At 68.0% G+C, this 112,784-nt stretch carries 101 protein-coding genes and 2 pseudogenes (2 of these 103 cut by a window edge); 59 read left to right on the top strand and 44 right to left on the bottom strand.

Going from position 1 to position 112,784, the window contains the following annotated elements:
* From AC3DE2_RS08875 to glyQ, 3 genes are all read right to left on the bottom strand, one after another.
* Window positions 1-1,541, bottom strand: the 5' portion of a protein-coding gene (locus AC3DE2_RS08875; RefSeq protein ID WP_488425886.1) for an autotransporter assembly complex protein TamA. The gene continues 244 nt to the left of window position 1, outside the view; 1,541 of the gene's 1,785 nt are visible here — the first part of the coding sequence; the start codon lies at window positions 1,539-1,541; its stop codon lies off the left edge, out of view.
* A 223-nt stretch (window positions 1,542-1,764) separates the two neighbouring features.
* On the bottom strand, window positions 1,765-3,840 hold the full coding sequence (gene glyS / locus AC3DE2_RS08870; RefSeq protein ID WP_488425885.1) for a glycine--tRNA ligase subunit beta: 2,076 nt from the start codon (window positions 3,838-3,840) through the stop codon (window positions 1,765-1,767).
* Window positions 3,841-3,953: 113 nt separating this feature from the next.
* Complete coding sequence (gene glyQ / locus AC3DE2_RS08865; RefSeq protein ID WP_183640179.1) at window positions 3,954-4,868, bottom strand: glycine--tRNA ligase subunit alpha; 915 nt, start codon at window positions 4,866-4,868, stop codon at window positions 3,954-3,956.
* A gap of 85 nt (window positions 4,869-4,953) precedes the next feature.
* Between glyQ and AC3DE2_RS08860 the strand changes: the two genes are divergently transcribed.
* Together AC3DE2_RS08860 and AC3DE2_RS08855 are read left to right on the top strand one after the other, a co-directional pair.
* Entirely contained in the window at window positions 4,954-5,679 is a 726-nt protein-coding gene (locus AC3DE2_RS08860; protein ID WP_488425884.1) for a glutamine amidotransferase, read from the top strand.
* A 23-nt stretch (window positions 5,680-5,702) separates the two neighbouring features.
* Window positions 5,703-6,593 (top strand): BPSS1780 family membrane protein, encoded by an 891-nt coding sequence (locus AC3DE2_RS08855; RefSeq protein ID WP_488425883.1) that lies wholly within the window; start codon window positions 5,703-5,705, stop codon window positions 6,591-6,593.
* A 35-nt stretch (window positions 6,594-6,628) separates the two neighbouring features.
* Here AC3DE2_RS08855 and zapE read toward each other — a convergent pair whose 3' ends face one another.
* Together zapE and AC3DE2_RS08845 are read right to left on the bottom strand one after the other, a co-directional pair.
* Window positions 6,629-7,783, bottom strand: a complete 1,155-nt coding sequence (gene zapE / locus AC3DE2_RS08850; protein WP_488425882.1) for a cell division protein ZapE — start codon at window positions 7,781-7,783, stop codon at window positions 6,629-6,631.
* On the bottom strand, window positions 7,783-8,445 hold the full coding sequence (locus AC3DE2_RS08845; protein WP_295376989.1) for an alpha/beta hydrolase: 663 nt from the start codon (window positions 8,443-8,445) through the stop codon (window positions 7,783-7,785). Before AC3DE2_RS08845 ends, zapE begins: the two co-directional genes overlap by 1 nt.
* A gap of 168 nt (window positions 8,446-8,613) precedes the next feature.
* Here AC3DE2_RS08845 and AC3DE2_RS08840 point away from each other — a divergent pair, with 168 nt between their 5' ends.
* Window positions 8,614-9,801, top strand: coding sequence for an MFS transporter (locus AC3DE2_RS08840; RefSeq protein WP_488425881.1), 1,188 nt, complete (start codon window positions 8,614-8,616; stop codon window positions 9,799-9,801).
* Window positions 9,802-9,882: 81 nt separating this feature from the next.
* Here the strand turns inward: AC3DE2_RS08840 and AC3DE2_RS08835 are convergent, their stop codons facing one another.
* Window positions 9,883-11,361, bottom strand: a complete 1,479-nt coding sequence (locus tag AC3DE2_RS08835) for an AAA family ATPase (RefSeq protein WP_488425880.1) — start codon at window positions 11,359-11,361, stop codon at window positions 9,883-9,885.
* A 126-nt stretch (window positions 11,362-11,487) separates the two neighbouring features.
* Between AC3DE2_RS08835 and AC3DE2_RS08830 the strand changes: the two genes are divergently transcribed.
* From AC3DE2_RS08830 to AC3DE2_RS08785, 10 genes are all read left to right on the top strand, one after another.
* Window positions 11,488-12,120 carry a nucleotide-binding protein gene (locus AC3DE2_RS08830; protein WP_488425879.1) on the top strand — a complete coding sequence of 211 codons (633 nt, stop codon included), beginning with the start codon at window positions 11,488-11,490 and terminating at the stop codon, window positions 12,118-12,120.
* Window positions 12,121-12,142: 22 nt separating this feature from the next.
* Window positions 12,143-12,619: a SixA phosphatase family protein gene (locus AC3DE2_RS08825; protein ID WP_295376983.1), complete on the top strand. Its 477-nt coding sequence runs from the start codon at window positions 12,143-12,145 to the stop codon at window positions 12,617-12,619.
* Window positions 12,616-13,200 carry a YceI family protein gene (locus AC3DE2_RS08820; RefSeq protein WP_295376980.1) on the top strand — a complete coding sequence of 195 codons (585 nt, stop codon included), beginning with the start codon at window positions 12,616-12,618 and terminating at the stop codon, window positions 13,198-13,200. The genes AC3DE2_RS08825 and AC3DE2_RS08820 overlap by 4 nt, the downstream gene beginning before the upstream one ends.
* Before the next feature lie 11 nt (window positions 13,201-13,211).
* Window positions 13,212-15,170 carry a phospholipase D family protein gene (locus AC3DE2_RS08815; RefSeq protein WP_488426141.1) on the top strand — a complete coding sequence of 653 codons (1,959 nt, stop codon included), beginning with the start codon at window positions 13,212-13,214 and terminating at the stop codon, window positions 15,168-15,170.
* A 67-nt stretch (window positions 15,171-15,237) separates the two neighbouring features.
* A complete protein-coding gene (locus AC3DE2_RS08810) occupies window positions 15,238-15,672 on the top strand; it encodes a hotdog fold thioesterase (RefSeq protein ID WP_295381491.1) in 435 nt (144 codons plus the stop codon).
* 68 nt (window positions 15,673-15,740) lie between these two features.
* Window positions 15,741-16,532, top strand: a complete 792-nt coding sequence (locus AC3DE2_RS08805) for a lysophospholipid acyltransferase family protein (protein WP_295381502.1) — start codon at window positions 15,741-15,743, stop codon at window positions 16,530-16,532.
* Window positions 16,533-16,589: 57 nt separating this feature from the next.
* Window positions 16,590-18,812 (top strand): M1 family metallopeptidase, encoded by a 2,223-nt coding sequence (locus tag AC3DE2_RS08800; protein ID WP_488425878.1) that lies wholly within the window; start codon window positions 16,590-16,592, stop codon window positions 18,810-18,812.
* On the top strand, window positions 18,809-19,699 hold the full coding sequence (locus tag AC3DE2_RS08795) for a hypothetical protein (RefSeq protein ID WP_295381532.1): 891 nt from the start codon (window positions 18,809-18,811) through the stop codon (window positions 19,697-19,699). Before AC3DE2_RS08800 ends, AC3DE2_RS08795 begins: the two co-directional genes overlap by 4 nt.
* A gap of 92 nt (window positions 19,700-19,791) precedes the next feature.
* Entirely contained in the window at window positions 19,792-20,784 is a 993-nt protein-coding gene (locus AC3DE2_RS08790) for a YheT family hydrolase (protein ID WP_488426140.1), read from the top strand.
* A 52-nt stretch (window positions 20,785-20,836) separates the two neighbouring features.
* A complete protein-coding gene (locus AC3DE2_RS08785) occupies window positions 20,837-21,448 on the top strand; it encodes a YbhB/YbcL family Raf kinase inhibitor-like protein (protein ID WP_488425876.1) in 612 nt (203 codons plus the stop codon).
* Between the two features lie 62 nt (window positions 21,449-21,510).
* Here the strand turns inward: AC3DE2_RS08785 and AC3DE2_RS08780 are convergent, their stop codons facing one another.
* Together AC3DE2_RS08780 and AC3DE2_RS08775 are read right to left on the bottom strand one after the other, a co-directional pair.
* Entirely contained in the window at window positions 21,511-22,338 is an 828-nt protein-coding gene (locus tag AC3DE2_RS08780; protein ID WP_488425875.1) for a DUF4377 domain-containing protein, read from the bottom strand.
* Between the two features lie 130 nt (window positions 22,339-22,468).
* On the bottom strand, window positions 22,469-23,263 hold the full coding sequence (locus AC3DE2_RS08775; RefSeq protein WP_488425873.1) for an undecaprenyl-diphosphate phosphatase: 795 nt from the start codon (window positions 23,261-23,263) through the stop codon (window positions 22,469-22,471).
* Window positions 23,264-23,474: 211 nt separating this feature from the next.
* On the opposite strand from AC3DE2_RS08775, the pseudogene glnA reads away from it, so the two are divergent.
* The 6 genes and pseudogenes from glnA to AC3DE2_RS08745 all read left to right on the top strand — a co-directional run.
* A pseudogene (glnA, locus tag AC3DE2_RS08770) lies at window positions 23,475-24,878 on the top strand (type I glutamate--ammonia ligase); the annotation flags it as partial.
* 343 nt (window positions 24,879-25,221) lie between these two features.
* Window positions 25,222-25,560 (top strand): P-II family nitrogen regulator, encoded by a 339-nt coding sequence (locus AC3DE2_RS08765; RefSeq protein WP_055941078.1) that lies wholly within the window; start codon window positions 25,222-25,224, stop codon window positions 25,558-25,560.
* A gap of 18 nt (window positions 25,561-25,578) precedes the next feature.
* Window positions 25,579-27,060 (top strand): ammonium transporter, encoded by a 1,482-nt coding sequence (locus tag AC3DE2_RS08760; protein ID WP_488425872.1) that lies wholly within the window; start codon window positions 25,579-25,581, stop codon window positions 27,058-27,060.
* Window positions 27,061-27,121: 61 nt separating this feature from the next.
* Window positions 27,122-28,171, top strand: coding sequence for a two-component system sensor histidine kinase NtrB (locus AC3DE2_RS08755; protein ID WP_295378164.1), 1,050 nt, complete (start codon window positions 27,122-27,124; stop codon window positions 28,169-28,171).
* Window positions 28,161-29,594: a nitrogen regulation protein NR(I) gene (gene ntrC / locus AC3DE2_RS08750; RefSeq protein WP_488425871.1), complete on the top strand. Its 1,434-nt coding sequence runs from the start codon at window positions 28,161-28,163 to the stop codon at window positions 29,592-29,594. The genes AC3DE2_RS08755 and ntrC overlap by 11 nt, the downstream gene beginning before the upstream one ends.
* Before the next feature lie 56 nt (window positions 29,595-29,650).
* Entirely contained in the window at window positions 29,651-30,217 is a 567-nt protein-coding gene (locus AC3DE2_RS08745) for a superoxide dismutase family protein (RefSeq protein ID WP_295378160.1), read from the top strand.
* 81 nt (window positions 30,218-30,298) lie between these two features.
* Here AC3DE2_RS08745 and AC3DE2_RS08740 read toward each other — a convergent pair whose 3' ends face one another.
* Window positions 30,299-31,186: a hypothetical protein gene (locus tag AC3DE2_RS08740; protein ID WP_488425870.1), complete on the bottom strand. Its 888-nt coding sequence runs from the start codon at window positions 31,184-31,186 to the stop codon at window positions 30,299-30,301.
* 97 nt (window positions 31,187-31,283) lie between these two features.
* Here AC3DE2_RS08740 and AC3DE2_RS08735 point away from each other — a divergent pair, with 97 nt between their 5' ends.
* Window positions 31,284-32,564 (top strand): acetyl-CoA C-acetyltransferase, encoded by a 1,281-nt coding sequence (locus AC3DE2_RS08735; RefSeq protein ID WP_488425869.1) that lies wholly within the window; start codon window positions 31,284-31,286, stop codon window positions 32,562-32,564.
* 175 nt (window positions 32,565-32,739) lie between these two features.
* On the opposite strand, the gene AC3DE2_RS08730 is transcribed toward AC3DE2_RS08735, so the two are convergent.
* Genes AC3DE2_RS08730 through AC3DE2_RS08720 form a run of 3 tightly spaced genes read right to left on the bottom strand, consistent with a single transcriptional unit; the run spans window position 32,740 to window position 35,843 of the window.
* Window positions 32,740-34,002, bottom strand: coding sequence for a heme biosynthesis HemY N-terminal domain-containing protein (locus AC3DE2_RS08730; protein ID WP_488425868.1), 1,263 nt, complete (start codon window positions 34,000-34,002; stop codon window positions 32,740-32,742).
* Window positions 33,999-35,027, bottom strand: a complete 1,029-nt coding sequence (locus AC3DE2_RS08725) for a uroporphyrinogen-III C-methyltransferase (protein WP_488425867.1) — start codon at window positions 35,025-35,027, stop codon at window positions 33,999-34,001. The genes AC3DE2_RS08730 and AC3DE2_RS08725 overlap by 4 nt, the downstream gene beginning before the upstream one ends.
* 39 nt (window positions 35,028-35,066) lie before the next feature.
* Window positions 35,067-35,843: a uroporphyrinogen-III synthase gene (locus tag AC3DE2_RS08720; protein ID WP_488425866.1), complete on the bottom strand. Its 777-nt coding sequence runs from the start codon at window positions 35,841-35,843 to the stop codon at window positions 35,067-35,069.
* Between the two features lie 16 nt (window positions 35,844-35,859).
* On the opposite strand from AC3DE2_RS08720, the gene AC3DE2_RS08715 reads away from it, so the two are divergent.
* From AC3DE2_RS08715 to AC3DE2_RS08695, 5 genes are all read left to right on the top strand, one after another.
* Window positions 35,860-36,318, top strand: a complete 459-nt coding sequence (locus AC3DE2_RS08715; RefSeq protein ID WP_295380680.1) for a YiiD C-terminal domain-containing protein — start codon at window positions 35,860-35,862, stop codon at window positions 36,316-36,318.
* Window positions 36,319-36,348: 30 nt separating this feature from the next.
* Complete coding sequence (locus tag AC3DE2_RS08710) at window positions 36,349-36,771, top strand: hypothetical protein (protein ID WP_488425865.1); 423 nt, start codon at window positions 36,349-36,351, stop codon at window positions 36,769-36,771.
* Window positions 36,772-36,829: 58 nt separating this feature from the next.
* Window positions 36,830-37,264, top strand: coding sequence for a rhodanese-like domain-containing protein (locus tag AC3DE2_RS08705; protein ID WP_295380672.1), 435 nt, complete (start codon window positions 36,830-36,832; stop codon window positions 37,262-37,264).
* Window positions 37,265-37,353: 89 nt separating this feature from the next.
* Entirely contained in the window at window positions 37,354-37,869 is a 516-nt protein-coding gene (gene secB / locus AC3DE2_RS08700) for a protein-export chaperone SecB (RefSeq protein WP_295380663.1), read from the top strand.
* Window positions 37,870-37,921: 52 nt separating this feature from the next.
* Window positions 37,922-38,944 carry an NAD(P)H-dependent glycerol-3-phosphate dehydrogenase gene (locus AC3DE2_RS08695; RefSeq protein ID WP_488425863.1) on the top strand — a complete coding sequence of 341 codons (1,023 nt, stop codon included), beginning with the start codon at window positions 37,922-37,924 and terminating at the stop codon, window positions 38,942-38,944.
* A gap of 454 nt (window positions 38,945-39,398) precedes the next feature.
* Here the strand turns inward: AC3DE2_RS08695 and AC3DE2_RS08690 are convergent, their stop codons facing one another.
* Window positions 39,399-39,986 carry an OmpO family porin gene (locus AC3DE2_RS08690; protein WP_141454557.1) on the bottom strand — a complete coding sequence of 196 codons (588 nt, stop codon included), beginning with the start codon at window positions 39,984-39,986 and terminating at the stop codon, window positions 39,399-39,401.
* Window positions 39,987-40,340: 354 nt separating this feature from the next.
* On the opposite strand from AC3DE2_RS08690, the gene AC3DE2_RS08685 reads away from it, so the two are divergent.
* On the top strand, window positions 40,341-40,754 hold the full coding sequence (locus AC3DE2_RS08685; RefSeq protein WP_488425862.1) for a DUF305 domain-containing protein: 414 nt from the start codon (window positions 40,341-40,343) through the stop codon (window positions 40,752-40,754).
* Window positions 40,755-40,766: 12 nt separating this feature from the next.
* Here the strand turns inward: AC3DE2_RS08685 and AC3DE2_RS08680 are convergent, their stop codons facing one another.
* Genes AC3DE2_RS08680 through AC3DE2_RS08660 form a run of 5 tightly spaced genes read right to left on the bottom strand, consistent with a single transcriptional unit; the run spans window position 40,767 to window position 46,297 of the window.
* Complete coding sequence (locus AC3DE2_RS08680; protein WP_488425861.1) at window positions 40,767-42,065, bottom strand: APC family permease; 1,299 nt, start codon at window positions 42,063-42,065, stop codon at window positions 40,767-40,769.
* Window positions 42,062-42,874, bottom strand: a complete 813-nt coding sequence (locus AC3DE2_RS08675) for a L,D-transpeptidase family protein (RefSeq protein WP_488425859.1) — start codon at window positions 42,872-42,874, stop codon at window positions 42,062-42,064. The genes AC3DE2_RS08680 and AC3DE2_RS08675 overlap by 4 nt, the downstream gene beginning before the upstream one ends.
* A gap of 19 nt (window positions 42,875-42,893) precedes the next feature.
* A complete protein-coding gene (locus tag AC3DE2_RS08670) occupies window positions 42,894-43,757 on the bottom strand; it encodes a MurR/RpiR family transcriptional regulator (RefSeq protein ID WP_488425858.1) in 864 nt (287 codons plus the stop codon).
* Between the two features lie 40 nt (window positions 43,758-43,797).
* On the bottom strand, window positions 43,798-44,895 hold the full coding sequence (locus AC3DE2_RS08665; RefSeq protein WP_488425856.1) for a dipeptide epimerase: 1,098 nt from the start codon (window positions 44,893-44,895) through the stop codon (window positions 43,798-43,800).
* Between the two features lie 7 nt (window positions 44,896-44,902).
* Window positions 44,903-46,297 carry a C40 family peptidase gene (locus AC3DE2_RS08660; protein WP_488425855.1) on the bottom strand — a complete coding sequence of 465 codons (1,395 nt, stop codon included), beginning with the start codon at window positions 46,295-46,297 and terminating at the stop codon, window positions 44,903-44,905.
* A 373-nt stretch (window positions 46,298-46,670) separates the two neighbouring features.
* Here AC3DE2_RS08660 and AC3DE2_RS08655 point away from each other — a divergent pair, with 373 nt between their 5' ends.
* From AC3DE2_RS08655 to AC3DE2_RS08635, 5 genes are read left to right on the top strand one after another with little or no spacing between them, the layout of a single operon-like run.
* Window positions 46,671-48,101 (top strand): transglutaminase-like domain-containing protein, encoded by a 1,431-nt coding sequence (locus AC3DE2_RS08655; protein WP_488425853.1) that lies wholly within the window; start codon window positions 46,671-46,673, stop codon window positions 48,099-48,101.
* Between the two features lie 42 nt (window positions 48,102-48,143).
* Window positions 48,144-51,140 carry a TonB-dependent receptor gene (locus AC3DE2_RS08650; RefSeq protein WP_295378824.1) on the top strand — a complete coding sequence of 999 codons (2,997 nt, stop codon included), beginning with the start codon at window positions 48,144-48,146 and terminating at the stop codon, window positions 51,138-51,140.
* Window positions 51,141-51,196: 56 nt separating this feature from the next.
* Window positions 51,197-52,765 (top strand): serine hydrolase, encoded by a 1,569-nt coding sequence (locus AC3DE2_RS08645; protein WP_488425852.1) that lies wholly within the window; start codon window positions 51,197-51,199, stop codon window positions 52,763-52,765.
* Window position 52,766: 1 nt separating this feature from the next.
* Complete coding sequence (locus AC3DE2_RS08640; RefSeq protein WP_488425851.1) at window positions 52,767-53,480, top strand: M15 family metallopeptidase; 714 nt, start codon at window positions 52,767-52,769, stop codon at window positions 53,478-53,480.
* Window positions 53,477-54,757, top strand: a complete 1,281-nt coding sequence (locus AC3DE2_RS08635) for an NAD(P)/FAD-dependent oxidoreductase (RefSeq protein ID WP_488425850.1) — start codon at window positions 53,477-53,479, stop codon at window positions 54,755-54,757. The genes AC3DE2_RS08640 and AC3DE2_RS08635 overlap by 4 nt, the downstream gene beginning before the upstream one ends.
* A gap of 9 nt (window positions 54,758-54,766) precedes the next feature.
* On the opposite strand, the gene trmL is transcribed toward AC3DE2_RS08635, so the two are convergent.
* The 3 genes from trmL to AC3DE2_RS08620 all read right to left on the bottom strand — a co-directional run bounded on the left by trmL (window position 54,767) and on the right by AC3DE2_RS08620 (window position 57,046).
* Entirely contained in the window at window positions 54,767-55,243 is a 477-nt protein-coding gene (gene trmL, locus AC3DE2_RS08630) for a tRNA (uridine(34)/cytosine(34)/5-carboxymethylaminomethyluridine(34)-2'-O)-methyltransferase TrmL (protein ID WP_295378828.1), read from the bottom strand.
* A gap of 319 nt (window positions 55,244-55,562) precedes the next feature.
* On the bottom strand, window positions 55,563-55,949 hold the full coding sequence (locus tag AC3DE2_RS08625) for a hypothetical protein (protein ID WP_295378831.1): 387 nt from the start codon (window positions 55,947-55,949) through the stop codon (window positions 55,563-55,565).
* A 392-nt stretch (window positions 55,950-56,341) separates the two neighbouring features.
* The gene (locus tag AC3DE2_RS08620) at window positions 56,342-57,046 is read right to left on the bottom strand and encodes an SDR family oxidoreductase (protein ID WP_488425849.1); all 705 of its coding nucleotides are present in this window, start codon (window positions 57,044-57,046) and stop codon (window positions 56,342-56,344) included.
* 114 nt (window positions 57,047-57,160) lie between these two features.
* Between AC3DE2_RS08620 and AC3DE2_RS08615 the strand changes: the two genes are divergently transcribed.
* The 4 genes from AC3DE2_RS08615 (at window position 57,161) to AC3DE2_RS08600 (ending at window position 62,823) form a co-directional block, all read left to right on the top strand.
* Window positions 57,161-60,040, top strand: a complete 2,880-nt coding sequence (locus AC3DE2_RS08615; protein WP_488425848.1) for a M16 family metallopeptidase — start codon at window positions 57,161-57,163, stop codon at window positions 60,038-60,040.
* Between the two features lie 150 nt (window positions 60,041-60,190).
* Window positions 60,191-60,502: a DUF4156 domain-containing protein gene (locus AC3DE2_RS08610; RefSeq protein WP_488425847.1), complete on the top strand. Its 312-nt coding sequence runs from the start codon at window positions 60,191-60,193 to the stop codon at window positions 60,500-60,502.
* 344 nt (window positions 60,503-60,846) lie between these two features.
* Complete coding sequence (locus AC3DE2_RS08605; RefSeq protein WP_295378839.1) at window positions 60,847-61,863, top strand: 3-oxoacyl-ACP synthase III; 1,017 nt, start codon at window positions 60,847-60,849, stop codon at window positions 61,861-61,863.
* 66 nt (window positions 61,864-61,929) lie between these two features.
* Complete coding sequence (locus AC3DE2_RS08600; RefSeq protein ID WP_488425846.1) at window positions 61,930-62,823, top strand: alpha/beta fold hydrolase; 894 nt, start codon at window positions 61,930-61,932, stop codon at window positions 62,821-62,823.
* A 19-nt stretch (window positions 62,824-62,842) separates the two neighbouring features.
* Here the strand turns inward: AC3DE2_RS08600 and AC3DE2_RS08595 are convergent, their stop codons facing one another.
* Window positions 62,843-63,274 (bottom strand): YkgJ family cysteine cluster protein, encoded by a 432-nt coding sequence (locus AC3DE2_RS08595; RefSeq protein WP_295378842.1) that lies wholly within the window; start codon window positions 63,272-63,274, stop codon window positions 62,843-62,845.
* A 97-nt stretch (window positions 63,275-63,371) separates the two neighbouring features.
* On the opposite strand from AC3DE2_RS08595, the gene oleC reads away from it, so the two are divergent.
* From oleC to AC3DE2_RS08565, 6 genes are all read left to right on the top strand, one after another.
* Window positions 63,372-65,018, top strand: a complete 1,647-nt coding sequence (gene oleC / locus AC3DE2_RS08590; RefSeq protein WP_488425845.1) for an olefin beta-lactone synthetase — start codon at window positions 63,372-63,374, stop codon at window positions 65,016-65,018.
* Window positions 65,015-66,028, top strand: coding sequence for a 2-alkyl-3-oxoalkanoate reductase (gene oleD / locus AC3DE2_RS08585; protein WP_295378848.1), 1,014 nt, complete (start codon window positions 65,015-65,017; stop codon window positions 66,026-66,028). Before oleC ends, oleD begins: the two co-directional genes overlap by 4 nt.
* 61 nt (window positions 66,029-66,089) lie before the next feature.
* Entirely contained in the window at window positions 66,090-66,248 is a 159-nt protein-coding gene (locus tag AC3DE2_RS08580) for a DUF1328 domain-containing protein (protein ID WP_141454537.1), read from the top strand.
* Between the two features lie 61 nt (window positions 66,249-66,309).
* Window positions 66,310-66,951 carry a ubiquinone biosynthesis accessory factor UbiJ gene (locus AC3DE2_RS08575; RefSeq protein WP_295378851.1) on the top strand — a complete coding sequence of 214 codons (642 nt, stop codon included), beginning with the start codon at window positions 66,310-66,312 and terminating at the stop codon, window positions 66,949-66,951.
* A complete protein-coding gene (ubiB, locus tag AC3DE2_RS08570) occupies window positions 66,948-68,606 on the top strand; it encodes a ubiquinone biosynthesis regulatory protein kinase UbiB (protein ID WP_488425844.1) in 1,659 nt (552 codons plus the stop codon). Before AC3DE2_RS08575 ends, ubiB begins: the two co-directional genes overlap by 4 nt.
* A gap of 121 nt (window positions 68,607-68,727) precedes the next feature.
* Complete coding sequence (locus tag AC3DE2_RS08565) at window positions 68,728-69,477, top strand: N-acetylmuramoyl-L-alanine amidase (protein WP_488425842.1); 750 nt, start codon at window positions 68,728-68,730, stop codon at window positions 69,475-69,477.
* 10 nt (window positions 69,478-69,487) lie between these two features.
* Here AC3DE2_RS08565 and AC3DE2_RS08560 read toward each other — a convergent pair whose 3' ends face one another.
* Window positions 69,488-70,675 carry a lactonase family protein gene (locus AC3DE2_RS08560; protein WP_488425841.1) on the bottom strand — a complete coding sequence of 396 codons (1,188 nt, stop codon included), beginning with the start codon at window positions 70,673-70,675 and terminating at the stop codon, window positions 69,488-69,490.
* Between the two features lie 196 nt (window positions 70,676-70,871).
* Here AC3DE2_RS08560 and AC3DE2_RS08555 point away from each other — a divergent pair, with 196 nt between their 5' ends.
* Together AC3DE2_RS08555 and AC3DE2_RS08550 are read left to right on the top strand one after the other, a co-directional pair.
* Window positions 70,872-71,396: a GNAT family N-acetyltransferase gene (locus AC3DE2_RS08555; protein ID WP_488425840.1), complete on the top strand. Its 525-nt coding sequence runs from the start codon at window positions 70,872-70,874 to the stop codon at window positions 71,394-71,396.
* Window positions 71,397-71,488: 92 nt separating this feature from the next.
* Window positions 71,489-72,508: an MBL fold metallo-hydrolase gene (locus tag AC3DE2_RS08550; RefSeq protein ID WP_488425839.1), complete on the top strand. Its 1,020-nt coding sequence runs from the start codon at window positions 71,489-71,491 to the stop codon at window positions 72,506-72,508.
* Between the two features lie 6 nt (window positions 72,509-72,514).
* On the opposite strand, the gene AC3DE2_RS08545 is transcribed toward AC3DE2_RS08550, so the two are convergent.
* The 3 genes from AC3DE2_RS08545 to AC3DE2_RS08535 all read right to left on the bottom strand — a co-directional run bounded on the left by AC3DE2_RS08545 (window position 72,515) and on the right by AC3DE2_RS08535 (window position 77,465).
* The gene (locus tag AC3DE2_RS08545; protein ID WP_488425838.1) at window positions 72,515-73,888 is read right to left on the bottom strand and encodes an ATP-binding protein; all 1,374 of its coding nucleotides are present in this window, start codon (window positions 73,886-73,888) and stop codon (window positions 72,515-72,517) included.
* Window positions 73,889-73,890: 2 nt separating this feature from the next.
* Complete coding sequence (locus AC3DE2_RS08540) at window positions 73,891-74,556, bottom strand: response regulator transcription factor (RefSeq protein WP_488425837.1); 666 nt, start codon at window positions 74,554-74,556, stop codon at window positions 73,891-73,893.
* Window positions 74,557-74,690: 134 nt separating this feature from the next.
* Window positions 74,691-77,465 (bottom strand): M16 family metallopeptidase, encoded by a 2,775-nt coding sequence (locus tag AC3DE2_RS08535; RefSeq protein WP_488425836.1) that lies wholly within the window; start codon window positions 77,463-77,465, stop codon window positions 74,691-74,693.
* Between the two features lie 75 nt (window positions 77,466-77,540).
* Between AC3DE2_RS08535 and AC3DE2_RS08530 the strand changes: the two genes are divergently transcribed.
* Complete coding sequence (locus AC3DE2_RS08530) at window positions 77,541-78,263, top strand: pseudouridine synthase (protein WP_295378874.1); 723 nt, start codon at window positions 77,541-77,543, stop codon at window positions 78,261-78,263.
* 65 nt (window positions 78,264-78,328) lie between these two features.
* Here the strand turns inward: AC3DE2_RS08530 and AC3DE2_RS08525 are convergent, their stop codons facing one another.
* The 3 genes from AC3DE2_RS08525 to AC3DE2_RS08515 form a co-directional block, all read right to left on the bottom strand.
* Entirely contained in the window at window positions 78,329-78,718 is a 390-nt protein-coding gene (locus AC3DE2_RS08525) for an MAPEG family protein (protein WP_295378876.1), read from the bottom strand.
* 130 nt (window positions 78,719-78,848) lie between these two features.
* A complete protein-coding gene (locus AC3DE2_RS08520; protein WP_488425835.1) occupies window positions 78,849-80,555 on the bottom strand; it encodes a M28 family metallopeptidase in 1,707 nt (568 codons plus the stop codon).
* A 59-nt stretch (window positions 80,556-80,614) separates the two neighbouring features.
* Complete coding sequence (locus tag AC3DE2_RS08515) at window positions 80,615-81,277, bottom strand: DUF4097 family beta strand repeat-containing protein (protein WP_488425834.1); 663 nt, start codon at window positions 81,275-81,277, stop codon at window positions 80,615-80,617.
* 168 nt (window positions 81,278-81,445) lie between these two features.
* On the opposite strand from AC3DE2_RS08515, the gene gpmI reads away from it, so the two are divergent.
* The 3 genes and pseudogenes from gpmI to AC3DE2_RS08500 all read left to right on the top strand — a co-directional run.
* Window positions 81,446-82,996, top strand: a complete 1,551-nt coding sequence (gene gpmI, locus AC3DE2_RS08510; RefSeq protein ID WP_488425833.1) for a 2,3-bisphosphoglycerate-independent phosphoglycerate mutase — start codon at window positions 81,446-81,448, stop codon at window positions 82,994-82,996.
* Complete coding sequence (locus AC3DE2_RS08505; protein ID WP_488425832.1) at window positions 82,993-84,240, top strand: murein hydrolase activator EnvC family protein; 1,248 nt, start codon at window positions 82,993-82,995, stop codon at window positions 84,238-84,240. Before gpmI ends, AC3DE2_RS08505 begins: the two co-directional genes overlap by 4 nt.
* A gap of 95 nt (window positions 84,241-84,335) precedes the next feature.
* Window positions 84,336-85,652, top strand: a pseudogene (locus AC3DE2_RS08500) (S41 family peptidase); the annotation flags it as partial.
* Between the two features lie 12 nt (window positions 85,653-85,664).
* Here the strand turns inward: AC3DE2_RS08500 and AC3DE2_RS08495 are convergent.
* The 4 genes from AC3DE2_RS08495 to AC3DE2_RS08480 form a co-directional block, all read right to left on the bottom strand.
* The gene (locus AC3DE2_RS08495; protein WP_488425831.1) at window positions 85,665-86,522 is read right to left on the bottom strand and encodes a class I SAM-dependent methyltransferase; all 858 of its coding nucleotides are present in this window, start codon (window positions 86,520-86,522) and stop codon (window positions 85,665-85,667) included.
* A gap of 63 nt (window positions 86,523-86,585) precedes the next feature.
* Window positions 86,586-87,854 (bottom strand): cation:proton antiporter, encoded by a 1,269-nt coding sequence (locus AC3DE2_RS08490; RefSeq protein ID WP_295378889.1) that lies wholly within the window; start codon window positions 87,852-87,854, stop codon window positions 86,586-86,588.
* Between the two features lie 85 nt (window positions 87,855-87,939).
* A complete protein-coding gene (locus tag AC3DE2_RS08485) occupies window positions 87,940-88,260 on the bottom strand; it encodes a DUF1820 family protein (protein ID WP_183640377.1) in 321 nt (106 codons plus the stop codon).
* A gap of 58 nt (window positions 88,261-88,318) precedes the next feature.
* Window positions 88,319-89,005, bottom strand: coding sequence for a rhomboid family intramembrane serine protease (locus tag AC3DE2_RS08480; protein ID WP_295378894.1), 687 nt, complete (start codon window positions 89,003-89,005; stop codon window positions 88,319-88,321).
* A 227-nt stretch (window positions 89,006-89,232) separates the two neighbouring features.
* On the opposite strand from AC3DE2_RS08480, the gene AC3DE2_RS08475 reads away from it, so the two are divergent.
* Window positions 89,233-90,597 carry an outer membrane protein transport protein gene (locus AC3DE2_RS08475; protein WP_488425830.1) on the top strand — a complete coding sequence of 455 codons (1,365 nt, stop codon included), beginning with the start codon at window positions 89,233-89,235 and terminating at the stop codon, window positions 90,595-90,597.
* A gap of 95 nt (window positions 90,598-90,692) precedes the next feature.
* On the opposite strand, the gene AC3DE2_RS08470 is transcribed toward AC3DE2_RS08475, so the two are convergent.
* The 3 genes from AC3DE2_RS08470 to putA form a co-directional block, all read right to left on the bottom strand.
* Complete coding sequence (locus AC3DE2_RS08470) at window positions 90,693-91,856, bottom strand: GGDEF domain-containing protein (RefSeq protein ID WP_295378900.1); 1,164 nt, start codon at window positions 91,854-91,856, stop codon at window positions 90,693-90,695.
* A gap of 162 nt (window positions 91,857-92,018) precedes the next feature.
* Entirely contained in the window at window positions 92,019-93,167 is a 1,149-nt protein-coding gene (locus AC3DE2_RS08465; protein WP_488425829.1) for a GGDEF domain-containing protein, read from the bottom strand.
* A gap of 118 nt (window positions 93,168-93,285) precedes the next feature.
* Window positions 93,286-96,528: a bifunctional proline dehydrogenase/L-glutamate gamma-semialdehyde dehydrogenase PutA gene (gene putA, locus AC3DE2_RS08460; protein ID WP_488425828.1), complete on the bottom strand. Its 3,243-nt coding sequence runs from the start codon at window positions 96,526-96,528 to the stop codon at window positions 93,286-93,288.
* 229 nt (window positions 96,529-96,757) lie between these two features.
* On the opposite strand from putA, the gene AC3DE2_RS08455 reads away from it, so the two are divergent.
* Genes AC3DE2_RS08455 through AC3DE2_RS08430 form a run of 6 tightly spaced genes read left to right on the top strand, consistent with a single transcriptional unit; the run spans window position 96,758 to window position 101,489 of the window.
* Window positions 96,758-97,237, top strand: a complete 480-nt coding sequence (locus tag AC3DE2_RS08455; protein ID WP_295378919.1) for a DUF2244 domain-containing protein — start codon at window positions 96,758-96,760, stop codon at window positions 97,235-97,237.
* A gap of 19 nt (window positions 97,238-97,256) precedes the next feature.
* Window positions 97,257-98,207 (top strand): cytochrome c oxidase subunit II, encoded by a 951-nt coding sequence (coxB, locus tag AC3DE2_RS08450; protein WP_488425827.1) that lies wholly within the window; start codon window positions 97,257-97,259, stop codon window positions 98,205-98,207.
* Between the two features lie 30 nt (window positions 98,208-98,237).
* Window positions 98,238-99,851: a cytochrome c oxidase subunit I gene (gene ctaD / locus AC3DE2_RS08445; RefSeq protein WP_295378922.1), complete on the top strand. Its 1,614-nt coding sequence runs from the start codon at window positions 98,238-98,240 to the stop codon at window positions 99,849-99,851.
* Window positions 99,852-99,875: 24 nt separating this feature from the next.
* A complete protein-coding gene (locus tag AC3DE2_RS08440) occupies window positions 99,876-100,010 on the top strand; it encodes a hypothetical protein (RefSeq protein WP_287754893.1) in 135 nt (44 codons plus the stop codon).
* Window positions 100,007-100,582, top strand: coding sequence for a cytochrome c oxidase assembly protein (locus AC3DE2_RS08435; protein ID WP_295378926.1), 576 nt, complete (start codon window positions 100,007-100,009; stop codon window positions 100,580-100,582). Before AC3DE2_RS08440 ends, AC3DE2_RS08435 begins: the two co-directional genes overlap by 4 nt.
* 28 nt (window positions 100,583-100,610) lie before the next feature.
* The gene (locus AC3DE2_RS08430) at window positions 100,611-101,489 is read left to right on the top strand and encodes a cytochrome c oxidase subunit 3 (RefSeq protein ID WP_295378929.1); all 879 of its coding nucleotides are present in this window, start codon (window positions 100,611-100,613) and stop codon (window positions 101,487-101,489) included.
* A 152-nt stretch (window positions 101,490-101,641) separates the two neighbouring features.
* Here the strand turns inward: AC3DE2_RS08430 and AC3DE2_RS08425 are convergent, their stop codons facing one another.
* The gene (locus AC3DE2_RS08425) at window positions 101,642-101,860 is read right to left on the bottom strand and encodes a twin transmembrane helix small protein (protein ID WP_295378932.1); all 219 of its coding nucleotides are present in this window, start codon (window positions 101,858-101,860) and stop codon (window positions 101,642-101,644) included.
* 77 nt (window positions 101,861-101,937) lie between these two features.
* Between AC3DE2_RS08425 and AC3DE2_RS08420 the strand changes: the two genes are divergently transcribed.
* The 4 genes from AC3DE2_RS08420 to cyoE are packed head-to-tail and all read left to right on the top strand — an operon-like array spanning window position 101,938 to window position 105,287.
* On the top strand, window positions 101,938-102,654 hold the full coding sequence (locus AC3DE2_RS08420; protein WP_295379022.1) for an SURF1 family protein: 717 nt from the start codon (window positions 101,938-101,940) through the stop codon (window positions 102,652-102,654).
* Between the two features lie 26 nt (window positions 102,655-102,680).
* Complete coding sequence (locus AC3DE2_RS08415) at window positions 102,681-103,250, top strand: hypothetical protein (protein WP_488425826.1); 570 nt, start codon at window positions 102,681-102,683, stop codon at window positions 103,248-103,250.
* A 13-nt stretch (window positions 103,251-103,263) separates the two neighbouring features.
* Window positions 103,264-104,409, top strand: coding sequence for a COX15/CtaA family protein (locus AC3DE2_RS08410; protein WP_488425825.1), 1,146 nt, complete (start codon window positions 103,264-103,266; stop codon window positions 104,407-104,409).
* Window positions 104,406-105,287, top strand: coding sequence for a heme o synthase (gene cyoE / locus AC3DE2_RS08405; protein WP_295378940.1), 882 nt, complete (start codon window positions 104,406-104,408; stop codon window positions 105,285-105,287). The genes AC3DE2_RS08410 and cyoE overlap by 4 nt, the downstream gene beginning before the upstream one ends.
* A gap of 80 nt (window positions 105,288-105,367) precedes the next feature.
* Here the strand turns inward: cyoE and AC3DE2_RS08400 are convergent, their stop codons facing one another.
* The 7 genes from AC3DE2_RS08400 to rpsU all read right to left on the bottom strand — a co-directional run bounded on the left by AC3DE2_RS08400 (window position 105,368) and on the right by rpsU (window position 112,088).
* A complete protein-coding gene (locus AC3DE2_RS08400; protein WP_488425824.1) occupies window positions 105,368-107,359 on the bottom strand; it encodes a S9 family peptidase in 1,992 nt (663 codons plus the stop codon).
* Window positions 107,360-107,478: 119 nt separating this feature from the next.
* On the bottom strand, window positions 107,479-107,985 hold the full coding sequence (locus tag AC3DE2_RS08395; RefSeq protein ID WP_488425822.1) for a protein tyrosine phosphatase family protein: 507 nt from the start codon (window positions 107,983-107,985) through the stop codon (window positions 107,479-107,481).
* A 14-nt stretch (window positions 107,986-107,999) separates the two neighbouring features.
* Window positions 108,000-109,730: a DNA primase gene (gene dnaG / locus AC3DE2_RS08390; protein WP_488425820.1), complete on the bottom strand. Its 1,731-nt coding sequence runs from the start codon at window positions 109,728-109,730 to the stop codon at window positions 108,000-108,002.
* A gap of 34 nt (window positions 109,731-109,764) precedes the next feature.
* Entirely contained in the window at window positions 109,765-110,640 is an 876-nt protein-coding gene (locus AC3DE2_RS08385; RefSeq protein WP_488426139.1) for a YihY/virulence factor BrkB family protein, read from the bottom strand.
* A gap of 79 nt (window positions 110,641-110,719) precedes the next feature.
* Window positions 110,720-111,214, bottom strand: a complete 495-nt coding sequence (locus AC3DE2_RS08380) for a GNAT family N-acetyltransferase (protein ID WP_295378949.1) — start codon at window positions 111,212-111,214, stop codon at window positions 110,720-110,722.
* A gap of 102 nt (window positions 111,215-111,316) precedes the next feature.
* Window positions 111,317-111,763 carry a GatB/YqeY domain-containing protein gene (locus tag AC3DE2_RS08375; protein ID WP_295378952.1) on the bottom strand — a complete coding sequence of 149 codons (447 nt, stop codon included), beginning with the start codon at window positions 111,761-111,763 and terminating at the stop codon, window positions 111,317-111,319.
* Between the two features lie 109 nt (window positions 111,764-111,872).
* Window positions 111,873-112,088, bottom strand: a complete 216-nt coding sequence (rpsU, locus tag AC3DE2_RS08370; RefSeq protein ID WP_002808376.1) for a 30S ribosomal protein S21 — start codon at window positions 112,086-112,088, stop codon at window positions 111,873-111,875.
* 89 nt (window positions 112,089-112,177) lie between these two features.
* On the opposite strand from rpsU, the gene tsaD reads away from it, so the two are divergent.
* Window positions 112,178-112,784, top strand: the 5' portion of a protein-coding gene (gene tsaD, locus AC3DE2_RS08365) for a tRNA (adenosine(37)-N6)-threonylcarbamoyltransferase complex transferase subunit TsaD (protein WP_488425819.1). Its footprint extends 449 nt past the window's final position; the window shows 607 of its 1,056 coding nt (coding positions 1-607); its start codon is at window positions 112,178-112,180; the stop codon falls past the right edge of the window.

Raw genomic sequence — 112,784 nt, 5'->3', positions numbered from 1 at the left:
GCGCCCAGCGCGTATTTGCCGATGCGCGGACCGACTTCGCGCCAGGCATAGCCGCGGATGCTGCGGTCACCGCCGGCGAAGAAGCGCAGCGACGGCGGCATGCCGACCAGGCTGCTGGTGAAGGTATGGCCGTATTCACCCCGGAAGATCAGCGCGCTGTTGCGACCGTACTCGCGCGACCAGCGCGCGCGGATGTGCGCCTGCAGGAAGCTGGCGTCGGACCCGGCGCCTTCCACGCCGCCGCGCAGCAGCACCGAACCGGCCAACCGGTCGGGCCGGTTCGAGCCCACCGGCGCGTTGAGGTAGTCGGCCTGCAACGAGGGATAGGTGAAGGTGGCGTAGCGGTACTCGGGCGAGTCCAGTTCGTTGCCGTCCTCGTCCTCGTAGTACGCCCAGCGTTCGCGCAAGGCATGGATCGAGGCGACCGCGGTCCAGTCCTCGTTGATCTGGCCGCTGCGGCTGCCGATGAACTCGATGTGGCGCAGGTCGATGTAGTCGGTCTGCTCGTCGCTGGCCTGCGCGGCGATGGTGTACCAGCCATCCAGCCACTTGAAGGCGGGAATGCGGTACTGGGTCAGCAGGGTCTTGCGGTTCTGCGCGTAGTCCAGCTGGGTGGACAGCTTGTGCCCGCGGGAATTGAGATAGCGTCGATCGACGCCCATGCGGATACCGGCGCCGCTCTCGGAACCGTAGCTCACGCCGGCGGTGTAGATGGTGCGCTTGGCCAGGCTGAGGTTGACGTCGATCGGCACGCGGCCGTTCTCGGCCTTGTCGGGATTGGCCTGGATGTCGATGTTGCTGAAATAGTCGAGTCCCACCAGGGATTCGCGCAGGCGATCCAGCTTGCCCTGGTGGAAGTAGCTGCCTTCTTCCCAGTACACCAGCTTGTCCAGCAGGCCGGGTTCGAACTTGCCCTGGTGGAAGGTGGTGGGGCCCATGTCGTAGCGGATGCCGCTGACCCAGGCCAGATCGATGTCGGCCGCGTGCTCGGCGCGGGTGACTTCGACCCGGCGCTGGGTGAAGTCGGCGTCGAAGTAACCGCGGTCGGCCAGGCGCCGCACGATCTTGAGCTTGCTGGCTTCATAGGTCGTGTGATCGAAAACCTCGCCGGTGCGCGGCGCGAATGCGGCGAGGTCTTCCTTCAGGTAGCGATCGTCGCCGCCTTCGCCATCGATGCTCAGGCTGGAACGCCGGACCCGCACCGGCTCGCCCCGGGCCACCCGGATGATCACCTCCACCCGTTCGTTTTCGCCATCGCCGGTACGGTTGGCCTGCACCTGGATGTCGGGCGAGTAGTAACCGAAGGGTTCCAGCGCTTCACGCGCCTGCGCGGCGGCTTCGCCCAGCAGGTATTCCAGGCGCGATTCGCCCAGGCGCTTGCCGACCACGTCGTTCAGTGACAGGGCGACGTTGATGTTCTCCACCATCGCCTCGTCCTCGATCCCTTCGATGCGGATCCTGTCGATGGTGGCCGCGGCCCAGGCGGGACCACTGGCGGCAAGCAGGACAAGCAGGGTGGCGAAGGGGGGGATTCGTCGCATGCGGGCAGGATAACCGGCGAAGGGATTTTCGGGTTAAAGGAACATGAGGGCGCGCGGCCCGATGCGAGCGGCGGGCGTGATGCTGAATGACGGAACGGACCGCTCGGGCGGCCGCCGCGACCGTGAGATGTCCGAGTGCCGCGCAGCTGCGGGGGCGCGGGTGATGTGAGGTCCGCAGGCAACAACGAGATGGCCTCCCCGCGGTGGCGGGGAGGCCTTCGGTTCAGACCGAGAGATGTTCGATGGCGGCGACGGCGCGGAAGCGATCGGCCAGGCGCTTGAGCAGGGCCAGGCGGTTGGCGCGGATCGCCGGATCCTCGGCATTGACCATCACGTTGTCGAAGAACGCGTCCACCTGCGGGCGCAGCCGAGCAAGGCGGTTCAGCACGCTGACGTAGTCATGGTGGTGCAGGGCCTCGTCGGTGTCGCCGAGCGCGGCTTCCACCGCTTCGGCCAATGCGCTTTCGGCCGGCTCCTTCAGCAACGCGCGATCCTCCATCGCCGGAATCGCGATGTCGGCCTTCTTCAATATGTTGTTGATGCGCTTGTTGGCCGCGGCCAGCGCCTCGGCTTCGGGCAGGCTGGCGAAGGTGCCGATGGCATCCAGGCGCGTGTCGAAGTCATACAGGGAGGCCGGCTTCAGTTCGGCGACCGCGTTGAAATGCGCGGCCGGCACGCCCTTGTCGGCGTAGTAGCCGCGCAGGCGATCGAGGATGAAGTCATGCAGTTCATGCACCTCCGCCTGCACGCCGCGCGCGGCCAGCGCGCCGTTGGCGCGATTGAGCAGGGCGGGCAGATCCAGGTTGAAGCCGGATTCGATCATCGTGCGCGCCAGGCCCAGCGCATTGCGGCGCAGGGCGAAGGGATCCTTGTTGCCGGTCGGCTTCAGGCCCGCGGCGAAACCGCCGGCCAGCGTGTCCAGGCGCTCGGCGATCGCCAGCACCTTGCCCAGTGGAGAGAGCGCGATGTCGTCGCCGGCGAAGCGCGGCTGGTAGGCCTCGTCGATCGCTAGCGCGATCTCCTTCGGCTCGCCCGCGGCCACCGCGTAGTGGCGCCCGGCGATGCCCTGCAGTTCCGGAAACTCGTTGACCATGCGCGACTGCAGGTCGTTCTTCGACAATTCGGCGGCGCGGCGCGCCTCGGCGGCATCGGCTCCGGCCTGCGGCGCGATCGCCTCGGCCAGCGCGGCCACGCGCACGACCTTGTCCGCCACGCTGCCCAGCCTGGCCTGGTAAGTGACCGAGGCCAGGCCATCGCCCATCGAACGCAGGCCCTGCTTGAGATCCTCATCGAAGAAGAACTTGGCGTCGGAGAAGCGCGGGCGGATGACGCGCTCGTAGCCCTTGCGGACTTCGACCACGTTCTGCGACTCGATGTTGGCGATGCCGATGAAGTGTTCGGTCAGCTTGCCGGCATCGTCCAGCACCGGGAAGAACTTCTGGTTGATCTCCATCGTTTCGATCAGCGCTTCCTGCGGTACCGCCAGGAACGCCGGTTCGAAACCGCACAGCACCGCGGCCGGCCATTCGGTCAGGCAGACCACCTGCTCCAGGTTGTCGTCGGTGATCCGGGCGACGCCACCGGCGCCCTGCGCGGCCTGGTTGACCGCGTCCACGATGCGGCGGCGGCGCTCGTCGGCATCCACCAGCACCCTGGCCGCGCGCAGCGAATCCACGTAGTCGCCGGGCTGGCCGATCCAGACCGGCTTGTCATGCTCGAAGCGATGGCCGCGGCTCATGCGATCGGCCTTGACGCCCAGCACTTCCGCGTCGACGACGTCCCCGCCCAGCAGCAGCACCAGCCAGTGCACCGGCCGCGCGAAGGCGTAGTCGTGATCGCCCCAGCGCATCGGCTTGGGGATGGGCATGCCGGCGATGGCTTCGCGCACGATGTCCGGCAGCAGGCTGGCAGTGTTCGCGCCGGGCTTGATCGCGCGGTGGACGAAACGCTCGCCCTTGCCGTCGGTGGTGCGCTCCAGCTGGGTCCAGTCGATGCCGGCCTTGGCGGCGAAGCCCTGCAGCGCCTTGGTCGGCTCGCCGTTGGCGTCGAGCGCGATGTTGAGGTACGGCCCCAGCACTTCCGATTTCTGCTCAGGCTGTTCCACCGCCACGCCCGGCAGCAGCACGGCCAGGCGGCGCGGCGTGTACAGCGGCTTGGCGTCGCCGCGCCGGAATTCGACGCCGCGCTTTTCCAACGCGCCGATCACACCATCGAAGAACGCCTGTGCCAGTCCGGGCAGCGCCTTGACCGGCAGTTCCTCGGTTCCGAGTTCGATCAGCAGGGATTTTTGTTCGCTCATGTCGTGCAACCTGGTGTCTTGCCTGTCCCGCTTGGAAGCGGTGGGTAGGGCACGGGGCTTGCCCCCATCCGCCCTGCGGGTACCTTCCCCCGCGAGCGGGGGAAGGACGCGTGTCATGGGGTCCGGTTTTTCAGTCCGGGGAAGCCGAGCTTCTCGCGCTGCGCGTGGTAGGCCTCGGCGACCGCCTGGGCCAGCTTGCGCACGCGCAGGATGTAGCGCTGGCGCTCGGTCACCGAAATCGCGCGGCGCGCGTCCAGCAGATTGAAACTGTGCGAGGCCTTGCAGACCTGTTCGTAGGCCGGCAGCGGCAGGCCGGCCTCGACCAGCTTCATCGCCTCGGCCTCGCAGGCGTCGAAGCGGTGGAACAGTTCGGCGACGTCGGCGTATTCGAAGTTGTAGGTGCTCTGCTCGACTTCGTTCTGGTGGTAGACATCGCCGTAGGTGACGATGCCCTGCGGACCTTCGGTCCACACCAGGTCATAGACGTTGTCGCAGTTCTGCAGGTACATGCACAACCGTTCCAGGCCGTAGGTGATCTCGCCCAGCACCGGCCGGCACTCCAGGCCGCCGGCCTGCTGGAAGTAGGTGAACTGGGTGACCTCCATGCCGTTGAGCCAGACTTCCCAGCCCAGGCCCCAGGCGCCGAGCGTCGGCGATTCCCAGTTGTCCTCGACGAAACGCAGGTCGTGCACGCGCGGATCGATGCCCAGGGCCTTCAGCGACTCCAGGTACAGCTCCTGGATGTTGTCCGGGTTGGGCTTCATCACCACCTGGTACTGGTAGTAACGCTGCAGGCGGTTGGGGTTTTCGCCGTAGCGGCCGTCGGTAGGGCGGCGGCTGGGCTGCACGTAGGCGGCGTTCCACGGCTCCGGACCGAGCGCGCGCAGGAAGGTGGCGGGATGGAAGGTGCCGGCGCCGACTTCCAGGTCCAGCGGCTGGATCAGTACGCAGCCCTGGGCGGCCCAATACTGGTTCAGGGTCTGGATGAGCCCCTGGAAGGTCACGGCGGGGGTCGAAGTGGCGGCCATCGGCTTATCGTGCACTGCGGAAAAGCGGGCTAGTATACGGGGGAAGCCCCCGCCCCACCTTCGTTTGCCCACCGTGGACGTTCCCGTGAAAGCGCCTTTCCTCATCGTCGAAACCGGCCAGCCGGTGCCGTCGATGCGGCGTTATGGCGGCTTTCCGCACTGGATCCGGGTGGCGGCCGGACTGGAGGCGGACGAGACCGTGGTGAGCAATGTCGAGCGCGGCGACGCGCTGCCACGCCGCGAGGGATTCGCCGGGGTGATCGTCAGCGGTTCGGCGGCGATGGTCACCGACCGCGCCGACTGGAGCGAACGCAGCGCCGACTGGCTGCGCGATGCGGTCCACGAAGGCGTGCCGGTGCTGGGCATCTGCTACGGCCACCAGTTGCTGGCGCACGCGCTGGGCGGCGAGGTCGCCTACAACCCGGCCGGACGCGAATCCGGCACCGTGACCATCGATCTGCATCCGCATGCCGAGGGCGACCCCCTGTTCGCCGGGCTCCCGCCCAGTTTCGCCGCCCACGCCACCCACGTGCAGACGGTGCTGCGGGCGCCGGACGGCGCGACCGTGCTGGCCCGTTCCGAACAGGACCAATGCCATGCCTTTCGCTGGCGGGACCGGGCCTGGGGCGTGCAGTTCCACCCCGAATTCGCCACCCACCACATGCGCGGCTACGTGCACGCGCGCGCCGAGCACCTGCGCAACGAAGGCCGCTGCCCCGGCAGCATCGCCCGCAGCGTGACGGCGGCGCCGCAAGCCCGCAAACTATTGCGGCGCTTCGTCGCGCACGCACGCGGGTTGCAGGCCCGCTGAGCTTTCCTTCCCACGGACTACCGATGAGCATGATCAACAAGGTGCCGGCCAGCGCCGGCGCGGAATGGCTGCTGGGCGGATTCGCGCTGCTGCGCAGGGCGCCGGCGGCATTGGGCATGCTGGCGGTGTTGTGGGGCCTGGCCTCGACCCTGCTGATGGTGCTTGCCAGCACCACCGGCGTGACCGTGCTGCTGTATGCGGCGCAGTTCCTGCTGATCCTGGCCGGCCCGCTGTTCTTCGGCGCCATGATCTGGGCGGCGCGGGAAGTGGACCAGGGCCGGCCGGCCCTGCCCGCGCACCTGCTGCAGCCGATTCGTGACGGCCATGGTCTGGCCTTGCTGCTCACCTTGCTGCCGCAGCTGATCGCCTGCTTCGCGCTGGGCCTGCTGCTGCTGGTGATGATCGGTCCGGATCAACTCAAGCACCTGGGCGACGTATGGATGCAGATGCAGGCCGTGGCCGCCGAGGGCGGCCAGCCGGATCCGTCACTGGTGAAGGATCTGCCGGCCGGCCGCCTGCTGCTGTGGCTGCTGCTGGTGGCGGCTACCTTCGTCGGCATCAAGTGGATGACCTTCATCGCCGCGCCGCAGATCCTGTTTTCCGGCACCGATGCGTTCACCGCGATGCGCAACAGCCTGCGCGCCTGCGTGCACAACTGGACCGCGATGCTCGTGTTCTACCTGCTGGCCGGCATCGCGATCTTCGCGATCACCTTTGGCTCGATGTTGCTGCTGGTGATACTCCAGCTGGTGGCCGGACCGGTGATCGCGGCGCTGTTGTGGCAACTGGTGTTGCTGGCGGTGCTGACGCCGGTGCTGGCGGGCGCGATGTATACCGCGTGGCGCCAGATGATGACGCCGGCGGGCTCGACCGCCTCGACGGCGACGCCGGCCACGACCCACATCGAAGCCTGACCGGACGCCATTCCGCCGCGCCGTCCTGCTGATGGCTAGGCGCGGTGCCCGGTCCCCAGGTATTCGGCGCTCTGCATCTCGATCAGCCGCGAGGCGGTGCGTTCGAACGCGCCCTGCAGGCGTTCGCCCGTGTACAGCGCGATCGGCGCGGCGTCGGCGGTGCAGACCAGGTTGACCTGGCGATCGTAGATCTCGTCGATGAGATTGACGAAGCGGCGCGCGGCATCCTCGTTGAGCCGGTCGAAACGCGGAATCCCGCCCAGCAGCAGGGTATGGAACTCGCGGGCCACCTCGATGTAGTCGGTGGTGCCACGCGGTCCCTCGCAGATGGCGGCGAAATCGAACCAGACGATGCCCTTGCCGCGCCCGCGCACCGGAATCCTCCGGTCGTCGATGACGATGTTGCCGTCGCGGGTGGCGCTGCCGGCGCTGAGTTCCTTCCAGCGTTCGCACAGCCAGCCGTCCGATTGTGCGTCCAGCGGGGCGCGATAGACCGGCGAGCGGGTCAGCGCGCGCAGGCGATAGTCCTCCGCGCCGATCGCGTGGACCTCCACGCAGTATTTCTGCAGCAACGCGATCGCCGGCAGGAAGCTGTCGCGCTGCAGGCCATCCTTGTAGAGGTTTTCCGGAGCGGTGTTGGAACTGGTCACCAGGGTCACGCCCTCGGCGATCAGGCGTTCCAGCAGGCGCCCGAGCAGCATCGCGTCGCCGATGTCGGTGACGAAGAATTCATCCAGCACCAGCACGCGCAGGCGGTCGCGCCACTCCTGGGCGATCTTCGCCAGCGGGTCGCTCTGGCCGGCGTGCTCGCGCAGGCGCTCATGCACGCCGCGCATGAAACGGTGGAAGTGGGTGCGGTACTTGCCGCCCCCATCGCCACGCGTGCGCGGCGAATCCGGATGGAACGGCTCCAGCGGCAGGCCGTCGTAGAACAGATCGATCAGGAAGGTCTTGCCGCGCCCGACGCCGCCCCACAGGTACAGGCCGCGCACCGGTTCGGGCTTCTTCCAGAACGCGGACAGCCGATCCAGCCAGCCATCCTGCGGGTCCTCCAGCAGCGCCAGGTGGATGCGGTCCAGTTCGCCGAGCGCCTCGTGCTGGGCGGGATCGTCGCGCCAGCGGCCTTCGGCGACGCCACGCGCATAAGCCTGCGACGGCGTCAGGGGCGCCGGGGTGTCGCCATCCGCCATCATGCCTCCGGCAACCAGGCCTTCATCGCGTGCTTGATCGCGCCGCGCAGGTCCATCAGCTTGCGGTGGAAGAAGTGGCTGGTCTCCGGCATGCGGATCAGCTCGGGCGGATCCTTGAGCGAATCAATCCAGTCGTAGACCGCCTGCGGTTCGACAATCTCGTCCTGCTCGCCTTGGATCACCAACCACGGACAGGACGGCGGCACGATCGCCGCGAAGTCCCAGCGGCCGGCCGGCGGCGCGATTGAAATCAGCGCATCGGGCCTGAGCGTGTCCGCGCAGCGCAGCGAGACATAGGCGCCGAAGCTGAAGCCGGCCAGCCACAGCCGCGTTCCGGGCCGCTGCGCGCGCACCCATTCGACCACCGCCTTCAGATCCTCGGACTCGCCGTCGCCATGATCGAAGCTGCCGGCCGAACCGCCCGTGCCGCGGAAGTTGAAACGCACCGTCACCGCGCCCAGTTCGCGCAGGCTGCGCGCGGTCATCACCACCACCTTGTTGTGCATGGTGCCGCCCTCGATGGGCAGCGGATGGCAGACGATGGCGATCAGCGGCAGCGCGGCGACGTCGCCGTCCGGCCATTCGACGGCGACCTCCAGCGGACCCTCCGGGCCGGGGAGGGTGAGGTTGGCGGTCTGCGCGGGGAAATCGGGGATCGACATGCGCCAATGATAAGCCCTGGGCCTTTCGTGGCCCCGGCGGGACGCGCGCCTGCGACCATCGGACCTGCAATGCAGCGTTCGATGTTTCGCCTTGCGGTTGACATTGCTGCGGCGCACAATTGCTAATTCCCCCGCCCGCGATACCCGGTTTCCGGGATTTCCGCCCGCATGCGCCTTCCCCTCATCGCGCTCGCCGTGAGCGCTTTCGCCATCGGCACCACCGAGTTCGTGGTGATGGGCCTGCTGCCGCAGATGGCGCAGGACCTCGATGTCTCGATTCCCTCCGCCGGCATGCTGGTGTCCGGCTACGCCCTGGGCGTGGTGTTCGGCGGGCCGCTGCTGGCGCTGGCCACGGCGCGCTTGCCGCGCAAGGCGGTGTTGCTGGTGCTGATGGGCGTGTTCGTGCTAGGCAACTTGCTGTGCGCGCTGGCTCCCGACTACACCACGCTGATGGCCGCGCGCGTGATCGCCGCGCTGGCGCATGGTTCCTTCTTCGGCGCGGGCGCGGTGGTCGCCGGACATATCGCCCCGCCCGGCAAGCGCGCGCAGGCCATCGCGCTGATGTTCACCGGCCTCACCGTCGCCAACATCCTCGGCGTGCCCGCGGGCACCTGGCTGGGACAGGCGCTGGGCTGGCGGGCAACGTTCTGGGCGGTGGTGGGGCTGGGCGTGGTGGCGCTGATCGCCATCGCCCGCAACGTGCCTGTGCTGCATAACCTGGCGCCGCCGCGACTGGGCCGCGAACTGCGCGTGCTGCGCGAGCCGCAGGTGCTGCTCGCGCTGGGCATGACCGTGTTCGGCTTCGGGGGCGTGTTCACGGTGTTCACCTACATCGCGCCGATCCTCACCGACGAGGCCGGCGTGGCCAGCCATTCGGTGGGCGCGGTGCTGGTGCTGTTCGGGCTGGGCGCGACCCTGGGCACGCTGCTCGGCGGCCGCCTGGCCGACTGGAAACTGATGCGCGCGCTGACCATCGCCTTGTCGGTGTTGTGCGTGTTCTTCCTGCTGTTCGCCGCCGGCATGCATCTCAAGCCGGTCGCGGTGGCGGGCGTGTTCCTGATCGGCTTCATCGGTTTCATCGGCGGCCCGGGCCTGCAGACGCGCTCGGTGCAGCAGGCGAAGGACGCGCCGCTGCTGGCGTCGACCCTCAACCAGAGCGCCTTCAACCTGGGCAACGCCGGTGGCGCCTGGATTGGCGCGAGCTTGCTGGCCCATGGCGCGGCCTATCCGGTGCTGGGCGTGGCGGCGGCGGCGGTGACCGCGGTGGGATTGGGGCTGACCGTGCTCAGCGCGCAGCGCGATGCACGGAGCGTTCCCTTCGACGCCGCCTGCGATAGCGGTTCCGCCGGGCACTGATCAAAGGCCGGGCGGGCACGGAGCCCGCGAGCGGGCTGGCGCAGCATGTCCACGCGCCGCCCAGGCCCAATGAGCAATCGGTCAGTCCGCCGGTACCGTCCGCTCGCGCGCCCATTCGCGCAGCGCGCCGACCTGTTCGGCCATCAGCACCGACAGCGGCCGGGTGTTGCGGATTTCCTCCATCAGCAATGCGGTGTCCAGCGTGCGCTGCTCGCCATGCGCGGTGTACAGCGCCGAGACGATGGCCTGTTCCAATTCCGCGCCGGAAAAGCCGTCGGACGCCGCGGCCAGCGCGGGCAGTTGCAGTTCCTCGACCGGCAGATGGCGACGGGCCAGGTGCACGCGCAGGATCTCCACGCGGGTGTCGGCGTCGGGCAGGTCGACGAAGAAGATTTCGTCGAAGCGACCCTTGCGCAGCAGTTCGGCGGGCAGTTCCTGGACCTGGTTGGCGGTGGCGACCAGGAACACCGGCGCCTTGCGCTCGGCCATCCAGGTGAGCAGGTAGCCGAGCACGCGCCGGGAGACCCCGCCGTCCTCGCCGCCGCTGGCCAGGCCCTTCTCGATCTCGTCGATCCAAAGCACGGAGGGCGCCAGCTGTTCGGCCGAGGCCAGCACGGTGCGCAGGTTCTTCTCGGTCTCGCCGTGGTACTTGTCGTACAGGGTGCCGAAATCCAGCCGCAGCAGCGGAACGCCGAAACCGGCGGCGGTGGCCTTGGCCAGCATCGACTTGCCGCAGCCCTGCACGCCCAGCAGCAGCACGCCGCGCGGCGGGTCCAGGCCCGGCGGCGCGCTGCCGGCGAACACCGCGCGGCGCTGCTCGATCCAGCGCTTCAGCCGGCGCGCGCCGGCCACCTCGGCGAAGCGCGCGGTGTCGTATTCGTAGTGCAGGTGGCCGCTGCGGTTCAGCAGTTCGAACTTGAGCCGGGTCAGCTGGGGCAGGTCGTCGGCGTTGAGCGCGCCGTCGGCGTGGATCAGCTGGCGGGCGATGCGGCGGGCGTCGGACAGGCCCAGACCCTGCAGGTTGCGCAGGATCTGGCGGGCGGCGTCGCCGTCCACCTCGACCCGCCGGCCGCCGTTCTCGCGGGCGTAGCCATCGGCTTCCTCGCGCAGCATCTTCTGCAGGGCGGTGGCGTCGGGCAGGCGCGGGCTGAACCGCACCGCCATCGATTCCAGCTCCGGCGGCAGCTCCACCTTGTGGCCAACCAGGACGATCACGTGTGGCAGGCAGTGGCGGCGCTGGATCAGGTCGCGCAGCGCGCGCTGGCTGCTGGCGTAGCCCAGGTAAGGGTGGAAATCCAGCAGCAGGTAGATGCCGCGCTGGCTGGCCTGGCGCATCGCCTGCAACGCGGCGCTGGCGTCGGGCGGGCCTTCCGGCTCGTCCTCGCGGTCCATGTCGATGCGGCGCAGGCCCTCGGTGATGGTCCACCGGTACAGGGCCCGCCAGACCTGCGAGAGGGTCTGGCGGAACAGATCGACCGCGCGGGCCTCGTCCTGGGTCTCGATCACGATCAACGGGGTGTTGGCCCGGATCAGCGCGGTCAAATCCTGGAGTTCGTTCATGAAAGCGGTCGTTCCCTCGGGGAACGAAAGATAGCAAAGCGATTCACGCAACGTGGACACGCCCGGCGATTCCCGCCCGCCTGCGGCCGGTGTACCCTGCGGTTTCCCGGGCAACGAGGTGAGCGCATGAAGACGATTCTGGTCGCCAGCTCCAAGGGTGGCGCAGGCAAGAGCACCATCGCGACGAACCTGGCGGCAAGCTTCGCCCTCGACGGCAAGCGCACGGTGCTGGTGGACGCGGACCCGCAGGGATCCTCCACCCGTTGGGCCGAGCGCCGGGCCGAACTGGACAGCGCGGTGCTGCCGGTCGACGGCACCGGCCGGCGCGCCTGGCGCGACGCGGTGCCCGACGATGCCGACCGGGTGGTGATCGATGCGGCGGCCGGCGCGATGGCCACCGACCTGGAATCGTTCCTGGACAAGGCCGATGCGGTGGTGGTGCCGGTCCTGCCCTCGGCGCTGGACATCGAGGCCACGGTCGGCTTCCTCAACACCCTGGCCAAGGTGCCGCGGGTACACAAGCGCAAGCTGCCGGTGGGCCTGGTGGTCAACCGCAGCAAACCCTGGACCAATGCCTCGCAGCAGGCGGTGGAGATGCTCTCCACCTGGCCCTACCCGGTGGTCGCGCAGTTGCGCGATACCCAGGCCTACGTGGTGCTGGCGGGGCTCGGCCGCAGCCTGTTCGACTACCGTTCGGCCCAGGTCCGTGATCATCAATCCGATTGGGATCCGCTGATGAAGTGGATCAAGAAAGCCTGACCAGGAAGGAGTCCCTGCCCCGATGCGCCAACTGATCCTGCTGCGCCACGCGCACGCCGAGCCCGCCGTTGCCGGGCAGTCCGATGTCGATCGGCCGCTTTCCCCGCAGGGCCTGGCCGAGGCCGAGGCGGCCGCCCGCTGGCTGGCCGAACACGGGCTGGTGCCGGACCGGGTGCTGTGCTCGCCGGCGCGGCGAGCCCGGGAAACCCTGGAAGCGGTGCTGGAAGCCATCGGCTACGTCGAGCAGCGGCTCGAGGACGGCATCTACGAGGCAACCGCGGGCGTGCTGGCCGAACTGGCCGACTCTCACCGCGAAGTGGAGCGCCTCATGCTGGTCGGCCACAACCCCGGCTTCGAGCGCCTGGCGGCGCTGATGCACAGCGGCCAGTCCGGCGACTACCGCGGGATGCCGACCGCGGCGGTGGTGGTGCTGACCCTGCCCGCCGAGGCCAATATCGAACCTGGCGTCGCCACCCTGTCTTCGTTCTGGTGGCCATGACGCTGTTGACTGACAGGGGGTGGCTGAGCGTTGTTCTGGGACTCGGCCTGTTGTGCGCCTGGCCGGTCCGGGCGGGAGGAGACAAGGGGTTCGATCCGGCGCATACGCGACTGGGTTTCGAACTGCGCACGCGTTGGGGCCAACGCCTGGAAGGCTTGTTTCCCCAGTACGAGGGATACGTGCGGGTGCTGGAGGACGGCCGCCAGCAGGTCCATCTGCGCATGTATACCCGCAGTGTCGAAATCGTCGGCTATCCGCGCTACACCGAGTGGGCGCGCAGCGCCAAGTTCTTCGAGGCGGATCGCTATCCGGTGGTGACCTTCATCTCCAAGCCCTATGCGCCGCAACTGCTGCGCGAGGGCGGCCTGCTGGAAGGCGACCTGAGCATCCGAGGGATCAGCCGGCCGCGCAGCCTGACCGTGGCGCCGGCCACCTGCGCGCGCCCGGCGGTGGACTGCGACGTGGTAGCCGCCGGTGCGGTGCGTCGCAGCGACTACGACATGGACGACTGGAAGCTGGCGGTGAACGATCGCGTGGTGTTCGTGCTGCGCGCCCGGGTCAGGGACGGAGCTCCCCAGTGAATCTGTCCTTGTTGCGCAACGCCGCGCGCAGCGCGGCGATCCTGCTGTCGCTGGCGTGCACCGCCTGCGCCGGACTGAGCGAGGCTCAGCGCGACCGCGCGGCCGGGATCGCGGTTGCCGCCCGCTCGGACGTGGTGGATTGCCGTGAAGCCGATGCCTGCGCGCTGTCTTCGCCCCTGCATGATCTGGGCCCGCGCGCGCTGGCGGCGTCCACGCCGCAAACGCCGAAGCACTACGCGCTGATCCTGGATCGCGGCGAGGACTCGCTGCTGGCGCGAATCAACCTGATCCGCAGCGCCCACCGCAGCATCGATCTGCAGACCTACATCTTCGACAAGGACGACAGCGCCCGCCTCGTGCTCGACGAACTGGTGGCGGCGGCGCGACGCGGGGTGCGGGTGCGGCTGCTGATCGACCAGCTTTCGGCGATCGCCGACCTGCAGATCCTCGGCGCCTTGGCCGGCGTCCACCAGAACTTCGCCATCCGCATCTACAACCCCAGCTTCGGCAAGGCCAAGCTCAATTACTTCGACTACGCCGGCAGCGTGCTGTGCTGCTTCCGGCGTTTCAACCAGCGCATGCACACCAAGCTGCTGCTGGTGGACGAGGAAATCGGCATCACCGGCGGGCGCAACTACCAGGACGACTATTACGACTGGGACGCCGAATACAACTTCCGCGACCGCGACGTGCTGGTCGCCGGGCCGGCGGCCCGCGAGATGGCGGGCAACTTCCAGGCGTTCTGGGACGCGCGCAGGAGCATCCCGGCCGAGCGCCTGAACGATGTCGGCCGCACCCTGCTGCGCGGCGGCGTGCCGGACATGCCGCCGGCGCGCTTCCTGCGTCCGGAGCGGGTGGCGGCGATGGCGCGGGACGCGGCCGACCCGGCGGTGATCCAGGAGCGGCTGGTGGAACCGGCGTTGCCGGTGGGCGAGGTCAAGTACGTGGCGGATCTGCCGCAGAAACATCGCCGCGAGCATGGCAGCGACGCCGCGCCGTCCGCGCCGGAACTGGAGACCCTGATCGGCAATGCCAGCGAGGAAGTGTTGCTGCAGACGCCTTATCTGGTGATGTCCAAGCAGGCGCAGGAGATCTTCCGGACGATGCGCAAGCGGCAATCGCCGCCGAAGGTCATCGTGTCCACCAACAGCCTGGCGGCCACCGACAACCCGGTCGTCTATTCCATGTCGTTCAAGTACAAGCGCCGCTACCTGCGCGAGTTCGGTTTCGAGATCCACGAGTACAAACCGTTTCCGGAGGATGCTCCGGTGGACTATGCGACCCTGATGCCGGAAGGACCGCCGGTGACGCCGGCCGATGCGTCCGGGCGCAGCCGCGCGCGCGGGCCCTCGGGCTCGATCGGGCCGGCGTCATCCTCGTCGAGGGGCAAGCGCGAGTCCGAAGGTGAAACCACCCGCAAACTGCAGCGCACCGAGGCGCGCCCTTCGTTCCTGAGCAGCGGCGCGGCGACCGGACCGGTGCCGCTCAAGCGCGCCGGCGTGCGCATGGGCCTGCATGCCAAGTCGATGGTCATCGATGGCCGCATCGGGGTGATCGGCACCCACAACTTCGATCCACGTTCGGAGACGTACAACACCGAGAGCGTGGTGATCATCGAGGACGAGGCGTTCGCGCGCGCGCTGGCCGACAGCATCCGCCGCGACATGCAGCCGGAGAATTCCTGGCTGGTGGCGCGCAAGGTCAAGCCGCCGGTGTTCTCCGGGTTGGACTACAGCCTGGGCAAGGTGTCCGAGGCGCTGCCGTTGTTCGACCTGTGGCCCTGGCGCTATGCCACCAGCTACGAGTTCGTGCCGGGGCCTGATTGCCCGGAACCGCTGTCGCCCGGCGATCCGCGCTTCCACCAGTGCTATCGATCGGTCGGCGATTTCCCGGAAGTGAATGTCGGCCCGAAGTGGCTGTACACCCGCATCCTCACCGCGTTCGGCGCCGGCCTGGTGCCGATCCTCTGACACGGCGCGGACCGGCCGCGGCCGCCGCGCTGGCCTAAACTGCACTTCCCCCCTACAGGACACCGCCATGGCCTTCCGCCAGCCCGTCGATCTCGACGCCATCAACGCCCATGCCCGCAACAGCCTGGTCGGCCACTTGGGCATCGTGCTGACCGGGGCGGGCGAAGACTGGCTGCGCGGGACGATGCCGGTGGACGCGCGTACCCACCAGCCGTTCGGCATCCTGCACGGCGGCGCGTCGGTGGCGCTGGCCGAGACGCTGGGCAGCATGGCCGGCAACCTCAGCGTGGACCCGGCCCGGGAAATGGTGGTCGGCCTGGAGATCAACGCCAACCACATGCGCGCCGTGCGCGAGGGCGTAGTGACCGGCACCGCGCGCGCGCTGCATGTCGGCCGCAGCACCCAGGTCTGGGAAATCCGCATCGAGAACGAAGCCGGCAAGCTGGTCTGCGTCTCGCGGATCACCCTGGCGGTGGTGCCCGCGGCCGGCCCCGGGGCGTGAGCGCGGACCGGGGCCGTCGGGGCACCGGCGCCGTTTCGCTGAACGCGGGCATCCGGTATCGTGGGCGGATGAGCCTGACCTCCACTCCTGCCGCCGGACGCGGCGGTGTGGCGCGCGCGTTCCGCTACCTGTACCGCGTGCCGCTGCTGCTGATCCACCTGCTGGTCTTCCTGCCGCTGACCCTGCTGTCGATGGTGCCGCTGTGGGCGGGCCTGGACGCGGGCGGCGAACGGCTGGAACACCGCGTCGTCCGCATCTGGTCGGCCGGGCTGATGTGGATCTTCGGCTTCCGCCTGCATCGCGAAGGCACGCCGCTGGCGGGGCCGACCCTGTTCGTCGCCAACCATGTCAGCTGGGTCGACATCGAGATGCTGCACAGCCAGCGCATGATGGGCTTCGTGGCCAAGCGCGAAATCCGCGGCTGGCCGGTGGTGGGCTGGCTGGCCGAACGCGGCGAAACCATCTTCCACCAGCGCGGCAGCCAGGAATCGCTGGGTGGCGTGCTGCACGAAATGCTGCTGCGCCTGCGCGCGGGGCGCTCGGTCGGCGTGTTCCCCGAGGGCCGCACGCGCGATGGCCACGAAGTGGGACCGTTCCACGCGCGCATCTTCCTTGCGGCGGTCGAGGCGGAAGTGCCGGTGCAGCCGGTGGCGCTGGTCTATGGACCGCATGCGAGCGCGCAGACGGTGGTGGCGTTCGCGCCGCGGGAAAGTTTTTTCGCCAACTTCCTGCGCCTGCTCGGCGAACCCTCGCGCGAGGCGGCGATCTGCTTCCTCGAACCGATCCGGGTGACCGACATGGAAGGCCGCCGGCGCATCGCCGATCTTGCCCGCGAGCGTATCATCGCGGCGATGCGGTAAGCTCGGTTACTTCGGCGCGGGTGAGGGGCCCGCCCACGACAACTCGAAGGGGAGAGCATGGCAACACGTTGGTGGAAGGCAACGGGTCTGGTGCTTTTTGGCGTGGCGGCGACCGCCATCGCGGTGGCGGAGGGACCGCCAAGTGCCGCTTCGACATCGCCACCGCCGGCCATCGCGCCGGCCATCGTTCCCGATGACATCCCGCTGGCCGCGCCCGACGCCGCCGCGGTCGACGTGCCCAGTTCGCCGCAGGCCTGGGGTGGTCCGCGCACCGGAATGGAACCCACGCTGTCCGATCGCGTGGTCGACTACAAGATCCAGGTCAGCCTGGATCCGGACAAGCACACGCTCAAGGGCAAGCAGCAACTGACCTGGCGCAACCGCAGTGATCGTCCGGTCCGTTCGGTTTATCTGCACTTGTACCTCAACGCCTTCCGCAACGAGGGCAGCACCTTCTTCCACGAGCAGCGCAACTTCGGTTTCGATTTCCGCTCCGACGTGGCGATGAAGGATGGCGAATGGGGCTGGATCGACATGACCCGGGTCATGCAGGCCGGCGCGTCGGTGCCGCAGACCTTCGTGCAGCCGGACAACGGCCCGTCCACCGACATGACCGTGGTGCGGCTGGATCTGCCGCAGGCGGTGGCGCCGGGCGGCAGCACCACCCTGGACATCGACTTCGACGCGCGGCTGCCGCGGGTGATCGCGCGCACCGGCTACTTCGGCAGCTTCCACCTGATCGCGCAGTGGTTCCCGAAGATCGGCGTGCTGGAACTGCCGGGCGAGCGCGGTGCCACCACCCCGCGCTGGAACGTCCACGAGTTCCACCTGCACAGCGAGTTCTACGCCGACTTCGGCAGCTACGACGTGACCCTGGACGTGCCCAGCGACTATCGGGTCGGCGCGACCGGCGAACTGCAGGGCGAACCGGTGACGGCGAACGGCCGCAGCCGGCACCGCTACGTGCAGCACGACGTGCATGACTTCGCCTGGACCGCCGACAAGCGCTATGCCGAACCGCTGCTGGGCGACTGGACCGGACCGGGCAGCCCGCCGGTCAAGATCCGCGTGCTGTATCCGCCGGAATACAAGGCCAGCGCGGCGCCGGCGCTGAAGGCGACGCAGGAATCGCTGACCTATTTCTCGCGCACCCTGGGCCCGTATCCGTATCGCACGGTGACGGTGGTGATTCCGGCCCACAACGCGACCGAGGCCGGGGGCATGGAGTACCCGACCTTCTTCACCGCCGATTCGTTCGATAAGGTGGCGCCGCTGGGCATGAACGCGCTGCTCCTGGATTTCGTCACCATCCACGAGTTTGGCCACGGCTACTTCTACGGCATCCTCGCCTCCAACGAGTTCGAGGAACCGATGCTGGACGAAGGCCTCAACGAGTACTGGGACCAGCGCATGCTGCGCGAGGCCGGGCGCCGTTATGTCATCGCGCCGGAGTGGATGCGCCGGCTGGGCATCCGTCCGCACCTGGGCGAGTTCGAATTGGAGCGCCTCGGCGCGCGGCTGGATGACCCGGCCGATGGTACCGGCGCCAATTCCTGGGGCCGGTTGTCGAGCAGCAGCTATGGCGCGGTGTACTCGCGCACCGCGACGGTCATGCGGGATCTGGAAGCACAACTGGGCACGCCTGCCATCGAGAAGGCATTCAAGGAGTACTACGCCACCTGGAAGTTCCGCCATCCCAGCATCGCGGATCTGCGTGAATCGCTGGCGGTCTCGACCGGGCGCCGCGACGTGGTCGAGCGGGTGTTCGCCCAGCAGGTGTACGCCACCCGCAAGGTCGATGATCGTATCGAGCGCTTCACCAGCAACGAGGTGCTGCCGCTGGCGGGCGTGCAGATCGAAAAGGGCAAGCGCGTGGACGTGACCGAGGCCGAACGCGACAAGCGGATCGATGAACGGCGCGCGGCATGGGACAAGGCCAATCCCAAGGCCAGGCCCGGCAGCGGGCCGTTCCCCTGGCGGACCACCGTGCTGGTGCGCCGCGACGGCGCGACGGTACCTCAGACGCTGGTGGTCACGTTCGCCGATGGCAGCCGCAAGGCCCTGCACTGGGACGACGATGCGAGCTGGAAGCGGTTCGTGTGGGAGGGGACGAGCAAGGCGGTGTCGGTGCAACTGGATCCGCAGAAGCTGCACTACCTCGATGCCAGCAAGCTCGACGACAGCCGCACGCTGGAAAGCGACGGCAGCGCGGCCCGCCGCTGGAGCGCCGATTTCGCGGCGCTGTTCCAAGCCCTGCAGACCTTCCTGGTGAGCCTATGAACGCACGTTCCGGTTTCGGTTTCTGGCGCCAGCTGTTCGGCGCATTCGGCGGCGCGCTGCAGTGGCGCGTGCTGGTGTTGTGGATGGTCGCACTGGGCGTGGTCGCGCTGATCGCGGCCTTTCCGGTGTGGCGCGCGCTGGACGGTGCGCTCAGCCAGACCGTCGATGCCGCCCGCCACGCGGTCGGATTGGATGCGTTGGCGCTGGCGGATCTCGGCAAGGTCTTCGACAAGGACGCCAGCGTCGGCTTCGGCGTGCTGATCAGCCTGGTGCTCAGCCTGTTGCTGTCGCCCTGGCTGACCGGGGTCATGCTGGCGGGCATCCGCTACGGTTCGGCCGGCCGGCTCGGCGTACTGGCCGGCGAAGGCATGCGCGAGTACGGACGCCAGCTGCGCCTGATGATCTGGTCGCTGCTGCCGCTGGGCATCGCGATCGGACTGGGCTCGTGGTGGATGGAAATGGCGGGGACCCACGCCGAGCAAGCCGTGCTGGCGTCCAGCGCCCGCAATGGAGATCGGCTAGCCCTGGCTGGTGCGGTGCTGGTGTTCATCCTTGCCCACGCCGGTATCGAACTGACCCGCGCGCGCATCGCGGTGCTGGACGACACCCGTTCGGTGATCCGCGCGTGGTGGCGCAGCTTCAGGCTGTTCCTGCGGCGTCCGTTCGCGGTGCTGGGGTTGTACCTGCTGGTCTGCGTGATCGGCTTCGCGGTGGCATTGGCGTTGGCGTGGCTGCGCAGCCGCGTGGCCGGCATCGGTTGGGGTGCGTTCGCGCTGGCGGTGGTGTGCGCGCAACTGGTGGTGGCGTCGCTGGCCTGGGTCCGGCTGGCACGCCTGCGCGCGCTGGCCGCGGTGGTCGAGGACGATGCGGCGCGCCGGGCCGCCTGACGGAACGCTGCATGCCGCCGCGCGGTGTTCGCGCGGCGGCTGTTCTGGAGCGACAATGCGCCCATCCCCACGGGCATGGCTTGCCGTCGATGTTGACCGCTGCTGACTACCGACCTCCCCGCTGGCTGCGCAACCCGCACGTGCAGTCGGTGCTGGGTTCCAGCCTGATCCGCCGCAGGCGTGGCGTGCACGCGCTGCAACGCGTCGGTGCGACGAATGTCGAGGTCATCGTCGATGGTGGTGATGGCGTGCGCCTGCAGGGTTTCCACAGCCAAGTCCCCGGCCGCGCTCCACGCGCGCTGGCGGTGTTGCTGCATGGCTGGGAGGGCAGCGCCGATTCCAGCTACATGCGGATGACCGCGGCCGAGCTGCTGTTGCGCGGCTTCGATGTGTTCCGGCTGAATTTCCGCGATCACGGCGATACCCACCACCTCAACGAGGAACTGTTCCACTCCAACCGCATCGACGAGGTGGTCCATGCGGTGGGGGACGTCGCGACCCGCTACCCGGCCCGGCCGATGGTGCTGGCGGGTTATTCGCTGGGCGGAAACTTCGCCTTGCGGGTGGCGTTGCGCGCGCAACAGGCCGGCCTGCCGCTGCGACGGGTGGCCGCGGTATGCCCGCTGCTGGATCCGCACCGGACCATGGACTACATCGAGAACGGGCTGCAGATCTACGACTGGTATTTCCGTCGCAAGTGGCGCAGTTCGCTGCTGCGCAAGCGCCAGTTGTTTCCGGAACGCCACTGCTACGACGATGCGGTGCTGGCGCAGGACATGCGCGGGCTGATGCGCTGGGTGGCCGAGCGCCACACCGGGTTCGGATCGCTGGAGGCCTACTTCGACGGTTACTCGATCGCCGGAGAGCGCTTGGCCGGGCTGGAAATTCCGTCGGACATCCTGATGGCGCAGGATGATCCGGTCATTCCGTTCGAGGATTTCGAGCATTGGCACCTGCCCGCGAACGCGCATCTTGAAATCGCGCCGTGGGGCGGGCATTGCGGCTTCATCGAGAATGCCGCCTGCGATGGTTTCGCCGAGCGCTGGGTGGCCGATCGCCTGGAGGCGGCGCTCCCCGACGCCTGATTCGCCACGCGTTACCATGGCGGCCGTTCAACCTCACCGAGGAGTTCCGCGCATGCGCATCCGCAGCCAGAGTTTCGACGCCGGCCAGCCCATTCCCGCCGAGTTCGCCATGGGCCGGCCCGACGGATTCGCCGGCAACCGCAATCCGCACCTGGCCTGGGACGACGTACCCGCCGGAACACGCTCGTTCGCGTTGCTGTGCATCGATCCCGATGCGCCGACGGTCGCCGAAACGGTGGGGCGCGAGGACATGGAGATTCCGCACGACCAGCCGCGCGCGGATTTCGTCCACTGGACGATGATCGACATTCCCGCCGAGGTGCGCGAGATCGCGGCCGGCAGCTGCAGTGACGGCGTCACCGCGCGCGGCAAGGCGTCGCCGCCCGGCCCGGCCGGCGCGCGCCAGGGATTGAACGATTACACCGGCTGGTTCGCCGGCGACGCGCAGATGGGCGGCGATTACCTCGGCTACGACGGCCCCTATCCGCCGTTCAACGATCAGCGCGTGCATCGCTACTTTTTCAAGCTGTACGCACTGGACGTCGCCTCACTCGACGTGCCCGCCCGCTTCACTGCCGCCGACGTGCGGCGCGCGGTGCAGGGACACACCCTGGCCGAGGCGGAAGTGCAGGGCACCTATACGCTCAACCCGCGGCTGCGCTGAGCGGAAAAAAAGCCGGACCCTTGCGGGCCCGGCTTTTCCTTTCGCAGCGCGGCGGTCGCGCCTTACTTCTTCACGCTCTCGGATTCGACCACCATGTCCAGCACGTAGGCGGTGTCGGAGGCGTCGGCCGGCACCGGGTTGCGCTTGAAGCGCTTCACCCGCAGCACGTTGCGGATGCCGGCTTCGTGGGTGTAACCCTCGATGTCCTCGTAGAAGTTCTGCCACTCGCCTCCGGTCGACTTCACGCCCTGGTCGTCGTAGCGGATCTCGCGCACCTGCAGGCACTGCTTGTTCGGAATCAGCGGGTGGCTGCACGGCTTGGTTTCGGCCGCGACTTCCAGGAACGCCTGTTCGCCGGGACTGCCGTAGCGGGTTTCGGCGGTGGGTTCGCCGGCGAAGGTCAGCACGTCGCCGGCGGCGTTGGTCAGGGTCAGGCGGGCTTCGTCGCCGGCCTGCACGGCCAGCGTGGAGCTGCCTTCCAGTCGCTTGCCGGCTTCACCGTCCAGCGCCATCAGCTTGCCGTCGGCGCAGGCCATCTGGGTCGACATCATGCTCGACACCGTCAGCTTGTCGCCTTCCAGGGTGTAACCACCGCCCATCCGGTTGCAACTGTTGCTCACGCCCAGGCGGCCTTCGGCGAAATCCAGGGTCAGCGGCTGATCGGCGCGCGCGAACAGCGCGTCGATGCGCTTGCCCTGCGCATCCTTGGCGTCCTGCAGGCGCCAGTGATAGGCGCCCAGCGCGGCGGCGCCGGTGGGCGCGGCCGGTGCGGGCGTGGCGGCCGGCGCGGTGGCCGCGGGCGGTTCGGCGGCCGGAGCCGGCGTGTCCTGTGCGGGCTTGGCGCAGGCGGCCAGGGCGATCGGCAGGGCGAGCAGGATGAGTCGTTTCATGGGATTCTCCTTGAGGGTGACCAATGCAAACGGATGGCGATCCGGGACGGGGTGAGTCATCGACCCACGCCGCTCAGGTGCCGTTGGGGAAGCGCCGATCCCCGGGGTCACCGCATGGCGCTGGTGTGGCTCAGCTTCCGGCGGGCATCAACAGCAGCAGCAGCGCGCCGAAAACGATGCGGTAGAAAGCGAAGCCGGTGTAGCGGTGCGACTTGATATAGGCCAGCAGCCATTTGACGACGATGAAGCCGGTCATCGTGGCGGCGGCGAAGGCCAGGCCGACCTCGCCCCAGTTCTCGCTGCCGATGGCGCCGTCCTTGACCAGTTCCAGGAAGGCGTAGCTGCTGGCGGCGAACATGGTCGGGATGCCGACAAGGAATACGAATTCGGTGGCCGACGAACGCCGGCTGGTGCCGGCCAGCATCGCCATGAAGATGGCGGCGGCCGAACGCGAGGTGCCGGGGAACACACCGGCCACGACCTGCGCCAGCCCCACCAGCACCGCCACCTTCCAGGTGATGTCGGGCTGGTCGCCGCGCTTGCCGGCGAAATGTTCGGCCACCAGCATCCACACGCCGCCGAGGATCAGCGCCCAGGCAATCGGGGTGAGCGTCTCGGGCAGTTCCCAGCCGGCCAGCCGCACCGGCAGGCCGACCAGCGCGGTCACCAGGAAGGCGGTGGCGATCTTGGCCAGGTAGTCGCGATTGGCCGGCTCGCGCCAGCCGCGCGCCAGCTCCCACAGGCGATCCCGGAACACCAGGGTGATGGCGAGGATGGCGCCCGCCTGGATGACGATGTTGAAGAAGTCGGAGCGGTGGCCGAGCCAGCGCTCGGCGATGAGCAGGTGACCGGTGCTGGAGATGGGCAGGAACTCGGTGATGCCTTCGATGATGCCGAGCAGAAGCGCGGCGAGCAGGTCGGTCATGGGTGCGGGTGGCTGGGCGTGGAACGACAAGGATAGTGGATTCGCATTGCTCCATATCGGTGCGCCACCTGAAAAAAAAGCACCATAAAGGTGCTCCAGGATGATCGCGGCAGAAAGGAAGCCATTTGAAAACAATCACTTGCGGTAAATCCGGGGTTGGCATGCTGCTTGCTGAAGAACAGGCACGTTCCTACCAACCCGAGGTTCCAAGATGTCTGCGGACAATGTTGAAAAGCTGATCAAGGACAACAAGGTCGAGTTCGTCGACCTGCGTTTCGCGGACGTCCGCGGCGTGCAGCATCACGTCACCTTCCCGGTCAACATCGTGGAACCCTCGCTGTTCGAGGACGGCAAGATGTTCGACGGCAGCTCCATCGCCGGCTGGAAGGGCATCAACGAATCCGACATGGTGCTGCTGCCCGACGCCAGCACCGCCTTCCTGGACCCGTTCACCGCCGATCCGACCATCGTGCTGACCTGCGACGTGCTGGACCCGGCCACCATGCAGGGTTACTCGCGCTGCCCGCGCGGCGTCGCCAAGCGCGCCGAGGCGTACCTGAAGTCCAGCGGCATCGCCGACCAGGCGTTCTTCGGTCCGGAGCCGGAATTCTTCATCTTCGATTCGGTCCGCTACGCCAACGAGATGGGCCACACCTTCTTCAAGATCGATTCCGAGGAAGCAGCCTGGAACAGCGGCACCAAGTACGAAGGCGGCAACAGCGGCTATCGCCCGGGCGTGAAGGGCGGTTACTTCCCGGTCGCCCCGGCCGACACCCTGCACGACATCCGCGCCGAGATGTGCAAGACCCTGGAGCAGGTCGGCATCGAAGTCGAAGTGCACCACCACGAAGTCGCCACCGCCGGCCAGTGCGAGATCGGCACCAAGTTCAACTCGCTGGTCAAGAAGGCCGACGAGCTGCTGACGATGAAGTACATCATCAAGAACGTCGCCTTCCGCAACGGCAAGACCGCGACCTTCATGCCCAAGCCGCTGGTCGGCGACAACGGCAGCGGCATGCACGTGCACCAGTCGCTGGCCAAGGGCGGCACCAACCTGTTCTCCGGCGACGGCTATGGTGGCCTGTCGCAGATGGCGCTGTGGTACATCGGCGGCATCTTCAAGCATGCCCGCGCGATCAACGCCTTCACCAACTCGGGCACCAACAGCTACAAGCGCCTGGTGCCGGGGTTCGAGGCGCCGGTGATGCTGGCCTATTCGGCCCGCAACCGTTCGGCGTCCTGCCGCATTCCGTGGGTGTCCAACCCGAAGGCCCGCCGCATCGAAATCCGTTTCCCGGATCCGCTGCAGACCGGTTACCTGACCTTCGCCGCGCTGATGATGGCCGGCCTGGACGGCATCCGTAACCAGATCGACCCGGGCGCGCCGAGCGACAAGGATCTGTACGACCTGCCGCCGGAAGAAGAGAAGAACATCCCGCAGGTCTGCTCCAGCCTGGACCAGGCGCTGGAAGCACTCGACAAGGACCGCGACTTCCTCAAGGCCGGCGGTGTGTTCAGCGACGACTTCATCGACGGCTACATCGCGCTGAAGATGCAGGAAGTGACCAAGTTCCGCGCGGCCACCCACCCGCTGGAATACCAGCTGTACGACGGCACCTGCGCAATCGCGGCGCTGGCTACGGAAAACCCCTCCCACCCGTCGCCATCGCCGCACCTCGACCCGGCTGGGGAGCCGGGGAGCCGCCACGCTTCAAGGAGATCGCAACACCGGCAACACAGGGGAACGCAAGACAGTGCAACACAGGAGAGATCCATGAGCCGCCACTCCCTCCCACGTCACCGTCCGTCACCGCGAGCCATCGCGGTGATGGCCGGTGCGGCTCATGGGTTGTTCCGCACCGAGAACGTGTTCGCCGCCAGGGGGCTGCGCGCACGGGTGTCCTGAAACCACCGGCCGGCTGCGGCCGGCCGGTTCCATCCACCATCGGGGTATGCGCATGAAACTGATCACCGCCATCATCCGGCCGTTCAAGCTCGACGAGGTCCGAGAGTCCTTGTCGCAGGCGGGCGTGTCCGGCATCACCGTTACCGAAGTCAAAGGCTTCGGCCGGCAGAAGGGCCACACCGAGCTGTATCGCGGCGCCGAGTACGTCGTCGATTTCCTGCCCAAGATCAAGATTGAAACCGTCGTCACCGACGAGCGCCTGGAGGCGGTCATCGAGGCCATCCAGCAGGCCGCCGGTACCGGCAAGATCGGTGACGGCAAGATCTTCGTGACCACCATCGACCAGGTCATCCGCATCCGCACCGGCGAAGTCGGCGCGGACGCGCTCTAAAACACTCGGAGCCCCCACATGAAGACTCGACTGTTCGACGGGTGGAAAGCCCGTGCGCAAGCGTTGTGCCTGGCCGCCGTGTGCGGCGTGGTGATCATGGGCTTTGCGGCCGGTGCGTTCGCGCAGGATCCGGCCCCGGCACCGGCGCAGGAAGCCGCCGCCGCCAGTGTCCCGGCAACCACCGAAACCACGCCTCCCGCGGTGGCGGCGGCCACGCCGGCACCGGCGACCGCACCGGCCGAAGCCGCCGCGGCGGCGGATCCCGCGCCGGTGGTGGAAAAGGGCGACGTTGCCTGGATGCTGACGTCCACCCTGCTGGTGCTGCTGATGGTGGTGCCCGGTCTGGCGCTGTTTTACGGCGGCATGGTGCGTTCGAAGAACGTGCTGTCGGTGCTGATCCAGGTTGCCACCGTATTTTCGCTGCTGGTGATCCTGTGGGTGTTCTACGGCTACAGCCTGGCGTTCTCGGGCGAGGGACCATGGATCGGCAATCTCGACAAGGCCTTGCTGAAAGGCGTGACCCTGGACTCGCTGGCCGCCACCTTCAGCGCCGGGGTGAGCCTGCCGGAATACGTGTTCGTCGCGTTCCAGGCGACCTTCGCCGGCATCACCGGCGCATTGATCGTCGGCGCCTTCGCCGAGCGCGTGCGGTTCGCCGCGGTGCTGCTGTTCTCGGTGTTGTGGTTCACCTTCGGCTACCTGCCGCTTGCGCACATGGTGTGGGCGGCGGGCGGCTTCCTGTTCGAGAAGGGCGCGCTGGATTTCGCCGGCGGCACCGTGGTGCACATCAACGCGGGCGTGGCCGGCCTGCTCGGCGCGTACTTCGTCGGCAAGCGCGTCGGCTTCGGGCGCGAGGCCTTGAAGCCGCACAACGTGACCTTCACCTTCGTCGGCGCCTCGCTGCTGTGGGTGGGCTGGTTCGGCTTCAACGCCGGCTCCAACCTGGAAGCCAACGCCGGCGCGGCGCTGGCCTTCCTCAACACCCTGCTCGCCACCGCCGCGGCAATCCTGGGCTGGGCGGCGACCGAGAAGGTCACCAAGGGCAAATCCTCGGCGCTGGGCGTGGCCTCCGGCGCGGTCGCCGGCCTGGTCGGCATCACCCCGGCCTGCGGCACGGTCGGACCGTTCGGCGCGATCGTCATCGGCCTCGCCGCCGGCGTGATCTGCGTGTGGGGCGTGAACGGGCTCAAGCGTTTGTTGGGTGCCGACGACAGCCTGGATGTGTTCGGCGTGCATGGCTTGGGCGGCATTGTCGGTGCGATCCTCACCGGCGTGTTCAGCGCGGCCTCGCTGGGCGGAGTGAAGGGCGAGGGCTACGACATCGCCAGCCAGGTCGGCATCCAGGCGCTGGGCGTCGGCATCACCATCGTCTGGATCGGCGTGGTGTCGGTGGTGTCGTTCCTGATCGCCAAGGCCGTGTTCGGCCTGCGCGTGCCCGAGGAAGCCGAGCGCGAGGGCCTGGACATCACCTCCCACGGTGAGTCGGCATACGAGGCCTGACCCCGCCACCGGGCCGACTTTGCACTAAACTGGTGCAATGTCGGCCCCGGTGACTTTTTCCATGTTCCCCGCACCCACCCCCGATGCGCTCAGCACGCCGGTGGCCTGGGCCGATGCCTCCGGCCACATCGCCGGGGTCAACGCGGCGTTCGCCCGCTGGTTGGGCGTGAGCGCCCGCCGCCTGCAGGGCCAGCCGCTGGCGGCACTGGAAATGGAGGGCGACGCGATGGCGCGCTTCCTGGAAAACACCGACCACGAACTGCTGCGCCTGCATCGCATGGCGCTGGGCATGCCCGGCGAGGCCCCGCGTTTCGCCGAGGGCTGGCTGTCGCGGCGGGAGGGCGGCGGCTGGTTGCTGGAGGCCCACCCGGTGGACGAGTTTCCGGCGCCCGATCCCACCCAAGTGCTGCCGAGCGCGCTCGGCGCGGCGCTCAAGGGCCTGGCCCACGAACTGCGCAATCCGCTGGCTGGACTGAAGGGGGCCGCGCAGTTGCTCGCCCGCCGGGCCGGCCAGCGCGCCGACAACGACGACGAGCGCGAACTCATCGAGCTGATCGAATCGGAGATCGGCCGCCTCAACACCCTGCTGGATCAGCTGCTGTCGCCCGCGCCGCAGCGACCCCACGCACCGCTCAACATCCACGTGGTGCTGGAGCGGGTCCTGCGCCTGGCCGAAACCGAAGGCGGCTGGTCGGTGCGCCTGCAGCGCGACTACGACCCCAGCCTGCCGGAATTGCCCGGTGACGCCGACCGGCTGACCCAGGCGGTCTGGAACCTCGTGCGCAACGCCATCCAGGCCGGCGCCGCCAGTGTCATCCTGCGCACGCGGGTTGAGCACGGCCTGCGCATCCACGACCACCTGCACGCGATGGCGCTGCGGGTGGAAATCATCGACGACGGCCGCGGCGTGCCCGAGGAACTGGCCGAACACCTGTTCCTGCCGCTGGTCAGCGGGCGCGCAGAGGGCAGCGGGCTCGGCCTGGCCCTGGCCCAGCAGGTCGCGCGCGAGCATCGCGGCACGCTGACCTACCGCTCCCGTCCCGGGCATACCGTCTTCACCCTGTTGTTGCCGCAGGTCGGCGACGGCGAAGAGGAACGCCATGTCCATTGACGCGCCTTCCCACGCGCAGCGGATCTGGGTGGTCGACGATGATCGTTCGGTGCGCTTCGTCCTCGCCACCGCGCTGCGCGACGCCGGCTACGACGTCGACGGTTTCGACAGCGCCGCCGCCGCGTTGCAGGCGCTGGGCGCGCGCGGCGCGCCGGATCTGCTGTTCACCGACGTGCGCATGCCCGGCGACGACGGCCTGGTCCTGCTGGACCGGCTGAAGGCCACGCACCCGCAACTGCCGGTGATCGTGATGTCGGCCTACACCGACGTCGCCAGCACCGCCGGCGCATTCCGCGGCGGCGCGCATGAGTTCCTGTCCAAGCCGTTCGATCTGGACGACGCGGTCGCGCTGGCCGCGCGCGCGCTGCCGGATGCCGAGGAGGAAGCCGCGCCCGCGCCCGAGCCCGGCGCATCGACGCAGGGGACGCCGCACCTGATCGGCGATACACCGGCGATGCGCGCGCTGTTCCGCGCCATTGGCCGACTGGCGCAGGCGCCGCTGTCGGTGCTGATCAATGGCGAAACCGGTACCGGCAAGGAACTGGTCGCCCGCGCGCTGCACCAGGAATCGCCGCGCGCGCGCAAGCCCTTTGTCGCGCTCAATACCGCCGCGATTCCGGCCGAACTGCTGGAGAGCGAACTGTTCGGCCACGAGGCCGGCGCCTTCACCGGCGCGCAAAAGCGCCACATCGGTCGTTTCGAACAGGCCGACGGCGGCACCCTGTTCCTGGATGAAATCGGCGACATGCCGCTGCCGTTGCAGACCCGCCTGCTGCGGGTGCTGGCCGAGGGCGAGTTCTTCCGGGTCGGCGGGCGCGAGCTCATCCGGGTGGACGTGCGGGTGATCGCGGCCACCCACCAGCATCTCGAAGTGCTGGTCGCCGACGGACGATTCCGCGCCGATCTGCTGCACCGCCTCGACGTGGTGCGCCTGCAGTTGCCACCGCTGCGCGAGCGCCTGGCCGACGTGCCGCAACTGGCGGAGAACTTCCTCGCCTCGGCCACCCGCAAGCTGGACATCGCGCCCAAGCGTTTCTCGCACGCGGCGGTCGCGCAGCTGCAGTCGTATGCCTGGCCGGGCAATGTCCGCGAACTGGAAAACGTCTGCTGGCGGCTGGCCGCGCTGGCACCGGGCGACGTCATCACCGGCGCGGATCTGGACGCGGTGCTGCCGCGCGGAACCTCCCCGCTTGCTTCCGCCGCCGCCGCCGGCTGGGACGAGGCGCTGGCCCGGTGGGCGCGCGCGCGCCTGTCCGAAGGTGTCGACGGCCTGCATGCGGAGGCGCGCGAACGCTTCGATCGAACCCTGCTGGAAGTGGCCCTGGAGTTCACCCAGGGGCGGCGCGCCGAGGCCGCCACACGCCTGGGCGTGGGCCGCAACACGGTGACCCGCAAGCTCGGTCCCGGCAGGAAGCGGCGCTGACTTCATTGCACCTGAATGAAGCTGGGGTTACGTTTGCGGGCTCACGCTTTCAGGAGATGACCATGCGTACCGCACTGCTTGCCGCCGCCACCGCCTTCGCTCTCGCCGCCTGCGGCAGCCATCCCAAGCCGGCCGAACAGCCTGCCGCACCGGCGGCCACCAGCACCGCCAAGCAGGGCATCGTCAATCTGGCCTCGGCGTCGGGCAGCCTGGTCAGCGGCAAGATCACGCTGGTGCCGATGGCCGATGGCGTGCACCTGACCGGCGAAGTCGGCGGCCTGCCGGCCAACAGCACCCATGGCTTCCACGTGCACGAGAAGGGCGACTGCAGTGCGGTGGACGCCAGCAGCGCGGGTCCGCACTTCAACCCGACCGGCAGCGCCCACGGCAAGGCGGGCGGCGGCGCGCATCATGCCGGCGACATGGACAACGTCGCCGCCAATGCCGAGGGCGTGGCGCGCATCAACGTGCACCTCACCGGCGTCACCCTTGGTGGCGGAGCGGCCAACGACATCGCCGGCCGCGCGCTGATCGTGCACGGCGCGCCGGATGATTACACCAGCCAGCCGGCCGGCAACGCCGGCGCGCGCGTGGCGTGCGGCATCATCACCGTCACCCAGTAAGGGTTTCGCGCCGCCCGTTCCTCGCGAACTGGCGGCGATGAATGGCCTGCGCGGGAACGTCCGGTTCCCGCGGGGCCGATCTCAGGGCTGATCCAGCGCCGCGCGCGGATCCGCGTTGCCTGCGCAATGCGCGAACAGCACCGGAATGCCGTGGGCTTCCAGCACCGCGGCGAATTGCTGCTGGCGGGCCAGGAAATGGTTGTACGCGCGCTCCAGGCGCTCCTCGGTGGCTTCCTGGGGAGCGTAGCGCGCGCGCCAGGCCATGGGTTCGAGCAGGGCGATATGCACTTCGCCGCCCATGTAGCGCAGCAACGGCTCGGGCGGCGCGTCCAGCCACTGATCCCGTTCCGGCGCCAGCAAGGCGGTCTCGATGACCGGCCACAACGCTTCCAGGCCGCCATGGCCATACTGCATGGCGGTCATCGCGGCGAGGTCGTGCAGGGTCAGGTAGCGCGCATGTTCGATTTGCGCGCCGAAGGCCTGCTGCGCCAGCAGCGCGGTATCGGCCTGGGCCATGCCGGTTTCCAGCAGCACTTCTTCCAACCGTTCGGCAACCTCGGAAACCGTATGGTGTTCGCCGCTGATCATGAAGGGAAGCACGCGCAGCGGGCCGCCCCCGAGATCGCCGTCGGCGGCAAAGGGCTGCGGTACTTCGCCCTGCTCGTCCGCGCCGAACGCGATCATCCGCGGCCCACTGTTGCGGCCTGGTGCGCGCTGGTGCAGCTCCTGCAGGCGGCGATGCAGCGGCCAACCGGGGCGCAGCGCCTCGGCGGGATCGAAATGCGCTGCCGCCAGGGTCAAATCCAGATCGCGCACGGCGGGCACGAGCGTGGCCAGATCGCGGCCGATCCGCTCCACCAGCACGGCGGCATCGGTGGGCCGGAGCGCGGCCTGCGCGGGCGCGGTTCCGGCGGAGAGTTCCAGCGCCAGGAATCCCTTCACGTCGGCGGTCGTTGCGGAAGCGGTCATATCTCGGTTTGGCGGCGATGGAGGGGGGCATTACACTCTCGCATTATGCCTGCCGCCGCCGCGGCTTCCGAACCACTGCACCGTGATGAGGTCCTCCATGCCAGCCGCCCGCCCCGTCGCCATCCTCGGTGGCGTCCGCATTCCGTTCTGCCGGCAGAACACCGCCTACGCGGATGTGGGCAACCTGGGCATGTCGGTACGCACACTCGGTGCGCTGGTCGAACGCTTCGGCCTGCACGGCCAGCAGCTCGGCGAAGTGGCGATGGGCGCGGTGATCAAGCATTCCAGCGACTGGAACCTGGGCCGTGAAGCCACTCTGTCCTCCGGCCTGTCACCGCTGACCCCGGGCATCACCCTGCAGCGCGCCTGCGGAACCAGCCTGGACAGCATCATCACCGTCGCCAACAAGATCGCGCTGGGCCAGATCGAATCCGGTATCGGCGGCGGTTCGGACACCACCTCCGACGTGCCGATTGTCTACGGCAAGAAGCTGCGCGCGCGGATCCTCGCCGCCAATCGGGCCAAGACCACCCAGGACAAGATCAAGGCGCTGGTGAAGGGCTTCAAGTTCAGCGAGCTCAAGCCCGAGTTTCCCGGCGTGGCCGAGCCGCGCACCGGCAAGAGCATGGGCGATCACTGCGAGGACATGGCCAAGGAGTGGAACATCTCCCGCGATTCGCAGGACGAACTGGCGGTCGCCTCGCACAAGAAACTGGCGGCGGCCTACGAGCGTGGCTTCTTCAGCGATCTGATCGCGCCATTCCGCGGCCTGGAGCGGGACAACATCCTGCGGCCGGATACCTCGCTTGAGAAGCTCGCCACGCTGAAGCCGGCGTTCGACAAGACTTCCGGACGCGGCACCCTGACCGCGGCCAATTCCACCCCGCTGACCGATGGCGCCGCCGCGGTGCTGATGGCGAGCGAGGACTGGGCGCGCGCGCATGGACATGAGCCGCTGGCCTATCTGCGCGACGCGCAGGTGGCGGCGGTCGACTTCGTGCACGGCGAAGGCCTGCTGATGGCGCCGACGATCGCGGTGCCGGAAATGCTCAAGCGGCACGGCCTGTCGTTGCAGGACTTCGATTTCTACGAAATCCACGAAGCCTTCGCCGCCCAGGTGCTGTGCACGCTGCGTGCCTGGGAGAGCGAGGACTATTGCCGCAGCCGCCTGGGCCTGGACGCGCCGCTGGGCCGGATCGATCCGGAAAAGATGAACCCGAATGGTTCGTCGCTGGCCACCGGCCACCCGTTCGCCGCGACCGGCGCGCGTATCGTCGCCACCGCCGCCAAGGAACTGAAGCAGCGCGGCGGCGGCCGTTGCCTGGTCTCCATCTGCACCGCCGGTGGCATGGGCGTGGTGGCGATCATCGAGCGCTGAGCCCGGACAGATCAGCCGGGTGGGAGCGCAGTCCCGGCGCTCTCCTTTCCGGATGGGCGGGATCATCGCGAAAAGGCGTACGGAGTATCGCGCCGGAGATCACGCTCAATGGCCTGCGGCCGAAAGCCGCCCCCGCGCGTCTTGATTCCCTGTTTTGCGTGTCGGGCGCGCGGCTTCAGCCGCGCAGTCTCGGCAAGCCGTGTTCGTCGCGCTCCTCGACCACCGCGGCATCGAAGATCTTCTGTTTCATGTCGCGCCCCGGCAGTTCGATCGAGGCTTCCCCGCGCTGCGCGCGCAGCGCATTGGCGTAGCTGCGCCGCGCGCCCGCCTCGTCGCCGGCGGCGGCAAAGCCGTCGCCCAGTTCTTCCCAAGCTTCGGCGCCGGCGCCCTGTGCCAGCGCGCGGTGCAGGAATTCCTGCGCCTGCGGCCATTGGCCCTGCTGGCGGGCGAGGCGCGCCAGCGTGACCAGCAGCGCGGAACTGGCTGGATGCGCCTGCAACCAGCGCTGCGCACTGGCGCGGCGTGAATCGGCCTTGCCCACCGGCAGCCGCCCGTACAGCGCGACCAGCGATTCGTCCCAGCGTGCGTCGATGGCCGATTCCAGGCTGCGTATCGCCGCGTCCTCCCAGCGCATCGCGGCGGCGCGCTCGGCATAGGCGGCAACCACCGCGGGGTCGTTGCGCAGTGGTTTTGGCAGCGTTTCCCAGCGCTCGGCCAGGACATTGGCATCGTTCGCTTCGCGTACCGCGCGCGCGGCCAGATCCTTTTCCAGTGCATCGAGCTGGCCGGGCGACAGGGATTGCTGCTGTTTCAGCGCGCCGAGCAGTCCATAGGCTTCGCCGCTGCGGTTGAGCTGGGTCAGTGCCTGCGCGCGCAGGGCCAGGCCGCGCGGCGGCAGCGGCTGCGCGGCGGGCGATTCCAGCGCGGTCAAGGCTTCAATCGGGGATTGCCGCGCCAGCGCGCGATCCGCGGTGGTCAGCGCATGCGCGGTCGCGCTGCGCTGGGCGAGCGCATCCAAATGACGGCGCGCGGCCGCATCGTCCTCGCGCGCGTCGGCGGCGCGCACCGCGGCGACGCGTGCGATCGCGCCGACCTCGTCGTCTTCCGCCGCGCGCTCCAGCAGTTTCTCGGCGCGGTTCCAATGTCCGCCATGCAGGCTGTCGAGCCCTTCGATGAGGCGCGCGCGCGCCTGCTTGCGACGGTGCCGCGCCCACGCGCGGAACGGCAGGGTCAGCAGTTTCAGCAGCAGCCAGGCCACGCCCGCGACCAGCAGCAGCGACAACAGCGCGCGCGGGACGTCGGTCTCCCAATCATTGCCGCCGAACTGGACGAACACCCGGCCGAAATCGCGGGTGTGCTCCTGCGCCAGCCATTGCGCGGCGAACACGCCAAGGGCCAGCAGGATCAGCAGGACGACGGTGGTACGGAACACCTTCATGGCGTGGCCTCCGGTCGGGTCGCTGCGGGAGCGGGAGGGGGCGCGGTAAAGCCGGCGCTGCGCAGGCTTCGCAACTGTTCCAGGGTACTGCCCAGCAGCGGGATGTCGCCGCGCAGCGGCAGCTTGCGCATGGCGGCCACCTGCTGGCGACCCTGACGCAGTGCCGGTGAATCCGGCCACAACCGGGTCAGCCATTGATCGATGCGGTTCAGCGACGCCTGGAAGCCGATGGCGTCGCCGCGCTCCAGGGCGGCATGCGCCAGGCTGATCTCGATGCGCAACGCGGCTTCGCCGGCGTTGCGATCGGACGGTGCGACAAACGCGGCCTGGCGGCTGGGACGCACGTCCACCAGCGGAGCCAGCCAGCGCTGCCAGCGGCTCTGCTCCGACGCCATTGCCGACGAAGCGGGGCGTTGCGGCAAACCCGTCAGTCCGGCGGCGAAAGCGTCGAGTTGCCGGCTCAGGCGCGCACGCGGACCCGCACCCAGCGCATCCAGCGCCTGGCGTTCCTGGGCGAGCGTCTGTTTCAGGTTGAGCAGGCGGTGGTCATCGATGCCGTCCAGTGCGCCGGCGGCGAGCGCATAGGCGCGCCGCGCGCCGTCCAGATCGTCGGCCACGCTCAGGCGCTGGCCGGCCAGCGACAGCAGCATCTCCACTTCGTCCAGGCGCAGCGCCTGCGCGCCATGGCGACTGGGATCGGCCAGCTTGGCGACGCTTTCCTCCAGCAACGCGCCGCGCTGCCCCAGTCCCAGCACTTCGTCACGCAGGATCCGGTTGGTCGCCGCCGCGTCCTGGACGCGCTGGGTCAACGTGCGCTGATCCCGACGTACCGATTCCAGCCGTTGTTCGATGGCCTCCAGATGCTGCGCGGCGTCGGCCGCGCGTGCCTGCGCCTGCGCATCACGCGCCTTCCAGCCGCGCCAGCCCAGCGTGGCGGCGGCCGCCAACGCGATCAGCACCAGCAACCCGATGAACGCGCCACGGCCGGTACGGGGGCGGGAGGGAGAAGTTGTTTCGTCGTTCACTCGACCGTCCTTGTTGTCGTTCTGGCGGGCGTCGTGCGCTCATGCTAGCGGATCAGGCCGCAGCAGGGCGCTTTCCGCGCTGTCCAGCAATTGTGAGTTGCGTGGTCCGGCGGCGAGGACGATCCGGCTGAATCCCGCCTGCGCCGCCTGCTCGGACAGGCGCTCGCTGGCGGTGACCGCCGGCATGCGCGACAACTTCGCGCGCGTTGTCTCGGGCAACTGTGCCAGCACCCGTTCCAGCGCGCCGCCGCTGCTGATCAGCACGCAGGCCGGGGCCCGCAGGTCCTCCAGCGCGCGCAGGCCTCGATGGGACAGGACCGTGTCGACCCGGGTGTACACGTCGGCCCGCAGCAGTTCGGCGCCGCGGGCTTCCAGGCCGGGCGCCAGCAGGTTGCGGCCCGCGGGCGCGGTGACGAAGCCAATCCGCTGGCCCGCGATGGATTGCAGCTCCGGCAGCGACAGCAGGCCTTCGCTGTCCATTCGCGTCGGCGCGCTGACCCGGGGAATGCCTTGGCGTCGCAGCGCCAGCGCGGTGCCGCTGCCGACGGCCAGCCAGATCTGGTCGCGGCGGGCCCGCAGCGGCTGCAGGCGCGCGGCCGCCGCCACCGCCGCGGGGCTGGTGAACAGCACGCGTTCGGCGTCCAGCGCGCGCGCCAACGCGTCGCGCGCGTCGTCGTCCTCGCGCAGGACAATCCGCCACGGCGAGATCGCCAGCAGCGCCGCGCCGCGCCGCGCCGCCGCGCGGCGCAATGCCTCGTGCGCGCCCTGCGGCCGCAGCGAGATCACGTACCATCCTGCGTCTTTACCGGAAGCCATGGGCCGATTATCCGTGATGAATGCCGAAGCTGCGCTGGATCACCTGCGTGCGTACTGCCGCGGCATGCCGCCCGTGGCCGCCATGCAGGTGGAGGTCGAAGGCTATGCCGACGGCGTGCTGCGACTAGCGGCGCCACTGGCGGCGAACGTCAATGACAAGGGAACGGCCTTCGGCGGCAGCCTGACCTCGTTGATGACGGTGGCCGGCTGGGGTCGGGTGACGCTGGCGCTGGACATGGCCGGCGAGGCCGCCGAGGTCTACGTGGCCGACAGCAGCATCCGCTATCTCGCGCCGCTGCGCTCGGACCTGCATGCCGAAGCCCGGTTGGCGCCGGATGAATCGTTCGAGGATTTCCTGTCCACCCTGCGGCAGCGCGGACGCGCCCGGATCCAGGTCGAGGCGGTGGTGCGCCTGCCGGACGGCGGCGCGGCCACCACCCTGAGCGGCCGTTTCGTCGCCATCGCCAAGCGTTAGGATGGACGCACCTGTGGGGGAGATGAACCGATGCGGATGAGCCTGCGGTGGATGCTGTTGCTGGCCCTGGCGGTGGTCGCGTTCGGCGTGCAGGCTGCCGGGGGGCGGCAGAAGGGCAAGCTGGAGCAAACCCAGGATGCCTACGCGGCCGCGATCCGCTGGGGCGATTTTGAAGGCGCCTGGAGCTTCGTCGAGCCCGCCTACGCCAAGGCCCATCCAATGGGCGAGTTCGAGCTGCGGCGCTACGAACAGATCCAGGTGTCCGGCTATCGCGACCTGTCCGGCCTGGTGGAGCCGGACGAGGTGGTCGTGCGGCTGATCGAGGTCCGGGTGATCAACCGCCACACCCAGGCCGAACGCACCCTGCGCTATCGCGAGCGCTGGCGCTGGGACGCGGAGGCCAAGCGCTGGTGGCTGATGGGCGGGCTACCCGACTTCTGGGAGGGGGAGTAGCCCCGCCGCAGCCCGCTGCTATGCGACAATCGCGGTTTGCCCTGACCCGCGTATTCCCGTGAGTTTTGAAAAACTGCAGGCGTTCGTCGCCCATAGTCCGGTCCTGTCGCTGCTGCTCGTCGGCCTGACCCTGGTCATCCTCTACACCGAAGTCGCCCGCCTGTTCCGCGGCTACAAGGCGCTGCGCCCGGCCGAACTGACCGGTCTCATCAATCGTGAGAACGCCTTGGTGGTCGATCTGTCGGCCAGCGGCGATTTCGAGAAGGGACACATCGCCGGCAGCCGCAACGTCGCGCCCAGCCAGTTCGACCCGGAAAGCAAATTGCTGGCCCCGGCCAAGGCCTTGCCGGTGGTGATGGTCTGCCGCAACGGCCAGGCCTCGGCGGACGCGGCCAAGCGCCTGAAGAAGGCCGGCTTCACCCAGGTGTATTGGCTGGATGGCGGCATCGCCGCGTGGCAACAGGCCGACCTGCCGCTGGTCAAGGGCCGCTGAGCCGCCCTTGATTCCGGGCGGTCGCGCCGCCAAGACATGCCATAATCACCCTCTTTACCTTCCGTTAACCGAATTCCCGGAGTTCCGAAATGTCCGAAGAAACCAACAATGGCGCCGTCGCGCCGGCCGAAGCTGGCGCCGCGTTCACCGTCGAGAAGATCTACGTCAAGGACGTTTCGTTCGAAGTCCCCGGCGCACCGGCCATCTTCACCGAGAACGTGCAGCCGGACCTGCAGCTCAACCTCAACCAGCGCGTGCAGCGCCTGAACGAGAATGCGTTCGAAGTCGTGCTGGGCGTGACCCTGACCTGCAAGGCCGGCGACAAGACCGCCTACGTGGCGGAAGTCCAGCAGGCCGGCATCTTCGGTCTGGTCGGCCTGGAGCCGCAGGCGGTCGACGTGCTGCTCGGCACCCAGTGCCCGAACATCCTGTTCCCGTATGTCCGCCAGCTGGTCAGCGACCTGGTCCAGTCCGGCGGCTTCCCGCCTTTCTTCCTGCAGCCGATCAACTTCGACGCCCTGTACGCCGAAACCCTGCGCCAGCGTGCCGCGCAGCAGGCCGACGGCGGCGAGCTGGCCAACACGGAACCGGCGGGCAACGCCTGATTCATGAGGCACAATCCCGTCGTGGCGCGAACCGCGCCGATGGGGGTGACGCATGGCTGATTCCCTGAGGATCGCCGTCCTCGGCGCGGGCTCTTGGGGCACCGCGCTGGCAACGCTGATGGCCCGCAATGGCCATCAGGTCGTCCTGTGGGGTCGCGACGCAACCGTCGCGGCCGCCATCGACGCACAGCACGAGAACCCGCGCTACCTGCCGGGCATCGCGCTGCCGGACAACCTGCGCGCCACCACCGATCTGGCCACCGCCATGCACGGCGCCGAACTGGTGCTGGTGGTGGTGCCGTCGCACGCCTTCACCGAAACGCTGAAGCTGATCGCGCCGCTGCGCCCGGCCGGCGCCGGCGTGGCCTGGGCAACCAAGGGCTTCGAGCCCGGTTCGGGCCGTTTCCTGCACGAGGTCGCCGAGGAGATCCTTGGTGCGGACGTGCCGCTGGCGGTGGTCACCGGTCCTTCCTTCGCCAAGGAAGTCGCGCTCGGCCTGCCGACCGCGGTCACCGTGCACGGACACGATGCCGAGTTCGCCCAGTTGATGGCCGAAGTGCTGCACGGCCCGGCGTTCCGCGCCTACACGGGCGACGACATGGTGGGTGCCGAACTCGGCGGTGCCATGAAGAACGTGCTGGCCGTGGCCACCGGCGTCGCCGATGGCATGCAGCTCGGACTGAACGCGCGCGCTGGCCTGATCACCCGCGGCCTCAACGAAATGCTGCGGCTGGCCGCGGCGATCGGCGGCAAGCCGGAAACCCTGATGGGCCTGGCCGGCCTGGGCGACCTAGTGCTCACCGCCACGGGCGACCTGTCGCGCAACCGGCGGCTGGGCCTGGCGCTGGGACGCGGCCAACCGATCCAGGACGCCATCCGCGAAATCGGCCAGGTGGTCGAGTCGATGCAGGCCGCCGATGAGGTCATGCGCCAGGCGGAACGGCACGATATCGACCTGCCGATCTCCAGCGCGGTTCGCGCCGTTCTGCACGGCGAGATCACCCCCATGCTGGGCCTGCAGCAGTTGCTGGCACGCGAACAGAAGCCGGAGTACCCGGAAACGCTGTTCAAGTGAGGCGTTGAGGGGTCCGAAAGGAAAAAAAGCCCGGCCAATGGCCGGGCTTTTTCGTGGGCGGACAACGCGACGCTCGGTCGCTGAAGGAAGGACGGCTAGCGGCGCGGTGGATGCGCGGAAGCGCGTCCGGTGTTCAAGCACAGCAAAAGCAAATCCCCCTCGGTCCCCCTTCTTCGAAGGGGGAGGCAAGACAACTGCAACAGGTATACAGGAGCGGCCCCTTTTTAGTCAGCGTCCTTTGAAAAAGGGGGCGGACATCCGCGAAGCGGGTGACGGGGGATTTGTTTCTGCCTTGGAAGCAGAAATTCGCTCGATGCCCTTATTCAAGAAGGAAGACAAACGCTGTTCATGACGGACAAGCGCGAACAAAAAAGAAGCCCGGCTTGTGGCCGGGCTTCGGGTCGCGACGTGGGGAGAGAGAGACACGCCGCGGGAGGCGGTGGTGCGTCCTGGGTTACCAGCTGAAGCGCGGGCCGACGAACCACTGGGTGTCGCCACCGTCGACGATCTTCACGTCGGCCGCGGCACTCCAGTTCGGGGTGAACTTCACCTGCGCGCCGAGGCGGCCGTAGAAGTCACCGTCGTAATCGTCGCCGTCTTCATAACCGGCCAGGGCATAGCCGTTCAGGCGATTGGTCAGCGCGCTGTTCACGCCCACTTCGACGCTGTAGCCATCGGCGCTGAAGCCCGGGACGCGGATGCCCGACGGGGTGGTGAAGCGATCGGTCTTGACCTTCTCGTAGGCCACGCGGGTCAGCAGATCCACGCGCTTGGACAGCTCGTGGTTGTAGCCCACGCCGACGCGCCACTGGTCGAAGTCGACCTTCACGTCGTCCACTTCCTGCTGGCTGTAATCAGCGAACAGGTGGAAGTTCGGGTGGATGGCCACCGAACCCTTCAGCGCCCAGCCGTCGGAATCCGGACCATCGATGTTCGTCTTGGTGTAGCCGCCTTCCACGTAGTTGTAGGAGACGCCATCGGCCGCGGAGGCGGCGAAGGGCAGGGCGGCCAGCAGGGTCAGGGCAAGCAAGGACTTCTTCATACGCTCAAACCTCGATTTTTGTAGTTGGTATCCAGCGCTGAAGGCATTGCCCGTTCGCAGCTGGTGATGTGAATTATCCGTTAGCGCCCTCAATGCGCCCTGAATATCAAACTGAGCAGTACATAAATTCAGCGGAAAAATCCGGAACTTCTGGCACATGAGGCATCGTCTTGCCCGCGTCGTTCCGGACTTGCCGGCCTCGCATCCAGGACCGGGTTCATGCACATGCCGACGACCCTGCGCGGCCTAGCGTGAAATTCCATCGGCAACGAGGAGCGCGCCATGCATGCATCCCGGCATGAACCCCCTGCGAAGTCGGCACATGGAAACGGTCAGTACGGACGCCTGCTGTTGATGACCCTGCTTTCCTTCATCGCCATGTACGCGCTGATGTACGCGATGGTCGATGGACCGGGCAATGTCTTCCACAACATCAATCAGGTGTACATGGCCGGGCTGATGGTGTCGCCGATGCTGCTGATCGAACTCTGGCTGATGCGCGCGATGTACCCGAGTTTCCGCGCCAACGCGCTGCTGCTGGCGGGCGCCCTGGTCCTTGGCATCCTGTGCTGGTGCGGGATACGCGGTCAGTGGGGTGTCAGTGACCGGCAGTTCCTGCGTTCGATGATTCCGCACCATGCGGGCGCGCTGCTGATGTGCAGGCAGGCGGACCTGCGCGCGCTGGAGCTGCGCCGGCTATGCGGGGAAATCATCCGCGGACAGGAGGCGGAGATCGCGCTGATGAAAGCGCGATTGGAAGGACGCTGACCGCAGGGCCCGCTATGGTGAGGCGACCGGCTTGCGCCGCATCAGATAAAGCAGCGCGCCGACCACCAGCGCGACCGCGGCGGCAATCAGGTTGCCGACATTCGCGCTTGCGAGCAGGCCCAGCGAGAGGAGCAGCGCGGCGAGCGGAATCAGCGGGCCGCCCGGCAATTTCAGTGCGCCAGGATGATTGGCATAGCGGCGTTGCAGTACCAGCACCGACAGGGTGGTGCCGATGTAGGCGCACAGCCGCGCCACCACCGACAGCAGCGCCAACTGCACGAACGAGCCGGACAGCGCCAACGCCAGCGCCAGCACGCCCTGGGTGACGATCGCCACGGCGGGGGTGTGGAAACGCGGATGGATGTTGGCGAGCACGCGCGGGCCGAAACCGTCCTCGGCCAGCGAATACAGCACGCGCGGACCGAACAGCATGGTGTTGCTGTTGGTGCCGAGGATGGAGATGGTCGCGCCGACGGTCAGGATCAGCGCCAGCCCCTCGCCACTGAAGCTGCCCGCCGCATCGGCCAGCGGCGTCTGCGACTGCGCCAGGCCTGCCAGCGTGCCCTGCGCGACCAGCTGCACCGCCGCATAGATGATCGTGACGGTGGCGATCATGGTCAGCAGTGCGAACGGCACGTCGCGGCGCGGGTTCTTGAACTCGCCGGCGGCGGCCGGGATGTTCTCGAAACCGGCGTAGGCGAACAACAGCAACAAGGCGGCTTCACCCAGGTTGCGCAGGGGCGGCAACTCGCCGTTGCGCAGCAGATCGATGTCGATGTAGAACATGCCGATGGCGATGAACAGCGCCAGCGGCAGCAGCTTGCCGATGACCAGGGCCACGCCGGTGCGCGCCGCCGATTTCACGCCGATGACGTTGATCAGGGTCAGCAGGCCCAGCGACCCGACCACCACCGCCAGGCGGCCGCCACCGGAGGCTGCGGGCGCCCAGAAACGGGCGACCGCGTCGGCCAGGCCATTGCTGAGCGCGGCGGCGGAGGCGATGCGGGTCAGCCAGACCATCCAGCCGATTTCGAAGCCGACGAACGGACCGAATGCCTCGCGCGCATAGAGATAGCTGCCGCCGGGCTGATCGAAGTAGCTGGCGGCCTGCGCGTAGCACAGCACCAGCAGCGCGACCGCCAGGCCGGCCAGCAGCACCGCCCACACGCTGGCCGGCCCCAGCAGGACCGCGGTGGCGGCGGGCAGCAGGTAGATGCCGCTGCCGATGACGTCGTTGATGGACAGGCCGACGATCTGCCAGCGGCTGACCGCGCGGACGAAACCCGGATTGGATGCGGGCGTCTCGCTCATGGGATGGTCTCCGCGAGGGCGGGCAGTTGCCAGTCGGCACGCAGGCGCCGGTATTCTGCCTCCGGCAGCAACACGAACACCGGGTGCCGCTTCTCATCCAGCCAGCCCAGCAGGCGATCCATCGCCGGCTCGGCCATCGCCGTGCAGCCGGCGGTCGCCTCGCCCGGCGCCTTCCACAGGTGGGCGAAGATGCAGCTGCCGGCGCCGCTGATGTTGTCGGGGTTGTGCTGGATCACGAAGCCTTCCTTGTAGCGGATGTCGCCATCGACATGCAGATCGCGGCGCATCGGCTCGGTGGAACCTTCGATCGCGGCGGTGCCGACCTGGTCGCTGTCGACGATCCGGTTGTAGAGCGGGGAAGCGGGCACGTCGATGCAGTAATGCGACGCCCGCATGGGCGCATATGCCAGCCCGGTATCGCGCCGGGTGGCGTACCCGAACGCCTCGCCCAAAGTGAACACACCTGCCGGTGCCTTGCCGTCGCCTTCGCGTTTCTGCGGACCATTCGCCTGCGCCGGATGCAGGCCGCGTCCCCAGGCTGCGCCGCTGCGGCCGATGGTGACCGCCGTCGGCGCCTCTTTCGCGCGCCAGTCCTGGCCGTCGCGTTCGAAGGTCTGCATGCGGCCGCCGCTGGCGTTCCAGTCCGGCGTAATCACCAGCACCAGTTGCTGCGCCTGTTGCCAGGCCGCAGCTGATTGGGTGTTCGCGGCAGCAGGCGTCGCCTGCGCGGATGGATGGAAACCCGGCCCTGCAGCCAGGGCCGCGGCCAGGGCCAGGTTTGACAGCGCGAAATGGAACGCAGAGGCCATGGCGGCTCCGGGAGGGGAATCAGGAATCCAGCAGGTGCTGGATCCGTTCCAGGTTGATGTTCAACTGCCGGTGGCGGTCGTCGTGGTGGTGGCACAGCAGGACGAACAGCACGTCCAGCAGGTACTGCAGCGAGGAACGGTAGAGCAATGCTTCCACATGCGGCGCGGCGTCATGCGCCGAGACCACCAGCGAGGCGTCGGCGTGCGCGCGCAGTGGATTGGAGGTGTGCCGCGTGATCGAGACAACCTTGCCCTCGGCATCCTGGAACTGCCGGCTGAGCTGCGACAGCGTGGGCAGCTTGCCGAATTCCGAGAACACCAGCAGCACGTCGCCGGGCCGGGTCGCCGACAGGTTGCTCATCATCAGGATGGGATCGGCGTGATGCACGGTCAGCACGCCCAGCAGCGACAGCCGCATCGCGAACTCGCGCGCGAACAGGCCGTCATCGCCCAGGCCATAGACGAACACCTTGCCCGCGCCGTGAATCAGGCTGGCGATGTGCTCGATGCCGGCCGGCGGATTGAGCAGGCGGGTTTCCTCTTCGGCGGCGGCCTTGCTCCGGCGCAGCCCGGCTTCCAGGCGCTGGTAGGCGCTTGCCTCGCCCTCGGCTCCGTCCGTGTCATCCGCCAGACGCGGTTGTGGCGCGCCACCGTTACGGGCGACCGCCTCGCCAATCGAGAACTTGAGATCCGGATAGCCCTTGAAGCCGAATTTCTGGGCGAATTTCACCACGCTGGACTGGCTGATGCCCAATGCGCTGGCCAGTTGCTGCGAGGAATAGTCGCGCAGCAGGTGGGCGTTCTCGAGGACGAAGTCGGCGATGCGGCGTTCGATGGCCGACATGTGGTCGCGTTCGGATCGGATTTTGACCAGGGGCGGCATGTGCGCTCTTTATCCCATCCTGCGTCGCGTCGGTCCAGGGTCAGACCGGAATCAGTTCCAGCCCGTGGATGGTCTGGATGCCCAGGCCGGGGGCGTCGGTGATGGAGATCTCCGACTCATTGAAGATCACCCCGCCCTCGACCGGGTTGAACTGGCACAGCGAGGGCCCGTCCAGGTCGACCTTGGTGATCGATTGCGACTTGGCCACCGCCAGGTGCACCGCGGCGGCCACGCTGATGCTGGTTTCCAGCATGCAGCCGATCATGCACTCCACCCCGTACAGGGAAGCGATGTCGGCGATGCGGACGGCATTGGAAATGCCGCCGGTCTTCATCAGCTTGATGTTGATGATGTCGGCCGCGCGCATCTTGATCAGGTCGATGACCTCGGTGGGGCCGAACACGCTCTCGTCGGCCATCACCGGCGTGTGCACGCGGTCGGTGACGTACTTCAGGCCATCGATGTCCTGCGCCTTGACCGGCTGTTCCAGCAGTTCCAGGACGACGCCGGCGTCCTCCAGGTTGTGCATGGCGAACACCGCCTGCTTGGCGGTCCAGCCCTGGTTGGCGTCCAAGCGCAGCAGCGCGCGTCCTTCCACCGCCGAATAGATCGCCTTGACCCGTTCGATGTCAAGGCCGATGTCCTTGCCCACCTTGATCTTCAGCGATTCGAAGCCGCGCTCCACCGCGTTGATGGAGTCGGCCACCATCTTGTCGATGTAGTCGACGCTGATGGTGATGTCGGTGGTGATGACCGGATCGCCACCGCCCAGCATCTTGTACAGCGGCGCACCGTACAACTGGCCGAACAGATCGTAGACCGCGATTTCGACCGCGGCCTTGGCGCTGGTGTTGCGCTCCAGCGCGGTCTGGATGAGATGGGTGATGTGGTTGAGGTTGGCGATTTCCTGGCCGATCAGGCGCGGCTTGATGAAGCGTGCGATGGCCTCGATGATCGAGCCGTGGGTGTCGCCGGTGATGACCGCGGTGGCCGGCGCCTCGCCGTAGCCGACATGGCCGGTGTCGGTGCGCATGATGACCACGATGTCCTCCACCGTGTCGACCGTGCGCAGCGCCGTCTTGAAGGCGGTTTTCAGCGGCACGCGCAGCATGCCGAACTGGATTTCGGTGATTTTCATGGAGGCCTTAGGGGCGGATTCTCTGGATGCTGTAGATGCGATCGACGAAGGTCTTGTCGCCGCCGGCCAGCAGGGGCTCCAGCGGCGTCACCGAAACGGCATTGAGCGAGGCGCGCACCAGCTGGCCGCGACCGTCCTTGTAGGTGATGCCGGTGGTGTCGTGGATCAGGTAGGTCTGCCCGTTTTCCTTGCCGATCACCATCATCACGTGGCCGGGGATGTAGATCAGGTCGCCGACCTGCAGATCCCGGACGACCTTCATGCGCGCGGCGCGATCGTCCTTGTCGGTGAAGGCGATGCGGTTGAGCGCAGGGCTCACGCCCTGGTCGCTGGTGTTGCGCGGCAGCTCCACGCCGAAGCTGCGGTAGACCTCGGATACGAAGCCGCTGCAGTCGCGGGTGTTGTAGGAATGGCCCCAGCCATAGCGTTCGCCGAGGAACTTGAAGCCCTGCCGGAGCAGCCTGGCGCGGGTGAGCGGCAGGTATTCGGTGCCGACGTCGGCGTTCTTCGGCAGCAAGGCGGGCACCAGTTCGAGCTTGCCGTCCGCGCCGCGCACCGGCAGCTGGATGACCCAGGAGGTATACGGATGCTGGCCATTGACCGGCTTGTCGGCCGGCCAGTCGCTCAGCAGCGGCACGCGCACGCCCATGTCCAGTTGCAGTTCGGACACGCCGGGCTGTTCCGGCGTGTGCACGGTATGCACGGTCGGCCCGGTGACGATCAGGGTCGGGGTGCGATGCGCATAGGCGAACACCTGCTCGCGCGGACCCTCGGCCAGGTAGGCGTTCTCGATCCAGGCCGCGTACAGCGGACTGATCACGAATGACCATTGCCGGTCCCGGCTTTCGTGCAGGACGATCACCGGCGTGCCCGGGAACAGCGCGCTCTCCTGGAACCGATCGATGTCGGTGTCGCCGGGCTCGCGGAACACGCGCAGGCGGGTGGGGAAGGTGCGCAGATCGGCGCGCCGGACCACCAGCGCGTAACGCGTGTCGGTCTGCGCCGGCACCGCATCGAGCGCGGCATTGGCGACGATGCCGTCAAGGGTGGCCTTGTCGATGGCCTGCCCCTTCACGTCGTACAGGGTGCGGCCGGGCGCACTGGACAGCTTGCCTACCCATTCGCGCACGTCCCCGGCACTGAAGCGCTCCGGCAGGCCCTCGACATCGTGGACCGAACGATCCAGTTCGTGCAGGCGCTCGTTCTGGGCGGCGATCGCGTATGGCTCCAGGATGACGCTGTCCGGTTGCGCCAGCTTGTCGATCCAGTATTGCGGGTCGAGATGGCGGTCTTCCACGCCGATGACGGCATGGGCCGGCACCGGCAGCACGGAAGCGGGCTCGCGGGCCAACAGACCGCTCGCCGGCAGGGCGAGCAGGACGGAAAGCAGCAGGGAACGCATGCGGTCACCTCGGAAACGGGATGTCGGACGCGAGGCATGCCCGGTGTGTGGTTGCGCGGCGTGGCGCCGGGCCGGACCGGTGTGTTGTTTCATCTGCCTCCCCTCGGAACGGATGCGATGGCCTGGCGTTGCACGGGTGGCAAACGGCCGGGTCGGTTCCGAGGAATATTTACTTCTTTCTCTGAAAGATTCAAGAATAAATTATTGACCGGGTTCTCCGGTCGTGTTACACAACGGTGACCAGTCGGCTGAGGGGCCAGTGATCGACGTGGACGCCAGCGGGGGCCAGCGTAACCATTCCATTCGAAGGGAGCACCGGAGTGCGGGGCGTTCCGTGCGCGTGCGTGCGACTGCATGGCCGATATTACTCCTGATGGCACTGGCCGCGTCCAGCCTCGCCGCCGAATTGCCGTCACCCGCGCCGCCGGCCATCGTCGCCCAGGTGGATGCGGGCCATTTCGCGGTGGCAGAACAGGCCATCGCCAAGGCGCTGGCACAGCCGGGCCTGGATGATGAACAGCGTGATGCGCTGCAATACGAACGCGAGCGCATGCGCCGCATCCGCCTGGATTTCCGTTTGACCGAAGCGGACGTGCTGGCGCAGCTGCGCAAGCAGATTCCGGATCTGAAGCCGGAAGAATTCACTGCCTGGGACCAGGCCAACCGCATCGAACGCATGACCATCGATGGCGAGAAGCGCTACTTCAGCCGTTCGGTGTCGAACCTGATCCGGCTGTACCCGGAAGTCGCCGCGCGCCGCGCGCCGCCGGTGAAGCCGTTCTCCGAAGGCCCGTTCGAACGACTGCATCCGCATCACCTCGAGGCGCTTGAACAGGCCCGCGCCACCGGTGCCGACAGCGTCGCACCGCGTCGCCTGCGGGTCACCCAATCGCTGCTGGTGAAGCCGGATGCCGTGCCCGCCGGAGAGACCGTGCGTGCGTGGATTCCATATCCGCAGGCGATTCCGGGCCAGCAGGACCACATCCGCTTCGTCGGAAGCGCGCCGGCGGAATCGTCGATCGCGCCGGAGGGCACGCCGCAGCGCACCGTCTATCTGGAGCAGACCGCGCGGGCCGGCGAGCCAACGCGCTTTTCCATCAGCTACGAACTGACCATCCACGCGCGCCGTTTCGATCTCGATCCGGAAAAGGTCGTTCCGGTGGCAGCGACGCCGGAACTGGCCCCGTATCTGGCCGAGCGCGGTCCGCACATCGTGTTCACCGACGACATCAAGCGCTTCTCCGCGCAGGTGGTCGGTGACGAGAAGAATCCGTATCGCATCGCGAAGAAGCTGTTCGACGCGGTGGACCGCATACCCTGGGGTGGCGCGCGCGAATACTCGACCATTTCCAACATCAGCGACTACGCGTTGCATTCGGACCACGCCGACTGCGGCCAGCAGACCCTGCTGCTGATGACGCTGCTGCGTTACAACGGCATTCCCGCGCGCTGGCAATCGGGCTGGACCTACTCGGACGAGGAGGTCGGCTACGACAACATGCACGACTGGGGCTGGATGTACCTGGCACCCTACGGCTGGGTTCCGGTGGACGTGACCACCGGCGCGCTGCAGAGCGACGAAGCCGGCCTGCGCGACTTCTACTTCGGTGGCCTCGATGCCTACCGGATCAGCTTCAACAACGACTTTTCGCGGCCATTGGTGCCGGCCAAGCAGCACTTCCGCTCGGAAACGGTGGATTCGCAGCGCGGCGAGGCCGAATGGCGCGGAGGCAACCTCTATTTCGATCAATGGGACTACCAGTTCGAATGGACCATGCTGCCAATCGAGGGCGGCAACCACTAAACCGGGCGGGATCACTTCAACACCTAGCAGGAGAGAGCGGGGATGAACGGCAAGACCTTGAAGAAAGCGGCGCTATGTATCGCGCTGGGCACGTGCATCGCGTCGATGGCGCCGATGGTGATGGCGCAGAATGTCAACGGTGCGGTGGCGGGCCGTGCCAATGCGGGTGACACGATTACGGTGACCAACCAGGCCACCGGCCTGAGCCGAACGGTGACCGTCAACGCCGATGGCAGCTACCGCCTCAGCCAGTTGCCGATCGGCGACTATCAGCTGCAGGTCAAGCGCGCCGGCCAGGATGTGGGCACGCCCATCTCCGTCGCGGTGTCGCTGGGCGGCACCACCACGGTCAACGTCGGCAACGAAGGCGGACTGGTGAACCTGGACGCCCTGCAGGTTGTGGGCTCGCGCGTCGTCAACCGCGTGGACGTCCGCTCGGTCGAGTCCGCGACCAATATCCGGCGCGACGAGATCGCGCGGCTTCCGGTGGACCAGAGCATAAGCTCGGTCGCGCTGCTGGCTCCCGGCGTGGTGAACTCGGGCGCAACCTTCGGCGGCCTTTCCTTCGGTGGTTCGTCGGTGGCGGAGAATGCCGTCTACATCAACGGCCTCAACGTGACCGACCCGTATCGGCGCCAGGGTTTCTCGTCGGTTCCCTTCAACTTCTACGAGGAATTCCAGGTCAAGACGGGCGGCTACTCGGCGGAATTCGGCCGTAGCACCGGTGGTGTCATCAACGCCGTCACCCGATCAGGCAGCAACGAGTTCCATGCCGGCGTGGAGGTGACGCTGGCACCCGCGTCCTGGGAGTCCTCGAAGGAGGACCACTTCCATCGCGACGGCACGATCGACGAGCGCGAGCGTACCAGCCGTGACACGGACGCCTTCTTCAAGACGAACGTATGGGCATCAGGCCCGCTCGTGAAGGATCGGCTGTTCTTCTTCGCCATGTATGAGCTCCGCAACAGCAAGCCGAAAGACATCGATACGACCCAGGCCTGGTACACCGAAAGCGACAATGACTTCTGGGGCGCCAAGCTCGACTGGCAGATCAACGACAATCACCTGCTGGAGCTGCTTGCGTTCTCCGACAAGTCCGACTCGGAGACCAACAAGTACGGCTACAACTGGGCCACGGGCCAACGGGGCGCCTGGGCGGGAAGCAGCACAGCGGGCTCGGGCGGCGACAACTGGTCGCTGACCTACACGGGGCATTTCGGCAGCAACTTCACCGCCAAGGCCATGCACGGCGTGAACAAGCGCAGTGCCCTCAGCGGTACGCCGCTGGATTCCTCCTGCAGCATCATCACGCGTTCCGGCAGTTACACCGGCGCGTTCGGTCCGGTGACCACGCCGGAGGGGTGTCATCCGAGCAACAGCAGCATCAGCAGCCGCTACGACAAGCGTGAAGCTTCGCGCCTGGATTTCGAGTGGGCGCTGGGCGATCACCTGCTGCGCTTCGGCGTGGACCAGGAGATCATGGATTCCGAGAGCTCGGTGGTCTATCCGGGCGACGGCGTGAGCTATCAGGCGCAGGCCGCGACCGCTGGCGGTCTGCTGCCCAATGGCGCGCTGGTTCCCGTCGGCGTCACCCGCATCGTCGATGCGCGCCGTTACATCACCGGCTCTCCGGTCACCACCGAGGCGCAGGCGTTCTACATCGAGGACAACTGGAGCATCACCCCCAACCTGCTGCTGAATCTCGGCCTGCGGTTCGACAAGTTCCACAACAAGCTGGCATCAGGTGCGACGTTCGCCAAGGCCGATTTTTCCGACATGATGGCGCCGCGCGTCGGCTTCAGCTGGGACATGAAGGGCGACGGCACCACCAAGGTGTTCGGCAACGCGGGCCGTTACTACATTCCACTGACGAACAAGCTAACCGACTACTTCGGCGGTGGCACCACGGACGAGCACACCTACTACGTGCTCAACGGGTGGACGCAGGCGGTGCATCCGGTGACCGGCGAGCCTTACCTGCTTCCGAATCTCGGTGCCCAGATCGGGCCGGTCAATACCGAAGGCAATGCTCCGGCGCCCGATGACGTCCGCACCGCCGTGGCCCGCGACATCAAGCAGGTCTTCCAGGATGAATTCATCCTGGGCTTCCAGCAGGCCATCAACGAGGCGTGGTCGTATGGCGTCAACGCCACCTATCGCAAGGTGACCCGCGCGGTGGAGGATGCGCGCATCAACCACGTCGAGGGATGCCCGTGGTACTCCGGAGACTGGCCGATCATCAACCCCGGTGAGCGCACCACGCTATGGTGCCCGGACACCAACGACTGGGTTTCCTTCGACTCCTCGAAGGACGGCTACCGCGCGTCCGGCAGCGGCGCGATCATGGGCTACAAGAAGCCCCGGCGTACCTACAAGGCGGTCGAGTTCCAACTGGACCGCGCGTGGGATGACAAGTGGGCATTCAATGCCAGCTACCTGTGGTCGAAGTCCGAAGGCAACATCGAAGGCCCGGTGAACTCGGATACCGGCTACGCGGACACCAACCTGGTGCAGTACTACGACCATCCCGCCGTCAACGAGCGCAATGGCGTCCTCTTCAATGACTTCCGCCATCAGATCAAACTGCGCGGCAGCTACAAGCTCAACGAAATGTGGAGCTTCGGTACCACGCTTTCGGCGCGCTCGGGCGGCCCCATCACCGCTTTCGGCGTGGTCTGGCCGAACGACAATCGCGCGGCGGGCGGTCCCGGCGAGTTCAGCGGCGGCGGCTCGGGCTGGTTGTGCGTATCGAACTGTTCCGACTGGGCGACGCGGGAACTGGTCTATTCCAAGCGCGGCGCATTCGGCCGCATGCCCTGGGTCTGGGACATGGGGGCCAACGTGACCTGGACGTTGCCCGTGGAGGGCGTTGACCTGAAGGCACGTCTCTCCGTGTACAACCTGTTCAACAACCAGGCGGTCGTCAACGTGCATTCCCGTTACGAAGGCCAGCCCGGCGTACGCCTCCCCTACTTCGGGCAGGGTACGGTCTGGCAATCACCGCGCTACATGCAACTGGTCGTGACCTACAACTTCTGAGCCATCACGGCACTCCGGATTCGTTCCGGAGTGCCCCGCGTGGTACGGAAACACGGATGCCAAAGACAAGAAAGCGCGTGAATCCCCTGTTTCCCTGCCTCCTGCTGGCGGGGATTTCTTTCTCCGCCCCCGCGCAGGCACCGGACAGGTTTGGCGAAGCCGTCGAACAGACGGTCGAGCGCTACCGCCTTCCCGGCATCGCCGTGGGCGTGATCGAGGACGGCAAGGTCGTCCACCTGAAGACCGTCGGCACACTCCAGGCCGGCCGACCAGGGTCCATCAATCCTGACACCCTCTTCAAGATCGCCTCCAACAGCAAGGCGATGACCGCGGGCGTGCTGGCCCGGCTGGTCGACCAGGGCAAGCTGAAATGGGATGACCCCGTCACGAAGCATCTGCCGCAGTTCCGCATGCATGATCCCTGGGTGACCCGGAACATGCAGGTGCGGGATCTGCTGATCCACAACAGCGGCCTGGGCCTGGGCGCCGGCGACCTGATGCTGTGGCCAGAGCCCAACGATTTCACCCGCAAGGACATCATCGCCGGGTTGCAGCATCTGAAGCCGACCCACAGCTTCCGTTCGCATTACGCCTACGACAACTTGCTTTACGTGGTCGCCGGCGAAGTTGCGGCGGCGGCCGGTGGCGCGCCCTACGACGTGCTGGTGCGACGGGAACTGTTCGAACCGCTGGGCATGAACCGCTGCCAGGTCGGCCCGTGGAATCGCGAACAGGTCGGCAACGTCGCCCAGCCGCACATGCGCACGGCCATGGGCAACACGCCGATCCGCGAGGACGGCGCCGTCGTGCCCGACATCACCTCGATGGCCGCGGGTGGCATCCGCTGCAGCCTGAACGACATGCTGGCCTGGATCGGGATGTGGTTGTCGCCGGATCGGCAACCGGCCTGGTTGAGCGCCGAACAACGGCGCGCGGTGTGGACGGCGCACATGCCGATGCCGGTGTCCGCGCGGATGCGCGAGTGGGACAACAGCCATTTCTCCGCCTATGGCTATGGCTGGCGCCTGTCCGACGTCGACGGCGTGTGGAAGGTCGCGCACACCGGCACGTTGGCGGGCATGTATTCCTCGGTCATCCTGCTGCCGGACAAGAAGGTCGGCATCGTCATCCTGATCAACGGCGAAGGCGAGGATGCGCGCGCGGTGCTCGGCGAGGTGCTGACCAAGCACTACACCGCGCCGTCGCAGGCCGTGTCGGTGGCCCACTACGCCGACGCCATCGATGCCGAGGACGCGGCGGTGCCCGCGCAGAAGCGCAAGCCGGACACCTCGGCGCGGATCGCGGCGACCGGCGGCGATCTGGCCGGGGCTGTTGGCCGCTATCGCGATCCCTGGTTTGGCGACGTGTCCCTGTGCATGCAGGGGAAGGACGTGCGCTTCGAGGCGGCGCGTTCGCCGATGCTGGCCGGGCGGGTGATGAAGTTCGGCGATCGCTGGCTGGTGGACTGGGATGACGACAGCGTCGATGCCGAGCCCTGGCTGCGGTTCCATCCGGCGCGCGACGGCGTTGCGCCGCGCATGACCCTGTCCCATGTCGATCCGGATGCCGATTTCAGCTATGACTACGCCGACCTCGATTTCCAGCAGGTGGGCGGGTGTGACTGACATGCGACGTGGCTGGACCGGATGGTGCGCGGGGGCATGGCTGTTGCTGGGCATGGCGGTCGCACAGGCCGGCGAAGTGAAGGTGTCGGAGGCCACCCGTTTCGAACAGGTCGATCTGGTCGACGTCGGTGGGCTGATTCCCGAAGCGACCCTGGAGATCCGCTACGCCGGCGACGACAACTTCGTCGGGCGTCCGGTGGACGGCTACCTGGCGCCGAAGTGCTACCTGCTCCGGCCGGCGGCGGAGGCTTTGCGGCAAGTCGCCATGGATCTGGCCGGCGACGGCTATCGGCTGCGCCTGTTCGACTGCTACCGGCCGGTGCGCGCGGTGCGCGACTTCGTGCGCTGGGCCCGCGACCCGGCGGATCAACGGACCAAGCCGCGCTTCTATCCCAACCTGGACAAGTCGAAGCTGCTGGATGGCTACATCGCCGAGACGTCCGGACACAGCCGCGGCGCCACCGTGGACCTGGGCCTTGAACGCTGCGACGGCGCGCGCTGCGAACTGCTGGACATGGGCACCGGCTTCGATCGCTTCGACACCCTGGCCAACACCGACGACCCGCGCATCGGCGGCGAACAGAAGATCCATCGGCAACGCCTGCGCCAGGCCATGGAGCGCAGGGGTTTCCGCAACTATCCGCTGGAATGGTGGCACTACACCTTCCAGCCGGAACCCACGCCGTCCACCGCCTACGACATTCCGGTGCAATGAGTTCCCTGCCCTGGCGTCCCCACCCGCGCGTCGCCGACGCCGCGGTGATCGGGTGCGGCATCGTCGGCCTGTCCACCGCGTTCCAGTTGCAACGGCGCGGCCTGACCTGCCTGCTCATCGATCCGCGCGGGCCGGCGGGCGACGCCTCCCATGGCAATGCCGGTGTGATCTCGGTGGGCAACCTGATGCCGCAGTCCGCACCCGGCATGATGTGGCCGGCGCTGCGCGGGCTGCGGGATCCGCTCGCACCCTTCAAGCTGGATGCCGGCGCATGGCCGTACTACGCGGGTTGGCTGTTGCGATTCCTGCGCGCCGGCCATCCATCGCGGCTGGCCGGAATCATCGATGCGACCCATGCGCTCAACCGGGCCGCGCGCGCGGCCTGGCTGGATCTGGCCGGCGCGATCGGCGCGCTGGATCTGATCAGTCCCACCGGCTACCTGCATGCCTACAGCGAGGACGCCGGTTTCGAGCGTGCGGCCGGCGCGCGTGCCCACATGCAGCGCCATGGCGTGGCCTTTGATGTGCTGGACCGCGCGCAGCTGCGGGATCTGGAACCTGGCCTGGCCGCGTTCGCGCGGCATGGCGTCCTGCAACGCGATGCGTTGTTCGTGCAGGAGCCGGGCGAATTCTGCCGGCGCCTGTTCAACTGGCTGTGTGCGCGTGGCGCCGATACGCTGATTGCCAGCGCGCGGGCGATCGAACGTGAAGGCGAGGGTTATCGCGTGCGCACCTCGGGAGGCGACGTGCATGCCGATCAGATCGTGCTTGCCGCGGGCGCCTGGAGCGGCGAACTGCTGCGGCCGTTCGGATTGCGCCTGCCGGTCGCGGCGGCGCGCGGCTATCACGCGATGTACCCGCGCCAGGAAGGCGTCGTGCGCAGACCCACCCTGTGGGCGGAACGCTACATGGTGGTGTCGCCGATGCGCTCGGGCGTGCGGGTGACCGCATTCAAGGAGATGACCGCACCCGGACGCGCGTCGCGGCCGGCCCTGATCCAGGGGCTCGCGCCGCAGGCACGGCTGCTGTTTCCTTCGCTTGCCGGCGAGCCGGTCTCGGACTGGGCCGGGCTGCGCCCATGCACGCCGGATTCGTTGCCGATCCTGGATCGCGTCGACGACGAGCGCATCTTCATCGCCACCGGGCACGGTCATCTGGGGCTGACCCAGGGACCGATCAGCGGCGAACTGATCGCGCAGTCGATGGTGGGCGAAGCATCCCCGGTTCCGCTGGCCCCCTATCGCCTCGCGCGCTTCGGTGGCTACGCGCGCGGTTGAGGACGCGGCTCAGGCACCGCCCGGAAAACCCTGCTGGCGCCAGGCTTCGAACACCATCACCGCGACGGTGTTGGAGAGATTGAGGCTGCGGTTGTCCGGACGCATCGGCAGGCGCAGGCGATGGTCGGCGGACAGGGCGTCCAGCACTTCCTGCGGCAGGCCACGGGTTTCCGGACCAAACAGGAAGGCGTCGCCCGGCTGGTAGCGGGGCTGGTCGAAGCGGATCGTGCCGCGCGTGCTCAGGGCGAACAGGCGGAGCGGCGCGACCGCGGCCAGCGCGGCATCCAGCGAATCGTGCACCTGCAGGTTGGCGTACTCGTGGTAGTCCAGCCCGGCGCGCCGCAGTTGACGATCGTCGAGGTCGAAGCCAAGCGGGCGGATCAGGTGCAGGCGCGCGCCGGTATTGGCGCACAGGCGGATGACGTTGCCGGTATTGGGCGGGATTTCCGGCTGGTAGAGCAGGACATCGAGGGAAAGCGGGGTCATGCGCCGATTCTACGGGCCCGTCCCGCCGCTTCCCATGTGCGTGGGACCTGCGCGAAGGATGCATGGATGCCGGAATCGCCTGCCGGGGTCGGGTGAAGCCGCATCGCTCGGATGCGGCTTCGCCGGATGGCGACCGGGGGATCGCGGAAGTCGTGGCCGGATGCAACGGGGATCGACGGCCCGGGTGGTGCGGCCTGCGCGCGTCATCGACGGTGCGCGGCGGAAGTGCGGGTACTGCAGCGGCTGGAGCGCGCGTTACCGGAGGATGCAGCGATGAAGCGGGTGGAACCTTGAACGCTTGCGTGGATCTATCCGGTAATCAGCGCGCGGCCAGTTGCTGGGCCAGCACACCCGCCTGCACGGCGAACTGCTGCAGATCTTCCGCCGACGGACGCACGGTGATGGCCGGCATGTCGACGATGCTGGCGGTCTGGGTGGCCAGGTAGTAGGCCAGGTCGCGGGCATCGGGGCTGACGGTCACGGCCGGCAGGTTGACCACCTTCGCGTCCTTGTAGGTCAGGTAGTGCGCCAGGTCGGCGGCGTCGGGGGTCACGGTCACGGCCGGCAGGTCGACGACGCGGGCGGCGGTCGAAGCGGTGGCCTGGACGCTGTTGTCCGCATACGTCTTGGCCGACAGGAACATGGAACCGGCACACAGCGCGAACACGGCGGCGGCGGTCAGCGGGAGCAGGGTCTTGGTGTTCATTGTTTTGCCTCTGTAGTGATGTTGTTGGGTGGTGTGGTAGTAATGTAGTACACCTAATCAGACAGATCAAGCGGAACTTGTGTTTCCAGTTCCTATATTCAGCTTTTAGTCAGGATTGCTTGGGTCGGTCTTGTTGGCCAGGGTAGTAATGCAGAACCCGTGCCAATCTCAAATCATTGAATCAAAAGGAATTCCATTCCATCCGTAGTGTCCGTGTCCGGCCAGTGTCCGGGCGTTGTCGTCCGTTCTTCTGTGATCAGGACGGGTCCGGCGGCGGGATGTGACCTCCAACACGCCCTTCCCACCGCCATCCGGTCAATTCCGGGGCTTGCTGGTTTGGATGCGGTTTAGGTGGAAACCGTTGCGATGAGGCCGGTTTTGTTGGCCAGCGTTCACCAGGGCAGCGGCTGGCCCTGCCAATCGAGGAAATCGCCGGATTGTTCGGCCGTGAGCTGCTGGATTACGTGGAGCAGGCCCGCCACTGATTCCTGTACCGAGAGCGCGGCCTGCGCGCCGCCCATATCGGTGCGGACCCAGCCCGGATGCAGGGCCACCACCTTGATGCCACGCGGTGCGAGCGCCTGGGCGAGCAGCGAGGTGGCCATGTTCTGCGCGGCCTTGCCCATCGCGTAGCTGGGCGTGCGGAATTCCTGCCGCAATGCGATCGAACCGACTTCGGAGGAGAGGTTCGCCACGGTGGCGCCCTCGGCCAATTGCGATGCCAGTGCCTGGGTCAGCAGGAAGGGGCCGGCGGCGTTGGTGCGGAAGCTGGCCTCCAGATCGGTCGCCTGCACCTGGCCGAAACGCTCGCCGCCGCGCAGGATACCGGCGTTGTTGATCAGCAGGTCCAGCGGCTCCTCATCGGTGACCAGCGAGATTTCCGCGGCCAGGGCTCCATGCGTGCGCGAGTCGGCCAGATCCAGCGGCAGGACCCGCAGGCACCCGGGATGGTCGCCGGCCAGCAGGTTGAGCGCATGGGCCTTGCCGGGGTGGCGGCAGGCCGCGATCACGAAGTCGCCACGCGCCAGCAACTGGCGGACGAACTCCAGGCCCAGGCCGCGATTGGCCCCGGTGACCAGGCAGTGGCGGCGATCCATGGGACACCTCACTTTGGGGGGCACGTGCCATGAGGCCTAGTGTATGGCCCCGGCGGCCGGGTTAGCATCGGCGGTTCTTGGGGAATCCCGTACCTGTATACAAGGAGTCACACGATGATCGCATCCCGTCGGCCGCGCGCCGCGCTGCTTGCCGTCGCCCTCGGCACCGCCCTCGGAGGCCTGGCCTGCGCGCCGGCTCCCGCCCAGGCCCAGGCCAGGCCGGCCGGAACCGATATCGTCATCCCCTACGAGGAGTTCACCCTGCCCAATGGCCTGCGGGTGATCGTGCACACCGATCGCAAGGCGCCGATCGTGGCGGTCAACGTCTGGTACCACGTCGGCAGCAAGAACGAGCAGCCCGGCCGCACCGGTTTCGCCCACCTGTTCGAGCACCTGATGTTCCAGGGCAGCGAAAATCACAAGGGCGAGTTCTTCGAACCCTTCGAACTGGTCGGCGCGACCGATCAGAACGGCACCACCAACCAGGACCGCACCAACTACTTCCAGAACGTGCCCACCACCGCGTTGGACATGGCGCTGTGGATGGAATCGGATCGCATGGGCCACCTGCTCGGCGCGATCGACCAGAAGGCGCTGGACGAGCAGCGCGGCGTGGTCCAGAACGAGAAGCGCCAGGGCGAGAACCAGCCCTATGGCCGTCGCATCTACACCAAGATCTTCGAGGCCCTGTATCCGCCGGGCCATCCCTACAGCTGGCAGACCATCGGCTCCATGGCCGATCTGGATGCCGCCACCCTGGACGACGTGAAGACCTGGTTCCGCAGCTGGTACGGCCCGAACAACGCGGTGCTGGTGCTGGCCGGCGACATCGACCTGAAAACCGCCAAGGAAAAGGTCACCCGCTACTTCGGCGACATCCCGGCCAGCGCGACGCTCGCCGACATGCCGGCCAACATTCCCACGCGCGCGCAGGACACCCGCGAGACCGTTCCGGATCGCGTGCCGCAGGTGCGCATCTACCGCGCCTGGCCGGTGGCCGAGATGGGCACGCCGGATGCGACCCAATTGGAACTGTTCTCGCAGATCCTCGGCGGCAGCGCGTCCTCGCGCCTGGATGCCCGCCTGGTCCACGGCGACAAGATTGCCGACCAGGTCAGCACCATGCCCTGGCTGAGCGAAATCGCCGGTACCTTCATCGTCAGCGCCACCGTCAAGGACGGCGTGGATCCGGCCAAGGTGGAAAAGGTGCTGGACGAGGAAATCCAGCGCCTGATCAGCGAAGGCCCCACCGCCGGGGAAGTCGAGCAGGCGCGCACCTACAGCCGCGCCGGTTTCGTGCGCGGCATCGAGCGCATCGGCGGTTTCGGCGGCAAGTCGGACGTGCTGGCCTCGTGCACCGTCTACCAGGGCAAGCCGGACTGCTACCGCGACGAACTCAATGAACTGATGGGCGCCACCCCGGCCAGCATCCAGGCCGTGGCGCGCAAGTGGCTGGGCAAGGGTTCGCACACGCTGGTGGTGCAGCCCAGCGACAAGCCGCTGTCGTCGTTGCCGGAAACCGTGCTGGCCGCCCCGGCGACCCGGCCGGCGGAAATCCCGGCGGTGGATCCGAAATTCAAGACGGTCAAGACCGACGTCGATCGCAGCCTGGGCGTGCCCAAGACCGGCTCGTTCCCGGACCTGAAGTTCCCGGCGCTGCATCGCGCCAGGCTGTCCAACGGCATGGAAGTGGTGCTGGCCGAACGCCACGAGACACCGGTGGTGCAGGTGTCGGTGCAGTTCCCCGGTGGCTACACCGCCGACGTGGGCAAGAAGCTCGGCACCGCCAGCTTCACCATGCAGATGCTGGATGAAGGCGCGGGTGACTACAGCGCGCTGCAGTTCGCCGCACGCAAGGAAGCGCTGGGCGCCGAACTGAACACCGGCGCCGGCCTGGACAGTGCTTCGGTGGGCCTGTCGGCGCTGAGCGACAAGCTGCCGGAGTCGCTGGATCTGCTGGCCGACGTGCTGCGCCGCCCGACCTTCGACGATGGCGAAGTCGAGCGTGTCCGCGCGACCTGGATCGCCGGGATCAAGCAGGAGAAGGCGCGTCCGCAGACCGCCGCGCTGCGCGTGATGCCGCCGCTGCTGTACGGGCAGGGCCATCCCTACGCGATTCCGTTCACCGGCAGCGGCACCGAGGCCTCGATCGCTTCGCTGACCCGCGACGACCTGACCGCGTTCCACCGTGACTGGCTGCAGCCGGACAAGGCCCGCGTCATCGTGGTCGGCGACACCTCCCTGGCCCAGATCGTGCCGCTGCTGGAAGCCCGCCTGGGCGACTGGAAGACCGCGCCGAACGCGCCCGCCCTGCCGGCGGTGCCGACGGTCGCCAGGCCGGGTGCTCCGCGCGTATTCCTGATCGACCAGCCCGGCGCGATCCAGTCCAACATCTACGTCGGCCAGCTGATTCCGCCGACCGGCGACAAGGGCACGATCGATTTCGATTTCGCCAACGGCGTGCTCGGCGGCCAGTTCAGCTCGCGCCTCAACATGAACCTGCGCGAGGACAAGCACTGGGCCTACGGTTCCTACAGCGGCGCCTCGAACACCCTGGGCCAGCGCCCGTGGTTCGCGCAGGCGGCGGTGCAGAGCGACAAGACCGTGGATTCGGTGAAGGAACTGAAGTCGGAAATCACCCGCTTCGCCAGCGGCGAAGCACCGGCGTCCGAAGCCGAGGTCACCAAGATCCGCGCCAGCAACACGCTGGAACTGCCGGGCGCCTACGAAACCGCATCCGCGGTGATGGGCCAGATCACCAGCAACCTGCGCTATGGCCGTCCGGATGATTACATCCTGACCTACAAGGCGCGCAACGAAGCGATCACCTCCAAGGACGTGACCGCCGCGGCCAAGACGCTGGAACCGAACGCGCTGACCTACGTGGTGGTGGGTGATCTGTCCAAGATCGAACAGCCGATCCGCGAGCTGAAAATCGGCGAGGTGACCACGCTCGACGCCGACGGCAAGCCGGTCTCGGCCGCCAGGAAGTAAGCCGCTCCCGACGCCTCCCTTCCCGGTGCGGAAGGGAGGCCCGGTCTTTCCCGCTATGGGCCTGCTTCCGTCCCGCCCGGGGCGGAAGCCACCCGTGATTCATCCCGGTTGGGCCAGAATGCCCGCCGTTCCCCGCAAAGAGGCGAATCCATGCGCAGCTTCATTCTCCTCACCGCCGTCGTGGCCCTGTCGGCCTGCACCTGGGTGCCGCTGGCGCCGAACGCCAAAGCGGTGCGCGTCGTTGCCGCCGGCGCTGCGCCGGCCAACTGCGAAAAGCAGGGCGAGATGTCGGTATCGGTCAAGGACAAGGTCGCGTTCTACGAGCGCAACAACCTGCGCGTGCGCGACGAACTGGAAACCCTGGCGCGTAACGAGGCGCCGGGCATCCAGGCCGATACCATCCAGCCGCTGGGCGACCCCGCCAACGGCGAGCAGCGTTTCGCGGCCTACCGTTGCCGCTGAGGCCGACGCAGCGCATTTGCTGTGCGCGGACGCCGTCCACGGGACCGTGGGCACCTCCGTCTAAAAACACGGACGACGGTCTGGATGATTCGCCTGTACGCACGCCGGGATGCCGTGCGGCCGCTGCCGTTCCGCCAGGACGCAAGGGCCATCCGAATGACCGGATGGCCGGTACCGCCCGTCGCGCCATGCTCCCCGCCAGACGCCAGCGTACGGAAAATGTGATGACCATCACTAAAATTGCCCCCTGGGCTTCCCTGTCATGGCTTTCATAAAGATGCGGTGAAGTCCGGAAGCCGGTAACCTTGTCGCCCCCTTCCGCCTGAGCCTTGGCGCTACTTTCGATGCTCTTCAAGAATGTCTCCATCGCGGGACTGGCGCACGTCGATGCGCCTCACACGCTGACTTCCAAGGAAATCAACGAGCAGCTCAAGCCCACGCTTGAGCGCCTGGGCATCCGCACGGACGTGCTCGGCGACATCGCCGGCATCCACGCGCGCCGGCTATGGGACGACGAGCAGCAGGCGTCCGACGTGGCCACCCTGGCCGCGCGCAAGGCGCTGGAAGACGCCGGCGTGTCGGCCGAACGCATCGGCCTGCTGGTCAACACCTCGGTCAGCCGCGACTACCTGGAACCGTCCACCGCCAGCATCGTCTCCGGCAACCTCGGCCTGAGCGAGCACTGCCAGAACTTCGACGTCGCCAATGCCTGCCTGGCCTTCATCAACGGCATGGACATCGCCGCCCGCATGCTCGAACGCGGCGAAATCGACTACGCGCTGGTCGTCGATGGCGAGACCGCCAACCTGGCCTACAAGAAGACGCTCGAGCGGATGACCGCGCCGGACATCACCGAGGAGCAGTTCCGCAACGAGCTGGCCACCTTGACCTTGGGCTGCGGCGCCGCGGCGATGGTGATGGCGCGCGCCGAGCTGGTGCCGGAAGCGCCGCGCTACAAGGGTGGCGTGACCCGTTCGGCGACCGAGTGGAACAAGCTCTGCCGCGGCAACCTGGACCGGATGGTCACCGACACCCGCATGCTGCTGATCGAGGGCATCAAGCTGGCCCAGAAGACCTTCATCGCCGCCAAGCAGGCGCTGGGCTGGGCGGTGGACGAACTGGACCAGTTCGTCATCCACCAGGTCAGCCAGGTGCATACCGCCGCCTTCATCAAGGCATTCGGCATCGATCCGAAGAAGGTCCTGACCATCTTCGGCGAGCACGGCAACATCGGTCCGGCCAGCGTACCGATCGTGCTGAGCAAGCTGAAGGAACTGGGCCGCCTGAAGAAGGGCGATCGCATTGCCCTGCTCGGCATCGGTTCCGGACTGAACTGCTCGATGGCCGAAGTGGTCTGGTGACACCGGCCCACTGACCTTTCCCGAGGGCCGGTTCGCCGGCCCTTTTGTTTACCGCGGCACCGACCGATGAACCTTCCCGGCTATCCCTTCACCCCGCAGCGTTTCGAGGTCCGTCCCGGCCTGTCCATGAGCTACCTGGACGAAGGCCCGCGCGATGGCGAGGTGGTGGTGATGCTGCACGGCAATCCGTCGTGGAGCTATTACTGGCGAAAGCTGGTCACCGGCCTGGGCGATCGTTACCGCTGCATCGTGCCGGACCACATCGGCATGGGCCTGTCGGACAAGCCGTCCGACGATCGCTATGACTACACCCTGCAATCACGGGTGGACGACGTGGCGGCGCTGCTGGAACACCTGGGCATCACCGGCCCGGTGACCCTGGCGGTGCATGACTGGGGCGGCATGATCGGTTTCGGCTGGGCGCTTTCGCATGCGGATCAGGTCAAGCGGCTGGTAATCACCAACACCGCCGCCTTCCCGTTGCCGCAGGCCAAGCCGATGCCATGGCAGATCGCGCTGGGCCGCGACTGGAAGTTCGGCGCCTTCATCATCCGCGCGTTCAATGCGTTCTCCGGGGGCGCGTCCTACCTGGGGGTGGAGAAGAAGATGCCGGCCGACGTGCGCCGCGCCTACGTCTCGCCCTACGACAGCTGGGCCAACCGGATCTCCACGGTGCGCTTCATGCAGGACATCCCGCTGGGACCGGGCGACAAGGCCTGGGCGCTGCTGGCCGAAGCGGGCCGGCGCCTGCCGGAATTCGCCGACCGTCCGGCGCTGCTGGGCTGGGGGCTGCAGGACTTCGTGTTCGACAAGCACTTCCTGGCCGGTTTCCGCGCGGCGCTGCCGCAGGCGGAAGTGCATGCCTGGGACGACGCCGGCCACTACGTGCTGGAAGACAAGGCGGACGAACTGGTCCCGCTGATCCGCGATTTCCTCGAACGGCATCCGCTGGCCGGCTGAGCCGGGCCCGCCCGCGCGCTCAGGCCGCCCGGACAGGCGGCAGCGGGGTCGAGGGATCGTTGTCGTGATCGTCCGGATTGCTGTCGTCGTCGTTGGCCGCGCCATCGCGCCAGCGCCAGTCGGCCGCGGTCAGGGCCGGCAGGCCCCAGGCGATGCGCGCCTTGTCGCACTGCGGACTCGCTTCACCGAACTCCCAGGAGGCCGGCACGTCACGGCAGACCGTCGGGCGTTGCGGATGGATGCTGCAGCGCGATCGCACGCCAATCTCCGCATCCAGCGCCACGCAGCGCGGTTCCTGTTCCCAGGTGCCGCGCATGACCACGCGATGGGGATCGAACGGCTCGGTGAGCTCGGCCGGTACCGGTCCGCCCAGGGCGGGATCGGTTTCGCTCCAGTGGAAACTGACGCGGAAGTAGGCGCAGCAGGCGCCGCAGGTCAGGCAGGGATGCATGGAAGGCTCGGGCCGTGCGCGAGGCGAAAAAAGGGGTGCGGAATTGTGAGGCCTCCGTTGGCTGACGCAAGTACCGTCCAGCGGCGACAATGGGCGGATGACCGAACCCTGCAATATCGCCGCCACCCTGCCGCGATTGGCCCGCGAGCAGCCCGATCGGATCGCGATGCGGTGCCCCGGTGCCGATGGCCGTTATGGCCCCGTGCTGACCTACGCCCAGCTGGACGCCCGCAGCGATGCCATCGCCGCCGGCCTGGGCCGGTACGGCATCGGCCGCGGTACCCGCACGGTGGTCATGGTCCGGCCGACGCCGGAGTTCTTCCTGCTCATGTTCGCCCTGTTCAAGGCCGGCGCGGTGCCGGTGCTGGTGGATCCGGGCATCGACCGGCGCGCGTTGAAGCAATGCCTGGACGAGGCCCGGCCGGAAGCCTTCATCGGCATTCCGCTGGCCCAGGTCGCGCGCCTGTTGCTGGGCTGGGCGCGCGGTGCGCGCCGCATCGTCACCGTCGGCGCACGCTGGGGCTGGGGCGGCACCACCCTGGCGCGGGTCGAGCGATCGGGGCAGGGCACCGGCCCGCAACTGGCGGTGACCGGGCCGGACGACATGGCGGCCATCCTGTTCACCAGCGGCTCGACCGGCGTGCCCAAGGGCGTGGTCTACCGGCATCGCCATTTCGTCGGCCAGATCGAGCTGCTGCGCAAGGCGTTCGCCATGCGGCCCGGCGGCGTGGACCTGCCGACCTTCCCGCCGTTCGCCCTGTTCGATCCGGCGTTGGGCCTGACCTCGATCATCCCGGACATGGATCCGACCCGGCCGGCCAATGCCGATCCGGAAAAACTGCACGCGGCCATCGCGCGTTTCGGGGTCACCCAACTGTTCGGATCCCCCGCGCTGATGAAGGTGCTGGCCGACCATGGCCAGCCGTTGCCGACCGTGCGCCGGGTGACCTCGGCGGGCGCGCCGGTGCCGCCGGACACGGTGGCGCGGATCCGCGCGCTGCTGCCCGATGACGCGCAGTTCTGGACGCCGTACGGCGCGACCGAGTGCCTGCCGGTGGCGGTGATCGAAGGGCGCGAACTGGAAGCCACGCGCGAAGCCACCGAGCGTGGCGCGGGGACCTGCGTGGGCCGGCCGGTGCCGCCCAATGACGTGCGCATCATTCGCATCGACGATGGTGCCATCGCCGACTGGTCGGCGGCCGAACCGCTGTCGGTCGGCGAAGTGGGCGAAATCACCGTGGCCGGGCCGACCGCCACCGACAGCTATTTCAATCGCGAGGCCGCCACCCGCATCGCCAAGATTCGCGAGCGTCGGGACGATGGCGGCGAACGCATCGTCCATCGCATGGGCGATGTCGGCTACTTCGACGCGCAGGGCCGACTGTGGTTCTGCGGTCGCAAGACCCAGCGCGTGGAGACCGCGCAGGGTCCGCTCTACACCGAACAGGCCGAGCCGATCTTCAACACCCATCCGGATGTGCGGCGCGCCGCGCTGGTCGGCGTGGGCGAATCCGGACGCCAGCGGCCGGTGCTGTGCTTCGAACTGTTGCCCGAGGTGGCGGCCATGCGCCGCGACGCGGTCGCCGACGATCTGCGCGCGATCGCGCGGAGGCATCCGCACGTCGCCGGCATCGATACCTTTCTCTGCCACCCGGGCTTCCCGGTGGACATCCGCCACAACGCCAAGATCGGCCGCGAGAAGCTGGCGATCTGGGCGGCCCGGCAACTGGAGCAGCACGCATGAAGATCCTGGTCACCGGTGGCGGTGGATTCCTGGGGCAGGCCCTTTGCCGGGGACTGGTGGAGCGGGGCCATCACGTCGTCAGCTTCAATCGTGGCCACTATCCGGCGCTGGCCGCGCTCGGCGTCGGCCAGGTGCAGGGCGATCTGGCCGACGCGCACGCGGTGATGCATGCCGCCGCCGGTGCCGACGCGATCTTCCACAACGCCGCCAAGGCGGGCGCGTGGGGTGCCTACAGGCTCTACCACCAGGCCAACGTGGTCGGCACCGAAAACGTGCTGGCCGCCTGCCGCCAGCACGGCATCCCGCGGCTGATCTATACCTCCACGCCCAGCGTGACCCACCGGGCCACGCACCCGGTCGAAGGCGGCACCGCCGACAGCGTGCCCTACGGAGAGGGTTTCAAGGCGCCGTACGCGACCACCAAGCTGATCGCCGAAAAAGCGGTGCTGGCCGCGAACGGCCCCGGACTGGCGACCGTGGCCCTGCGCCCGCGCCTGATCTGGGGGCCGGGCGATCAGCAGATCCTGCCGCGGCTGGTGGAACGCGCCAAAACCGGCCGCCTGCGCATCGTCGGCGATGGCGACAACCGGGTGGACACCACCTACATCGACAACGCCGCGCAGGCGCATTTCGACGCCTTCGAGCACCTGGCCCCCGGCGCGCGCTGTGCCGGCAAGGCCTACTTCATCTCCAACGGCGAACCCAAACCCATGGGCGAACTGTTGAACACCCTGTTGGCCGCGGCGGGCGCTCCCGCCGTTGACCGGCACCTGTCGTTCAAGGCGGCCTATCGCATCGGCGCCCTCTGCGAAGCCTTGTGGACGGTACTGCCGCTGAAGGGCGAACCGCCGATGACCCGCTTCCTGGCCGAACAGCTCAGCACCACCCACTGGTACGACATGACCCCGGCGCGCGAGGACTTCGGCTACGTGCCGAGGGTGTCCTTTAACGAAGGCATCACCCGGCTGAAGTCGTCACTCCGCGACAACGCCGCCGTCACCTCTCCGTGACTCCGGGGCCTCCAGCATGGATACGCGCCGAATGGAGCGCGTCCATGTTTCAGGAGATCCCATGCTGCGCTATGCCGTCATCTTCTTCGTCATCGCACTGATCGCGGCGGTACTGGGCTTCAGCGGCATCGCCGGCGCTGCCAGCAACATTGCCTGGATCCTGTTCGTCGTCTTCCTGATCCTGGCCATCATTTCGCTGTTCCGCGGCAGGAGCGTATAGCGCGGAGACGCCGTGGGCGCGGCTGGCGCTGCGGGGCGAGGCGTATGGGTAGAATGGCGGCATGTCCGCCTCTCCCTTCGACCTGCTGAAGCCCTTCGCCGGCCGCGCGCTGGAAGTCGCGCTCAACCGCGCGCTGACCCTGGATCCCGATACCCGTGCCGGGCTGGCGCCACTGGAAGGACGGCGCGTGGCGCTGGCGCTGGAGTCGCCCGCGGTGGCGATGGAAATCCGGGTCGGCGGTGGCGAATTGCAGGTCGGCCCGGTACACGAGGTGCACGAGCCGGATCTGTCCGTGCGCGCCACCCTGGGGAGCGTGCTGTCGCAATTGCCGTTCCTGCGCCGTGACGACGCCGCGCCGGTCGGACGCATGCGCATTTCCGGCGATGCGGATCTGGCGCGCCGCCTGCAGACCCTGGCCGAGCGCTTCGATCCGGACTGGCAGCAACCGTTCACGGCGGCCTTCGGTGAAGTCCTGGGCGTCCAGATCGCCAACGCGCTGCGGGCGGGTTTGCGCCAGGCCCGCGTGGTCGCACGCGGATTCGCCGAGAACACCGCCGAATACCTCACCGAGGAATCGCGCGACGTGGTCGCGCGCGCCGAGCTCAACGCCTTCCATGATGACGTCGATGCATTGCGCGACGATGTCGAACGCCTGGCCGCGCGCGTGCAGCGGCTGGCCGCCAGGCGCGGGAGCGCCGCATGAGGCCGGTGTTGCGGGCCAGCAAGATCGGCCGGGTCCTGCTGCGCTATCGACTGGATGATCTGCTCGACGACACGCCGGCCGAACGCTGGCTGAAGCTGGCGCGCCCGTTCGTGCCGCGCGCCTCGGCCGAGATCGCCGCGCAGCCGCGCGGCGCGCGCTTGCGCCTGGCGTTGCAGGAACTGGGACCGATCTTCGTCAAGTTCGGCCAGATCCTGTCCACCCGCCGCGATCTCGTCCCGCCCGACGTGGCCGAGGAACTGGCGCTGCTGCAGGACCGCGTCCAGCCCTTCGACGGCGACGCCGCGCGCGTGATCGTCGAGCAGGCGCTCGGGCGCCCGGTCGGCGAGGCCTTCGCCGCGTTCGACACCTCGCCGCTGGCGTCGGCCTCCATCGCCCAGGTGCATGCGGCGACCTTGTCGGGCGGGCGCGACGTGGTGGTCAAGGTGTTGCGGCCGGACATCGAGAAGCAGATCGCCGCCGACATCGCGTTGCTGAAATCGGTGGCGGCGCTGGTCGAGCGTGCCCATCCCAGCGCCGACAAGATCCGTCCGCGCGAAATCGTCGCCGAGATCGAGTCGACCCTGGCCGCCGAACTGGATCTCCAGCGCGAGGGCGCCAACGCCAGCGTGATGCGGCGCTTCTGGAAGGATTCGGACGATCTGTACGTGCCGGAAATCCTGTGGTCGCACACCAGCGAACGCGTGCTGACCATGGAGCGCGTGCATGGCATTCCCTCCGACGACATCGCCGCGCTGGACGCGGCGGGCGTGGACCGGCGCGCACTGGCCGCCAAGGGCGTGCGGGTGTTCTACACCCAGGTGTTCCGCGACAACTTCTTCCACGCCGACGCGCATGCCGGCAACATCTGGGTCGACAGCGATCCGGCCCGCAAGGCCAACCCGCGCTTCATCGCCCTGGATTTCGGCATCACCGGCCAACTCTCGCCGGAAGACCAGTACTACCTGGCCGAGAATTTCATGGCCATCTTCAACAAGGACTACCGGCGCATCGCCGAGCTCCATGTCGAAGCGGGCTGGATGCCGGCGACCGTGCGCATCGACGAACTGGAAGCCGCGGCACGCGCGGTATGCGAACCCTATTTCACCCGGCCACTGTCGGAAATCTCGTTGGCCGAGGTGCTGCTCAAGCTGTTCCGCACCGCGCAGAAGTACGAACTGACCCTGCAGCCGCAGTTGATCCTGTTGCAGAAGACCCTGCTCAACATCGAGGGTGTCGGCCGGCAGATGGATCCGCACCTGGATATCTGGGCGGTGGCGCGACCGGTGCTGGAAAAGATCCTGCTGGAACGCTACAGCCCGCAGCGCGCGGTGCAGGAATTCCGCAAGCGCCTGCCGGAAATCATGACCCACGCGCCGGACATGCCGCGACTGGTGCACGCCTGGCTGACCCAGCAGGTCGAAGGCAAGCACGAACTGGCGATGCGCTCGCGCGATCTGGCCGATCTGGCCACCACCCTGCGCGGCATGCAACGCCGCATCGTGGCGGCGATCCTCGGCGTGGGTCTGTTGCTGGTGGCGGCGGTGCTGTACGGCCTGGACGCCGGCGGACCGCGCATCCTGTCGGTGCCCGCCTCGGCGTGGATCGCCGGCATCGGCGGCTTGTGGGCGCTGCTCGCGGCTTGGCCGCGGCGGTGATCGGAACCTGCTCCCGTAGGAGCGACATGAGTCGCGACCGGATACCCGCCGCGCTTTCGCGACTCACGTCGCTCCTACAGTGACCCCATGACGATCTTGGCAATCAGCGAGTGATGACCCGATGCGGAAACCGGTATTCCTGAAATCATTGCTGGCGTTGACGGTCCTGGCGCTTGGCGCCTGCACGCACCTGCCGAAACAGGAACACAATCCACTCGCGCAATGGGCGCCCTCGCCCAACCACGAGGCGCGCAGGCCGATCCTGATCGTCATCCATGCCACCGAGCAGAATTCGGTGGCCGAGAGCCTGGAGACCCTGCGGACGGAGAACTCCGGCGGGCCGGTGAGCGCGCATTACCTGATTGGCCGCGACGGCGAGCGCTACCAATTGGTTGCCGATGAACTGCGCGCCTGGCACGCGGGCGGTGGGCGCTGGGGCACGATCACCGACGTCAACAACGTTTCGATCGGCATCGAACTCGACAACGATGGGCGATCCGAGTTTCCCCCGGCGCAGATCGACAGTCTGATCGTGCTGCTGGAAGATCTGTGCGAGCGGCTGTATATCCCGCGCACCCAGATCGTCGCGCACGCCGACTTCGCGCCCACCCGCAAGCAGGATCCCGGCACGCGCTTTCCCTGGCAGCGATTGGCGCAGGCGGGATTTGGCATCTGGCCGGCCACCGACGCGCCGCCGGCGCCCGCCGGTTTCGATCCCTGGAACGCGCTGCGCCTGCTCGGCTACCCGCTGGCCGACCGCGCCGCCACGGTGCGCGCGTTCCACCGCCGCTTCCGTGGCACCGAGACCGACGTGCTGGACGCGGAAGACCTGCGCATCCTGGCCTCGCTGGTCCAGCAAGCCGGCAACTAGGACGCCCGGCCTAGCGGCCCGACAGGCCGTAGGCGACCGGCGAGGCGTCCTCGAAGCGCAGCCCGGGCAGGGGCGTCAGGGTTTCGCCGTCCAGGCGGAACCGATGCACGCGATGATCGTTCATGCTCTGCGCGAATATCGTGCGCGCGTCGTCGAGGAAGCCGACGCCCTGCGCCCAGCCGCCGAACTCGACGTCCGCCACCGGTCGCAGCCGCCCCGATTCGATGGCCAGCACCGCCAGCCGGCTGTGCGCCGAATGCAGCGGGTGCGAGCGCGCCACGGTGCTCATGTTCTGCAGCGCCGCCGCCGCGTGGCGGCCGTCCGGGGCGCAGGCCACGCCTTCCGGTGAAACACCGACCGAGGCGGTATCGATGACCCGGGGCAGCGCGCCGCGCGTATCGATCAGGCTGATGGTGTCGATATCGCCGGTCACCTTGCCGTAGTTCGCGACCACCGCCAGTCCCGTACCGCCGCAGAACGACAACGCGGTCGGGCCGATGCCTGCGCTCATTTCATGCACGGCGGGCAGCACCGGGCGCCCCTCGGCCACCGACAGCCAGGCAATCCGGCCACTGCCGGGCAGGCTCAGCAGCGCGTGCGCGCCATCGGCGCTGAAACCCGCGGCGATCGGTGCGCTGCCCGCCTCGAAGCGGACCACATCGATCACCTCCCAGCGCTCCGCGCGCTTTTCCAGCACGCTGACGCTGTCGGCGCCGGTATGCGGCACCCAGGCATGGCGTCCATCCGGATGCAGGGCGACCGAAGAAGGCGCGGCCGCCAGGGTCAAGGTCTGGGCCACGCGAATGGGCGTCGTCGACAGATCGATCACCGCCATGGTGAGGTTGGCGGTGAACGCTCCGGCACGCCCGGGATCGGGACGGGTGAAGGCGGTGACCAGCGCCTCGCGGCGATCCCGGCTGATCGCGACGCTGGAAGGCGGGCCCTGGAAGCTGACGGGCACGGCCACTTCGCCGAGCGGCCGCCACGGCGAGGTGGCGGTGTCGTAGAACGCCACCCGATCCGGCGCCGGTGTTTTCAGGATCTCCACCTCGCCATCGACCATCCTGCTCTTGCCGTCCAGGGCGATGCCCACGGTCTGGGCATGCAGCGTGCCCAAGGGGAGCAGGCAGGCCATGAGCAGTCCGAAACGCACGATGCAGCCAGGCACGGTACGGCGACGCGACAAGCGATGAAGCATGGACACGTTCCCGAAGCGGACGAGTCGCGGATCCTAAGGGCATCCGCGCGGCCTCCGTGTTCAGCGGGCGTGACGGCGACTTTCATGAACGTCGGCAGGCCGGAGGCGTGACGGTGGATGGCGACTTAAAGCCCTTTTAATGCGGCCGGCGCAGCATGCCCCGCGACGCAATGCATGCCCCCGCCCGAGGAAACCCATGAACCTGTTCCCCGCACTCGTGCCGCGCACCCGCGTATCCCCTCCGCTGTTCCAGGTACCTCCAGGCCCGGTCGTCACCCGGGTATCCCGCCAGGACGTCGATGTGCTGATGGCCCTGTGCGACCTGCACGGCCAGGCCGCCCAGCAGGCGGTGAGCGACATCGACGCGCAGGGCGGCATGCTCGAACTGATGGAAGCGCTGTTCGATCCGCCACTGCGCGCCTGGGCCTGGATCGCGCGCGAACGCGGCACCGCGATGGGCTATGCCGCCGCGACGATCGGCTACTCGCTGCTGGAGCGCGGTTACTACCTGCGGCTGGAATCGCTGTACGTGGATCCCGCCCATCGTGGCCGGGATGTCGAGGCGCATCTGCTGGCGTCGGTCCGCGGCATCGCCGCACAGATGGGCTGCATCGCCGTGCATTGGCAACGCGGTGCGCACCTGTCGCCGCTGCATGTCGAGGGCGCCCATGTCGACGCCGGCGGCAATGGCGCGCTTCGCCTGGCGACTCCGCTCGCGTGATGGGCCGCAGGCGCCGCCGCTCCTCCCCCCGGCGGCGCCTCGGCCGGCGCTTCGCCACCTTTTTCCTGATCCTGATCGTCGGAACGCTCTACATGTCCTTGTCCGCCTGCAGCACCGTCCCCTATCCGCAGTCACCGCAGTACCGCGAAAGCGCCTTCCGCAATCCGGTCGAGCCGCGCCAGCCCGCCACCCGCGAAATGCCCGGTTTGTGGTGGCGTTTCATGTTCGGGAAATCCGATCGCACCGTGCCGCCGGACGCGCCGCCTATCCGTCGCATCACCCGCGCCGAACTGGATGCGGCCGCCGACGGCACGCTCTACCGCATCGGCCACTCGACCCTCCTGCTGAAGCTCGAAGGCGGCTACTGGCTCACCGACCCGGTGTTCTCCGAGCGCGCTTCGCCGGTGCAGTGGGCGGGACCCAAACGCTTCCACGCGCCGGCCATCGCGCTGGCCGATCTGCCGCCGATCGCCGGTGTGATCCTGTCGCACGATCACTACGATCACCTCGACAAGGCCACCATCCGCGCGCTGGCCGATCGCGTCGAGCGCTTCATCACTCCGCTGGGCGTGGGCGATCTGCTGGCGCGCTGGGGCGTGCCGAAGGAAAAGATTACCCAGCTCGACTGGTGGCAGTCGGTGCGGGCCGGCGGCCTGCACCTCACCGCCACTCCCGCGCAGCATTTCTCCGGCCGCGCGCCCTTCCAGAAGAATCCCACCCTGTGGGCGTCGTGGGTCATCGAGACGCCGCGGCAGCGGATCTTCTTCAGCGGCGACACCGGCTATTTCGCCGGCTTCCGCGAGATCGGCGATCGGTTCGGGCCCTTCGATCTGACCCTGCTCGAATGCGGCGCCTACGACCCGCTCTGGGAAGGCGTGCACATGCTGCCGGAGCAGAGCGTGCAGGCGCACCTGGACCTGCGCGGCCGCTGGATGATGCCGATCCACAACGGCACCTTCGATCTCGCCTTCCACGACTGGAACGCGCCGATGGAAGCAGTCAGCGGCATCGCCGCCGCGCGCGGCGTGGCGATGAGCACGCCGATGATCGGCCAGCCGGTGTCGATTGCCGCGCCACAGCCGTTCACGCCGTGGTGGCGGTTGCCGCGCTGAAGATGATCAGCGATCCGGGAAGCGCACCCGGATCGACAGGCCGCGTCCATCCAGGCCGTCGTCCACGGTGACTTCCGCGCCGTAGGCCTGGGCGATGCGCCGGACCAGCGACAGGCCGATGCCGCTGCCGCGCTCGCCATTGCCGTTGCTGCCGCGGAAGAAGCGGTCGAAGATCTGCTCGCGCTCTTCCCGCGGCACGCCGGGACCATTGTCGGTCACGGTCAGCACCGCGCCGGTGTCGTCCGGGTCGCGGCCGCAGGCGACCACGACCCGGCCGCCTTCGCCGCTGTAGCGGATGGCGTTGTCGATCAGGTTGCGCACCAGCACGCCGAGGTCATCCAGATCGCCGGACACCGGCACGACCGCGGTGTTGAGGACGATGGTCTGCTGCCGACGCGAAGCCATGACCTCGAATTCGCGCACCACCATCGTGACCACGTCGGCCAGTTCGACCGTCGCGTGCTCGTGGCGCCGTTGCGAGGCGTCGATGCGCGCCGAATCGAGCAGCTGTTGCGCCAGCCGGGAGGTGCGTTCGATGCCGTGCGCGAGTTGGCCCAGCGCCTGCCGCGCATCGGCTTCGCTGCCGGCGCGCAGGGCCACCTGGGTCTGGGTCTGCAGCGCGGCCAGGGGCGTGCGCAGTTCATGCGCCGCGTCGGCCAGGAACTGGCGCTCGCCCTGCATGGCCTCGGCCAGTCGCGCCAGCAGGCCGTTGAAGGAATCCATCAGGGGCAGGATTTCACGTGGAATGCCGGCGGTGGGCAGCGGCGCCAGGTCCAGCGCGTCGCGCTGCGACATCTGATCACGCAGGCGATTCACCGGCCGCAGGCTCCAGCGGATGGCGGTCCAGATCGCCAGGGCCAGGCCCACCATCAACGCCACCGCCGACAGCAGGGTGATCTTCACCCACCACGCCAGTTCGGCGCGCAGCTGCTTGCGCGACATGCCGACCTGCACCTGCACCCGCCCGCTGGCATCGGTGACGGCGTAGACACGCCAGTCGTCGCCGGCGGTGCGGGTGTTGGCCAGGCCGGTCCGGAAGCTGGGCTGCAACGGCGTCTTCGGCGCGCCGTTCGACGAGACGATGCTCTCGCGGCGTTGCAGGCTCCAGACCTGGAAGCGGATCTTGTCGAACTTGTAATTGGGCTGGGCGGGCAGATCCGCCGGCAGTTGCAGGCGCGAACGGCCGCCGACCGTGTCCACGTCGCTCGGCATCGACATCAGGATCTGCTGGCCGACCTCGCGCAGCGACTGATCCCAATGCCCGTTCTGCTGCCGCGAGACCTGCACGTACTGGCAGCCCAGCCAGATCAGCCAGCCGATCAGGCTCACCCCCATCAGGGTGGCCAGCAGCTTGCCCTTGAGCGAATGATGGCGCCGCATGTTCATTCCACCTCGCCGATGCGATAGCCGAAGCCATGCACGGTGGTGATGAAGTCCTCGCCGAGCTTGCGCCGCAGTTGGTGGATGTAGACGGCAATGGTGTTGCTCTCGATGGTGCCGTCGCCGCCATAGACCAGCGACTCCAGCGCGTCGCGCGCGACCACCCGGCCCTGGCGTTCCATCAGCGCCAGCAGGGTGCGGTACTCGTGCACGCCCAGCTTCACCGCCTGGCCGCCCCGGGTGACCTGGCGTCCGGCTGGATCCAGTACCACGTCGCGGTGGGACAGCACCGGCGCCACCCGGCCCAGGCTGCGGCGGACCACCGCACGCAGGCGCGCGCACAGTTCGTCGGTCTGGAACGGCTTGACGATGTAGTCGTCGGCGCCGGCGTCCAGGCCGCGCACGCGGTCGCTGAGTTGGTCACGGGCCGTGACGATCAGCACCGGGGTGGTGTCGTAGCGCTGGCGCAGCGCGTGCAGGACGTCCAGGCCCGAGCCGCGCGGCAATCCGAGGTCCAGCAGGACCGCGGCGAAGGCGTGATCGATCAAGGCGGTCTTGGCTGCGCCGGCGTCCTCGGCGCGCGCCACCTCCCAGCCGTCCTGGCGCAAAGCCGCCGCCACGGCGTCACCGAGCATGCGATCGTCTTCCACCAGCAGGATCGGGGTCACGGCAACGGTCCGGGATTCAGGGGAGACGATGGTAAACGGCCCGCTTTAAAGCCGTCTTAATCCGCTCCGGCGTGACCTGGCGCGCTGGTGGAGCGGGCGGGAAGGAATGGCGTCCCTCCCGCCCGGCGCCGGGCTCATTGCGCCGACGGCGCCCCGGCCACCTTGGAGAAGTCGCCGGCCACGTACACGCTCAGCGTCTCCGGCTTGAAGTGCTTGCGGATGGCGGCGTTGACCTGCTCCCGGGTCAGCGCGCCGTAGGCGGCATCCAGGTCGGCGGTGAACTGCATGGTCCGGCCGTAGTAGGCCTGGTCGGTCAGCATGCCGGCGACGGCGCCATCCTCGGCGCGCCCTTGCCGGCGCTCGGTCAGCGTGCCGGAGACCGCGTCGCGCAGTTCCTCCTCGGTGATGCCGTCCTTGATCAGGCGCGCCAGTTCCTCGCGGACCGCGGCCTCGACCTTGGCCATGTTTTCCGGCGCGGCGATGGCCTGGATGTTGAAGCTGCCGTTGTCGTCGGTGCCCTCGCGGCTGTCGTCGGCGCGCACCGCGCTGGAGACGCCATAGCTCAGGCCTTCCTTCTGGCGGATGCGATCGCCCAGTCGCGACTTCAGCGCGCCGCCGCCGAAGATGCGGTTGGCGAGCAGGATGGCCGGATAGTCCGGATCGGCGACCTTGAGCGACAGGTTGCTGCGCGCCAGCAGCACCGCGTTGGGCTTGTCCGGCGTGGACAGGCGCTGCTGGAGGGGCGGCACCGCCGTGTAGCGGGTGTGGATGGGCGCGTAGGGATGCCGCGAGGTCCAGCCGGCGAACAGGGATTCCAGCTGCGCGCGCACCGCCGCCGGGTCGAAGTCGCCGACCACCGCGATCTCGCCGTCGGCGCTGCCGTAGAAATCGCGATGGAACGCGGCCAGGTCCTCGCGCTTGAGCGCCTTCACCGCGGCGATCGCCTCGTCGAGGGTATCGATGTGCAGCGGGTGGCCCTTCGGCCAGGGATCGAAATGATGCGCCAGCGCCTGGCCCGCGACCGCGCCGGGTTCCTTGCGCGAGGCTTCCATGCCGGTGAGCGCCTGCAGCCGCAGCTGCTCGAACTCGCTTTCCGGGAAGGCCGGATGGCGCAGAATGTCGGCCGCCAGCGCCAGCGCGTCGGCCAGCTGAGCGCGCCGGCTCAGCAGCGAAATCCCCGCGCCCTGCAGGCCGCCGCTGACACTGGCCTGGGTTTTCAGCGCCTCGAAGCGCTGATCGATCTGTTCCCGGCTCAGCGTGGTGCTGCCGCGCATGAGCATGGCGCCGGCCAGGCCGGAAGCATCCTGCCGGCCGGTCAGCGAGGCGACGTCGCCGAAACGGAAATTGGCATCCACCACCACGGTTTCGCCGCGGGTCTTGCGCGGCAGCAGCGCAACCCGCAGGCCATTGCCCAGGGTGAAGCGCTGGGTGCGCGCTTCCAGGTTCTGCGGGGTGGGATCGAATTGTTCACCGGTCGAGACCGCCGCGCGACCGACATAGCCATCCACCAGTTTCGCCACGTCGGGGCGTGGCGTGATGGTGACGCGATCCGGCGGATCGGTGGGAATGAAACGGCCCAGGGTGCGGTTGCTCGGCTTCAGGTATTCGCCTGCCACGCGATTGACGTCGGCGGCGGTGACCTTGGCGATGGCGTCACGGGTGATGAACAGCAGGCGCCAGTCGCCGGCGGCAAGGAATTCGGACAATCCCATGCCCACCGCGTTGACGTCGGTGAAATAGAGTTCGTACGCATTGGCGATGCGCTGCTTGGCCTCCTCGACCTCCGCGTCGGTCACGGGCTTGCGCGCCACGTCCTCGACCTGGGCCAGCAGTTCCTGTTCGGCCTTGGCCGCATCGCCGTCCTTCGGCAACACCGCCAGCGCGGTGAACAGGCCGGGATCACGCAGCGACTCGCTGCCCGCGCCGGTGCCGGCGGCGGTGCGCGGCTGCACCAGCGTCTTGTGCAGGCGGCCACCGGGCGTATGGCCCAGCACGTTCCCCAGCACGCTCAGCGCGGCGCTGTCCGGGTGGCCGGCGGCGGGTATGTGATAGGCGGCGGCGACGATGCGCACGTCGCCGACCCGGCGCACATCGACCTGGCGCTCGCCATCCTGCGCGGGCTCGGCGGTATGCAACGCGGGCAGGACGCGGGCCGGTTTCTTCAGCGCACCGAAGCGTGCCGCCACGCGCGCCAGCACGGCGGTTGGATCGATGCGGCCGGCGATGATCAGGGTGGCGTTGTCGGGCTGGTACCAGGTCCGGTAGAAACCCTGCAGCCGTTCGATCGGCACGCCTTCCACGTCCGAACGCGCGCCGATCGTACTGTTGCCGTAGTTGTGCCAGAGGAAGGCGGTCGAGCGGATGCGCTGGAACAGCACGCCGCCGGGATTGTTCTCGCCGGCCTCCAGCTCGTTGCGGACCACGGTCATCTCGCTGTCCAGATCCTTGCGGGCGACGTTGGAATGGACCATGCGATCGGCTTCCAGCGCCAGCACCCAGTCCAGGGTGGCGTCATCGGCGGGAAAGGATGCGAAGTAGTTGGTGCGATCCAGCCCGGTCGTCGCGTTGAACTGGATGCCGCGCTTCTTCATTTCGCCGCTGATGTCGGCATGGGTCGGCGTGCCCTTGAACAGCAGGTGCTCCAGCAGGTGGGCCATGCCGGTCTCGCCGTAGTTCTCGTGCACCGAACCGACGCCGTACACCAGGTTCACCGTCACCGTCGGCTTGCTCGCGTCGGGGAACAGCAGCACCCGCAGGCCATTGCCCAGCCGGTACTCGCTGATGCCCTCGACACTGGGACCGGCCACCACGCCACGGGGCAGGCTGGCGTCGGCGAAGGCCGAAGGCGCGGCGCCGAGGCTTAGCGTCAGGCCCAGGCCAAGTGCGAGAATGAGGCGGCGTGGTTGCATGCGGGACTCCTGGAAAAACAGCAGTCCCGAGTTTCGCAGATTTGACGGAGACAGGCGTTACATGAGCGATGTCAAATGAGTGACAGCGGAAGCGACCCCGACATCGGTGGCGTGCTGTACCAGGACGCGGGGTTGGCGATCATCGACAAGCCGGCCGGATTGATGGTCCACGACAGCAAGCTGGCGCGTGGCGAGACCGAATTCCTGGCCGACCGCCTGCGCGCGCGTTTCGGCAAGCCGATCTTCCTGATCCACCGGCTGGATCGGGGCACCAGCGGTTGCCTGCTGGTGGCCTTCGATCGCGACATCGCCTCGGCGCTGGGGCAGACCTTCATGTCGCGCGAAGTGGAAAAGGACTACCTGGCGATCTGCCGCGGCTGGCCGGAGCCGCGCATCGATCTCGACTACGCGCTCGATGGCGGGCCGGGCAAGCCGGAGAAGCGCCCGGCGCTGACCCGCTTCACCCGATTGGCGACCGGCGAGTTGCCGATTCCCTCGGCGGGATTCGACAGTTCACGCTACGCCTTGCTGCGCTGCCGGCCGGAAACCGGGCGCTTTCGCCAGATCCGTCGTCACCTGAAGCATCTGTCGCACCACTTGGTGGGCGACAGCAGCCACGGTGATGGCCGCCACAACCGCAACTTCCGCATGCAGGGCGTGCACCGCATGTTGCTGCACGCGGTGCGGCTGTCGTTCCTGCACCCGGTCAGCGGCGCGCGGATCGACGTCGTCGCGCCGCTGGATGCCGAATTCCGCCGTGCGTTCGCACTGTTCGGCTGGGACGAGACGCTGCGCTGAGGAGTCCCGCCAGCCGGGCATGTCAGGCTCCACCCACGATCGCGCGGAGCCGCTGCGCCCCCTCGTCAGGCGACCTTCAAGGCCGCCATCACGATCAATGCCAGCGCACTGGCGAATCCGATCGCCCACACCAGGCTTCGCAGCGCCGCCTGGTTGGCGATGTAGAGCACGCCGTGCAGCACGCGCGCGGCGGTGAAGACGATTGCCAGCAGGTTGATGGTGGCGGGATCGACGCCAGCCAGTTGCGCCATCAGCACGCCGGCGACGAATGCCGGGAACGATTCGAAGCCGTTGAGGTGCGCGGCGTGGGCGCGATGCGAGCGCGGATTGTCCTGCCTGGCCTGCCATTCCCGCGGCGCGCGGTTGTTGTAGCGCTCGCCCGAACGCTTGGCGATGGTCACCCAGAGATAGGGCAGGACGGCGGTGATCAGGATGCACCAGTAGGCGATGGACATGGATTCCTCCTTGGATTGCCGCATAGCCTAGCGGAAGCCTCCGGCCACAGACAGGCTGGCGCGGTCCCGGACCGCGTGCCGGAAACAGCAACGGCGCCCGCAGGCGCCGTTGCCGTCATGCCGCCGTGGCTTACTTCGCCGCCGGCTGCATCATCTTGTCGCGGGCCGCCTTGAACGGATTGCCCGGATACCAGTTCGGCCACTTGTCGCCGCCGGCGATCTCCTTGCCGACGCCGTACAGCGCTTCCAGATCCTGCACCGTGCCATCCAGCTTCCAGGTTTCCGGATAGTACTGGTCGCTCGGCGAGTGGTAGTGCTTCGCATAGTCCTCGGCCGCCTTCTTGCCGGCCTCGGGGCCGCCGTCGACCAGGTCTTCGCCGCCATCGGCGTACAGCGCCGGCACGCCGGCCTTGGCGAAGTTGAAGTGATCCGAGCGGAAGTAGAAACCGCTCTGCACCGAGGTCTCGCCGTGCAGGGTGCGGCCCTGCGCGGTGGCGATGGGCTTGAGCACGTCTTCCAGCTCTGAGCTGCCGAAGCCGACCACGGTGATGTCCTTGGCCTTGCCGGCGACGGACATCGCATCGATGTTGATCACCGCCGCGATCCTGGCCAGCGGGAAGGTCGGATGGGCGACGTAGTACTTGGAGCCGAGCAGGCCGGATTCCTCCAGGGTCACCGCCAGGAACACCAGCGAGCGCTTCGGCTTGGGATCCTGGTGGGCGAAGGCATCGGCGATTTCCAGGATGCCGGCCACGCCGGTGGCGTTGTCGATGGCGCCGTTGTAGATGTTGTCGCCGGTCTCGCCCTCGTGCTTGCCGAGGTGATCCCAGTGCGCCATGTACAGCACGGCTTCGTCCTTGCGATCGGTGCCGGGCAGCACGCCGACCACGTTGCGCGAGTTCTTCTCGCTGATGGTGCTCTTCAGATCGATGGCGGCCTGGGTCTTCAGCGTCACCGGCTTGAAGCCGCGCTGGTTGGCGGCCTTGTAGGACGCGTCCAGATCCAGGCCGGCGTCGGCGAACAACTGCCGGGCCGCGTCGGCGGTCAGCCAGCCCTGCACCGGGATGCGGCGTTCCGGATCATCCTTGGCCGGCAGGTCGTACTGCGCGCCGGACCAGGAATTCTTCACCACGTCCCAGCCGTAGCTGGCGCCGGGCGTGTCGTGGACGATGAACGCGGCGGCGGCGCCCTTGCGCGCGGCTTCCTCGAACTTGTAGGTCCAGCGCCCGTAATAGGTCATGCGCTTGCCTTCGAACAGCTTCTCGTCGCCGACGTGGAAGCCCGGGTCGTTGACGAACATGACCACCGTCTTGCCCTTCCAGTCCTGGCCGGCGTAGTCGTTCCACTGCTGTTCCGGCGCGTCCACGCCGTAGCCGACGAACACCATCTCGCTGGCGTCGACCTTCACTTCCTTCTCGCCGGTGCGGGTACCGGCCACGAAGTCCACGCCGAACTTGAGCTCGCGCGACTTGCCGTTGCTGGTGAGCTTCAGCACCGTGCCTTCGTCGGCGGTGGTCTCCACCATCGGCACGTCCTGGAAGAAGCTGCCGTTGTTGCCCGGCTGCAGGCCGATGCGCTTCATCTGCGCTTCCAGGTAGGCGACGGTCTTCTCCTCGCCGGTGGACCCGGGACCGCGGCCCTCGAACTCGTCGGAGGACAAGGTCTTCACCAGCTGGGCGAAGTCGGCCTCGTTGATGGCCGGGGCGAATGCGTGATCCGCAGCCGCCGGGACGGCGGGAGCGGTGGCGGCCGGCGCTTCGGCCTCCGGCTTGTTGCATGCGGCGAGCAGGGTGGTGGCGGCCAGCACGGCCGCCGCCAGAGGGAGCTTGCGGAACATCGGGATTCCTCGAACCGGGGAATCCCGAGTGTATGCGATCGCCCCGGGCGATGCCCCGCTCAGTCGGCCGGCGCGGTCGGGGTGTCGAACGACTTGGCGGTGGCGCCGGTGATCGGGCCGGTCTTGGCGGTGCGATGGACGTACAGGACCACTTCGCGCTCGAACACCAGCGGACCGTCGACCACGGCGTTCGGGCCGATCACGATGCGCGGCGGCCGCTTGCGCGAGATGTTGAAGTTGCCCTTGGGCTTCTCGACCTTCAGGCCGCCTCGCACATGCGAGTCCACGCCCACGGTGACGTCGCCGTTGACCGTCTCGATGCCGCCGCCCACTTCGGTGCCGACCAGGCCGATGCCGCCGTTGACGGTGGCGATGCCGTCACGGACCTTGCCGCCGCGATCCAGGAAGATCGAGCCGTTGACGGTTTCCACTTCGCCATCGACCTGCACCCTGCTCCCGCCCTTGATCGCGCCGTTGACCGTTTCCAGGCCACCCGTGCGGGCGCCATTGCCGACCTGGATCGAACCGTTGACCACTTCGGCCGAGCCGGTGGTGGCGTTGTCATCGATGGTGATGGAGCCGTTGACGGTGCTCAGATCGCCGTGGGCGCGGCCCGCCTGGGCCGTGATCGATCCGTTGACCTTGGAAACATCGTCATCGGCGAAGGCGGGGGCGGCCGCCAGTGCCAGGGTCAGCAGCAGGGCAGAGGAAGTGCGGGTCATGGTGAAGTCCTGTTCGTGGAAAGTTACGGGGTTGGATGCCGGCGCGGCCGCCAAGGTTTAAATCCCGGGACGGGCATCGATGGGGGCCGGCCGCGTTCAGGGTAACGCCGCCATCGCAGCACGCTTCGCTACAATCTTCACCTGCCTGAAGTCACCGGAACCCCCGCCGTGTCCCCATCAACGTCCGCCGCCTCGCGTCCCAAGCCCGTCGTCCTGCTGATCCTGGATGGCTGGGGCCATCGTGAAGACCCCACCGACAATGCGCTGGCGCAGGCGGAACTGCCGAACTGGCGGCACCTGCTGGCGACCGCACCGCATACCTTGATCCATACCGAGGGACGCCACGTGGGCCTGCCCGATGGGCAGATGGGCAATTCCGAGGTCGGCCACATGAACCTGGGCGCCGGCCGGATCGTCTACCAGGATCTGACCCGCATCGACGCGGCCATCGAGGACGGCAGCTTCTTCGGGACCGCCGAACTGGTCGCGGCCTGCGAAGCCGCCAAGGCGGGCGGGCACGTCCTGCATGTGTTCGGCCTGCTCTCGCCCGGCGGCGTGCACAGCCACGAGAACCACATCTTCGCCATGCTCGAGCTCGCCCACCGCCAGGGGGTGCCGAGGGTCGCCGTGCATGCCTTCCTGGATGGGCGCGACACCCCGCCGCAATCGGCCGAACCGAGCCTGCGCGCGTTGCAGGACCGGTGCGCGCGCCTGGGCAATGCCCGGCTGGCCACGGTCAGCGGCCGCTACTACGCGATGGACCGCGACAAGCGCTGGGATCGCGTGCGCAAGGCGTGGGACGCGATCGTCGATGCCAGCAGCGACCATCACGCGGTGGACGGCGTGGCCGCATTGCAGGCCGCGTATGCGCGGGGAGAGAACGATGAGTTCGTGCTGCCGACGGTGATCGAAGGCGCCCCGCCGATGGCCGATGGCGATGCGGTGGTGTTCATGAATTTCCGCGCCGATCGCGCGCGCCAGCTGACCGCGGCGTTCGTGTCGCCGGATTTCGATGGCTTCCAGGCCCGCCGCCCGCAGCTGTCGCGATTCGTCTGCCTGACCGAGTACGACGCGAAACTGCCGGCGCCCGTCGCATTCCCGCCGGACGATCTGCGGCATACGCTGGGCGAGCTGCTGGCCGGGCAGGGCCTGACCCAGCTGCGCATCGCCGAGACCGAGAAGTATGCGCACGTGACCTTCTTCTTCAGCGGCGGCCGCGAAGATCCTTTCGCCGGCGAAGAGCGCATCCTGGTGCCCAGCCCCAAGGTAGCGACCTACGATCTGCAGCCGGAAATGAGCTGCCCCGAGCTGACCGCCAAGCTGGTGGACGCGATCGGCTCCGGCCGTTTCGACGTGATCATCTGCAACATCGCCAATCCCGACATGGTCGGTCACAGCGGCGATCTGCAGGCGGCGATCCTGGCTGCGCAGGCGGTCGACCAGGCGATCGGCGCGGTGGAGGCCGCGGTGCGCGCCGCGCATGGCGCGCTGATCATCACCGCCGACCACGGCAATCTGGAGATGATGCGGGATCCGGAAACCGGACAGCCGCACACCGCCCATACGGTCGGGCCGGTGCCGCTGGTCTACGTGGGCGAGCGGGCGGCGAAGCTGCGTGCCGGCGGTGCCCTGCGCGACGTCGCGCCGACCCTGCTCGACCTGCTGGGCCTGCCCAGCCCGGACGAGATGTCCGGCCAGTCGCTGCTCGCCGCGCAATGATCCCGCGCCTGCTCCGGGCCGGCACCGCCCTGCTGATCGCGCTGGCCGTGATCAGCGGTGGCGCCCTGGCGCAGAGCCAGCGTGATGCGCAGAAGCGGCTGGAGAAGGCGCGCGGCGAGCTGAAATCAATTGCCCAGGAACGGCGCAAGCTGGAGGGCGAGCGCGGCGACGCCTCGCGCAAGCTGCGCGAGGCCGACGAACAGGTCGGCCGCAGCAGCCGCACGCTGTCGGAGACCGAATCCTCGCTGCGGCGCGAAGAGGCCGCGCTCGCCGAACTACAGCAGCGGCGCGAGCAGATGCTGGAACATCTGGGCGGACAGCGCGAACAACTGGCCTCATTGGTGCGCTCGGCCTACATGACCGGCGGCGACGCGCCGTTGAAGGTGCTGCTGTCGCAGGACCGGGCCACCGATGCCAGCCGGACCCTGGCCTACCACCGCTACCTGCAACGGGATCGCGCCAACCGCATCGCCGGCCTCACCAGCGAGCTGCAGGCGTTGGCGCAGGTCGAGCAGGACATCACCGCGCGGCGCGCGCAACTGGATGCCGATCGCCAGCGCCTGCGCGGCCAGGTGAACCAGTTGCAGCGGGATCGGCAGAGCAGTGCGAAGCTGGTGGCCGAGCTCGATCAGCGCTACCAGGACCGATCGGTCCGGGAAAAGGCGCTCGGCCAGGACGTGCGCTCGCTGGAGCGCCTGCTCGCGAACCTGCGTGCGGCGGCGGCGCGTGCCGAAGCCGAACGCAAGGCCGCCGCGCGCAAGGCCGCCGAGGAACGCGCCCGCGCGCAGGCCCGTCCGGGTGGCACCCGCACGGAAACCCCTGCGCGTCCACGCCCGGAGGTCGCCAATGCCCCGGCGCTGAAAGTCGGCGGCCTGGGCTGGCCGCTGTCGGGCAATCTGCTGGCCCGCTACGGCGGACGGATGCCGGATGGCCGTACGAGCTCGGGCGTGCTGATCGGCGCGCCGGCCGGCAGCACCGTGACCGCGGTGGCCGACGGTACGGTGGTGTTCTCCGAATGGATGACCGGCTATGGCCTGATCCTGATCGTCGACCACGGCAACGGCTACATGAGCCTGTACGCGCACAACGAGAGCCTGCTGCGCGACACCGGGGACCGGGTCAGGCGCGGCGACGCGGTCGCCAAGGTCGGTACTTCCGGCGGGCAGGGCACCCCGGCGCTGTACTTCGAACTGCGCCGCAACGGCCAGCCGGTCGACCCGGGCAGCTGGCTGCAGCGACGCTGAACCGGAACGCCATTCACCGCCGGTTCGCGCATAATCGGGCGAACTCCGTGGACCGCGCGGAGTCCATGATCCGCCGCTTTTCCCACGGAGCTTCAATGCGTTCATTCCTGCCCATGGCCCTGCTGCTCGCCCTCGCCGGCGCGCCCGCGCCCGCGCTCGCGCAAGAGACCGCCAAGGAACCGGAGGTGGGCGCCAGCGACGACCCTTCGGCGGCGGAAACCGCGCCCTCGAAGGTGCCGCTGGAGGAAATCCGCCGCTACGTGGCCGTGTTCAACGCGGTCAAGGAGGCGTACGTCGAACCGGTCGAGGATCGCAAGCTGATGCAGTCGGCCATCCGCGGCCTGCTGCTCGACCTGGATCCGCACAGCATCTACTTCGACAAGGAAGACGCGCAGGCCTACGACGAGCAGACCTCCGGCGCCTATGAAGGCATCGGCGTGGATCTGCTGCAGCAGCCCGACAACACCCTGCTGGTGGTTTCTCCGATCGACGACACGCCGGCGGCCAAGGCCGGGATCAAGGCCGGCGACGTGATCGTGGCCATCGACGGCAAGCCGATCGAGAAGACCGACGGCATGGAACCGCTGCGTGGCAAGCCCGGCAGCAAGGTCACCCTGACCATCGCGCGCGAGGGCACCGCCAAGCCGTTCGATGTCAGCCTGGTGCGCGACACCATCCGCATCGCCAGCGTGCGCAGCCGCCTGCTCGAACCGGGCTACGGCTACGTGCGCATCAGCGCGTTCCAGACCGAGACCGCCGCCGATTTCCAGAAGCACGTCGCCGATCTGAAGGCGAAGGGCACGCTGCGCGGACTGGTGCTGGACCTGCGCAGCAATCCCGGCGGCCTGTTGCTGGCGGCGGTGCAGATCGCCGACGACCTGCTGGACAAGGGCAACATCGTCTCCACCCGTGGCCGCATCGTGGTCAGCGATTCGCGCTTCGACGCGACGCCCGGCGATCTGCTGGACGGCGCGCCGGTCGTGGTGCTGGTGGACGCCGGTTCGGCCAGCGCCTCGGAAGTGCTGGCCGGCGCGCTGCGCGACAACCAGCGTGCGCGCATCGTCGGCAGCCGCACCTTCGGCAAAGGCTCCGTGCAAACCGTGCTGCCGCTGGACAACGGCGATTCGGTGAAGCTGACCACCGCGCGCTACTACACGCCCAGCGGCAAGTCGATCCAGGCGCGCGGGATCGTGCCGGACGTGGAACTGCATCCGGAGTCGGTGGACAAGCAGCCCGAAATCATCGACTACAGCGAGGCCACCCTGCCCGGTCACCTGCGCGGTGACGACGAGGGCCAGGAAGGCTATGCCGCCGGCGAGGTGCTGGACGGCGAGAAGCCGATCACCGCGGCGCTGGCAGAACTGAAGAAGCAGGTGGCGTCCACGGCGGCCAAGGCGCCCGCCGGTCGACGCTGAGGAGCGGCCTCAGGCGGGTCGTTCCGCCACCAGTCCGTACATCAGCGGCAGGCTCGGCATGGACGCCGGCGGATACATGCGCCGGCCCTCGCCCTCACGCATGCCATCGAATCCGCGCCAACCGTTGGCATGGGGATATTCCTGCAGCCGACGCAGTTGCAGGCCGGCGCGCAGCAGCGCGTCGACCACTTCGCCCAGGCTCCACTGGAACTCGTAGCTCGCGTGCGGATTGCGGAAATCCTGCACGCCGGCCTCGTTGCCGGAGGGCGACAGCGCATCGCCGGACAGCGCCACGTAGTCGCTGACGCCGTCTTCCCAGACCAGCGGCTCGCCGTGGGCGAAGTAGGGATACTTCGGTTGCCACTGCGGATCGAAGATCATCGCCACCGGATGGAATTCGACGCAGACGAAACGCCCGCCGGGTTCCAGCACCGCCGCCAGTCCGCGCGCCCATGCATCCAGATCCGACAGCCAGCACAGCGCGCCGTAGGAACTGAAGGCGATGTCGAACCGCCGACCCGCGGCGAGCGCCTGTTCGAACCAGTCATAGATGTCCGCGCGCTCGAAAGCCGCCGCGACGCCGGCCTCGCCCGCGAGCCGGCGGGCGAAGTCGATCGCGGTATCGCTGATGTCCACGCCGGTGACCCGCGCGCCCAATCCGGCCAGGCTCAGGGTGTCCTGGCCGGCATTGCACTGCAGATGGACCAGGCGCCGGCCGTCGATGTCGCCCAGCAGGGCCAGTTCCTCCGGAAACAGCGTGCTGCCGCCATCACGGAAAAAGGCGGCCTGATCGCGCTTGTGGCTGTTGTGGGCCACGGTGGCGGCATTCCAGGACCGGCGATTGCCTTCGTGCAGATCCTTGCGCATGGCGAATCCGGCGGAGAGGGAAGCGCTGATTCTAGGGCAGTGCTTCCCCTGCCGGCGGCGGGGTCAGGGCAGGGAGGGATCGCCGGCGATCGGCGTCGCGGGTGCGCCATGGTTGCGCATGATGCGGTTGAACAGCGGCGTGGCCATCAGCGTGGTCAGGATCGCCATGATGACCAGGATCGAGAACAGTCCCGGTTCGATGACGCCCGCCTGCAGGCCGATGTTGATGATCAACAGCTCCATCAGGCCGCGCGCGTTCATCAGCGCACCGATCGCCTTGGCGTCGTGCGGGGATTCCCCGGACAGGCGCGCGGCCGCCCAGCAGGCGATCGCCTTGCCGCCGAACGATGCCAGCAGGATGGCCGCGGCCGGCAGCAGCATGGCCGGATCCAGGAACACCGACAGTTGGGTCTTCAGGCCCGAATAGGTGAAGAACAGCGGCAGCAGGACCACCACCACCATCGGCTGCAGCAGTTCGCGCAGGCGTTCGGTGAGGGCACCGCGCGGCAGGCAGGCGCCGAGGATGAAGCCGCCGAACACGGCGTGTATGCCGATGGCGTCCATCGACCACGCGCACAGGAAGAACAGGGCCATGACCCAGGCCAGCACCGGGGGCGGCAACGGGCCGTGCTCGGGGACGCGCGCGGCCAGCGGCCGCAGCAGGCGTCGGCCGGCCAGCAGCATGAAGACCAGGTAGGCCACGCCGCCGCCGATGGCTAGCCAGGCCTGCATCCAGCTGCCGCCGAAGCTGGCCAGCACGATCGCCAGGATGCACCAGGCCGCGGCGTCGTCCATGGCCCCGGCGGTCAGCGCCAGCGTACCCAGCGGTGTACCCGCAAGGCCACGCTCGTGGATGATCCGCGCGAGCATCGGGAACGCGGTGATGGCGATGGCCGCGCCGAGGAACAGCGCGACCTCGATGAAGCGGGTCTTTTCCGAGAACAGTCCCGGCACGTGCTGCAGCCAGGGCGCCAGCGCGAAGGCGAGCAGGAACGGCACCAGGATGCCGGCCCAGGACACCGCCATCGCGCTGCGGTAGCGCGCGCGGAAATGATCGGCGCGGAATTCGGTGCCCACCAGGAACATGTACATGCCCACGCCGACCTGCCCGGCGACGTAGAGCATGTCCATCGACGCCTTGGGAAACAGCGCCGTCTGCACGTCCGGCAACAGCGCACCGAACAGGGAAGGACCGAGGGTGACGCCGGCGATCATCTCGCCGACCACCTGGGGTTGTCCGAAGCGCTGGGCCAGGCGGCCGACCAGTCGGCACACCAGGATGATGACGCCCGCCTGCAGGAAGAAGTAGACGGACAGTTGCGCTGTGGACATTCAAGACGACCCCGGGACCCCAGGCGCCATCATAGGCGGTCGCCGGGGCCGCGGGAGCGTAGCGGGCGTTATCCCGCCGGGCCGATCAGCGTGGCTTGGCCGGCAGCGGGAACGGGGTGACCACCTTCTCGCCGGTGGCGGCGTCGCGGATGGCCGACTGGCCTTTTCGCTCGACTTCCTCGACCCGGATGATGCTCTGCATCGGCAGGTGCAGGACCCGGGTATCGCCGAACTCGTCGCGCAGGCGCTCCTCGGTGGGATCGACCACCAGGCCGTCATGCAGGTCGAACACCAGTTCGCCCACCTCGGTGAAACCCCACAGCCCGCTCGCGCCCACGTGGCCCGCGTAGAGCTCGTAGACCTTGTTGTGGTTGAGGAAGGTGACCTTGTAGAGCTTCTTCGCCATGGACCGGAGACAGGATGCGATGCGGTGACCTGCAAGATGCGGCCGCCCCGCGGGTGGTTCAATAGCCCTGCCGCTTGCGCAGGCGCCGGGCGATGGCGGCGCGGACGAACAGGGCGAACACCACCCCGAACAGGAAACCGGCGATGTGCGCCGACCACGCCACCGCGCCGAAGGCCGGGCCGGTGTAGGCGAACACGACCTGCAGCAGCGCCCAGATGCCGATCAGCAGTGACGCCGGCGCCTTCACGAATTCCAGGAACAGGCCCAGCGGCAGCACCACGCCCAGCTTGGCGGTCGGAAACAACGCCAGGTACGCGCCGATCACCGCCGAGACCGCGCCGCTGGCGCCGATCACCACCCGATCGGGTGCGCCGATGGTCAGCACCGCGGCCAGGTTGGCGACCGCGCCACCGAGCAGGAACAGCGCCAGGAACCGCCACGGTCCCATCGTCCGTTCCGCCGGCATCCCGAAGATCAGCAGGAACACCAGGTTGCCCAGCAGGTGGGCCCAGTCCGCGTGCAGGAACAGCGCGGTGAACAGGCGCAGCACGCTGCCGTCCTGCAGGTCCGCCAGCCAGGCCGGCAGCGAGGTCAGGCCCCCCGACAGCGCCCCCCATTCCTGCAGCAGGCGGGCGCGGTCCGGCTGCATCGCCGCCCACAGGAACGCCAGCCACAACAGCCCCAGCAGGGTGGGCGTGGCCCAGCGCAGGGAGGGCTTACGGCGGGAGGGCAGGGAAACGAACATGCCGGCTCACTTTACCTCGCGGCGGCTGTCACCCGCGCCCTTTCCCTGTTCAGGAAACGCCGTCGGACCCTGCCAAGAGTTTGTTAGCTTTCGGTTAGCGGACGTGGGTATACTGCATACGGCGTCGTATGTCGGGAGGGGCTTCCGGCGGACGAACCGGCGGGCATAACGCCGGTCGCACCAACGGCGCATTGACCGTAAACCCACGTCCTCCGGAGAGAGACAACATGCATTCCGTCAACAGTTTTGCCCGTATTTCCGCGCTGGCCTTCGGCATCGCCGGTGTTCTGGCTTTCGGTCAGGCGCACGGCGCCGCGTTCCAGCTGAAGGAAAACAGCGCCAAGGGTCTCGGCCGTGCCTTTGCCGGTTCGGGCAGCGCCCCCGGCGACGCCTCGGTGATCGCGACCAATCCGGCCGCCATGCGCCACCTGAAGGAAACCCAGTTCCAGGCCGACGTCAGCGCCATCAGCTTCTCGGCTGATTTCAAGGGCGGCGGCCGCCTCGCCGGTCCGACCGGCGCGGGCACCGGCATGCCGATCTCCGGCGGCGACGGCGGCGACGCCGGTACCATCGCGCCGGTCCCGGCCGCGTACTTCCACACCATGATCGGCGAGAAGACCCACCTGGGTGCCTCGCTGACCGTGCCGTTCGGCTTCAAGACCGAATATGACCGTGACTGGGTCGGCCGCTACCACGGCGTCAAGACCGACCTGAAGACTGCCGACCTGGGCCTTGCGCTCTCTTACGACGTGAATCCGTACGTGTCCTTCGGCGCCTCGGTGTTCGTCGAGCGCCTGGAAGTCGACCTGAGCAACGCGGTCGACCTGGGCGCGGTGATGTACTCGCAGGGTGGTGCCCCGCTGGGCTTCCTGCCGGGCAACGCCGATCTGTACAGCCAGCTGGAAGGCAGCAGCAATGACTGGGGTTTCACCGTCGGCGGCCTGTTCAGTGTCAACGAGCAGACCCACCTGGGCCTGAGCTACCGTTCCAAGGTCAAGCACGAGATCACCAACGGCAAGGCCACGTTCACCGCGACCAACGCGCGTGCCACCCAGGGCCAGGCGGTGCTGGGCGCGCGCGGCCTGTTCGTGAACACCGGTGGCCGTGCCACCATCGAACTGCCCGCATCGGCGACCCTGAGCTTCACCCGCCAGGTCAACGACAAGCTGACCATCATGGCCGACGTCTCGCGCACCTTCTGGGCGCCGTCGTTCGACGCCGTCACGGTCGACTTCAAGTCCAACCAGCCGAACAACGTGCTGCCGTTCCACTATCGCGACACCACTTTCAGCGCGATCGGCGCGGACTACCGCCTGAGCGACACGCTGACCCTGCGTGGCGGCGTGGCCTACGACCAGACCCCGACCACCGCCGAGCATCGCGACGTGCGCGTGCCGGACGCCAGCCGCAAGTGGCTGTCGCTGGGCCTGACCTGGGCGCCGTCGGAAAAGGCCGAGTACAGCTTTGGTTATACCCACCTGTTCACCAAGGATCCGACCGTGGACCAGGTGTCGGCGACGGGCAGCACCCTGTCCGGTTCCTACGAAGTGGGTGGCGACGTGCTGGCGGCTTCGATCAACTACAAGTTCTGATCGAAAGCGGCTTCGCCGATGCGACCAGGAAAACCCCGCCCCGGCGGGGTTTTCTTTTTCGTGGCCCTGCGAAAGGCGTCGGCGCGTGGCGAGGATTACAGGATGCGTGCGGGATGCAGCCGCAGTTCGACGCAGTTGCGCCCATTGCGCTTGGCCGCGTAGAGGGCCTCGTCGGCCAGCCGCATCATGTCGTTGAACAGGGTGTGGCGATGGCGGGTGTGGGCGATGCCCAGGCTCACGGTGACCCGGAACGCGGGCGCGGCGAACTCCAGCGCCATCACCTGGGTGCGGATGCGCTCGGCCAGCCGGTGCGCGACTTCCGGCGACGTTTCGCGCAGCACCAGCATGAATTCCTCGCCCCCCAGGCGGACGAACAGATCGTCGCTGCGGATGCAGCCGCGCACCACATCGGAGAACCGCTGCAGCACCTGATCGCCGGTCTCGTGGCCATGGTGATCGTTGACCGCCTTGAAATGGTCCAGGTCCAGCGCGACCACCGCCAGCCCGCCTTCCAGGGTGACGAAGCGATCGCGTGATCGCAGTTCGCTGTCCAGGCCGCGGCGATTGAGCGCGCCGGTCAGCGGATCGAACAGGGCGCTCTGGCGCAGCGCTTCGGCGGCGCGGAAGCTGGCCAGCATCAGCATGCAGAAGTTGAGCATGAACCAGATCGACAGGTCCGCGTTCACCCAGGACGGGTTCGGGCCGTAGCGCCCGGTCAGCGCATGCATCAGGTCGCGACCGTACAGGTACATCAGCGCGATGCATCCCAGCGTCATGAGTCGTGCCGGCACGTGATCGGGACTGGCGCGCAACAGGCGCAGCTGCCAGATCACCACCGCCAGCACGATCACCTCCACCGCGCTCATCGCGGCCCCCTGCGCATCGCTGTCGCCATGGAACAGCCAGCCACCCAGCGACAGCGCCGCCGCGATGGGCATCATCGCGCGTTCACCGGCGTGCAGCGCGCGCTGGTGCACGAACTGGATCATCGACCAGGCCAGTCCGACCAGGCCGGTGCACGCGAGCAATCCGCCAAATCCGGCCACGGTACTGGCCAGTTCCGGGGCGCCGGACTGCGAGAGCGTCTGCGCGGTGCCGTCGAGCATGGCGGCGCCAAGCGTGTAGGCGAAGTGCGCGACACCCCAGGCGGTGATGCCGCGCACGCCACGCGACACCCGCGACACGTAGAAGAAAAGTCCCAGCAACACCGCCGCCAGCGCGCAGTCACTGATCAGCAGGTGGTAGAAATCGGTGGTCATGAAGCCCGTTGCGCCCGTGTGGCCTGGATAACGTCCTGTTCGTCACCACAACGCAAAACGCGGCGGATTCCGGCTATTTCAGGATTCCCGGCGGGTACGCGCCGGCGAAGTGGATGCCGGGGCGATGCGGCCAGGAGCGCCGCCTCCCCGCGATGGCCCCGTTCAGGGATGCATCTCGACCCGGTTGCGGCCCTTGCGCTTGGCCGCATAAAGGGCGTCGTCCGCGCGCCGCATCAGCTCGACGAAGGGTTCGCCCTCGCTGTCGCCGATGGCGATGCCCAGGCTGATCGTCACCCGGAACGGCCGTCCCTCGGCGGGACTGAAATCCAGCCGCATCATCTGGTTGCGCAGACGCTCCGCCAACTGCCGCGCGGCCTCGCGGTCGGTGCCCGTGGTCACCACCGCGAACTCCTCGCCGCCCATGCGGGCGAACAGCTGATCACTGCGCAGGCCACTGCGGACGGTTTCGCTGAAGCGCTGCAGCACCCGATCGCCGGTCTCGTGGCCGTGGCGATCATTGATGGTCTTGAAATGGTCCAGATCGATGGCGATCACGGTCAGGCCGCGGTCGTTGCGTTCCCCCCAGGTGCTCAGCTCGCCATGCAGGCCGCGCCGGTTGAGCGCGCTGGTGAGGGGATCGAACATGGCGCTGAGCTTCAGCGATTCGGCGGCCCGGAAACTGCACAGCATCAACATGCAGAAATTGAGCATGAACCAGATCGAAAGATCCACGCTGACCCAGATTTCGTCGAAGCCGAACTGGCTGAACGACCAGCCAGGCACCACGCTGCCGTACAGCACCGCCAGCAGGCCGCAGCCCAGCATCATCATCCGCGCCGGCAGGCGATAGGGATCCTCGCGCAGGACGCGCAGGTGCCACAGCATCCACAGCAGGACCAGCAGCTCGACGCAGTTGAGCGCCACGCTCTGGGCTTCCCAATCCCCGCCCAGCGCCCAGATCAGCAGGGGCACGGCGACGGCGACCGGGACGGCCGCCACTTCGCCCGGATGCAGCGGACGGCGCTGGACGAACCGCACGATGGCCCAGCCCAGCCCGGCCATGCCGCCGCACAGGATGGTGGCGCCCAGGTGGGTGGAAAGCAGGGAGGCCGTCGCCAGGCCCGCGCTCTCGAAACCGGCGGTGCCCGCGTCCAGCAGGGTGGCGCCGATGGTGTAGAAGAGATGGGCGGCGCCCCAGGTGAGGATGCCCTGGACGTTGCGCGATACCCGCGCCACGTACCAGAACAGGAAAAACAGCACGACCGCCAGCAGGCAGTCGCTCAACAGCGTCAACAGCACCGACAAGCTCATCCGACCGCCGGCTCCCCCCGGATCCTCATGGGCATGTTATCGGCACTGCGTCACAAAACAACAGGGCCGCGCGAGGCGGCCCTGTCGGAGCGGCGGACGGGGCCTGCCGGCCCGGGGATCAGTCGCCCAGGGTCAGCAGCGAGGCGTTGCCGCCGGCGGCGGTGGTGTTGACCGTCACCGTCTTCTCGGTGGCGAAGCGCGGCAGGTAGTGCGGGCCGCCGGCCTTCGGACCGGTGCCGGACAGGCCCTGGCCACCGAACGGCTGCACGCCCACGACCGCGCCGATCTGGTTGCGGTTGACGTACACGTTGCCGACCTTCACCCGCGCGGCGATGCGGTCGACCGTCTCGTCGATGCGCGAATGCACGCCCAGGGTCAGGCCGTAGCCGGTGGCGTTGATGGCATCGATCACCTGGTCCAGCTGATCGGCCTTCCAGCGCACCACGTGCAGGGCCGGACCGAAGATCTCGCGGTGCAGCTGGTCCAGCGATTTCAGCTCCCACGCGCGCGGGGCGAAGAAGGTGCCGTGGGCGGCGTCCTCGCCGAGGTTGGCCTGCTTGATCAGGCGTGCCTCGGTGGCCATGCGGGCGGCATGGTCTTCCAGGATCTTCAGCGCGTCGGCATCGATGACCGGGCCGACGTCGGTGGACAGCAGGCCCGGATCGCCGATCTTCAGCTCGTCCATCGCGCCGGCCAGCATGGTCATCACCTTGTCGGCGATGTCGTCCTGCACGAACAGCACGCGCGCGGCCGAGCAGCGCTGGCCGGCGGAGGTGAAGGCCGACCCGATGGCGTCCTTGACCAGTTGTTCCGGCAGCGCCGAAGAATCGGCGATGAAGGCGTTCTGGCCTCCGGTCTCGGCGATCAACACACCGATGGCGGCGTCACGCGCGGCCAGCGCGCGGTTGATGGCGCGGGCGGTTTCGGTGGAGCCGGTGAAGGCCACGCCGGCCACGCGCGGGTCCTTGGTGAGCGCGGCGCCGACGGTGGCGCCGTCGCCGGGCAGGAACTGCAGCACGGCTTCCGGAACGCCGGCTTCGTGCAGCAGTTTCACCGCCGCATGGCCGATCAGGTTGGTCTGCTCGGCCGGCTTGGCGATGACGCTGTTGCCGGCGGCCAGCGCGGCGCTGACCTGGCCGAGGAAGATCGCCAGCGGGAAGTTCCACGGACTGATGCAGACGAACACGCCGCGGCCGTGCAACTGCAGTTCGTTGGATTCGCCGGTCGGTCCGGGCAGGCGTTCGGCCGCACCGAACAGCGCGCGTGCCTGGGCGCCGTAGTAGCGCAGGAAATCGACCGCCTCGCGGACTTCGGCGACGCTGTCGGGCAGGGTCTTGCCGGCTTCCTTCACGCACAGCGCGATGTACTCGGGCATGCGCTGTTCCAGCAGGTCTGCGGCATGTTCCAGGATCGCCGCGCGGCTGGCGGCCGGCGTGCGGTCCCAGGCCGGTTGCGCGCTCACCGCGTTCTGCAGCGCCTTCTCCACCGCCGCGCCGTCGGCCGGCTGCCATTCGCCCACGGTCTGGCGGCGATCGGCCGGATTGGTGACCGGCAGCGCCGCGGCCGCGACCACCGCGCCCGGCACCAGCGGCGCCGCCCGCCACGGCTTGACGGCGGCGTTGACGCGCTCGGCCAGCGCACGCAGGTCGTTGTCGTTGGCGAGATTGGCGCCCATGGAGTTGTTCCTGTCAGAAGTCGGGATGGGGGCTGCCTGGTTGCGGAAGAGATCACGCGGCAGCGGAATGCGGGGATGCGGGATCGAGTCGAACGCGGACACGGTTTCCACCGGGTCGCGAATCAGGTCCTCGATGGCCACGTCCTCGTCGGTGATGCGGTTGACGAAGCTGGAATTGGCGCCGTTCTCCAGCAGGCGGCGGACCAGGTACGGCAGCAGGTCCTCGTGCGAACCGACCGGGGCGTAGACGCGGCAGGGCACGCCCAGGCGATCGGCGGGAATCACCTCCGCGTACAGGTCGTCGCCCATGCCGTGCAGCTTCTGGTGCTCGTACGGACGGCCCTGCGCGATCGAACGGATTGCTGCGATGGTCTGCGCGTTGTGGGTGGCGAACATCGGATACAGCGCGTCGCCGTGCTCGAACATGCGGCGCGCGTTGGCCAGGTAGGACACGTCGGTGTTCGGCTTGCGGGTGAACACCGGATAGCCCGGATGGCCGTCGATCTGGGCGCGCTTGACCTCCGCGTCCCAGTACGCGCCCTTGACCAGGCGCACCGGCATGCGCCGGCCCACCCGGCGGGCCAGATCGGCGAGGAAGTCGATCACGTAGGGGGTGCGCTTCTGGTAGGCCTGGACCGCCAGTCCGTAGCCTTCCCAGCCGTCCAGCGACTTGTCGGAGAAGGTGGCCTCGATCAGGTCCAGCGACAGTTCCAGCCGGTCGGCTTCCTCGGCGTCGATGGTGAAGCCGATGCCGTAGGACCTGGCCAGTTGCGCCAGCTCCAGGATGCCCGGAGCGAGTTCCTTCATCACCCGCGCGCGCTTGGCGTGCTCGTAGCGCGGATGCAGCGCCGACAGCTTGATCGAGATGCTGGGCGCGGCAAAGACATCGGGCTTGCCCGCATCGCCCTGGCCTTGCGGACGGGAGTGCCTGCCGATGGCGTGGATCGCCTTGCGGTAAGCCTCCAGGTAGCGCGCGGCGTCCTTCGAGGTCAGCGCGCCTTCGCCCAGCATGTCGAACGAATAGCGGTAGTTGGCGTTGTCGCCCTTGCGCGAGCGGCCCAGCGCTTCCTCGATGGTCCGGCCCATCACGAACTGGTGGCCCATGATGCGCATGGCCTGGCGCACCGCCAGGCGGATGACCGGCTCGCCGACCCGGCCGACCAGGCGCTTGAAGGCGCCGGGCACGTCGTGGCGGGTCAGGTCGTTGAGGTTGACCAGCTTGCCGGTCAGCATCAGGCCCCAGGTGGAGGCGTTGACCAGCACCGAATCGCTCTGGCCCAGGTGCTTTTCCCAATCGGCGTCGCCCAGCTTGTCGCGGATCAGCTTGTCGGCGGTCTCCTGGTCGGGAATGCGCAGCAGCGCCTCGGCCACGCACATCAGCAGCACGCCTTCCTCGCTGCCCAGGTCGTACTGGCGCATGAAGGCCTCGATGGCGCCCTGGTCCTGCGCGCGCGCGCGGACCCGCTTGACCAGATCGGCGGCCAGCGCCTGCGCCCGGGCCTGCTCGTCGGCGGGCAGCCGGGCCTGGGCCAGCAGTTCGCGCACGTGCTCGGCTTCGTCGCGCAGCCAGGCGGCGGTGATGGCGGCCCGCAGCGGTGGCGGCGGGGCGGGGAGTTCGGGGGAAACGATGCCGGTGGACGCCGGCGGCGGGGCCGCCTCGGTGCCGGACTGGGGCTGGGAGCTCATGAGGGTCATCAGAAGCGAGCGATGGAGCCGGATAGTGTAGTGAGCCAGGGCACCGTTCGCGAACGGATGGAAGCGCATGGCGCGGACCGTTCCCCGCCGTCCCCGCCGCGAGGGCCGGAACCCGGCCAGGGCGGGTCAAACATTGACCGAGATCATTGCAACTTGCCGCAACAGGGGGGTGAGGCTAACATTTAGAGGTTTTCCGCGGCCTCGTTGCGCGGTTGGCAGCATGATCGAAGTGCTTACGTCATTGCCGGGTATCCACGGCGCGCGGCTCCGGCTGCGACCGCCCCGGGCACTGACGGCCCGCCAGTTCGTGGCTTTGTTCGCCGCGCTGGCCGGGGCGATGTGGCTGGTGGCCCTGCTGGGCTGGCTGGCCGGCAACGCCTTCGCACCGGCCTTCGCACTGCTGCACAGCGCACTGGTGGCCGCGGCGTTGCGTTGGCTATGGCGCAGCGGCGAGCGGGGTGAGGACATCACCATCGGTCCGGAGGTCGTGGAAGTCACCCGCCCCCCCGAGACCGGCACGGTGTTCCGGGCGCATCCGTATTGGGTGCGGCTCCGTATCGAAGCGGATGGCGAAAGGATTTCGCTGGCTTCCAGTGGTCGCCAGGTCGAGGTGGGCAATTTCCTCGGTCCGGGCGAACGCCGGCAGTTGGCGGACAAGTTGCAGGATTTACTGGCGGCCGCGAGCGGTCGCAACCGATGACGCATTTGGGGTCTAGGCAATGACGCAAGTGAATGGGTATTGGAAGCGTTTGATGACGGTCTGCGCGCTGCTGGCTTCGCCGGTACTGGCGTGGGCGCAGCCGTCGGACCCGAAGCCGTGGCAGCTGAACATGGGCAAGGGCGTCACCGCCTCGTCCCAGCATGCCTACGACGCGCACATGGTGGCGCTGATCGTGTGCATCGTGATCGGCATCATCGTGTTCGGCGCGATGGCCTACGCGATGTTCAAGTTCCGCAAGTCCAAGGGTGCCGTGGCCGCGCAGTTCAGCCACAACACCACCGCGGAAATCATCTGGACCGTCATCCCGGTGCTGATCCTGGTGGTCATGGCCTGGCCGGCGACCGCCAAGCTGATCGCCATGTACGACACCCGCGACTCCGAGATGACCGTCAAGGTCACCGGTTACCAGTGGATGTGGAAGTACGAATACCTGGGCGAGGACGTGTCCCTCACCAGCCGCCTGGACCGCGAGTCCGACCGCATCCGCCAGAGCGGCGAGAAGCCGGACCTGGCCAAGAATCCGCACTACCTGCTGGACGTGGACAATGAACTCGTCCTGCCGGTCAACACCAAGATCCGTTTCGTGATCACCGCCGACGACGTCATCCACGCCTGGTGGGTGCCGGCGCTGGGCTGGAAGCAGGACGCGATCCCGGGCATCGTCAACGAGGCCTGGACCGACATCAAGGAACCGGGCGTGTACCGCGGCCAGTGCGCCGAGCTGTGCGGCAAGGACCACGGCTTCATGCCGATCGTCGTGCGCGCGGTGCCGAAGGAAGAGTTCCAGAAGTGGCTGGCTGCGAAGAAGCCGGCTCCGGCCCCCGCTCCGGCCCCGGCGGCTCCCGCCGCGCCGGCGGAAGCCGCGCCCGCCGATGGCCAGGCCGCTCCGGCCCCGGCCACCGACGCCGCCCCCACCAGCGAGCAGGCTGCGCCCCCGGCGCAGGCCTGATCGTCCGCTTAGCTGCAAGAGATCACGAACATGGCCCATACCGCCGTCGATCACCACGACGATCACCACGGTCACCAGCAGAGCTTCATCGAGCGTTGGTTCTTCTCGACCAACCACAAGGACATCGGCACGCTCTACCTGGTTTTCAGCTTCATCATGTTCATCATCGGCGCGGGTATGTCGGTGATCATCCGTGCCGAGCTGATGACCCCGGGCCTGCAGTTCGTCAAGCCCGAGTTCTTCAACCAGATGACCACCGTGCACGCGCTGGTCATGATCTTCGGCGGCGTGATGCCGGCCTTCGTCGGCCTGGCCAACTGGATGATTCCGCTGCAGATCGGCGCGCCTGACATGGCGCTTCCGCGCATGAACAACTGGTCCTTCTGGATCATGCCGTTCGCCTTCAGCCTGCTGCTGCTGACCCTGTTCCTGCCGGGCGGCGCGCCGGCCGGTGGCTGGACCCTGTATCCGCCGCTGTCGCTGCAGGGCGGCGCCAACGTGGCCTTCAGCATCTTCGCCATCCACATGATGGGCGTGAGCTCGATCATGGGCGCGATCAACATCATCGCGACCGTGCTGAACATGCGCGCCCCGGGCATCGACCTGCTGAAGATGCCGATCTTCTGCTGGACCTGGCTGATCACCGCGTTCCTGCTGATCGCGGTGATGCCGGTGCTGGCCGGCGCGGTCACCATGCTGCTGACCGACAAGTTCTTCGGCACCAGCTTCTTCAACGCCGCCGGCGGCGGCGACCCGGTGATGTACCAGCACATCTTCTGGTTCTTCGGTCACCCCGAGGTCTACATCATGATCCTGCCGGCGTTCGGCGTGGTGTCGGAAATCATCCCGACCTTCAGCCGCAAGCCGCTGTTCGGCTACCAGGCCATGGTGTACGCGACTGCCTCGATCGCCTTCCTGTCGTTCATCGTGTGGGCGCACCACATGTTCACGGTGGGCATGCCGCTGGGTGGCGAAATCTACTTCATGTTCGCGACCATGCTGATCGCCATTCCGACCGGCGTGAAGGTGTTCAACTGGGTCAGCACGATGTGGAAGGGCTCGTTGACGTTCGAGACCCCGATGCTGTGGGCGGTGGGCTTCGTCATCCTGTTCACCATCGGCGGCTTCTCCGGCCTGATGCTGGCCATCGTGCCGGCGGACTTCCAGTACCACGACACCTATTTCGTGGTGGCGCACTTCCACTACGTGCTGGTGACCGGCGCGCTGTTCTCCATCATCGCTGCCACCTATTACTGGTGGCCGAAGTGGACCGGCCGCATGTACAACGAGACGGCCGGCAAGTTCCACTTCTGGTGGACGGTGATCTTCGTCAACCTGCTGTTCTTCCCGCAGCACTTCCTGGGCCTGGCCGGCATGCCGCGCCGCATCCCGGACTACAACCCGGTGTTCGCGGACTGGAACCTGGTCAGCTCGATCGGCGCGTTCGGCATGTTCCTGACGCCCTTCATGATGGCCATCATCCTGTGGAGCTCGCTGCGCAACGGCGCCAAGGCCGAAGCACGGGCCTGGGAAAACGCCCGTGGCCTGGAGTGGACCGTGCCCTCGCCGGCGCCGCACCACACCTTCAGCACCCCGCCGGTCATCAAGGATGGTGATCTGGCGCACGGCGACGTGACCCACTGAGCCGGGTGACGGGTGGCTGAGTCCATGAACGCTCCGATGCTCTCGCCGGAAGAAGCCGCGCGCCGCCGCAAGGCGGTGCTGCGCACGGCGTGGATCGTGGGTGGCCTGGCCTTCGCCATCTTCGTGCTGTTCATCCTGCGCGCGGTGTTGAGCGCATGAGCGGCAAGGCGTCCAATTCGGCGGGCCTGCTCAAGCTGGTGGGCGTGGCGCTGGGCGTGTTCGTGCTGACGTTCTCGCTGGTGCCGCTGTACCGCATCGCCTGCGAGAAGGTGTTCGGCGTGCGCCTGGAGAAGGGACCGGGCCAGGCGCAGGTCGCCGAAGTCAAGGCCAAGCGCACCGTCACCGTGCAGTTCGACGGCGGCGTGAACTCCAAGCTGCCGTGGGCGTTCCATCCCGAACAGCTGACCATGCAGGTGGTGCCGGGCGAGCTGTACGAGGCCAAGTACTTCGCGCGCAACGATGGCCAGCGGCCAATCGTCGGCAGCGCGGTGCCATCGGTGGCCCCGGCGCGCGCCTCGGGCTATTTCACCAAGACCGAATGCTTCTGCTTCACCGCCCAGACCCTGCAGGCCGGTGAAGTCCGCGACATGCCGGTGCGTTTCATCGTCGATCCCAACCTGCCGACCGACGTGAAGACGATCACCCTGTCGTATACCTTCTACAAGAACGATGCCATGACCGCGCAACTGGGCGCGGCCAACGCGTCCAATTCGCCGCACGCGGCACCCTGATCGAGCCTTAGGAACCGGAAGACACGCCATGGCACAAGCTCACTCGCCAGACGCCAACATCTACTTCGTGCCACACAGCAGCAAGTGGCCGTTCGTGGGCTCCATCTCCATGTTCGTCACCATGTTCGGCGTGGCCAGCTGGCTCAACGACGCCGCATGGGGCAAGTGGACCTTCTTCGCCGGCGTGTTCCTGCTCTGCGCGACCCTGTTCATGTGGTTCGGCGACGTGATCCGCGAGTCGGTCAGCGGCAACTACAACAAGCAGGTGGACGTGTCCTTCCGCATGGGCATGGTCTGGTTCATCTTCTCCGAAGTGATGTTCTTCGCGGCGTTCTTCGGCGCGCTGTTCTACGCCCGCCAGTTCGCGCTGCCGTGGCTGGGCGGCGAAGGCGACGGCGTGATGACCAACGCGCTGCTGTGGGACGGCTTCTCCTCGGCCTGGCCGAGCGCCGGCCCGGGCCAGGTCGGTGGCCAGTTCCAGACCATCCCGGCCTGGGGCCTGCCGCTGCTCAACACCCTGATCCTGCTGACCTCGGGCGTGACCATCACCATCGCCCACCATGCGCTGAAGGCGGGCCACCGCAAGCAGCTGCTGGTATTCCTGGGCCTGACCGTCCTGCTGGGCTGCGTGTTCCTGTTCTTCCAGGCGGAGGAATACATCCACGCCTACAAGGAACTGAACCTGACCCTGGGTTCGGGCATCTACGGCTCCACCTTCTTCATGCTGACCGGCTTCCACGGCGCCCACGTGACCCTGGGCACGATCATGCTGGCGATCATCTGGCTGCGCTGCGCGCGCGGCCACTTCAGCAAGGACGACCACTTCGGTTTCGAAGCCGTGGCCTGGTACTGGCACTTCGTCGACGTGGTGTGGCTGGGCCTGTTCCTGTTCGTGTACGTGCTGTAAGGACGGGATTGGAGATTCGGGATTCGGGATTCGTTCCCGGTTCCCGATACAGAAAAGGCGACGGTCAGCCCGTCGCCTTTTTTCATCTGGGGGATTCGAAGCGCTTTTCCGAATCCCCAATCACAAATCCCGAATCCCGGCGCAACGCGCCATCACGCCCCCACCCCATGCGGCTTGATCCAGCCCATGTAGATGGCGAGGATGACCAGCAGGATGAGCGCCACCGACAGGCCGATGCGGCGGGTCAGGGCGTTGACGGTGCGCTTGCTCTGGCCCTTGTCCACCAGCAGGTAGTACAGGCCTGCGCCAAGGTTCCAGATGATCAGGAGCAGGAACGCGATGATCAGCAGGGTTTTCAAAGAATCATTCATGGGAGCCTCGAAAGGCGTGCAGCGGGCATGAACACATTATTGCAGCCGATGGGGAATCGCGCGTGAGCCGGCGCCGGATGCCGCTGGCGGTCGGCTGGACCCTGGCGCTGATCGTGATCGCCCTGTTCTGCGGCCTGGGCACCTGGCAACTGGGGCGGGCCCAACAGAAGGAAGCCATGCTGGCCGCGTCCGGGAAGATTCTCAGCGAACGCCGTCCGGTGCCGCTCGATCAGGCCGCCCGGCCCGGACTCAAGGACGACTACGCCTGGACCGCCGCTCGCGGCCGCTTCCCGCCGGGTCCGGCGGTGCTGCTGGACAACCAGAACCATGACGGACGCGCGGGCATCCGCGCCTACCGGGTGTTCCAGGCCGAGGGCGCGCCGCCATTGCTGGTCGAACTGGGCTGGCTGCCGTTGCCCGGCGATCGGAAACTGCCGGTGATCGTCCTGCCCGAGGGCGAGCAGGATCTGAGCGGCCTGCTCGCGCCGCCGCCCGCCGGGGGCCTGGTCAAGGCGGTGAGCGCGCCCCAGCCCGGCGGCGACCGGCTGGTGACCGGGCTGGACATGCCCGCGCTGGCGCGCGAGCTGGGCCTGCCGGCGCTGGCGCCACGCGTGTTCCGTCCGGATCCCGCGTTGCCGCTGGGCTATGCGCGCGATCTCGACATCCTGCCCAATACCCTGCCGCCGGAACGCCACCTGGGCTACGCGGTGCAATGGTTCGGGCTGGCGCTGGCGGTGTTCATCACCGCGCTGGTGGTCAGCCGCCGCGGTCGCCGCCGCCGGCAGGAGCGCTGAGCCGCCGCGCATGAGAAAATAACCGGATGACTTCGATGCCCCCCGATGCCGGCCGCGCCCGCGGCCGCTGGATGCTGGTCGCGCTGTTCGCCCTGTTCTTCGGCACCGTGTTCGGCGCCGGCGTGTTGCGTTTCGCCGGCTGGCAGCCGACTGGCCACAAGAACAACGGCGAGATGCTGCAACGGCCGTCCGATGCCCGCCTGATCGTGCCGCGCCTGGCCGATGGCCAACCCTACGCCTGGCAACCGGGCGAGCGGATCTGGCGCATCGCGGTGGCGCCGCCGGCCGATTGCGCCGCCGAATGCGTGAAGCTGGCGCAGGACCTGGACAAGGTCTGGCGCCTGTTCGGGCACAACGCCGACAAGGTGGAGATTCTCTGGATCGGGCCGTTGCCGGCGGGCGCGCCGGCGACCGAGGCGCGCCGGGAGCTGCAGGCCACGCCGGAACTGCTGGCGGCGCTGCCGCGCCTGCAGGATCCGAAGGGCGTGCCCGTCTATGTCATCGATCCCCATGGTTTCGTGATCCTGCGCTATCCGCCCGGCTTCGATGCCGGCGGCCTGTACAAGGACGTCGCGAAGCTGCTGAAACTGATCTGAGGGTGCGTCCGAGATGAATGCCGTCGCCCGGCCCGTGCTGTATCGCCATTTCCATCGCATCGCCTGGCTGGCCGTTGGCCTGGCCCTGTGCGTCATCGTGTTCGGCGCCTTCGTGCGCCTGTCCAATGCCGGCCTGAGCTGCCCGGACTGGCCGACCTGCTATGGCCGGGCCAGTTGGCCGCAGAGCACCCATGAAGTGGCGGATCACGCCGCCAGCGCGATCCGTCCGTTCGAGACGCACAAGGCCTGGCGCGAGCAGGTGCACCGGCACATCGCCGCGACCCTGGGCATGCTGGTGCTAATCCTGTCGCTGCTGGCCGCGCGCCGTCGCCGCTTCGGCATCGCCACCATCCTGCTGGCATCCGCCTTCGTGGCCACCGCGATCCCGCTGTACATGCATGGCGAGCACGTGGCCGCGTCGGCGCTGGCGATCACCGGCGAGGCGATCCTGCTGTTCGCCGCGTTGCGCTGGTCCAACCTGGACCTGGCGCGGGTCAGCGCGCTGACCCTGGCGGTGATCATCTTCCAGGCGCTGCTGGGCATGTGGACGGTGACCTGGCTGCTCAAGCCGATCGTCGTGATGGGGCATCTGCTGGGCGGCCTGACCACGTTCTCGCTGCTGGTCTGGATGGCCTGGCGCGCGACCGATCAGCCGATCACGCTGGGCGACGCGCGGTCGCTGCGCCACTGGGTGATCGGCGGCCTGATCCTGCTGGGCATCCAGATCGCCCTGGGCGGCTGGGTCAGCGCGAACTACGCGGCGGTGGCCTGCGGGCTGGACTTCCCCAAGTGCGTGGGACGCTGGTGGCCGCCGGCCGACTTCAGCGAAGGCTTCGTGCTGTGGCGCGGCATCGGCGTGGACTATGAAGGCGGCGTGCTCGATGGCGCCTCGCGCATCGCCATCCAGATGACCCACCGGATCATGGCGGTCATCGTCGCGCTGTACGTGCTGGGCCTGGGCGTGCGGCTGTTCCGTACCCCGGGCATGCGCGGCTGGGCCACCTTGCTGGTGCTGCTGGTCATCGCGCAGTTCACCCTCGGCATCCTCAACGTCAAGTTGAACCTGCCGCTGCACGTCGCGGTCGCGCACAATGCCGGCGCGGTGCTGCTGCTGTTCACCCTGGTCTCGCTGATCGCGCGCCTGCGCAAGCCCGAATGAGCATTGCATTTCGCCAGTACTGGGACCTGACCAAGCCGCGCGTGGTCGCGCTGATCGTGTTCACCGCGATCGTCGGCATGTTCCTGGCCATCGACGGCCTGCCCGATCTGGATCAGCTGCGCCGTGGCGCGCTGGGCTTCCTCGGCATCTGGCTGGCGGCGTCCAGCGCGGCGGCGATCAACCAGCTGCTCGACACCCGCATCGACGCCAAGATGGCGCGCACGTCCTGGCGTCCGCTGGTGGTGGGGCAGGTCAAGCCCTGGCAGGCGCTGGTGTTCGCGCTGTGCCTGGCGGCGCTGTCGATGGCGATCCTGGTGCTGTGGGTCAACGTCATCACCGCGATCCTGACCTTCGCCTCGCTGATCGGTTATGCGGTGATCTACACCGTGTTCCTCAAGCGGGCGACGCCGCAGAACATCGTCATCGGCGGCATCGCCGGTGCCGCGCCGCCGCTGCTGGGCTGGGCGACCATGACCGGCATGCGCGGCGAATGGGACTGGGCCCACGCGCTGCTGCTGGTGCTGATCATCTTCGTGTGGACGCCGCCGCATTTCTGGGCGCTGGCCATCTTCCGCCGCGAGGACTACGCGCGGGCGCTGGTGCCGATGTTGCCGGTCACCCACGGCGTCACCTACACGCGCTGGCAGATCCTGTTCTACACGGTGCTGCTGGTGGAGGTGACCGTGCTGCCGGTGGTGTTCGGCATGAGCGGCCTGTTCTACCTGGGCGGCGCGCTGGTGCTGGGCCTGGTGTTCCTCTGGTATGCCTGGCGCCTGCTGGACCCGCCGGACGAGTTCTTCGCCATGCGGATGTTCAACTACTCCATCGTCTACCTGATGGCGTTGTTCGCGTTCCTGCTGGTCGACCACTGGCTGTAGCCCGGTATGCGACCGGTACGATGAAGAAAGGCCCGCGCGAGCGGGCCTTTCCGTTTCCGGTATCCACGCTGGCGGCGGGATCACTCCAGCAGATGGCGTTGCCAGAACAGCATCGAGGCGGCACTGAAGTAGTCGCTGTTGGATTTCTTCTGGAAGCCGTGGCCCTCGTCGGAGAACTCCAGGTACCAGACCGGCTGGCCGTTGCCACGCACGGCCTTCACGATCTGCTCGGCCTCGGTGTAGGGCACGCGCGGGTCATTGCGGCCCTGGGCGACGAACAGCGGCGAGGTGATCCGGTTGGCATGGTTGAGCGGCGAGATCTTCTCGAAGTGCTCGGCCATGGCGGGATCACGCTCGTCGCCGTATTCGGCGCGGCGCAGATCGCGCCGGTAGCTTTCGGTGTTCTTCAGGAAGGTGCCGAAATGGGAGATGCCGACCACGTCGATGCCGGCGCGGATGCGATCGCTGTAGTGCATCAGCGAGGCCAGCACCATGTAGCCACCGTAGCTGCCGCCATAGACGCCGACCCGCCTGGCATCCAGCTCCGGCTGCTGGCCGATCCAGTCCAGCAGCGCGCCGATGTCCTTGACCGAATCCTCGCGCTTGAAGCCGTTGTCCAGCTGCACGTAGGTCTTGCCGTAGCCGGTGGAGCCGCGCACGTTGGGCACCAGCACGGCGATGCCCATTTCATTGACCAGGTACTGGATGCCGGCATTGAAGGTCGGCAGCGACTGGCCTTCCGGACCGCCGTGGATGTTGATCAGCACCGGATACCGGCCGCTCTTCGCCGGCTTGGCCGGCTTGTAGAAGAAGGCCGGGATGGTGCGCGGCTTGCCGTCCACCGCGTCGAAGGTCGGATAGCGCACCAGCGTGGGCGCGACGAAGCCGCCGGCGTCCAGGCCGCCGACTTCGCTGCGGGTCCAGCGCGACAGCTTCGTCGCCGCCAGATCGATCACGTAGACGTCGCTGGGCGAGGTGGCGGTGTTGAGGCTCAGCGCGAGCTTGCCGCCATCCGGCGAAAAGCCCATGCCGCCGACGATGCCGATGGGCAGTTCCGGCAGCGCGACCGGCTTGAAGGACGGCCAGGCGAACACACGCAGGCGATCGATGCCGTCCTCGTTGCTCACGTAGGCGACGTGGCGGCCGTCGTCGGAAACCTCCAGCTGATCCACGTCCCAGGGAATATCCGCGCTGACGACCTTGAACTCGCCGGTGGCGGGGTTGTGGTAGCGCAGGGTGCGGAATTCCTGCGGCTTGCCTTCCAGGTTCTCGTCGCTGACGTAGAACACGCTCTGGCCGTCGCCCGCGTAGCGGAAACCGCCGATCGCGGCCTTGCCGCCTTCCACCGGGAAGCGGGTGAGCTTGCCGCTGGCCAGATCCACCTTGCCCGGATGCGATTCGTTGACCGAGACGTACTGGCTGACCAGCAGGGTCTTGCCGTCCGGCGAGAAATCCATCGCCCCCCATTGGCCGCCTTCGGTGACCACCGTGCGCGCCTTGCGGGTGGCGAGATCCATCACCCACACGTCGGTGTCCTTGCCGTTGCGGGCGGTGCTGCTCCACGCCAGCTGCTTGCCGTCATGCGAGAACAGTGGCCCCTGGTTGCGTGCCTTGCCGTCGGTGAGCAGGGTGGTTTCGCGGGTGGCCAGGTCGAACCAGTACAGCTGCCAGAACTCGTTGCCGCCCACGTCCTTGCCGAACACGAAGCCGTCGCGCCCGGACTTCGCCGGCGCGGTGCCGATGCTGTTGATCGGCTCGGGATAGAAGGTCAGCTGTTCGCGCATGCCCATGGGTTCGCAGACGCGATGGGCCTGGTTGGTTTCGGCGAAGCGGGTGGCGATCAGTACGCAGCCTTCCGGGGTCCAGCCCGCAAAACCGGCGCCGCGCGTGTTCTGGTAGCGGTTGAGGCGTTCGGCCAGTTCGGCGGGAATCGCCGGCACGTACTCGGTGGTGCGATTGCCGACCTGTTCGCGTGCGGGCGCCTGGGTGGAGACGGCGGTGGTCTGGGCCAGCGCCGGAAGTGCAAGCAGGGCCAGGACCAAAGGCAGGCATCGGCCAGGATGACGGGTCATGCGAAGGTTTCCCCGGGTGAAAAAACCGAGGTTACCCATGTTCCGCGGTCCGCGGCCAGTGTCGCGGCGATGACGCCGAAGCGGGAACGATGGATGACGTGCCACCGCTCCCGCGGTGATCACGGCGTCCGCAGTTTCTGCTCGACCACCGGCGCGAGCGATTTAAGGCCGGCCTGGCGACCCAGCTCCATCGCCTTGTCGCTGCTGGCGCCTTCTTCCTGTTTCGCCATCAGCGCCAGCAGTGCGCCGACCCGGTTGCCGGAGGCGCAATGCAGCAGCACATTGTCGCCGCCGTCCTGCAGCAGCTTCTTCAGTGCGGTGGCATTGGCTGCGGTGAGATCGTCGGCGCCGGCGATGGGCAGGCGCTCGTAGCGCATGCCGTGCTGCCGGGCGACGGCAGCCTCATCGAAGCCGCGATCCTCGCCGGGTGCGCGCAGGTCGATGACGGTGCGCACGCCCTGCTTCGAGAAATCAGCCAGTTGTTCCGCGGTGGGCTGGCCGCCGGTATGCAGGCCCGGACGCGGCTGGGTGAAATCGCCGGCCTGGACCTGCAGCGCCAGCAGCAACAGCGCGCCGGCGAGCAGATGACGGAACGATGCGACGGTATGGCGGGATCCACGTTTCATGGGAGTCTCCTCGTTCAGCGGGCCACGCGCGCCTGCAGCAGGGCGCGCAATTCGTATTTGTCGGCTTCGTCCAGGCCGATGTTGCGCTGTTTCACCTGAAGTTCGTCGATACGTTGCTGCAACAGCTGTTTTTCCATCTGGTGCGCGGCATCGAGCAATTCGGCATGCCAGGTCGCATCGTCGCCGGGCAGCTCCTGCATCGCGAGCTTCTGCAGCGCGGCCAGTTCCTCGCGCTCGGCGAAATGTTCCAGCAGCGCGCCGGTGGTGATGTCCGGACGCGCATGCACGATGTCCAGCAGCTCCAGCAGCAGTTCGATGCCGGGCTGGCGCAGGCCGGCGAAGGCGTGCGGCGGCTCCAGCGCCAGCGCCAGCGCGGGCTTGTGCAGCAGGCGCACGATCGCGCTGCGCACCAGGCTCGGCTTGTGGCCACCTGCGGGGCGATGCGATGCGGCGACGCCTGGCCGGACTGCCGGGGCCGGCGGCGCAGTGGCGGCGCCAACGCCGGTGATTTCGCCCAGTCGTTGCCGCATCAGGTCGCCGAACGCGCCGTCCGGAATCTGCGCCAGCAAGGGTCGTGCGCGTTCGGCCAGCCGCGCCTTGCCGTCCAGGGTGGACAGGCGGATGTCCTTGCCCAGTTCCTGGAAGAAGAACTCCGACAGCGGCATCGCCTGCTGCAGGCGCGCGTCGAACGCGGCCGCGCCTTCCTGGCGCACGATGGTGTCCGGATCCTCGCCGTCCGGCAGGAACAGGAAGAACGCCTGGCGTCCATCCTTCATCCGCGGCAGCACCGATTCCAGCGCACGCCAGGCGGCGCGCTGTCCGGCGGCATCGCCGTCGAAGCAGAAGTAGACATCCGGCGCGTTGCGGAACAGCAGTTCGGCATGGTCCGGCGTGGTCGCGGTGCCGAGCGTGGCGACCGCTTCCTTGACCCCGAACTGGAACAGCGAAACCACGTCCATGTAGCCCTCGACCACGATCAGCCGGGCGATCTTCTGGTTGGCCTGGCGTACCTGCCACAGGCCGTAGAGTTCGCGGCCCTTGTGGAACAGCGCGGTCTCGGGCGAGTTGAGGTACTTGGGGCCGTCGTCCTTCTGCAGCACGCGGCCGCCGAAGGCGATGACCCGGCCACGCCGGTCGTAGATCGGGAACATCACCCGATCCCGGAACTTGTCGTAGGTGTGGCCGCGATCGTTCTTGGAGAACAGGCCGGCGCGATCCAGCAGCTTCATCCGGCGTTCGTCGGTGCCGAGCGCGTCCTTGAGCCCGGAGAAACCATCCGGCGCGTAGCCGATGGCGAACTGCGCGCGGGTGGCCGCGTCCACGCCGCGTCCGTCCAGGTAGGCGCGTGCTTTCTCGCTGCCTTCCAACTGGCGCTGGAAGAAGCGCGCGGTCGCTTCCAGCGCGCCAAACAGATCGCGGGTGTCGTTGCTCTGGTTGCGCTGCTGCGTCTCGCGCGGCACTTCCATGCCGTTGCGCCGGGCCAGTTCCTCGACCGCGTCGAGGAACTCCAGGCGGTCGTAGTTCATCAGGAACGACAACGCGGTACCGTGCGCGCCGCAACCGAAGCAGTGGTAGAACTGCTTGGTCGGGGAGACCGTGAACGACGGCGAGCGCTCGTCATGGAACGGGCAGCAGGCCGAGTACTCCTTGCCCTGCCGCTTCAGCGGCACGCGCGCGCTGATCACCTCGACGATATCCGTCCGGGCGAGCAGTTCGTCGATGAAGGCGTCGGGGATGCGGGCCATGGACTGCGTAGTATTCCACGCCCGGCAGGCGGCGTCAGGAAGCGCCGGGAGGTGCCTGGCTCCGGCGGGCGATCAGCCGTTCGTCGATCAGCGCGGTCAGCAGGGCGCCCACCAGGAACACCACCGTGGCGTAGTACATCCAGACCAGCAGGATGACCAGCGTCCCCATCGAGCCGTAGGCGCTGCCCGGCGCCGCCTGGGCGATGTACAGGCCGATGGCCCAGCGGCCGGCGATGAACAGCACCGCCGTCAGCGCGCCGCCCAGGAAGGCGCGGGGCCATGCCACCCGCCGATCCGGCAGGTAGTGGTAGAGCAGTGCGAACGCGAACACGTACAGCACCAGTGAGGCCAGATCACCGAGCGCGGGCAGCAGCGAGGGGACCCGTGCGAACAGCACCTGCAGCGCGGTGTTCAGGGTCATCGACACCAGCAGCAGGAAACCCAGCGCGAGCACCACGCCGAACGAGAAGATGCGCTTGCGCAGCCACGCCCACGGACCCTCCAGGCGTTGGGCGTCGGTGCGGAAGATCAGGTTCAGCGCCTGCTGCAGCTGGCCGAACACGGCGGTGGCGCCGATGAACAGCAGCACCGTGCTCCAGCCACCGGCCAGCGAACCGACGCTGGGACGGTTGCGCGCGTTGCGCAGGACCGTGGTGGCGATGTCGGCGGCGTCGCGGCCGGCCAGATCGCCGATCTGCCGCAGCAGCGCCTCCTGCGCGCTGGGGTACAGCGCGGTGGTCAGCCACAGCAGCAATACCAGCAACGGGGCCAGCGACAGCAGGGCGTAGAACGCCAGCGACGCGGCCTGCGCCATCACGTCGATTTCGATGAACCGCCGGACCAGCGCGACCGGCAGGCTGGCGTGGAAACGCTTCAGGAAACGCAGCAGCTGATCGCGCAGGCCCCGCATCGGATTCGGCGCTTGTCCGGACACGGGGCCAGCATGACAGGCGCATGTCGTCGCGCCGTGAGCGCGTCGTCGTCGGCGATCACTCCGCCGGCATCGCGGCCAGCCGCCGCAGGGCATCCCCGCTGACCCGCTGCACCGTCCACTCGTCCTGGCCCAGCGCGCCGAGCGAGCGGTAGAAACGGATCGCGGGCTCGTTCCAGTCCAGCACCGACCATTCGAAGCGGCCGTAGCCGCGTTCCACCGCCCGGCTTGCCAGATCGATCATCAGCCGCTTGCCCACGCCCAGCCCGCGGAACCGGGGCCGCACGAACAGATCCTCCAGGTAGAGGCCGGGCAGGCCGACGAAGGTGGAGAAGCTGGTGAAGAACAGGGCGAAGCCGGCGGGCTCGCCCTCGACCTCGGCGATGATCACCTCGGCGGCCGGACGCGGACCGAACAGGTGTTCGGCCAGTTGCACCTCGGTGGCGACCGCTTCATGGGCCAGCCGCTCGTATTCGGCCAGTTCACGGATGAAGGCGAGGATGTGCGGCAGGTCGTCGCGGACGGCCGCGCGCAGGAGGATCGTCGGGGACATCGTGGAGCGGAACCGATTCCGCCAGGCAGGGGAGGAAGGCTCAAGCATACCGGCGAAGACGGCGCGGCTCGCGTCGCGCCACCTTCCGGCCGGCCAGCGGGCTCAGCCCGCGAACTTCTTCTTCACCAGCGCCGAGACCTGGCCCATGTCGGCCTGGCCGGCCAGGCGCGGCTTCAGCACGCCCATCAGCTTGCCCATGTCGGCCGGGCCGCTGGCGCCGGTCTCGGCGATGGCGGCGTCGATGGCGGCCAGGATTTCGGCCTCGCCCAGCTTGGCCGGCAGGTAGCGCTCGATGACGAGGATCTCGGCGCGCTCGACCGCGGCCAGGTCCTCGCGGCCGGCGGCCTCGTACTGGTTCACCGAGTCCTTGCGCTGCTTGACCATCTTCTCCAGCACGGCGAGCACCGCGGCGTCGTCCAGTTCGACGCGCTCGTCCACTTCACGCTGCTTGATCGCGGCGTTGACCAGGCGGATGACGCCCAGGGTGTCCTTGTCGCCGCCCTTCATGGCGGCCTTCATGTCGTCGGTGAGCTGTTGCTTCAGGGGCATGGTGTTCTCCGGGGCCTGCCAGCGGCAGGGAAAAAAAGGGATACGGATTCCAGAAACGCAAAAAGCCGGCCACGCTCGCGCGTGCCGGCTTCTGGCGAAACGCCGTCGCTCAGTACAGGCGCTGGCGCTTGGTCACGTCGCGCGAAGAGCGACGCAGCTGGCGCTTCACCGCAGCAGCGGCCTTGCGCTTGCGTTCCTGGGTCGGCTTCTCGTAGAACTCGCGCTTGCGGGTTTCAGCCAGCACGCCGGCCTTTTCGCAGGTGCGCTTGAAGCGACGGAGCGCAAACTCAAACGGCTCGTTTTCGCGGACTTTGACGCTGGGCATACGTAATCTCGGTGATGGAAACGACCCGGGCAGACCGGGTGAGCCGCGCATTATAGCGATGGCGGGCGGAAAAGTGCAACATAGCGCCCATGAAGGTTCTTGGCATCGAAACCAGCTGCGACGAGACCGGCGTGGCGGTCTACGACACCGCCCGGGCCGGCGCGGACGGCCTGCTGGCCCATGCGGTCTACAGCCAGATCGCGCTCCACGCCGAATATGGCGGGGTGGTGCCGGAGCTGGCCAGCCGCGACCACGTCCGCAAGCTGCTGCCGCTGATCCGCCAGACCCTGGCCGAGGCCGGCCTGGACACCCGCGATCTGGACGGCGTCGCCTATACCGCCGGGCCCGGCCTGGTGGGGGCGCTGCTGGTGGGCGCCGGGGTGGCGCGCGCGCTGGCCTGGGCGCTGGATCTGCCGGCGGTGGCGGTGCACCACATGGAAGGCCACCTGCTGGCCCCGCTGATCGAGCACGACCCGCCGGAGCCGCCGTTCGTGGCCCTGCTGGTCTCCGGCGGGCATACCCAACTGGTGGCGGTGGACGCCATCGGCAGCTACCGGCTGCTGGGCGAGACCTTGGACGACGCCGCCGGCGAAGCCTTCGACAAGACCGCCAAGCTGATGGGATTGCCGTATCCGGGCGGCCCGCAGCTGGCCCGGCTGGCAGAGTCCGGCACGCCCGGCCGGTTCAGGTTCGCCC

The organism is Pseudoxanthomonas sp. 68-E7 (assembly GCF_057773145.1).
This window is presented reverse-complemented; position numbering and strand designations above follow the sequence as displayed.

Coding starts and splice junctions, on each gene's coding strand:
- glyS (WP_488425885.1), bottom strand. CDS start 3,840: ATGAGCGAACAAAAATCCCTGCTGATCGAACTCGGAACCGAGGAACTG.
- glyQ (WP_183640179.1), bottom strand. CDS start 4,868: ATGGCCGCCACTTCGACCCCCGCCGTGACCTTCCAGGGGCTCATCCAG.
- AC3DE2_RS08855 (WP_488425883.1), top strand. CDS start 5,703: ATGAGCATGATCAACAAGGTGCCGGCCAGCGCCGGCGCGGAATGGCTG.
- zapE (WP_488425882.1), bottom strand. CDS start 7,783: ATGGCGGATGGCGACACCCCGGCGCCCCTGACGCCGTCGCAGGCTTAT.
- AC3DE2_RS08845 (WP_295376989.1), bottom strand. CDS start 8,445: ATGTCGATCCCCGATTTCCCCGCGCAGACCGCCAACCTCACCCTCCCC.
- AC3DE2_RS08840 (WP_488425881.1), top strand. CDS start 8,614: ATGCGCCTTCCCCTCATCGCGCTCGCCGTGAGCGCTTTCGCCATCGGC.
- AC3DE2_RS08835 (WP_488425880.1), bottom strand. CDS start 11,361: ATGAACGAACTCCAGGATTTGACCGCGCTGATCCGGGCCAACACCCCG.
- AC3DE2_RS08830 (WP_488425879.1), top strand. CDS start 11,488: ATGAAGACGATTCTGGTCGCCAGCTCCAAGGGTGGCGCAGGCAAGAGC.
- AC3DE2_RS08825 (WP_295376983.1), top strand. CDS start 12,143: ATGCGCCAACTGATCCTGCTGCGCCACGCGCACGCCGAGCCCGCCGTT.
- AC3DE2_RS08820 (WP_295376980.1), top strand. CDS start 12,616: ATGACGCTGTTGACTGACAGGGGGTGGCTGAGCGTTGTTCTGGGACTC.
- AC3DE2_RS08810 (WP_295381491.1), top strand. CDS start 15,238: ATGGCCTTCCGCCAGCCCGTCGATCTCGACGCCATCAACGCCCATGCC.
- AC3DE2_RS08805 (WP_295381502.1), top strand. CDS start 15,741: ATGAGCCTGACCTCCACTCCTGCCGCCGGACGCGGCGGTGTGGCGCGC.
- AC3DE2_RS08800 (WP_488425878.1), top strand. CDS start 16,590: ATGGCAACACGTTGGTGGAAGGCAACGGGTCTGGTGCTTTTTGGCGTG.
- AC3DE2_RS08795 (WP_295381532.1), top strand. CDS start 18,809: ATGAACGCACGTTCCGGTTTCGGTTTCTGGCGCCAGCTGTTCGGCGCA.
- AC3DE2_RS08785 (WP_488425876.1), top strand. CDS start 20,837: ATGCGCATCCGCAGCCAGAGTTTCGACGCCGGCCAGCCCATTCCCGCC.
- AC3DE2_RS08780 (WP_488425875.1), bottom strand. CDS start 22,338: ATGAAACGACTCATCCTGCTCGCCCTGCCGATCGCCCTGGCCGCCTGC.
- AC3DE2_RS08775 (WP_488425873.1), bottom strand. CDS start 23,263: ATGACCGACCTGCTCGCCGCGCTTCTGCTCGGCATCATCGAAGGCATC.
- AC3DE2_RS08765 (WP_055941078.1), top strand. CDS start 25,222: ATGAAACTGATCACCGCCATCATCCGGCCGTTCAAGCTCGACGAGGTC.
- AC3DE2_RS08760 (WP_488425872.1), top strand. CDS start 25,579: ATGAAGACTCGACTGTTCGACGGGTGGAAAGCCCGTGCGCAAGCGTTG.
- AC3DE2_RS08755 (WP_295378164.1), top strand. CDS start 27,122: ATGTTCCCCGCACCCACCCCCGATGCGCTCAGCACGCCGGTGGCCTGG.
- ntrC (WP_488425871.1), top strand. CDS start 28,161: ATGTCCATTGACGCGCCTTCCCACGCGCAGCGGATCTGGGTGGTCGAC.
- AC3DE2_RS08745 (WP_295378160.1), top strand. CDS start 29,651: ATGACCATGCGTACCGCACTGCTTGCCGCCGCCACCGCCTTCGCTCTC.
- AC3DE2_RS08740 (WP_488425870.1), bottom strand. CDS start 31,186: ATGACCGCTTCCGCAACGACCGCCGACGTGAAGGGATTCCTGGCGCTG.
- AC3DE2_RS08735 (WP_488425869.1), top strand. CDS start 31,284: ATGCCAGCCGCCCGCCCCGTCGCCATCCTCGGTGGCGTCCGCATTCCG.
- AC3DE2_RS08730 (WP_488425868.1), bottom strand. CDS start 34,002: ATGAAGGTGTTCCGTACCACCGTCGTCCTGCTGATCCTGCTGGCCCTT.
- AC3DE2_RS08720 (WP_488425866.1), bottom strand. CDS start 35,843: ATGGCTTCCGGTAAAGACGCAGGATGGTACGTGATCTCGCTGCGGCCG.
- AC3DE2_RS08715 (WP_295380680.1), top strand. CDS start 35,860: ATGAATGCCGAAGCTGCGCTGGATCACCTGCGTGCGTACTGCCGCGGC.
- AC3DE2_RS08710 (WP_488425865.1), top strand. CDS start 36,349: ATGCGGATGAGCCTGCGGTGGATGCTGTTGCTGGCCCTGGCGGTGGTC.
- secB (WP_295380663.1), top strand. CDS start 37,354: ATGTCCGAAGAAACCAACAATGGCGCCGTCGCGCCGGCCGAAGCTGGC.
- AC3DE2_RS08695 (WP_488425863.1), top strand. CDS start 37,922: ATGGCTGATTCCCTGAGGATCGCCGTCCTCGGCGCGGGCTCTTGGGGC.
- AC3DE2_RS08690 (WP_141454557.1), bottom strand. CDS start 39,986: ATGAAGAAGTCCTTGCTTGCCCTGACCCTGCTGGCCGCCCTGCCCTTC.
- AC3DE2_RS08685 (WP_488425862.1), top strand. CDS start 40,341: ATGACCCTGCTTTCCTTCATCGCCATGTACGCGCTGATGTACGCGATG.
- AC3DE2_RS08680 (WP_488425861.1), bottom strand. CDS start 42,065: ATGAGCGAGACGCCCGCATCCAATCCGGGTTTCGTCCGCGCGGTCAGC.
- AC3DE2_RS08675 (WP_488425859.1), bottom strand. CDS start 42,874: ATGGCCTCTGCGTTCCATTTCGCGCTGTCAAACCTGGCCCTGGCCGCG.
- AC3DE2_RS08670 (WP_488425858.1), bottom strand. CDS start 43,757: ATGCCGCCCCTGGTCAAAATCCGATCCGAACGCGACCACATGTCGGCC.
- AC3DE2_RS08665 (WP_488425856.1), bottom strand. CDS start 44,895: ATGAAAATCACCGAAATCCAGTTCGGCATGCTGCGCGTGCCGCTGAAA.
- AC3DE2_RS08660 (WP_488425855.1), bottom strand. CDS start 46,297: ATGCGTTCCCTGCTGCTTTCCGTCCTGCTCGCCCTGCCGGCGAGCGGT.
- AC3DE2_RS08655 (WP_488425853.1), top strand. CDS start 46,671: ATGGCACTGGCCGCGTCCAGCCTCGCCGCCGAATTGCCGTCACCCGCG.
- AC3DE2_RS08650 (WP_295378824.1), top strand. CDS start 48,144: ATGAACGGCAAGACCTTGAAGAAAGCGGCGCTATGTATCGCGCTGGGC.
- AC3DE2_RS08645 (WP_488425852.1), top strand. CDS start 51,197: ATGCCAAAGACAAGAAAGCGCGTGAATCCCCTGTTTCCCTGCCTCCTG.
- AC3DE2_RS08640 (WP_488425851.1), top strand. CDS start 52,767: ATGCGACGTGGCTGGACCGGATGGTGCGCGGGGGCATGGCTGTTGCTG.
- AC3DE2_RS08635 (WP_488425850.1), top strand. CDS start 53,477: ATGAGTTCCCTGCCCTGGCGTCCCCACCCGCGCGTCGCCGACGCCGCG.
- trmL (WP_295378828.1), bottom strand. CDS start 55,243: ATGACCCCGCTTTCCCTCGATGTCCTGCTCTACCAGCCGGAAATCCCG.
- AC3DE2_RS08625 (WP_295378831.1), bottom strand. CDS start 55,949: ATGAACACCAAGACCCTGCTCCCGCTGACCGCCGCCGCCGTGTTCGCG.
- AC3DE2_RS08620 (WP_488425849.1), bottom strand. CDS start 57,046: ATGGATCGCCGCCACTGCCTGGTCACCGGGGCCAATCGCGGCCTGGGC.
- AC3DE2_RS08615 (WP_488425848.1), top strand. CDS start 57,161: ATGATCGCATCCCGTCGGCCGCGCGCCGCGCTGCTTGCCGTCGCCCTC.
- AC3DE2_RS08610 (WP_488425847.1), top strand. CDS start 60,191: ATGCGCAGCTTCATTCTCCTCACCGCCGTCGTGGCCCTGTCGGCCTGC.
- AC3DE2_RS08605 (WP_295378839.1), top strand. CDS start 60,847: ATGCTCTTCAAGAATGTCTCCATCGCGGGACTGGCGCACGTCGATGCG.
- AC3DE2_RS08600 (WP_488425846.1), top strand. CDS start 61,930: ATGAACCTTCCCGGCTATCCCTTCACCCCGCAGCGTTTCGAGGTCCGT.
- AC3DE2_RS08595 (WP_295378842.1), bottom strand. CDS start 63,274: ATGCATCCCTGCCTGACCTGCGGCGCCTGCTGCGCCTACTTCCGCGTC.
- oleC (WP_488425845.1), top strand. CDS start 63,372: ATGACCGAACCCTGCAATATCGCCGCCACCCTGCCGCGATTGGCCCGC.
- oleD (WP_295378848.1), top strand. CDS start 65,015: ATGAAGATCCTGGTCACCGGTGGCGGTGGATTCCTGGGGCAGGCCCTT.
- AC3DE2_RS08580 (WP_141454537.1), top strand. CDS start 66,090: ATGCTGCGCTATGCCGTCATCTTCTTCGTCATCGCACTGATCGCGGCG.
- AC3DE2_RS08575 (WP_295378851.1), top strand. CDS start 66,310: ATGTCCGCCTCTCCCTTCGACCTGCTGAAGCCCTTCGCCGGCCGCGCG.
- ubiB (WP_488425844.1), top strand. CDS start 66,948: ATGAGGCCGGTGTTGCGGGCCAGCAAGATCGGCCGGGTCCTGCTGCGC.
- AC3DE2_RS08565 (WP_488425842.1), top strand. CDS start 68,728: ATGCGGAAACCGGTATTCCTGAAATCATTGCTGGCGTTGACGGTCCTG.
- AC3DE2_RS08560 (WP_488425841.1), bottom strand. CDS start 70,675: ATGCTTCATCGCTTGTCGCGTCGCCGTACCGTGCCTGGCTGCATCGTG.
- AC3DE2_RS08555 (WP_488425840.1), top strand. CDS start 70,872: ATGAACCTGTTCCCCGCACTCGTGCCGCGCACCCGCGTATCCCCTCCG.
- AC3DE2_RS08550 (WP_488425839.1), top strand. CDS start 71,489: ATGTCCTTGTCCGCCTGCAGCACCGTCCCCTATCCGCAGTCACCGCAG.
- AC3DE2_RS08545 (WP_488425838.1), bottom strand. CDS start 73,888: ATGCGGCGCCATCATTCGCTCAAGGGCAAGCTGCTGGCCACCCTGATG.
- AC3DE2_RS08535 (WP_488425836.1), bottom strand. CDS start 77,465: ATGCAACCACGCCGCCTCATTCTCGCACTTGGCCTGGGCCTGACGCTA.
- AC3DE2_RS08530 (WP_295378874.1), top strand. CDS start 77,541: ATGAGTGACAGCGGAAGCGACCCCGACATCGGTGGCGTGCTGTACCAG.
- AC3DE2_RS08525 (WP_295378876.1), bottom strand. CDS start 78,718: ATGTCCATCGCCTACTGGTGCATCCTGATCACCGCCGTCCTGCCCTAT.
- AC3DE2_RS08520 (WP_488425835.1), bottom strand. CDS start 80,555: ATGTTCCGCAAGCTCCCTCTGGCGGCGGCCGTGCTGGCCGCCACCACC.
- AC3DE2_RS08515 (WP_488425834.1), bottom strand. CDS start 81,277: ATGACCCGCACTTCCTCTGCCCTGCTGCTGACCCTGGCACTGGCGGCC.
- AC3DE2_RS08505 (WP_488425832.1), top strand. CDS start 82,993: ATGATCCCGCGCCTGCTCCGGGCCGGCACCGCCCTGCTGATCGCGCTG.
- AC3DE2_RS08495 (WP_488425831.1), bottom strand. CDS start 86,522: ATGCGCAAGGATCTGCACGAAGGCAATCGCCGGTCCTGGAATGCCGCC.
- AC3DE2_RS08490 (WP_295378889.1), bottom strand. CDS start 87,854: ATGTCCACAGCGCAACTGTCCGTCTACTTCTTCCTGCAGGCGGGCGTC.
- AC3DE2_RS08485 (WP_183640377.1), bottom strand. CDS start 88,260: ATGGCGAAGAAGCTCTACAAGGTCACCTTCCTCAACCACAACAAGGTC.
- AC3DE2_RS08480 (WP_295378894.1), bottom strand. CDS start 89,005: ATGTTCGTTTCCCTGCCCTCCCGCCGTAAGCCCTCCCTGCGCTGGGCC.
- AC3DE2_RS08475 (WP_488425830.1), top strand. CDS start 89,233: ATGCATTCCGTCAACAGTTTTGCCCGTATTTCCGCGCTGGCCTTCGGC.
- AC3DE2_RS08470 (WP_295378900.1), bottom strand. CDS start 91,856: ATGACCACCGATTTCTACCACCTGCTGATCAGTGACTGCGCGCTGGCG.
- AC3DE2_RS08465 (WP_488425829.1), bottom strand. CDS start 93,167: ATGAGCTTGTCGGTGCTGTTGACGCTGTTGAGCGACTGCCTGCTGGCG.
- putA (WP_488425828.1), bottom strand. CDS start 96,528: ATGAGCTCCCAGCCCCAGTCCGGCACCGAGGCGGCCCCGCCGCCGGCG.
- AC3DE2_RS08455 (WP_295378919.1), top strand. CDS start 96,758: ATGATCGAAGTGCTTACGTCATTGCCGGGTATCCACGGCGCGCGGCTC.
- coxB (WP_488425827.1), top strand. CDS start 97,257: ATGACGCAAGTGAATGGGTATTGGAAGCGTTTGATGACGGTCTGCGCG.
- ctaD (WP_295378922.1), top strand. CDS start 98,238: ATGGCCCATACCGCCGTCGATCACCACGACGATCACCACGGTCACCAG.
- AC3DE2_RS08440 (WP_287754893.1), top strand. CDS start 99,876: ATGAACGCTCCGATGCTCTCGCCGGAAGAAGCCGCGCGCCGCCGCAAG.
- AC3DE2_RS08435 (WP_295378926.1), top strand. CDS start 100,007: ATGAGCGGCAAGGCGTCCAATTCGGCGGGCCTGCTCAAGCTGGTGGGC.
- AC3DE2_RS08430 (WP_295378929.1), top strand. CDS start 100,611: ATGGCACAAGCTCACTCGCCAGACGCCAACATCTACTTCGTGCCACAC.
- AC3DE2_RS08425 (WP_295378932.1), bottom strand. CDS start 101,860: ATGAATGATTCTTTGAAAACCCTGCTGATCATCGCGTTCCTGCTCCTG.
- AC3DE2_RS08420 (WP_295379022.1), top strand. CDS start 101,938: ATGCCGCTGGCGGTCGGCTGGACCCTGGCGCTGATCGTGATCGCCCTG.
- AC3DE2_RS08415 (WP_488425826.1), top strand. CDS start 102,681: ATGACTTCGATGCCCCCCGATGCCGGCCGCGCCCGCGGCCGCTGGATG.
- AC3DE2_RS08410 (WP_488425825.1), top strand. CDS start 103,264: ATGAATGCCGTCGCCCGGCCCGTGCTGTATCGCCATTTCCATCGCATC.
- cyoE (WP_295378940.1), top strand. CDS start 104,406: ATGAGCATTGCATTTCGCCAGTACTGGGACCTGACCAAGCCGCGCGTG.
- AC3DE2_RS08400 (WP_488425824.1), bottom strand. CDS start 107,359: ATGACCCGTCATCCTGGCCGATGCCTGCCTTTGGTCCTGGCCCTGCTT.
- AC3DE2_RS08395 (WP_488425822.1), bottom strand. CDS start 107,985: ATGAAACGTGGATCCCGCCATACCGTCGCATCGTTCCGTCATCTGCTC.
- dnaG (WP_488425820.1), bottom strand. CDS start 109,730: ATGGCCCGCATCCCCGACGCCTTCATCGACGAACTGCTCGCCCGGACG.
- AC3DE2_RS08385 (WP_488426139.1), bottom strand. CDS start 110,640: ATGCGGGGCCTGCGCGATCAGCTGCTGCGTTTCCTGAAGCGTTTCCAC.
- AC3DE2_RS08380 (WP_295378949.1), bottom strand. CDS start 111,214: ATGTCCCCGACGATCCTCCTGCGCGCGGCCGTCCGCGACGACCTGCCG.
- AC3DE2_RS08375 (WP_295378952.1), bottom strand. CDS start 111,763: ATGCCCCTGAAGCAACAGCTCACCGACGACATGAAGGCCGCCATGAAG.
- rpsU (WP_002808376.1), bottom strand. CDS start 112,088: ATGCCCAGCGTCAAAGTCCGCGAAAACGAGCCGTTTGAGTTTGCGCTC.